94 protein-coding genes and 2 pseudogenes (1 of these 96 running past the window's edge) are annotated in these 115,343 nt (G+C 60.7%); 33 read left to right on the forward strand and 63 right to left on the reverse strand.

Annotated features, from left to right (window positions below; all coding sequences use genetic code 11):
* The 4 genes from MOV74_RS00005 to MOV74_RS00020 all read right to left on the reverse strand — a co-directional run.
* Nucleotides 1-1,028 (reverse strand): DUF3300 domain-containing protein (locus MOV74_RS00005; protein WP_246916296.1); only part of this gene is annotated, 1,028 nt, incomplete at its 3' end.
* The gene (locus tag MOV74_RS00010; protein WP_246916297.1) at nt 922-1,629 is read right to left on the reverse strand and encodes a DUF2092 domain-containing protein; all 708 of its coding nucleotides are present in this window, start codon (nt 1,627-1,629) and stop codon (nt 922-924) included. The genes MOV74_RS00005 and MOV74_RS00010, both read right to left, overlap by 107 nt.
* A gap of 176 nt (nt 1,630-1,805) precedes the next feature.
* The gene (locus MOV74_RS00015) at nt 1,806-3,038 is read right to left on the reverse strand and encodes an HlyD family secretion protein (RefSeq protein ID WP_246916298.1); all 1,233 of its coding nucleotides are present in this window, start codon (nt 3,036-3,038) and stop codon (nt 1,806-1,808) included.
* Nucleotides 3,031-3,474 (reverse strand): hypothetical protein, encoded by a 444-nt coding sequence (locus MOV74_RS00020; protein ID WP_246916492.1) that lies wholly within the window; start codon nt 3,472-3,474, stop codon nt 3,031-3,033. The genes MOV74_RS00015 and MOV74_RS00020 overlap by 8 nt, the downstream gene beginning before the upstream one ends.
* A 177-nt stretch (nt 3,475-3,651) precedes the next feature.
* Here MOV74_RS00020 and MOV74_RS00025 point away from each other — a divergent pair, with 177 nt between their 5' ends.
* Together MOV74_RS00025 and ppk2 are read left to right on the forward strand one after the other, a co-directional pair.
* Nucleotides 3,652-4,107, forward strand: coding sequence for a hypothetical protein (locus MOV74_RS00025; protein WP_246916299.1), 456 nt, complete (start codon nt 3,652-3,654; stop codon nt 4,105-4,107).
* 26 nt (nt 4,108-4,133) lie between these two features.
* Nucleotides 4,134-4,934, forward strand: a complete 801-nt coding sequence (gene ppk2, locus MOV74_RS00030) for a polyphosphate kinase 2 (protein ID WP_246916300.1) — start codon at nt 4,134-4,136, stop codon at nt 4,932-4,934.
* A 164-nt stretch (nt 4,935-5,098) separates the two neighbouring features.
* Here the strand turns inward: ppk2 and MOV74_RS00035 are convergent, their stop codons facing one another.
* The 5 genes from MOV74_RS00035 to MOV74_RS00055 form a co-directional block, all read right to left on the reverse strand.
* Nucleotides 5,099-5,533, reverse strand: coding sequence for a hypothetical protein (locus MOV74_RS00035; RefSeq protein ID WP_246916301.1), 435 nt, complete (start codon nt 5,531-5,533; stop codon nt 5,099-5,101).
* Between the two features lie 20 nt (nt 5,534-5,553).
* Nucleotides 5,554-7,254 (reverse strand): aspartate:alanine exchanger family transporter, encoded by a 1,701-nt coding sequence (locus MOV74_RS00040; RefSeq protein WP_246916302.1) that lies wholly within the window; start codon nt 7,252-7,254, stop codon nt 5,554-5,556.
* A gap of 18 nt (nt 7,255-7,272) precedes the next feature.
* The gene (locus MOV74_RS00045) at nt 7,273-10,026 is read right to left on the reverse strand and encodes a decarboxylase (RefSeq protein WP_246916303.1); all 2,754 of its coding nucleotides are present in this window, start codon (nt 10,024-10,026) and stop codon (nt 7,273-7,275) included.
* 137 nt (nt 10,027-10,163) lie between these two features.
* Complete coding sequence (locus MOV74_RS00050; RefSeq protein ID WP_246916304.1) at nt 10,164-11,849, reverse strand: SulP family inorganic anion transporter; 1,686 nt, start codon at nt 11,847-11,849, stop codon at nt 10,164-10,166.
* Entirely contained in the window at nt 11,846-12,526 is a 681-nt protein-coding gene (locus tag MOV74_RS00055) for a YoaK family protein (RefSeq protein WP_246916306.1), read from the reverse strand. The genes MOV74_RS00050 and MOV74_RS00055 overlap by 4 nt, the downstream gene beginning before the upstream one ends.
* Before the next feature lie 132 nt (nt 12,527-12,658).
* On the opposite strand from MOV74_RS00055, the gene MOV74_RS00060 reads away from it, so the two are divergent.
* The 3 genes from MOV74_RS00060 to MOV74_RS00070 are packed head-to-tail and all read left to right on the forward strand — an operon-like array spanning nt 12,659 to nt 15,849.
* Entirely contained in the window at nt 12,659-14,347 is a 1,689-nt protein-coding gene (locus MOV74_RS00060) for an aspartate:alanine exchanger family transporter (RefSeq protein ID WP_246916308.1), read from the forward strand.
* Nucleotides 14,348-14,358: 11 nt separating this feature from the next.
* A complete protein-coding gene (locus MOV74_RS00065; protein ID WP_404979089.1) occupies nt 14,359-15,246 on the forward strand; it encodes an alpha/beta hydrolase family protein in 888 nt (295 codons plus the stop codon).
* 18 nt (nt 15,247-15,264) lie between these two features.
* Nucleotides 15,265-15,849, forward strand: coding sequence for an invasion associated locus B family protein (locus tag MOV74_RS00070; protein WP_246916310.1), 585 nt, complete (start codon nt 15,265-15,267; stop codon nt 15,847-15,849).
* A gap of 14 nt (nt 15,850-15,863) precedes the next feature.
* Here the strand turns inward: MOV74_RS00070 and MOV74_RS00075 are convergent, their stop codons facing one another.
* Nucleotides 15,864-16,238 (reverse strand): response regulator transcription factor, encoded by a 375-nt coding sequence (locus tag MOV74_RS00075; RefSeq protein ID WP_246916312.1) that lies wholly within the window; start codon nt 16,236-16,238, stop codon nt 15,864-15,866.
* Between the two features lie 199 nt (nt 16,239-16,437).
* Nucleotides 16,438-17,070, reverse strand: coding sequence for a response regulator transcription factor (locus tag MOV74_RS00080; RefSeq protein ID WP_246916314.1), 633 nt, complete (start codon nt 17,068-17,070; stop codon nt 16,438-16,440).
* Nucleotides 17,071-17,413: 343 nt separating this feature from the next.
* Here MOV74_RS00080 and MOV74_RS00085 point away from each other — a divergent pair, with 343 nt between their 5' ends.
* The gene (locus tag MOV74_RS00085; protein WP_246916316.1) at nt 17,414-18,097 is read left to right on the forward strand and encodes a helix-turn-helix domain-containing protein; all 684 of its coding nucleotides are present in this window, start codon (nt 17,414-17,416) and stop codon (nt 18,095-18,097) included.
* A 58-nt stretch (nt 18,098-18,155) separates the two neighbouring features.
* Here MOV74_RS00085 and MOV74_RS00090 read toward each other — a convergent pair whose 3' ends face one another.
* From MOV74_RS00090 to MOV74_RS00110, 5 genes are all read right to left on the reverse strand, one after another.
* The gene (locus MOV74_RS00090) at nt 18,156-18,599 is read right to left on the reverse strand and encodes a potassium channel family protein (RefSeq protein ID WP_246916318.1); all 444 of its coding nucleotides are present in this window, start codon (nt 18,597-18,599) and stop codon (nt 18,156-18,158) included.
* A gap of 190 nt (nt 18,600-18,789) precedes the next feature.
* On the reverse strand, nt 18,790-18,966 hold the full coding sequence (locus MOV74_RS00095) for a hypothetical protein (protein ID WP_246916320.1): 177 nt from the start codon (nt 18,964-18,966) through the stop codon (nt 18,790-18,792).
* A 65-nt stretch (nt 18,967-19,031) separates the two neighbouring features.
* Complete coding sequence (locus MOV74_RS00100) at nt 19,032-19,382, reverse strand: phasin (RefSeq protein WP_246916322.1); 351 nt, start codon at nt 19,380-19,382, stop codon at nt 19,032-19,034.
* Between the two features lie 17 nt (nt 19,383-19,399).
* The gene (locus MOV74_RS00105) at nt 19,400-20,263 is read right to left on the reverse strand and encodes an alpha/beta fold hydrolase (RefSeq protein WP_246916324.1); all 864 of its coding nucleotides are present in this window, start codon (nt 20,261-20,263) and stop codon (nt 19,400-19,402) included.
* A gap of 9 nt (nt 20,264-20,272) precedes the next feature.
* Nucleotides 20,273-22,780 (reverse strand): alpha/beta hydrolase, encoded by a 2,508-nt coding sequence (locus MOV74_RS00110; RefSeq protein ID WP_246916496.1) that lies wholly within the window; start codon nt 22,778-22,780, stop codon nt 20,273-20,275.
* 132 nt (nt 22,781-22,912) lie between these two features.
* Between MOV74_RS00110 and MOV74_RS00115 the strand changes: the two genes are divergently transcribed.
* The 5 genes from MOV74_RS00115 to MOV74_RS00135 all read left to right on the forward strand — a co-directional run bounded on the left by MOV74_RS00115 (nt 22,913) and on the right by MOV74_RS00135 (nt 26,310).
* Nucleotides 22,913-23,839, forward strand: coding sequence for an alpha/beta fold hydrolase (locus MOV74_RS00115; RefSeq protein ID WP_246916326.1), 927 nt, complete (start codon nt 22,913-22,915; stop codon nt 23,837-23,839).
* Between the two features lie 122 nt (nt 23,840-23,961).
* The gene (locus MOV74_RS00120) at nt 23,962-24,438 is read left to right on the forward strand and encodes a hypothetical protein (protein WP_246916328.1); all 477 of its coding nucleotides are present in this window, start codon (nt 23,962-23,964) and stop codon (nt 24,436-24,438) included.
* Nucleotides 24,439-24,534: 96 nt separating this feature from the next.
* Nucleotides 24,535-25,182 carry a CoA transferase subunit A gene (locus tag MOV74_RS00125; protein WP_246916329.1) on the forward strand — a complete coding sequence of 216 codons (648 nt, stop codon included), beginning with the start codon at nt 24,535-24,537 and terminating at the stop codon, nt 25,180-25,182.
* Nucleotides 25,183-25,187: 5 nt separating this feature from the next.
* Complete coding sequence (locus MOV74_RS00130; protein ID WP_246916331.1) at nt 25,188-25,838, forward strand: 3-oxoacid CoA-transferase subunit B; 651 nt, start codon at nt 25,188-25,190, stop codon at nt 25,836-25,838.
* A 13-nt stretch (nt 25,839-25,851) separates the two neighbouring features.
* On the forward strand, nt 25,852-26,310 hold the full coding sequence (locus MOV74_RS00135; protein ID WP_246916333.1) for a MaoC family dehydratase: 459 nt from the start codon (nt 25,852-25,854) through the stop codon (nt 26,308-26,310).
* A gap of 6 nt (nt 26,311-26,316) precedes the next feature.
* Here the strand turns inward: MOV74_RS00135 and fabI are convergent, their stop codons facing one another.
* Genes fabI through MOV74_RS00160 form a run of 5 tightly spaced genes read right to left on the reverse strand, consistent with a single transcriptional unit; the run spans nt 26,317 to nt 32,689 of the window.
* Entirely contained in the window at nt 26,317-27,105 is a 789-nt protein-coding gene (fabI, locus tag MOV74_RS00140; protein WP_246916335.1) for an enoyl-ACP reductase FabI, read from the reverse strand.
* Nucleotides 27,102-28,316 carry an acetate/propionate family kinase gene (locus MOV74_RS00145; RefSeq protein WP_246916337.1) on the reverse strand — a complete coding sequence of 405 codons (1,215 nt, stop codon included), beginning with the start codon at nt 28,314-28,316 and terminating at the stop codon, nt 27,102-27,104. The genes fabI and MOV74_RS00145 overlap by 4 nt, the downstream gene beginning before the upstream one ends.
* A gap of 5 nt (nt 28,317-28,321) precedes the next feature.
* Nucleotides 28,322-29,284, reverse strand: a complete 963-nt coding sequence (locus tag MOV74_RS00150) for a phosphate acetyltransferase (RefSeq protein WP_246916340.1) — start codon at nt 29,282-29,284, stop codon at nt 28,322-28,324.
* Between the two features lie 29 nt (nt 29,285-29,313).
* Nucleotides 29,314-31,533, reverse strand: a complete 2,220-nt coding sequence (locus MOV74_RS00155) for a DUF3141 domain-containing protein (RefSeq protein ID WP_246916498.1) — start codon at nt 31,531-31,533, stop codon at nt 29,314-29,316.
* 10 nt (nt 31,534-31,543) lie between these two features.
* Entirely contained in the window at nt 31,544-32,689 is a 1,146-nt protein-coding gene (locus MOV74_RS00160; protein WP_246916342.1) for an AI-2E family transporter, read from the reverse strand.
* Between the two features lie 147 nt (nt 32,690-32,836).
* On the opposite strand from MOV74_RS00160, the gene MOV74_RS00165 reads away from it, so the two are divergent.
* Together MOV74_RS00165 and MOV74_RS00170 are read left to right on the forward strand one after the other, a co-directional pair.
* Nucleotides 32,837-33,355 (forward strand): GNAT family N-acetyltransferase, encoded by a 519-nt coding sequence (locus MOV74_RS00165; RefSeq protein WP_246916343.1) that lies wholly within the window; start codon nt 32,837-32,839, stop codon nt 33,353-33,355.
* A gap of 93 nt (nt 33,356-33,448) precedes the next feature.
* Nucleotides 33,449-33,581: pseudogene (locus tag MOV74_RS00170) on the forward strand (lipoyl synthase); the annotation flags it as partial.
* Nucleotides 33,582-34,054: 473 nt separating this feature from the next.
* Here the strand turns inward: MOV74_RS00170 and MOV74_RS00175 are convergent.
* Nucleotides 34,055-38,329: a LuxR C-terminal-related transcriptional regulator gene (locus MOV74_RS00175; RefSeq protein WP_246916344.1), complete on the reverse strand. Its 4,275-nt coding sequence runs from the start codon at nt 38,327-38,329 to the stop codon at nt 34,055-34,057.
* A gap of 168 nt (nt 38,330-38,497) precedes the next feature.
* Between MOV74_RS00175 and MOV74_RS00180 the strand changes: the two genes are divergently transcribed.
* A complete protein-coding gene (locus MOV74_RS00180; protein ID WP_246916345.1) occupies nt 38,498-38,809 on the forward strand; it encodes a nuclear transport factor 2 family protein in 312 nt (103 codons plus the stop codon).
* Nucleotides 38,810-39,317: 508 nt separating this feature from the next.
* Nucleotides 39,318-40,109 (forward strand): Crp/Fnr family transcriptional regulator, encoded by a 792-nt coding sequence (locus MOV74_RS00185; protein ID WP_246916346.1) that lies wholly within the window; start codon nt 39,318-39,320, stop codon nt 40,107-40,109.
* Between the two features lie 543 nt (nt 40,110-40,652).
* Here MOV74_RS00185 and MOV74_RS00190 read toward each other — a convergent pair.
* Together MOV74_RS00190 and MOV74_RS00200 are read right to left on the reverse strand one after the other, a co-directional pair.
* Nucleotides 40,653-40,943, reverse strand: a pseudogene (locus MOV74_RS00190) (hypothetical protein); the annotation flags it as partial.
* A 545-nt stretch (nt 40,944-41,488) separates the two neighbouring features.
* Nucleotides 41,489-42,175 carry a response regulator transcription factor gene (locus MOV74_RS00200; protein WP_246916348.1) on the reverse strand — a complete coding sequence of 229 codons (687 nt, stop codon included), beginning with the start codon at nt 42,173-42,175 and terminating at the stop codon, nt 41,489-41,491.
* 948 nt (nt 42,176-43,123) lie between these two features.
* On the opposite strand from MOV74_RS00200, the gene MOV74_RS00205 reads away from it, so the two are divergent.
* The gene (locus MOV74_RS00205) at nt 43,124-43,468 is read left to right on the forward strand and encodes an H-NS family nucleoid-associated regulatory protein (RefSeq protein ID WP_246916349.1); all 345 of its coding nucleotides are present in this window, start codon (nt 43,124-43,126) and stop codon (nt 43,466-43,468) included.
* Between the two features lie 38 nt (nt 43,469-43,506).
* On the opposite strand, the gene MOV74_RS00210 is transcribed toward MOV74_RS00205, so the two are convergent.
* Nucleotides 43,507-43,728 carry a hypothetical protein gene (locus MOV74_RS00210; RefSeq protein ID WP_246916351.1) on the reverse strand — a complete coding sequence of 74 codons (222 nt, stop codon included), beginning with the start codon at nt 43,726-43,728 and terminating at the stop codon, nt 43,507-43,509.
* Between the two features lie 281 nt (nt 43,729-44,009).
* On the opposite strand from MOV74_RS00210, the gene MOV74_RS00215 reads away from it, so the two are divergent.
* The 3 genes from MOV74_RS00215 to MOV74_RS00225 are packed head-to-tail and all read left to right on the forward strand — an operon-like array spanning nt 44,010 to nt 46,955.
* Complete coding sequence (locus tag MOV74_RS00215; RefSeq protein ID WP_246916353.1) at nt 44,010-44,849, forward strand: 2OG-Fe(II) oxygenase; 840 nt, start codon at nt 44,010-44,012, stop codon at nt 44,847-44,849.
* A 37-nt stretch (nt 44,850-44,886) separates the two neighbouring features.
* Nucleotides 44,887-45,957, forward strand: a complete 1,071-nt coding sequence (locus MOV74_RS00220; RefSeq protein WP_246916355.1) for a hypothetical protein — start codon at nt 44,887-44,889, stop codon at nt 45,955-45,957.
* Nucleotides 45,954-46,955 (forward strand): methionyl-tRNA formyltransferase, encoded by a 1,002-nt coding sequence (locus MOV74_RS00225; protein ID WP_246916357.1) that lies wholly within the window; start codon nt 45,954-45,956, stop codon nt 46,953-46,955. Before MOV74_RS00220 ends, MOV74_RS00225 begins: the two co-directional genes overlap by 4 nt.
* A 48-nt stretch (nt 46,956-47,003) precedes the next feature.
* Here MOV74_RS00225 and MOV74_RS00230 read toward each other — a convergent pair whose 3' ends face one another.
* The 10 genes from MOV74_RS00230 to MOV74_RS00275 all read right to left on the reverse strand — a co-directional run bounded on the left by MOV74_RS00230 (nt 47,004) and on the right by MOV74_RS00275 (nt 61,850).
* Entirely contained in the window at nt 47,004-47,687 is a 684-nt protein-coding gene (locus MOV74_RS00230) for a transglutaminase-like cysteine peptidase (RefSeq protein WP_404979091.1), read from the reverse strand.
* 583 nt (nt 47,688-48,270) lie between these two features.
* Nucleotides 48,271-49,584: an HlyD family type I secretion periplasmic adaptor subunit gene (locus tag MOV74_RS00235; protein WP_246916359.1), complete on the reverse strand. Its 1,314-nt coding sequence runs from the start codon at nt 49,582-49,584 to the stop codon at nt 48,271-48,273.
* Entirely contained in the window at nt 49,581-51,284 is a 1,704-nt protein-coding gene (locus MOV74_RS00240; protein WP_404979094.1) for a type I secretion system permease/ATPase, read from the reverse strand. Before MOV74_RS00240 ends, MOV74_RS00235 begins: the two co-directional genes overlap by 4 nt.
* A gap of 325 nt (nt 51,285-51,609) precedes the next feature.
* Nucleotides 51,610-54,228 carry an Ig-like domain-containing protein gene (locus MOV74_RS00245; RefSeq protein ID WP_246916363.1) on the reverse strand — a complete coding sequence of 873 codons (2,619 nt, stop codon included), beginning with the start codon at nt 54,226-54,228 and terminating at the stop codon, nt 51,610-51,612.
* 620 nt (nt 54,229-54,848) lie between these two features.
* Nucleotides 54,849-55,616, reverse strand: coding sequence for a methyltransferase domain-containing protein (locus MOV74_RS00250; protein WP_246916365.1), 768 nt, complete (start codon nt 55,614-55,616; stop codon nt 54,849-54,851).
* On the reverse strand, nt 55,603-56,898 hold the full coding sequence (locus tag MOV74_RS00255) for an O-antigen ligase (protein WP_246916367.1): 1,296 nt from the start codon (nt 56,896-56,898) through the stop codon (nt 55,603-55,605). The genes MOV74_RS00250 and MOV74_RS00255 overlap by 14 nt, the downstream gene beginning before the upstream one ends.
* 79 nt (nt 56,899-56,977) lie before the next feature.
* The gene (locus MOV74_RS00260) at nt 56,978-57,937 is read right to left on the reverse strand and encodes a right-handed parallel beta-helix repeat-containing protein (RefSeq protein WP_246916369.1); all 960 of its coding nucleotides are present in this window, start codon (nt 57,935-57,937) and stop codon (nt 56,978-56,980) included.
* Nucleotides 57,934-58,971 carry a glycosyltransferase family 2 protein gene (locus MOV74_RS00265; protein WP_246916371.1) on the reverse strand — a complete coding sequence of 346 codons (1,038 nt, stop codon included), beginning with the start codon at nt 58,969-58,971 and terminating at the stop codon, nt 57,934-57,936. Before MOV74_RS00265 ends, MOV74_RS00260 begins: the two co-directional genes overlap by 4 nt.
* Before the next feature lie 84 nt (nt 58,972-59,055).
* Complete coding sequence (locus MOV74_RS00270; RefSeq protein WP_246916374.1) at nt 59,056-60,240, reverse strand: acyltransferase; 1,185 nt, start codon at nt 60,238-60,240, stop codon at nt 59,056-59,058.
* A gap of 68 nt (nt 60,241-60,308) precedes the next feature.
* A complete protein-coding gene (locus MOV74_RS00275) occupies nt 60,309-61,850 on the reverse strand; it encodes a bifunctional 2-polyprenyl-6-hydroxyphenol methylase/3-demethylubiquinol 3-O-methyltransferase UbiG (RefSeq protein WP_246916376.1) in 1,542 nt (513 codons plus the stop codon).
* 185 nt (nt 61,851-62,035) lie between these two features.
* Here MOV74_RS00275 and MOV74_RS00280 point away from each other — a divergent pair, with 185 nt between their 5' ends.
* Entirely contained in the window at nt 62,036-63,355 is a 1,320-nt protein-coding gene (locus MOV74_RS00280) for a glycosyltransferase family 4 protein (protein ID WP_246916378.1), read from the forward strand.
* 25 nt (nt 63,356-63,380) lie between these two features.
* Here MOV74_RS00280 and MOV74_RS00285 read toward each other — a convergent pair whose 3' ends face one another.
* From MOV74_RS00285 to MOV74_RS00325, 9 genes are all read right to left on the reverse strand, one after another.
* Nucleotides 63,381-64,520, reverse strand: coding sequence for a DegT/DnrJ/EryC1/StrS aminotransferase family protein (locus tag MOV74_RS00285; protein WP_246916380.1), 1,140 nt, complete (start codon nt 64,518-64,520; stop codon nt 63,381-63,383).
* A complete protein-coding gene (locus MOV74_RS00290) occupies nt 64,517-65,518 on the reverse strand; it encodes an NAD-dependent epimerase/dehydratase family protein (RefSeq protein ID WP_246916382.1) in 1,002 nt (333 codons plus the stop codon). The genes MOV74_RS00285 and MOV74_RS00290 overlap by 4 nt, the downstream gene beginning before the upstream one ends.
* Nucleotides 65,515-66,693: a DegT/DnrJ/EryC1/StrS aminotransferase family protein gene (locus MOV74_RS00295; protein ID WP_246916384.1), complete on the reverse strand. Its 1,179-nt coding sequence runs from the start codon at nt 66,691-66,693 to the stop codon at nt 65,515-65,517. Before MOV74_RS00295 ends, MOV74_RS00290 begins: the two co-directional genes overlap by 4 nt.
* 108 nt (nt 66,694-66,801) lie before the next feature.
* Nucleotides 66,802-67,314 carry an acyltransferase gene (locus tag MOV74_RS00300; protein WP_246916386.1) on the reverse strand — a complete coding sequence of 171 codons (513 nt, stop codon included), beginning with the start codon at nt 67,312-67,314 and terminating at the stop codon, nt 66,802-66,804.
* Nucleotides 67,315-67,345: 31 nt separating this feature from the next.
* Entirely contained in the window at nt 67,346-68,836 is a 1,491-nt protein-coding gene (locus MOV74_RS00305) for an oligosaccharide flippase family protein (protein WP_246916388.1), read from the reverse strand.
* Between the two features lie 31 nt (nt 68,837-68,867).
* The gene (locus tag MOV74_RS00310) at nt 68,868-69,929 is read right to left on the reverse strand and encodes a Gfo/Idh/MocA family protein (protein ID WP_246916390.1); all 1,062 of its coding nucleotides are present in this window, start codon (nt 69,927-69,929) and stop codon (nt 68,868-68,870) included.
* A 70-nt stretch (nt 69,930-69,999) separates the two neighbouring features.
* Nucleotides 70,000-71,262, reverse strand: a complete 1,263-nt coding sequence (wecC, locus tag MOV74_RS00315; RefSeq protein ID WP_246916392.1) for a UDP-N-acetyl-D-mannosamine dehydrogenase — start codon at nt 71,260-71,262, stop codon at nt 70,000-70,002.
* Complete coding sequence (wecB, locus tag MOV74_RS00320) at nt 71,255-72,379, reverse strand: non-hydrolyzing UDP-N-acetylglucosamine 2-epimerase (RefSeq protein ID WP_246916394.1); 1,125 nt, start codon at nt 72,377-72,379, stop codon at nt 71,255-71,257. Before wecB ends, wecC begins: the two co-directional genes overlap by 8 nt.
* Nucleotides 72,380-72,382: 3 nt before the next feature.
* Nucleotides 72,383-73,177: a WecB/TagA/CpsF family glycosyltransferase gene (locus MOV74_RS00325; protein WP_246916396.1), complete on the reverse strand. Its 795-nt coding sequence runs from the start codon at nt 73,175-73,177 to the stop codon at nt 72,383-72,385.
* Nucleotides 73,178-73,355: 178 nt separating this feature from the next.
* Here MOV74_RS00325 and MOV74_RS00330 point away from each other — a divergent pair, with 178 nt between their 5' ends.
* Nucleotides 73,356-74,243, forward strand: a complete 888-nt coding sequence (locus tag MOV74_RS00330; RefSeq protein ID WP_246916398.1) for a glycosyltransferase family 2 protein — start codon at nt 73,356-73,358, stop codon at nt 74,241-74,243.
* Here MOV74_RS00330 and MOV74_RS00335 read toward each other — a convergent pair.
* The 9 genes from MOV74_RS00335 to rfbC all read right to left on the reverse strand — a co-directional run bounded on the left by MOV74_RS00335 (nt 74,240) and on the right by rfbC (nt 89,936).
* Nucleotides 74,240-75,472, reverse strand: a complete 1,233-nt coding sequence (locus MOV74_RS00335; protein WP_246916400.1) for a hypothetical protein — start codon at nt 75,470-75,472, stop codon at nt 74,240-74,242. The genes MOV74_RS00330 and MOV74_RS00335 overlap by 4 nt on opposite strands.
* Nucleotides 75,473-75,484: 12 nt before the next feature.
* Nucleotides 75,485-76,801 (reverse strand): HlyD family type I secretion periplasmic adaptor subunit, encoded by a 1,317-nt coding sequence (locus MOV74_RS00340; protein ID WP_404979095.1) that lies wholly within the window; start codon nt 76,799-76,801, stop codon nt 75,485-75,487.
* 107 nt (nt 76,802-76,908) lie between these two features.
* Entirely contained in the window at nt 76,909-79,113 is a 2,205-nt protein-coding gene (locus MOV74_RS00345; protein ID WP_246916404.1) for a peptidase domain-containing ABC transporter, read from the reverse strand.
* Nucleotides 79,091-79,426, reverse strand: a complete 336-nt coding sequence (locus MOV74_RS00350; protein WP_246916406.1) for a hypothetical protein — start codon at nt 79,424-79,426, stop codon at nt 79,091-79,093. Before MOV74_RS00350 ends, MOV74_RS00345 begins: the two co-directional genes overlap by 23 nt.
* Before the next feature lie 326 nt (nt 79,427-79,752).
* The gene (locus MOV74_RS00355; RefSeq protein ID WP_246916408.1) at nt 79,753-86,412 is read right to left on the reverse strand and encodes a DUF4082 domain-containing protein; all 6,660 of its coding nucleotides are present in this window, start codon (nt 86,410-86,412) and stop codon (nt 79,753-79,755) included.
* A gap of 86 nt (nt 86,413-86,498) precedes the next feature.
* Nucleotides 86,499-87,404: a glucose-1-phosphate thymidylyltransferase RfbA gene (rfbA, locus tag MOV74_RS00360; protein ID WP_309486765.1), complete on the reverse strand. Its 906-nt coding sequence runs from the start codon at nt 87,402-87,404 to the stop codon at nt 86,499-86,501.
* Nucleotides 87,313-88,302: a dTDP-4-dehydrorhamnose reductase gene (gene rfbD / locus MOV74_RS00365; RefSeq protein WP_246916410.1), complete on the reverse strand. Its 990-nt coding sequence runs from the start codon at nt 88,300-88,302 to the stop codon at nt 87,313-87,315. Before rfbD ends, rfbA begins: the two co-directional genes overlap by 92 nt.
* A 7-nt stretch (nt 88,303-88,309) precedes the next feature.
* Nucleotides 88,310-89,368, reverse strand: a complete 1,059-nt coding sequence (gene rfbB / locus MOV74_RS00370) for a dTDP-glucose 4,6-dehydratase (protein ID WP_246916412.1) — start codon at nt 89,366-89,368, stop codon at nt 88,310-88,312.
* A 10-nt stretch (nt 89,369-89,378) separates the two neighbouring features.
* Nucleotides 89,379-89,936, reverse strand: coding sequence for a dTDP-4-dehydrorhamnose 3,5-epimerase (gene rfbC / locus MOV74_RS00375; protein WP_246916414.1), 558 nt, complete (start codon nt 89,934-89,936; stop codon nt 89,379-89,381).
* 299 nt (nt 89,937-90,235) lie between these two features.
* Here rfbC and MOV74_RS00380 point away from each other — a divergent pair, with 299 nt between their 5' ends.
* The 3 genes from MOV74_RS00380 (at nt 90,236) to MOV74_RS00390 (ending at nt 96,362) form a co-directional block, all read left to right on the forward strand.
* Nucleotides 90,236-92,569 carry an AAA family ATPase gene (locus MOV74_RS00380; protein WP_246916416.1) on the forward strand — a complete coding sequence of 778 codons (2,334 nt, stop codon included), beginning with the start codon at nt 90,236-90,238 and terminating at the stop codon, nt 92,567-92,569.
* Between the two features lie 93 nt (nt 92,570-92,662).
* Nucleotides 92,663-94,759 carry a hypothetical protein gene (locus MOV74_RS00385; RefSeq protein WP_246916418.1) on the forward strand — a complete coding sequence of 699 codons (2,097 nt, stop codon included), beginning with the start codon at nt 92,663-92,665 and terminating at the stop codon, nt 94,757-94,759.
* Between the two features lie 133 nt (nt 94,760-94,892).
* Nucleotides 94,893-96,362: an exopolysaccharide biosynthesis polyprenyl glycosylphosphotransferase gene (locus tag MOV74_RS00390; RefSeq protein ID WP_246916420.1), complete on the forward strand. Its 1,470-nt coding sequence runs from the start codon at nt 94,893-94,895 to the stop codon at nt 96,360-96,362.
* 52 nt (nt 96,363-96,414) lie between these two features.
* On the opposite strand, the gene MOV74_RS00395 is transcribed toward MOV74_RS00390, so the two are convergent.
* Nucleotides 96,415-96,783, reverse strand: a complete 369-nt coding sequence (locus MOV74_RS00395; protein WP_246916422.1) for an H-NS family nucleoid-associated regulatory protein — start codon at nt 96,781-96,783, stop codon at nt 96,415-96,417.
* A 719-nt stretch (nt 96,784-97,502) separates the two neighbouring features.
* Between MOV74_RS00395 and MOV74_RS00400 the strand changes: the two genes are divergently transcribed.
* On the forward strand, nt 97,503-97,886 hold the full coding sequence (locus MOV74_RS00400) for an H-NS family nucleoid-associated regulatory protein (RefSeq protein ID WP_246916425.1): 384 nt from the start codon (nt 97,503-97,505) through the stop codon (nt 97,884-97,886).
* Between the two features lie 130 nt (nt 97,887-98,016).
* Here the strand turns inward: MOV74_RS00400 and MOV74_RS00405 are convergent, their stop codons facing one another.
* The 3 genes from MOV74_RS00405 to MOV74_RS00415 form a co-directional block, all read right to left on the reverse strand.
* Nucleotides 98,017-99,093, reverse strand: a complete 1,077-nt coding sequence (locus MOV74_RS00405; RefSeq protein WP_246916427.1) for a nucleotidyltransferase family protein — start codon at nt 99,091-99,093, stop codon at nt 98,017-98,019.
* Nucleotides 99,080-100,285, reverse strand: coding sequence for a serine/threonine protein kinase (locus tag MOV74_RS00410; protein WP_246916429.1), 1,206 nt, complete (start codon nt 100,283-100,285; stop codon nt 99,080-99,082). Before MOV74_RS00410 ends, MOV74_RS00405 begins: the two co-directional genes overlap by 14 nt.
* A 95-nt stretch (nt 100,286-100,380) precedes the next feature.
* Entirely contained in the window at nt 100,381-100,623 is a 243-nt protein-coding gene (locus MOV74_RS00415; protein ID WP_246916431.1) for a hypothetical protein, read from the reverse strand.
* Nucleotides 100,624-102,389: 1,766 nt separating this feature from the next.
* Here MOV74_RS00415 and MOV74_RS00425 point away from each other — a divergent pair.
* From MOV74_RS00425 to MOV74_RS00460, 8 genes are all read left to right on the forward strand, one after another.
* Nucleotides 102,390-102,683: a hypothetical protein gene (locus MOV74_RS00425; protein WP_246916435.1), complete on the forward strand. Its 294-nt coding sequence runs from the start codon at nt 102,390-102,392 to the stop codon at nt 102,681-102,683.
* 229 nt (nt 102,684-102,912) lie between these two features.
* The gene (locus MOV74_RS00430; protein ID WP_246916437.1) at nt 102,913-103,713 is read left to right on the forward strand and encodes a transporter substrate-binding domain-containing protein; all 801 of its coding nucleotides are present in this window, start codon (nt 102,913-102,915) and stop codon (nt 103,711-103,713) included.
* Nucleotides 103,714-103,867: 154 nt separating this feature from the next.
* A complete protein-coding gene (locus tag MOV74_RS00435) occupies nt 103,868-105,127 on the forward strand; it encodes a ribulose-bisphosphate carboxylase large subunit family protein (RefSeq protein WP_246916439.1) in 1,260 nt (419 codons plus the stop codon).
* Entirely contained in the window at nt 105,124-106,491 is a 1,368-nt protein-coding gene (locus MOV74_RS00440; RefSeq protein ID WP_246916441.1) for a four-carbon acid sugar kinase family protein, read from the forward strand. Before MOV74_RS00435 ends, MOV74_RS00440 begins: the two co-directional genes overlap by 4 nt.
* The gene (locus MOV74_RS00445; protein ID WP_246916443.1) at nt 106,439-107,296 is read left to right on the forward strand and encodes an SDR family NAD(P)-dependent oxidoreductase; all 858 of its coding nucleotides are present in this window, start codon (nt 106,439-106,441) and stop codon (nt 107,294-107,296) included. Before MOV74_RS00440 ends, MOV74_RS00445 begins: the two co-directional genes overlap by 53 nt.
* A gap of 37 nt (nt 107,297-107,333) precedes the next feature.
* Nucleotides 107,334-108,011 (forward strand): amino acid ABC transporter permease, encoded by a 678-nt coding sequence (locus MOV74_RS00450; protein WP_246916445.1) that lies wholly within the window; start codon nt 107,334-107,336, stop codon nt 108,009-108,011.
* 9 nt (nt 108,012-108,020) lie between these two features.
* Nucleotides 108,021-108,680 carry an amino acid ABC transporter permease gene (locus MOV74_RS00455; protein WP_246916447.1) on the forward strand — a complete coding sequence of 220 codons (660 nt, stop codon included), beginning with the start codon at nt 108,021-108,023 and terminating at the stop codon, nt 108,678-108,680.
* A 27-nt stretch (nt 108,681-108,707) separates the two neighbouring features.
* Nucleotides 108,708-109,469, forward strand: a complete 762-nt coding sequence (locus MOV74_RS00460) for an amino acid ABC transporter ATP-binding protein (RefSeq protein ID WP_404979096.1) — start codon at nt 108,708-108,710, stop codon at nt 109,467-109,469.
* An 80-nt stretch (nt 109,470-109,549) separates the two neighbouring features.
* Here MOV74_RS00460 and MOV74_RS00465 read toward each other — a convergent pair whose 3' ends face one another.
* The 6 genes from MOV74_RS00465 to MOV74_RS00490 all read right to left on the reverse strand — a co-directional run.
* The gene (locus MOV74_RS00465) at nt 109,550-110,464 is read right to left on the reverse strand and encodes a LysR substrate-binding domain-containing protein (RefSeq protein ID WP_246916449.1); all 915 of its coding nucleotides are present in this window, start codon (nt 110,462-110,464) and stop codon (nt 109,550-109,552) included.
* 146 nt (nt 110,465-110,610) lie between these two features.
* Nucleotides 110,611-111,735, reverse strand: coding sequence for a mandelate racemase/muconate lactonizing enzyme family protein (locus tag MOV74_RS00470; RefSeq protein WP_246916451.1), 1,125 nt, complete (start codon nt 111,733-111,735; stop codon nt 110,611-110,613).
* 44 nt (nt 111,736-111,779) lie between these two features.
* Nucleotides 111,780-112,817 (reverse strand): tagatose 1,6-diphosphate aldolase, encoded by a 1,038-nt coding sequence (locus MOV74_RS00475; RefSeq protein ID WP_246916453.1) that lies wholly within the window; start codon nt 112,815-112,817, stop codon nt 111,780-111,782.
* Entirely contained in the window at nt 112,814-113,707 is an 894-nt protein-coding gene (locus MOV74_RS00480) for a sugar kinase (RefSeq protein WP_246916455.1), read from the reverse strand. Before MOV74_RS00480 ends, MOV74_RS00475 begins: the two co-directional genes overlap by 4 nt.
* A 62-nt stretch (nt 113,708-113,769) precedes the next feature.
* Nucleotides 113,770-114,843, reverse strand: a complete 1,074-nt coding sequence (locus MOV74_RS00485) for an ABC transporter ATP-binding protein (RefSeq protein ID WP_246916457.1) — start codon at nt 114,841-114,843, stop codon at nt 113,770-113,772.
* A gap of 6 nt (nt 114,844-114,849) precedes the next feature.
* A protein-coding gene (locus MOV74_RS00490) for a zinc-binding dehydrogenase (RefSeq protein ID WP_246916459.1) crosses the window boundary here: on the reverse strand, nt 114,850-115,343 show its final stretch. The gene runs 511 nt beyond the window's last position; 494 of the gene's 1,005 nt are visible here — the last part of the coding sequence; the start codon falls outside the window, past its right edge — the gene reads right to left on this strand; the stop codon is at nt 114,850-114,852.

Genomic DNA, 115,343 nt, shown 5'->3' on the forward strand with positions numbered 1-115,343 from the left:
GGCCGATCGCCACGATTGCCGGCACGGTCACCCGCGCGATCTCCGGCTCGGTCACCAGCGCGATCACCCGGGCCACCACGATCACCAGCACCGTCGCCCGCGCGATCACGCGCTCCTTGATCCGGCCGCAGCACCTGGTTGCCGTCGCGGCCGCGGAAATCCATCCGGTCCGCCGCGCCAGTCTTTAGATTGTTGTTACCGAACCGCTGCTGAACATTGGCGTTGTTGTAGCGTACGCCCTGACGGTGCGCCGCATTGTGCTGCCAGCCGGTGTTAATGTTGGTGTTGCGATGGTTGACGTAGACGTTGCGGTTGCCCCAGTTGCAGCCGCCGCCCCAGTAATTGCCCCAACGTCCGATAGCCCAGGCGGTGCCAAACGCAAGACCAGCCGCGACAACGCCTGCCCCGATATAAGAGGGATAGCCGAAATAGTAGGGCGGGTATTCCGCGTAAGGCCATGCCCCGTAAACAGCGGCCGGCTCGTAATATGGCACGTACATTGTCCCGGGCTCGGCCGGTTCGATGACGACCACCTGCTTGTCCTCTTGCGTCTTGACGCTGACCTTCTGCTGCTTGGTCGTAACGAGCTTCTTGTTGTCATAGGCCTTGGTGCGCAATCGCTGGATCGCATCCATCACATCTGCCTGCTGGGCAAGAAAGGCGTCCCCGAGATTCTTGGTCCAGTCGAGCTTGTCGCTCATCATGGTCAGCACCTCTGCGGTGCTCGCCAGCGCCTTGACGCTGTCATCCCATGCCTGCTTCTCGACCTCGATCCTGAGCGCCTCGCCCTTCAGCGACTTGCGCTCCTTCAGCCAGCGATCGGCCTGCACGACCTCCAGGGGATAGGTCGAGGCCGCTAGCAGATTTGCCAACAATTCGTCGGGATAGAGTGCGACCGGTGCGACCAGCGCTTCGAGCTGCTCAGGCTTCAGTAGTTCGGCGCTCGGCGACGGCTGGCTCCCCGGCTGTACTTGAGCCGCTGCAGATGCAGCATTGTCTGCCGTCTGCGCCGAGGCGACGACCGGCATAGCGGTCAATAGCGCAAGCATCACCAGAGCTTTCGCACAACCACGCATCACAATCCTCCATCGAATTCGCGATTAGCAGGATCGGTCCGCGACTGGATCGTTCTTTGACAAAGATCAAAGGAAGTTCGCTCCGCAGAGGCTGGCTCAATCGTCCTGCTGCAACGCGAAAGTCGATCGCAGGATCGGAGCTTGACCGTGAACACGGCTCCAGAGAAGGACCAGTTGAAGATGAATCGGGTCCCGAACATAAAGTTCGCTCGCCGCGGGAGCTGGCTTGCATCGTCGCGATCATCTGGTCCACCGTGCCCGGCGCCTCCGCCTGAATATAGGACTTGGCATCGTTGCCGTAGAGCGAGACGGCCTTACCGTCATAGATCAATTCGATATTGGCATAGCCGCCGGTGCGCCTGACGCGGAGCTTGTCGGGCCGACTCAATTTGAGCTGACCCGAGCTCGCAAACTGGATCTTCTGCAGCTCCGGCGTAATGACCTCGATGTCGCTGTCGAAGGCCGCGGACAGTGTGTTCTGTGCGCCGAGATAGTCGGTCGTGGATTTCAGGAACTTGGCTGGATCGTCAGCGGGCCGAAGCGGTCGCGGCAACCATCACCGCTGCTGCGGCAATCGCCGAGGTGACGCGGCATTTTGCGCGAAGGAAGTCCTTCTTCTTCATGATGATACTCCCGTTATGGAAGCGCATTCGGGACGCACCGGTCCATGCATTGTTGATTTGAATCAAGAAGAGCGTTGGCGGCAATTTTCCGTTGCGTGTAACCGTATCAGTGCCCGCTCAGAACCAGCGTCTTGATGGGAAGCAGCAGCGCCTGGATGCGCAGGAGCAAGGCGTGTACGAGGCCGACGCCATCGACGACATGCAGCGCGATCTTGCGGCCAGTACTGGTGCCCTTGGCGGATATTTCTTCGTGGTTGCTGGTGTAGGCATTGACGATGCAACTGCTGCCCGGCGTGACGCCGTCCAGCCCTTCCTTGTAGAGCGGCTCCAGGAACACAAGGATCGTGCCGGGACGCACGATGTTTTGCGGATCGATCAATTGCTCGCCCGCGCGGAACTGCCCGGCGGCGATATAGTCCTGCACTGTCGTGACAACCATCGGAATGATCACCCAAGGCCTGGAGATGCAGGTCGCCTCCGCCACCATGCCTTCCTTCATCACCTGGGCCTCAATCTGACCGAAGCCTGCCTGCAGAGACTTCCGGCCAGCTCCCTCGGGAACCAGCACACCGGCGGGCCGCATCAACTGGTTGACGACGTCGCCTGTGCGGATCAGGAACTGTTCGACGCGTCCGTCAATACCGGCTCGGATAAAGGTTTTGTCGAGATCGACCTGGGCTTGGGCGAGAGCAGCCTCTGCGCTCGCCTTCTGCGCGGGAATCAAGGTCGATACTTGCAGCGTCTCCGATTCCTTTGCGGCTTTCGCCGCGTCCACTCCGGCCTGGCGCTGATCGACCAGAACCTGGAGCTTCTCGATATCACGCTGCGGCACGATACCGGGATTGCGGCGCTGAAGGTCAGCCTTTGTATCGAGTTCGTCCTTGGCTTGCTGGTAACCCGCCTTTGCCTCCTGGATTTGGGCTTCGGCCTTGATCACATCGGATTGCGCCGCCGTCATTGATGCATCGACCTCGGCAACCTTGCGCTTTGCCGTCTCGAGAGCAGCCTGCTGCTTGGAACTATCGAGCGTGAACAGCACGTCGCCCTGCTTCACCGGCGCGCTGAACCCAACCTTGACCTCGGCCACCCGTCCCGATCCCTCAGGCAGGATCGGCACAGTGCGAAAATAGAGCGCTGCCGAGGTGGTGGACGGATGGAAGTAGAAGATCATGGTGATCAGCGAGACCGTGAGCATCAGGCAACCCGTGATGCCCCATCGCAGCTCATACCAGACCGAGAAGAAGGTGATCTCCTTGCCGAAACGTTTGCCCTGGACATACCGGCGATAGAGATAATCTGGCAGTATCGTGAGGAGAGAGCAGAACATGAGCTCAAACATGGCTGCGCTCCTTCTCCTTCATGACGCGGGATTTTTCTTCCGGCGGCGAGCCGCCCTGATCATATGGACGCGGCGTTCCGTCCTCGGGCATCGGCGATTTCGGCTCTGTCGGCTGCCCGTCAGCGATCCTCTCGACGGAGTCGGCGATGCTGCGCATTGGCGTACCGAAATCGGGAAGATCAATAAGTGCGAGCAACAGGCCAGCCACCCAGAAGACATGCATATGGGTAAAGAGCGAAATCAGACCGAGCACGGCGACAAATTCGAATTGCAGCTTCTGCGACTTGTGCGCCATCCGCTCCGGCAGGCTGTGTAATTTCCAATAGAGCGTGCCGACCCAGAACACGACGCCGATCAGGAAGATGCCCATCACCACCATCAGCGTATCCACGCCACTTCCCGGCGCGAGATAGAACGGCAGATGATGCGGAGCCATCGGATGAAGTTGCTCGCTCAACGTTCTCTCCCCATCTGACGCACGTCCGCGTGATTTTCGAACGCAGTGTCGGCAGCGGACTGCGGAATTGCTTGATCTGGATCAACGGCCTGAAAACGACGCCACCTAGCGTCGCCTAAAAGCTGAAGCAAAGCAACCAAGCAGGAGCCGTCTGTCATGCCCGGCATCGATGATCTCATTCCCAGTGCCACGCAGATCCGAAAGGAAGCGGCCCTCAAGGAGGCCGAGAAAGCGGACGAATATGTCCGTCTTGCCGCCGCCGCCGAAGCAGAGAAGCGGGCCCTGATCGATCGACTGACCAAGCCGTCGGGCAAGACCGAGGACGAGAAGATCAAGCTCGCTTCGACCATTATCCAGCGTGCGGTGCGAAATGGATTGACCGAGGTTCAGGTCTATCGTTTCCCCAACACACTGTGCACGGACAAGGGTCGCGCCATCAATCAGCAGGAAAAGGGCTGGGAGAGCACCCTGACCGGCATCCCGAAGGAAATCTTCCAGCTCTGGACCGACTATCTGAAGCCGCGCGGCTATCGCATTGCCTATCAGATCATCGACTTCCCGGGCGGCATGCCGGGGGATATCGGCGTGACCATCTCCTGGGGCGATGACTAGCGAGGAAGGCAGTCAAGGGAACGGACATGGCCAAGGACGACTCCTCTGAGCGGATGAAGCGCAAGGATTACGAGAAGGAGCTGGAAAAACTCCAGGTCGAGCTGTGTCACCTCCAGGATTATGTGAGGCAGAACAAGCTCCGTGTCATCGTCCTGTTCGAAGGTCGCGACGCGGCCGGCAAAGGCGGCACAATCAAGGCGATAACCGAGAAGGTCAGTCCGCGCGTATTTCGCGTCGTGGCATTGCCGGCACCTTCGGACCGCGAGAAGACGCAGCTCTTCTTCCAACGCTACATGGAGCAGTTTCCCGCCGGCGGCGAGATCGTGATCTTCGACCGAAGCTGGTACAACCGCGCCGGCGTCGAATACGTGATGGGCTTCTGCACGCCCGCCGAACACGATCGCTTCCTGTCGCTGTGTCCGCAAATGGAGAAATACGTCATCGACGGCGGCATCATCCTGATCAAGATCTGGCTGGAGGTCGGGATGGACGAGCAGGAACGCCGTTTCAAGGCGCGCATCGACGACCCGGTCCGGCAATGGAAGCTGAGCCCGATGGACCTGGAATCCTATCGGCGCTGGTATGATTATTCGCGAGCCCGCGACCTGATGCTCCGGAAAACGAGCACGAAAGACGCGCCGTGGTATATCATCCGCTCCGACGACAAGCGCCGGGCGCGGCTGAACTGCATCGCGCATCTCCTGAAGTCCATCCCGCACAAGCGCATCAAGAAGGACAGGATCAGACTGCCGAAGCGGTCCGACAAGGGGCGCTACAACGACCAGGCGGGCTTGCGCGGGCTGAACTTCGTCGCTGAGCAATATTGACGATCTGGCCGCGCAATGACGCGGACCGATCGCATGACGCAGTCCTGCCGACGGACCTCTAGTCGGCCCGTCAGCAGCGCATGATATCAATACGGATACTGAGACTGCGGCACTTCAGTCTTCGCGTCGAGCCGCGCGTTGGGCGGTCCGACTGTGCTCCGGGTCTATTTCAAACGGATGGTCACACCGCCCACCGCCGCAGATACTTCCGCTCCGATCCTTGGACCGGTGAGCTGAAGGATGACGCCATTGCCATTCTGGAGCTGAACGGCACCGGCGCCTGCGGCAACCGCACCGCCCGCTCCGCCCACCGCATAGGAACCCTCGATCGACGCCGGCCCCCTCAGATTGAGCGCGCGGCCCACGAACTTTGTGGTCGACGCCCCAATGGTGAAACCGACACTCATCCCGGAGACAGTGAAGGGATACTTCTTGCCCCTGAGGAGCAGAACACCCTCACCGCCACCGATGCCGACAATGAAGCCGCCCTTGGTGAAGACGACGGCGACCTCGCCGGTCTCGGCACGCGATGGCGTGCTGAAACCTGCGGTGGCTGCAAGCGACCCAATCAGAGCGGCGCCGATGGCAAGCTTTCTCATGACTCTTTTCCCCCTTGTGATCATTGCGCCAAAATCATTGCGAAATAGCCGAAAATGGTGAGCAGAATCCCCGAGACGGCGTAGGCGACCGGGAATCCGATCCAGGGTACCGAGCTTTGGATTTCGACCGCAGCCTCGCGGCAAGGGCCAGAATGAGACCGCGCTCCGGCAACGCCGCCCATCAGCACGGCAGGATTGATCTTGAAGACGTGGAAGCCGATCGCCCAGACGATGAACGGGGGGATCGTGCAGGCAATGAAGCCCACGATGAAGATCTTCAAGGCGAGCGCGCCGGTGAGCTGAGCCAGAAGTCCCGCGCCGGCATTGACGCCGACGATGGCGACGAAGACAACGAGACCGAGATCCTCAAGTACGTTTCGCGCCGCATTCGGCGTGTTGCCGAAGAAGCGCAAACGCGACACGATCGAGGATACGATCACGCCCGATAGCAGCAGGCCACCGGCGTTGCCGAGTCCGACCTTGGCGCCGAACGCCGGAAACTCGATCATCCCGATCAGGAATCCGATGATCATGCCGACGGACAGTGTCAGCAGATCGGTCGACGTGTTGGTCCGCGCAATGCGGCCCCACACCTCACCGAGCTCGTTGACCGCGGATTTCAGGCCGACCACGGAGACTATGTCCATGCGTTCCAGCTTGGTTTTCAGACCGGCAGGAATCTGAACGCCACCGCGCTCGACCTTGGTAACCTGCAACTGACCGGCAATTGCAGTGTCGCGGAAGGATTCGAAGGTACGTCCCACCATCTCCTTGTTGGTAATGAGGATGTCCGCCTGGTCCATGGGAATGCCGAGCGTCTTGGCATCCGCCACCTCCGGCCCGATCAGGCCCATCTTGTCGGCGAGGTGCTCGGTCGAGCCGCCGAGGGCGACGATATCGCCCTTCTGCATCACGAGGTCGGGATCCGCGCCTTGCGCCTCGCCGTTCCGCCCCACATTGACGATCCGGTACTCGGGATTCATCGTGCGAAACTTTGCGATACTCATTCCGACCGTCGCCGGGTTCTCCAGCCGGTAGGCCCGCAGGCCGAATTGCCGATAGCCGGTCAGGGCGCCACCTTCGAGATCCTTGACGCCGAACTCCTGCTCATACCGCTTCGCGGCGGCCTTGGCGTCGACGCCCCACCAGCGCGGCAGATATTTGCAGATCAGGATGATGCCGACCGTGCCCCAGATGTAGGTGATGCCGTAAGAGAGCGCGATCATGCCCGATGCTTCCTCGGGCTTCATGCCCGCGGGCAGCTTCACGACACCCGATGTGACGGCCTGCTCGGCCGAACCGATTGCCGCCGACATGGTCTGCGACCCCGCCAGCATGCCGCCGGCAGCACCGGGCGGCAATGCGAAGAGCTTCGCCCCAAGCACGACCAATGTCAGGCCAAGAACGCTCGATACAACTGCGAGGAACAGGAACTTGACGCCGTCGCCTCGCAAGCTGTTGACGAAGGACGGACCGACGCGCAAACCGACCCCGTACATAAAGAGATAGTAGAACAGGCTCTTGACGAAGTTGTTCAGCTCCAGCTTCACGCCATAGCTGGATGCCCAAACCGAAAGGCCCGCTCCCACCACGATGGCGCCGGCGACCATACCGAGACCATAACCCTTGATGCTGGCCCGACCGATATAGACGGCGAGACCGACGACGAAGAACAGCAGCAGATATGGATATTGCTGCAAGAACTGGAAAAAAGACTGCATTTTGGTCCCCTCCAAGCCTTAAGATGCGGCCTTGAGCTTCGGCTGCGTGCCGGGCTTCGGCTTGCCGAGTTTCGCCAAGGCCTCCGTGCGTACGAGCTTCAAGCCTTCCTTGGCGTCGTAGCCGTGAATTTCCTTCACATCGAGCTTGCGCATGAAGTCGATGGTCTCCTGGGTGATGACCTGGCCGGGCACCATGATCGGGAAGCCCGGCGGATACGGGATCACGAAATTGGCGGAGACCAGTTCGGGACCGGCCTTCAGCCGCCGGTCGATCTCGGGATCGCTGAGGCGGAGATGCTCGCAACCTGCGACGTCATAGGCAGCGTAGAAGCCGGTGCGGATGTCGCCTTCGTTGGTCTTGGCGCCTGCGTCGCCGCGGAAGCTCGGGTGGAAATGCGAGAAGTTCGGCAGATCAGGCACGTCCTTCATCAGGCTCGTGACCCGTGCCTCGAAGGTCTTCCTGGCATTGGCGCCGCCCTGGGCCAGGCCGCGGTCGATCTCGCCCGCGACCTCGGCGAGGACGCGAATGAGATGTGCAACGTCGCTGCGGGTGTTGTTGATGTTGGACTGGACCAGGACCGAGTTGCGCGAGGTCTTGTTGACCTGGATGTTATACTCGTTGGCGAGAATGCCCTTGAACTGCGTGCCGTCATAGCCGGCCATGCCGCACACCAGCGTCATGCGGGTCGGGTCGAGGCAGAACTCGTCGTCGTCCAGGCTCTTGAGCGTATTCGCCCAGTTGACGCCTGGGGCGAGAAAGTCAGTGAACCCACTCTGGCGGTATTGTGCCGGCACCATGGCGTCGGCACCGAGGATGCGGAAGTATTTCGAGATCAGCGGATTGTTGTTAACCGCCTGGCGGATCGCGAACGCGATTTCGATCGCATTGGCGACGAGGCCATAGCCCTCCAGCTCCATCTGCCGCCGCGAGATGTCGAGGCTGGCGATCAGCTGCTGGTTCGGGCTGGTCGAGGCATGGGTAAACACCGCTTCCTTGAACTGCTGTTCCACCGTGTGGAATTCGACGTCCTTGACCGAAAGCATCGAGCCCTGGCGGATCGCCGACATCGACTTGTGGGTCGAGTTGGTCTGGTAAACGCGCAGGCGGATTTGCCTCGGGTCGGGGATGAGCCGGGTCTTGAGCAGCACCTCGTCGGATGGATTTTTGCCGAGCTCGGTCTGCTGCTTCTCATAGGCCGCGACCGACTTCGGATCGCGCATCCACGCCTCGATCTCGTTGGCGGCGCCGAGACCGGTGCGGCGGCGCAGGAACGGCGAGAAGCGCGCGAAGCCGAACCAGGCTTCGTCCCAGAGGAAGATCAGGTCCGGCTTGATCGCGAGACATTCCTCCATTACCCGGCGGGTGTTGTAGATGTGACCGTCGAACGTGCAGTTGGTCAGGTCGAGCAGTTTGACGCGGTCGAGCCGGCCGTCGGCCTTGGCCCCGAGCAGCGCCTGCTTGATCGTCTTCAGCGGCACCGCGCCATACATCGAATATTCCGTCATCGGGAACGCTTCGACATAGAGCGGTTGCGCTCCGGCCAGCACCATTCCGTAGTGATGCGACTTGTGGCAGTTGCGATCGACGATTGCGATGTCGCCGGGCGCGAGCAGCGCCTGCACCGCCATCTTGTTCGACGTCGAGGTGCCGTTGGTGACAAAGAAGACCCGGTCGGCGCCGAGCGCCCTCGCCGCCTTCTCTTGCGCCTTCTTGATGTTGCCGGTCGGCTCGAGCATGCTGTCGAGGCCACCGGTGGTGGCGCTGCTCTCGGCGAGGAACAGGTTCGGGCCATAGAATTCGCCCATGTCGCGGATCCAGTCGGACTTGAAGATGGATTTGCCGCGAGCGATCGGCAGCGCGTGGAACGTGCCGATCGGGCGCTGGGCGTACTTCTTCAGATTGTCGAAGAACGGCGTGTCGTAGCGATCCTGGATACCTTCGAGGATCGACAGGTGCAGCTCCAGAAGTTCTTCGACGGAATAGAAGATGCGCCGAACCACGTCCGCCTCGGAATTGCCGGCGAGCTCTTCCACGTCGCGATTCGAGATCATGTAGAGATCGAGCTCGGGCCTGACGTGCTTGATGATCTGGGCGAGGCGCAGCGCCGACCCGTCGGTTTCGTCGTTCAGACCGGCTGTGGCCATGATCGAACGCAGCACCGGCGCGTTATGCCGCGAACGCAGGCCAAAACCTTCGTTGATGATGACTGCTCCGATGTTCGGATTGAGCATCGTGGCGCAGAAAGCATCCTCCAGGCTGCCGACGATGACAGGTTCATAGACGAAGGCGTCGACCGGACGCCGCAGCTTGCGCCATTCGGCGGCGAGAGCCGGCCACTGGGTGGGTGACACACCGGTCACGATCAGGGTCTCGAAATAGGGCCGGCGCGCCGCGTGCGCGCCGAAGCTCGGCGGCACCAGTTCGGGGGCATCGCCATTGCCATCATCCTTGGCGCTCCAGTCGCCAGCATGCTGGCGGAAGGACCGCGTGGCCAGCGCCTGGGCAATCCTCGTCGCAAGGGCGAACGAGGTCGCTCCGTCGCCGGCGGCGGCAGCTTCCCGCAGCGCCGCCATCAATTGCAGACCGGGATAGCCGTGAAATTCCTCGATGATGCAGAGATCGGCCAGCGCCGCATCGTAAGCCGCGCGATTACCCATCCGCGCCCAAGTCTTGGCAGCCTCCACGAGATCACGCCAGTCGTCCGCCCGTGCCCCCGGCCCCGAAAAGAACTGGTCGATGCGCTTTTGCGCGAGTTTGGTGTCCTTGGACATGCGTCTCTCCCGATCCCTTGGAGCAAAGGTGATGCGGGATCGTGAGTACGGTGGCGGTCGCTCCATTGATCCAAGTCAACGGTCGTGCGCATTCTGATTAGCCCTGACGAGACCGTTGGCAGCGCAGCGCGACAGCGTCAGGCCCGCCTGACATCGCCCAAGACGCTGTCGAGCGAGCGTAGCCACTGGCCGCTGTCGGTCTTTTCCGCGAGCCCTTCGGCCCGTAGCAGGTCGCGGAGCTGCGCATGCGCGCCGACGATACAGAACGTGACCTCACGCACGGCGAGTTCGTCGTACAGATCGTGCAGCATGCGCGCGCCAGCGAGATCGATATAGGGCGATGCCGAAAGATCGCAGGCCACCAACCGAATGTCCGGCGATCGCCGGAGCTCGATCAGGACTGCCTCGAGGATCGTTCCGACATTGATATAGAGCAGTGAAGCCTCCGGGCGGAACGCGAGGATACCGGCCAGGGGCTCGACGTCTTCGTGCCGCGCGCTGTCGGAATAGCGGCCGCTACCCGGCAGCCGGCCCAGGAATGCCACATTGGGCCGCGAGGCCCGTGCCAGCAACAGGAAGATCGATGCGATCGATGCCAGCAGGACGCCTTGCAGGATCCCCAGTAGCAACACAGAGACGAGCGCGATCGATGCGGCACAGAAGTCGATGCGGCTGACCTGCCACATCCGTAGCAGCGCGCGGATATCCACGAGCTTGTACACCGCGGCAAAGACAATGGCCGCGAGCACCGCCTTGGGCAGGTTGGTCAAGAGCCCGGTGAAGAACAGGAGGCACAGCCCCAGCGTCACCGAGCAGATCACCAGCGCCAGCGGCGTTCGTGCGCCGGCGCTGTCGTTCACTGCGGATTGCGACAGGCCGCCGGCGACGGGGTAGCCATGGCCAAAGGCGGCCGCAAGATTCGCGGCCCCCAACCCCAAAAACTCCTGCCTGACGTCGAGAGGATAGCCGTGCTTCGCTGCAAAGCTGCGGGCAGCCGAAACGCCTTCGATATAGGCCAGCAGCACACATCCGGCGGCGAGCGGGAACAGATCGTCGAACTCCAGCAGCCCGAATGTGGGCATCCCCAGTACCGGCAGCCCCTCGGGTATCTTCCCTGTGACGGGCACACCGAGCGCCGGAAGGCCCAGCAGCGAAGCGGCCAGGATTGCCAGCGCCACGATGGTGATTCCGACCGGCTTGCCCGGCAGCAGCCGCTCTCCGAGCAGGAGCAACAACACGGCAAACGTGCCGATCGCAAGCACAAGCGGAGCGATATCGCCGAGCTGCCCCATCAGCTTGACGGTGCGGTCGAAGAAATCATGGCCGCCGCCGGCAACCCCGAGCAGGCTCGGCAACTGGCTCATGATGATGGTGAGCCCCGCACCGGCCTTGAAGCCGACCAGAATACTGTCGCTGACGAGGCAGACGAGCACACTCAGCTTGAACAGCCAGGCAATGAAGCACAGCACTGCCACGGCAAAGGCAGCAAGGCTCGCGATCTGCGCATAGCGCACCGCATCGCCGCCGGCGAGTGCGCCGACGGAGCCCGCAATCATCAGGGAAATCGCTGAGGTTGGACCGATCGCGAGCTGCCGCGATGATCCAAGCAAGGCATAGCCGATGCCTCCGAGCATGTAGCCGTAGACTCCGACCTGTGGCGGCAGGCCTGCCAGCGCAGCATAGGCGAGCGAAACCGGGATGGCGTAGGCGGCCAGCGTGATGCCGGCGACGGCGTCGGAGGGAAGCCATTCGCGCCGATAGGCGGCAAGCCAGCCGAACGGCGGAAAGAACCGCGTCCAACCGAGGTCACCTGGCGCGTTCACGACGCCACCTCGCGGGGCGTCGCCTCGCATCGCAGCAATACGCCGAGCAATGCAACCACGGGAATGCCGAGCGCGAGATCGGGGATGCTTTTGGTGGCTAAGGCGCCGACCGCCGCGCCAAAGCCAAACACGGCGCACAAGGCGGCGAAGATGCCTGAGCGGCGCAGTGTTCCGACCGCCGCGTTGCCAGATGTTACTGCAAACACATTCTCGACCGCCTGGCGCATATTGCCCGTGATCATCACGGTGCTGCAAACGACGCCTTCGACCTTGGTGAAGATGGCGGTCTGCATCGCGGCGACGAGCGAAATACCGAGCGTACCTGCAAGATCAGGCATCCGGTTGTGCACAATGCCGATTGAAGCCAACAACAGGATCTCGATCAAGATGCTGACCGCGCCAGCTCGTTCGCCGGTGGCGCGACGGAGCCATGCCGCGATGACGATGCCTACTGCGAAGGCGAAGATCGGCGGCACGAAGTGAAGCGCCTTCGCCCAATTCCCGGCGGTCGCGTAGCCCCAGAGAAATATCAGATTGGCGGTCTGGGCGTTCGCCAATACGCCATGGATGATCCAGGTATAGGCGTCGATATAGCCGCCGGCAAAGGCCAGCAGCAGCACCACCTCGACGGTCTCCTCGCGGCGCACCACGCCGGCTGCGACGTCCAGGGTGCTCATGTCAGCAATGACGGCTGTCGCAATAGCTGCATGAATTCATAGCGGCATCCCGTCGCCAACCGGGCTTGATCTGGATCAAGCAATCGCTCCGCGCCGCAAATCATATCAGGCCAAAGCGCCGGGGATTGCCACATGGACACCGTCAGGTGGATCATCACCACCGCTCCGGAGATATTCCTGCTGCTGGCGGTCGCCATCGGCACGATCCTCGGCCGCATTAGGGTTCGCGGCTTCTCGATAGGGACCACCGCCTGTATCCTGGTCGTCGCGGTGCTGATGGGGCAGCTCGGAACGTTCACGTTTCCGTCGCTCTTGCGCGTCATCCTGTTCAGCCTGTTCGTGTTCACGATCGGCTATCGGTCGGGACCGGAATTCTTCGCTTCCTTGAGCTTCCGCACCCTCGCCCAGGTCGCCCTGGCGCTGGTGCTGGGGAGCACGGGTCTCGCGGTCGTCTTGTTGTTCGCGCACGGCTTCCGGCTCGATCCTGGCACCGCCTCCGGAATCGCGGCCGGAGCACTGACGCAATCCTCGGTCATCGGCACCGCGTCGGGCGCCCTGGCCCAGCTCGGCCTGCCCAAGGATGTGCTCAGTCAGCAGGAGGCGAACATCGCGGCGGGTTATGCCGTCACCTATGTCCTCGGCTATATCCTGACACTACTGTTCGTCCCCTTCGTCGCCCCCAAGCTGATGGGGATCGATCTGAAGGTGGAGGCCAAGAAGCTCGAGGCAGAGCTTGCCGGCGGCGATCCGCCCAAAAGCGAAAATCTCTCCTACCGCAAGTTCCAAGCGCGCGCCTACCGCGTGACCACAGCCGCCGGCCGCACCGTCCGGTCGATCGAGGAAGAGATCGGAAGTCGCACGGTCGTCGAGCGCATCGTCCGCAGGCGCGCGGACATCGAACCGCATCTCGAAACTGTGCTCGAAGCCGGCGACGACATCGTCCTCGCCGGTCGCACTGCTGCCATTGTCGCGGCGAAGCCGATCATCGGCACCGAGATCGATGCCGACGAGATCCTGAAGACGATGCCGGGCAACGTGCTCGAGGTGCTCGTGGACAATCGCCATCTCCACGGCCGCTCAATCCAGGAGATCGCCTCCCGCGTCGGCACCGACGCTCGGGGTGTCTTTCTACGCGACCTCACCCGTATGGGCCGAGCGGTGCCTTTGAGCGCGGACACGCGGATCTATGTCGGCGACGTCATGACCCTGGTCGGCGGTACGCGCAACATCGAGCGTGCCGCAACGGCCATTGGCCAGATCCTACGTTCGGGCGATCGCACCGACATCGCATTTCTCGCGATCGGCATTGCGGCCGGCCTGCTTGCAGGGCTCGTCAGCTTCAGGATCGGCGGCATCGCCCTCTCGCTCGGCGGCGGCGGCGGCGCGCTGATTGCAGGCCTTTTCTGCGGCTGGCTGCGGTCGCGCAAGCCGACCATGGGAGCAATGCCGCCGGCTGCGCAGCAGACCCTGAGCGATCTCGGGCTCGGCGGCTTCATCGCGGCGATCGGGCTTGGCAACGGCGCCGCCGCCTGGGCTGCGATCCAGGCCCACGGGCTGCTTCTTGTCGGCATGGGCCTTGTCATCACCATCGTACCTCTGATCGTCGCGACGCTGTTTGCACGTCACGTGCTGCGCATGAACCCTGTCATCACCTGCGGCGCGCTGGCCGGCGCCATGACCGTCGATGCCGCCGTGACCGGTGCCTGCGACGTCGCTGAGAGCCAGACGCCGGTGCTCGGCGTCGCCGTCCCGTACGCGGTCGGAAACGTGGTGCTGACCGTACTCGGTCCGATCATCGTGGCCGCCACCTACACCGGATGAGGAGACCCGCAATGCGGCAACCAGTCAGCCCGGCGCTCGGGTGGTTCGCGGCCATGTTGCTGGTGCTGGCCGCTTTCACGACGACCGCACGCGCGGAGAAAGATGTCCCCATCCAGGAGGAGATCTGGGCGCTGCCACTACCGCTACCAATGTTCGCCTACCTGGTACGTCCGGTCGGCGACGGTCCATTCCCGCTCGTCATCATGAACCACGGAGTCTCACTCAATCCGACTGACCGCAGCTTCTTTCCGTTGGTGGAATTCCGCGACGCCGCCAAATGGTTCGCAAAACGAGGCCACCTGGTGGTGGCGCCCGTGGGGACGGGGTATGGCGCCTCGGCCATCGACATCCCCGAGCGCGGCATTTACGGCCCGTTCTTTTCCAAGGTCGGCAAGTGCACCAACCCTAATTTCCGCGACGCCGGCCTGGCGGTGGCGCAGGTCGATCTCTGGATTATCGACTATCTGGCGGCCGAGAAGCGCATTGTGCCCAAGGATGTCATTGTCGTTGGGCAATCCGCCGGCGGCTGGGCTTCCATTGCGTTGTCCAGCGTCAACCCGCCTCAGGTGAAGGCGATCATCACCTTCGCGGCCGGCCGCGGAGGCCGTGTCGACGGCAAGCCGAACAACAATTGCGCGCCGGACAAGCTCGTCGAGGCGACCGCGAATTTCGGCCGCACTTCGCGCGTGCCGATGCTGTGGATCTATATCGAGAACGACACGTTTTTCGGCCCCGATCTGTCCAAGCGCATGCACGACGCCTTCACTGCCGCGGGCGGCAGGGCCGAGTACCATCTGATGCCGCCGTTCGGCAATGAAGGACACTTCTTCATTGGCTCCCCGGACGCCATTCCGATCTGGTCGCCGCTGGTGACGAAATTTCTCGACGCGCCGCACTAGGCGCAAGGAGGTGTGGCCATGGCTTATGCACGTCACTGTTTGTCGGGCTTGCTGGTCGTCGTCACTGCCGGCGTAGCGTTCTCGGCGGTTGCCGCGACACGGCAAAATTCACAAGCAGCGAAGCCCGCCGAGGTGACGACCCGGGGCCAACGCGAGGCAAAGGACATCACTTATGGAGACTGGCGCAAACTCTGCTTTAGGGCGGGTGGCGCCAAGATGCTGTGCCGGACCTCAATCACGGGCACCTTCCCGACCGGTCAAACCGCCGTGCGCGTGGACCTGATCGAGCGCGAGGGCGAGCCCGCTGCCAGACTGCAATTGTTTGTTCCGGTCGGCATGTATCTGCAGCACCCCATCAAGCTGACGGTAGATCAAGGAAGCCCTTACCGCCTACCCTATAGCTGGTGCGTCACCAACGCCTGCATTGCAGCCGATGTCGCCGATCCCAAAATCGTCAAGGAGCTGGAATCAGGAAAAGTGCTGGTCCTGGAGGTCGTCGATTCCAACCTTCTGTCGCTGACGACGTCACTGCCGCTGGCGCAATTTTCTGTCGTGCACAAGGGAGCACCGGCGCAAACGTTCGAGCAGTATGTCGATGAATAAGCGTCTCGGCCGCGCTAGATGATCCCGCCGCAGGCCTGCTCAATTGGCGCGATAAGTGAGTGCGCCGCAAATGGCTTGGTCAGATAAGCGATGCACCCTGAGTCGATCGCCGCCGCGCGGTTCGCCGCGCTGTCATTGCCGGTAATGTAGACGACAGGGGCCATCACGCCTTCGTTCGTAAGCCGCTTGCGCACCGCAATCCCGGATTGATCGCTCAAATTGATGTCGATGATGATGCAGATGACGTTTCCGAAATCACCGTGGTCGAATAGCGCCTTCGCCGAGGCGAACAGCAGCACGCCAAAACCGTGTTCTCGCAGCAGTCGCTTGATGCTCATGCGCATCGATGGATCATCATCCAGGACGAAGACGGATTCTCGGATCGACACGATTGTCGGCCTCTTCGGTACAACAAATATGCTGGGCGATCGTCACACCAACGGCTTGTCCGCGAGCTAGGTTCTGCTTCGACAGCCGACGATCTCCAGCATCATTGCGCGCCTTCAGCGGCATCCTGTCAACAATCTATGTCATTGTACCAACGTGCAGGTTCACCTTACGCAGACTGACAAGCGACATGATTTTCTGCTACTTGCCCGCATCGCCGTTTGGATCGAGCATTCCCAGTCGCTCTGCGACCGAAACAAGTTCCGCGAACGAATGCACCTGCATTTTTTCCATCACCTGATGACGGTGAGCTTTCACGGTGCGCTCGGTCGTTCCGAGCTGGTAGGCAATCTGCTTGTTGATCTTGCCACGCACCATGAGGTCGAACACCTGACGTTCTCGCGGTGTCAGCGACGCGACCAGTGCACGAAGCGCAACGAGCTTGCCGTGCTGCGCGCGCGCCATCTCATGGCGCGACATGGCCCGCTCGACCACGTTGATCAACTCCTCTGACGACACCGGCTTGGTCAGAAAATCTTCCGCACCGGCCTTGATGGCCCGCACGGTTGTCTGCGTATCGGCGTGCCCGGTGAGGAAGACGATCGGCAGCGTCGAACCGAGTTCGAGCAGACGCGCTTGCAGCTCCGGCCCACTCAGCCCCGGTATCTGCACGTCAAGCAGGATGCATGCCGGCTTATCTTCGGCTGGCAAGAGATCGAGCAGATCCTGCGCAGACGCATAGGTGACGACGTCATAGCCGGCAAGCTTGAGACGGCGTTCCATCGCCGTTCGGAACGAAACGTCGTCGTCTACGACGTGAATGAGGCCGGGCAATTTTACCTCTTAGCCGCAATGACTCCCGGATTGGCCTCTGTGGAGCCAATTCAGCGGGAAAAGACGCAAGTGCAGTCAACTCTAGGAACGATATCAGGCATCGCGAAAATGTGCGAATTGGACAGAGGACCTTAAGAAGATCCTGCCCTCTCAGTGCGGACGAATTCTCATTGCGTGCACGCCTTCGCCCCCACTGTCCTTTGGTACAATGCCCTTAGAGACAATGGTTTGAAATGCCTCCTTCGTCTTAAACCAACCCCGGCGGGAGTGGAACGGCGCGCATTCCTTGCGATGAAATATTCGGTTGAGACCAATTCAGCGATCAACGTTGAGGAGTCAGCCTATGCTGGTGCGCACAAAGACCGCCCCCCTGCCCCGCCCCAATTCACTCTACGACTTCGGAATGACCAGTGATTCGAATCCGATCATCTGTTTAAACGAATTTACATACAAAAAAGGAACGGAGGTCTACGGGGAGAAGGAACCTGCCGACTATGTCTATCAGGTCAAGTCTGGTGCCGTACGAAGCTACAAGCTGCTGTCAGACGGTCGCCGCCAGATCGGCGCATTCCATCTTGCCGGCGACATTTTTGGCCTGGAGAACGGCAGCGAGCATCGGTTTACAGCCGAGGCGATCGTGGACACCACGGTGCAGCTCGTCAAAAGGCAAAGCCTTGAATTGGTGGCCGAAAGCGACGCGATGGTGGCCCGCAACCTGCTTAGCATGACGACAATCAATCTGCAGCACGCGGAAGACCACATGCTCCTGCTCGGTCGCAAGACGTCGCTGGAGCGGGTGGCGGCCTTCCTGCTCGAAATGGACAAGCGCCTGACCGCATCCGAAGTCATGGCACTGCCGATGTCCCGGCGCGACATCGCCGATTATCTCGGCCTGACACTGGAGACCGTCTCGCGTGCGATATCGCATCTGCATGATCTCGGCGTCCTCGGCTTTATCGGCAATACCCAGCGCCAAATCGTGCTGCTGGACCGGCAGGAGCTCGCCAGTCTCGATCTGCAGCATTGAGCGGCAGTCTTTTCCCGGGGTGAGTCCGCCCTTGCCGGTTCACATCGTCAACGTCAAATCACCGAGCACCCGGCAGCTTGGTCATTCCGAGATCGTCGAGCGTCTTGCGCAAGACCTCGAACAGAACGGCGGTTGACCAGCCGAACATCAGGATCCCGTTCATCGCGGTCATCGGTCCCGTCAGCCGCCATTCTTGCACGGGAGTGATATCGCCATATCCCAGCGTGGTGTAGTTGACGAAAGCGAAATAAAGCAGGTCGCTGCCGGCAGGGGCCGCGCCGATCATGGCGTAAGTCAACGCCCAGACCAGAACCTCGATTGTGTGCGCCACCATCAGCGCCGCCGCTGTTGCAACCATCACGGCCATCAGTGGCAGCCTTGGCCGCGCAAGATACCGAAGCCCGACGGCTCGGGCGATGCCGATGGCCGCAACGGTCACCAGAGCGTGGATCACGATGTTGATCACGCTGACGATTGAGCCGACCAAGAATTGAACCACCATTTAGCAGTCCCCGGCCTCAGTCGCATTTTCGCCGGTTCCGCAACACGGCCTGGAACAACTCTCGCACGCTTTGCATGTCGTGCTCCCCTTCCAAATGCGACGATCAAATTGGCCAGACATGGCGTTGGTCTCCATTGAGCACCGTCAAAATGGAGCGAATTCGATGCGCGGCTCGGACGGCGGCAATCTTCTAGCCGCGCGTCCGTGATTTATGATCGAGACGCGATCTCTGCGTTCTCATGCGCTTGATTTCCTCGTTAAGTTTCTCGGTCCTTTCATCGCGCCGCTGATCTTTTGATTTTGCCTGATCGCTGCTTCGCAATTTCTCAAGCGCCTTCTCTACCGAGAGCTTTGTCGTATCCGCCATTTGTGACCTCGTATCAATCGCGAGTGCCCGCGAGCCAATAGCCTTGTCCCTGCCCCACGGCAGTCTCAGTTCTTCTGTCCGAACATGCCGGTTGCCGCCTTCATGGCGGTCTCGCCGGCGCTCCTCGCCTGGTCGGTCAAGGCCTGCATCTGGCCCTGAAAGAACTCGGACTGAAGCTTGAGCGCGTCCTGAGCGTCCTTGGCTTGAACAAGCTTATCGCCAAGATCGAACGTCGCGTTGACATTGCGCTGCATGAAACTGCAAAACTGCTTGGCCTGGTCGGCTATCGGCAGCGGCGAGGAACTGAGCCCCCTTTCCAGCAGATCAAAATACTCCGTATGGGCCTTTCTCAACCGGCCAAGGGCTTCGGTGAGCATCCCGCGGATATTCTCGGCGGATGGATTGATCTCTGCCATGACGTTGCTCCTCGTGATTATGCCGCAAGCCCCCCGAACCAGGCGCCGAAGTAGCCGGCGTAGAGAGCCGGCCGCTCGAGGTTCATCGAATGCCCGACGCCGGGCACGATCACGAGCCGGCAGTCCGGCATCGCCTCCGCCATGGCGTGAAGATCCGCGGGCAAAATCCAGCCGTCCCACTCGCCCCATAGCACCAGGTGCGAATGCCCGATATCGGGCATACGCTGTTCGAGTTCGCGGCTCTCCCTCTCGCGGGTGAGGTTGACAGGCGTTCCGATCCAGATTCCCTCGGAGACGCTGAAGGTCTGCTCGATGATCCGGTCGAACAGAGCCTGAATTTCGCCGAGCCCTTCCCGGAAACGGGGAATCGCATTCGGGGTCATGCTATCCGGCAGGAACAACGAGGTCGCGGCCGTCGCCATCACGGTCCTTGTCAGTTCCTTGCTCGCCATCATTGCCCGGAAAAGGCCGATCTGGTCGGCATTGAAGGACATGCCCAGCGGCGTGACCGGATCGAGTGCGAACACACGACCAAAGCGCCGAGGCTGCATCAGCAGCATGCGGGCTGCGATGATGCCACCGGTCGAATGGGTGGCGAGGTGGCAGTATCCGATATCGAGCCTATCAAGGGCCGCCAGCATATCCTGCGCATGCTGCTGCATCGAATAGTTGGCATAGTCTGCAGCGGGCTTTGGTCGGTCGCTTTCGCCGCAGCCGCGCCAGTCGATCGCGACCACCCGCAGCCCGTTCGGAAACATCGGCGCGGCGAGCTCGATCCAGTCCTTGCTGGCGAGATTGCCGTGGATGAAGACGACGGTAACGTCGCCTCGTCCCCACTCCCGCCAGCCCAACTCGATTTCGCCCGCCTGCACCTTCGGCATGGACCGGCCTTATTTGTTGAGGCCAGCCGTCGGCGCCGCACCGGGCGGCGTCGGCGCGACTGGCAGGGCTGAGACCACCGCGCCCTTGATCATGCGGTCGGTGCCCAGCGGGGAGGAGGTGTCGACGGTCCCCTTGGTGACGAAATCAACCACGTCGGCGGAGAATTCCACCGGGTTGTCCGTGTGGATGAAGTGACCGGTTTCCGGATAGATCTTGAGCATCGGCCGGTTGCCGGCATTCGTCATCCGCGTCATGAAGGGCGTGATGACGTCGCGCCCGAGCTCGGTCAGACCGTTGAACGCGGGGGTCGGAATGAACGGTTCCTTGTCACCGAATGACAGGAAGATCGGCGCCTTGATCTGGGGCAGCCGCTCGTAGAGGCTCTTCGGGTCATCCTGCTGCAGCTCCGCTCCGATCGTGTAGATGTCGTAGATGAAGACGTTGCACCACTGCTCCAGCTCCTTTGGATTGCCCTTAGTCAGCCCGACGCGCTGCTCGGTGTGCAGGCGGGCATATTCGCTGTCGCTGAAGAAGTAACCGCTCTTGGCCGCCGAGACCGTGCCCGTGTCCGGATCGCGCTTCTTGAAGTAGAAGAAGTCCCGGATGTTCTGTTCATCACGGGCCTTCTCAGCGGCCAGGATGCCGGTTTGGTCCCATGTCTGCCTCCACTTGTCGAAATCACGCCCGAAAGCCTCGTCGAACAGGCGCGCCTTCTTGCCCTTGGCAATGGTGATCTCGCGCGGATATTCCTCGAGACCCGACGGCGCTTCGAGCGCAAGGCCTTGCACCGCGTCCGGCCAGGCCAGGGCGTAGCCCATCACAAACTGGCCACCCAGCGAGTGGCCGAGATAGGTAGCCTTCTTGACGCCGAGCTGGTTGACGACGAGGTCATAGATCACCTCGCGCATATCCTGCATCGTACGGGCCGGGCTCTTGTCGAGATTGCCGGGACCGGACATTCCATAGTGCGGTAGGTCTGGCACGATCACGCGCAGGCCGCTGCGCAACGCGTATTGCATGATATTGCCGTAGTGCCCGCCGAACGCCCCCTTGCCGTGGATGATGACGAGCACTTTCGGATCCCTGTCGGTCCCGGCGTACTCGTCCATGTATCCGATTTCCCAGGAGTTGCCGCTCTTGTCCTTGGCGCTGCCGAATTTGACCGGATAGGGATAGGTCACATTGGCCTTCCAGAACGACTTCTTCGGGTCGATTTCTTCTGCGACACCCGGTACCCGATAGTTCTTGTCGACGAATTTCTGCGCGCGATCGAGGGCCGCCACGTCATCCATGAAGGCGACGAACTTTGGATCGTTCTTGCGCTGGTTGATGATCGGAAACACGCCGTAATGAGCGACCGGGCTCTCCTGCGCGATCAGATCCGCGCCCGGCACGCGATCGACGGCCTTCTGAGCCAGCTTGAAATTCAGCCACAGGTCATTGGTGATGTGCATCACCAGCGTCCGTGCCTGGATGCGGCCGAGATAGGGATTTACGTTGTGAGTCTCGCCCACCCGGTTGCGCCAGACGAGATCGACGGCGTCATAGAGCTTGGCACGATTGATAACATTCAGCGCCGCCTTCTCGTTCGGTGGCGTCCAGTAGAAGATTTCAGGCTGGACTGCGCTCCAGTTCTGGGTCGTGCGGAAGCCGAAATCATAGCCCGTCATTCCCAGGATCGACCAGCCGAACGCAACGCCCGGCATGGGATGCTTCTCCTTGGGCTGCTTGTAGTAGTCGCCATTGGTCGCCTGCCAGACCGGATCGGACTCGATGGCGGCCGTCATCATCTGGAACGTCCAGTTGCCGACGGGATCCTCGCCGTCCGACTGCGTGGTCCCGCCGATGGGCATGAGCGCGCCAATGTACTCCGGATGCATCACGCCCCAGACATAGGTCTGCGTCCCGCCCATGGAGACGCCGGTCACCAGCGCGACGCGGGCAACTTTCAGCTCGTCCCGCAGCAGCCGGTAATTGGCCTGCACCATATCGTAGTAGCTGTACTGCGGAAATTTGATGCCGAGGCCATCGGACGGCTTGCTGGCGCCCCAGGTGCCGAGCGGATCGACCATGATGACGTAGTAGCGATCGGTGTCGATCGGCCGGCCCGGACCAATGATCGGCACGCCGCCCGACAGCGCCGCGCCCTTGACCCACTGTTCATACATGTCCGTGGAATCGCCGGAATAGTAGGAATTGATCACGATGGCGTTGGTGATCTCGCCGGCTGCATTGCGCCGCGCGTTGCCGATCGCGATGTAGCCGGTGCGGAGCTTGCCGCCGCCGAGGGATTCGAGCGTGACGCCGCCCTCCCCTCCGTTCTCCCATTTGGCGGGCGTGGACAAATCGTACTTGCCACCCAAGCGGAAATTGGTGATCTCATAGGTCTTCTTCAGGCCATCGTGCTGCACCTGCGACGAGCGACGCGTCAAAGGTTGCGCCAGTGCGAGATCAGTACCGATCAGCAACACGATCAGACTGACGAAGCAACGCTTCATGGCGTCTCTCCCGGTCATCATGGCACGTCCTCCTGGCGGTGTTTTGCCTAAACGCTAGGGAGGGCGACCTGAGGAGCTTTGATCTAACGCAAGGGAATCCTTCAACAGCGCCTCAAGATTGCAGCATCAGAACACCTGCCGGTTTTCCGCATGCCCTGCCTCAGTCTCGGCTCATACCGGATCCGCTATGAGCTCGATGGGCCGGCGAACGCGCCCGCCTATGTGCTGGTGAACGGACTCACGCAATACTCCGAGCTCTGGTCAGCCTATCGCGAGGCTCTGCTCGCGCGAGGATTCCGCGTCGCAACCTTCGATTTGCTCGGCCAGGGCGAGTCCGACAAACCGGCACTCTTCATCAGCCAGGACGACCAGGTGACCGCGCTCCACCTGTTGATCGGTGAACTCGGTGATGGCCCTATATTCCTGAGCGGCATCAGTTTCGGTGGGCTGATTGCGCTGCGATACGCCATCGAGCACGGCGAGCGCATCTCCGGCCTCGTGCCAATGAGCTGCTTCGCCGAGCTCTCACCGCAGCTGCTTTTGCTCGGCAACGCACTGCGGACCGGTCTGATCCTTGGGGGCACAAGCTATCTCCAGGACCTTCTGCTGCCGATGAACCTCTCCGACCAGTGGCTGAAGCCCCTGCTCGACAAGCTCGACAGCGTCAAGCGGCAGGGCTGGCTCGTCAACGATCTCTATGCGCTCCAGAACCTGATGGAATCGTTTCTCGATTTCGAGCCATTGACGCCGCGCCTATCCACGATCGCCGTTCCGACAATGATCCTGAACGGCGAGTTCGACTTCCTGACGCCGCGAGCCCTGCACGAGACCCTGCGCGTCGAGATCCCCGACAGCTCGCTCGTGATCATTCCGAAGGCCTATCACGCCTTCACGCTCGAGAAGAGCGCGCTCACGGCAGACCTGCTCGCCCGCTTTGCCGATGACGTGCTCGCCGGGCGCTGGCATGGCAACAGGGCAGTCTGGATCGCGCCGGAGGAGCCTGGTGGCGAGCTTGCGCCATTTCCGGCCGGCTATGATCATTTGCGTGCCGTTCCCATCCGGGCAGCGCCGCCATGAGCAGATTTCTTGGACCGCTGGATTCGGAAGGCCGGATACCATCACTCCAGCAGACACGCATCGCCGCGTTTCTGATCTCGGCTCACGGCGCCTTGGCGCGACAATACGCAATCGCCCTGCCGATGCGGATCGAGGCCGCTTGGCAGACCGAATTGAATGCCCAATTCTATCGCGAGTCCGAGATTGTCTCGCTGTTGCAGCGCTCGACCTCCTGGGTGCCCGACATGGCCTTGGCCTACATGGCGGCCTCGTGGGAGACCGCCTGGCTCCCGGAGCCGGTCGAGGGGATCATTAATCAGCCTCTCGCCCTTCCGATTGATCTCGCGACACGAGCACATGCCATTCATGCCGGCATCCGACCGGCGGCCCTGCTGCCGGTCGACGCGAACGTCAATGATCCCTTCGTATTGGCCCTGCGCCGCATCGAATTCGAAAGCGGCCGGCTGTTGCAGGCACAAATTCTCTTGCTGAAGAGTGACAGTCTCGTGCCGTTTCGGGACGCTGTCAGCACGGCGCTGGAACGGCGTCACGCCGAGGTTCGCAAACTATGGGCGGCCGCGCTTGAGAGCATCGGCATCACCGTCAGGCAGGAACGATGAGAATCCTTGACGCAGATCAATAGAGCCGGCCGACCGTCCGCCAATTTCGTCTCTCAATCGCCTTCCTTTGATCGCCTGTTGACTGGAGCTCCAATCATGAAGGCCGTTTCTGTCGAAGAAGCAGTCGCGATGATCCCGGCCGGCGCGAGCGTCATGGTCGGCGGCTTCATGGGTGTCGGAACACCGGAGCGCCTGATTGACGAAGTGACCCGGCAGCGCAAGTCCGATCTGTCGTTGATCTGCAACGATGCTGCCATTCCGGGGAAAGGCGTCGGAAAATTATTCGACGCTGCCCTGGTCTCGCGTCTGACCGCGACGCATATCGGGCTCAATCCGAAAGCGCAGCAGCAAATGCTGGCCAATCAAATCAACGTCGACCTCGTGCCTCAAGGGACCTTCGTCGAGCGCATTCGTGCGGGGGGATGTGGACTGGGCGGCGTTCTGACGCCGACCGGCGTCGGCACACTGGTTGCAGAAGGCAAGCGCCAGATCGAAGTCGACGGCAGGCCCTTCCTGCTCGAGACGGCATTGCGCGCGCAATTCGCGCTTGTTCACGCCTTCCTCGCCGACTACCTCGGCAATCTCAGCTATGCACTCACCTCGCGCAATTTCAATCCGATCATGGCGATGGCCGCCGATACCGTGATCGTCACCGCGGAGCACATCGTGCCCGTTGGCGTCATCGCGCCCGACCATGTTATCACGCCGGCGCCACTCGTCGATTACCTCATTACGAACGGGTGATCTCCATGGACGCACAGACCATCATTGCTCGACGCGTCGCCAAGGAGCTCAGGAGCGGCGACCTCGTCAACCTCGGTATCGGGATTCCGACGCTGGTCGCGAACTACGTTCCTCCCGATCTCAAGGTGTTCTTTCAGTCGGAAAACGGTTTGATCGGCACGGGGCCGATTCCGGAGCAAGGCATGGCTCATCCGACGCTAACGGACGCCGGCGGCCGCCCGATCAGCGCCCTGCCCGGCGCCAGCACTTTCGACAGCGCCATGTCGTTCGGACTGATCCGCGGCGGTCATGTCGATGTGACCGTCCTCGGCGGACTTCAGGTCGACGCGGAGGGACATCTCGCCAACTGGATGATCCCCGGCAAGATGGTGCCGGGAATGGGCGGCGCAATGGATCTCGTCAGCGGAGCCAAGCGGGTGATCGTCGCCATGCAGCACGCGGCGAAGGGGAAATCAAAGATCGTTCCCAGATGTTGGCTGCCGCTGACTTCTGTACGGCCTGTGAACCTGGTGGTGACCGAAATGGCGGTCATTGGCTTCCCGGACGGCAGGGCCACTCTGCTCGAAACCGCACCCGGCGTCGGCATCGGCGAGGTGATGGCGGTGACCGACGCTGAGCTGGCCGTTCCCGACAAAGTCCCTGAAATGAAGATCTGAGCAGGTCGGCACCATGCGCACATTCAGCGACTTCGATGAGATCAAATCCGCTGTCGGCACCGAGATCGGCGTCAGCGACTGGATCGAGGTGACGCAGGATCGCATCAATCGGTTTGCGGAAGCGACCTGCGACGAGCAATGGATCCATGTCGACCAGGAGCGGGCAAAGAAGGAGCTGCCGGGCGGAACCACGATCGCTCACGGCCTGCTGTCGCTCGCGCTGGCGCCGATGTTTATCCGTTCGGTCATCGGGCTGAAGGGACTGCGCAACACTCTGAACTACGGCGCCGACAGGATACGCTATCTGGCGCCGGTGCCCGCGGGTTCGAGGTTGCGCGGCCGCATCACGGTTGCCGAGGCGGAGGACGTGCCACCGGACGGCCTCCGCGTCAACTACCATCTCGTGATCGAGGTCGAAGGCGGCAAGAAGCCCGCATGCGTCGCCGAGCTGATCGCCCTGCACTATCGCTGAACGCGCTCAGTCGATGATATGATAGCCGCCATCGATGTAGAGGACGCCGCCGGTGATCAGCTTGGCGCCGTCGAGGGCCAGGAACGCTGTCGCATTGCCGACATCGTCGATGCTGACCAGGCTGCGCGCCGGCGCCTTCGACTGCGCCTTGTCCATGAGTTCGTCGAACTCGGGGATCCCTGATGCTGCGCGCGTCGCCAGAGGTCCGGGTGAGATCGCGTGTACACGGATGCCTTTCGGCCCTAGTTCGGCGGCAGCGTAGCGAACGGCGGCTTCAAGCGCCGCTTTCGCCACGCCCATGATGTTGTAATTCTCCACCACCATCTGGCTGCCGTAATAGGTCATCGTAAACAGCGTGCCGCCATTCTTCATCAGCGGCTCGGCGAGATGCGCCATCCGTAGGAACGACCAGCAGGAGACATCCATCGTCTTGAGGAAGCCGTCGCGGCCGACGTCCACAACGCGACCATGCAGCGCCTCCTTCGGCGAGAAGGCGATCGAATGCAGCACGAAATCGAGCTGCCCCCATTCCTTCGCGATCCGCTCGAAAACCTGTTCGGTCTGCCCCTCTACCATCACGTCCAGTGGCATGAAGATCGGCGCATCCAGCGCCAGGGCCAGCGGCTCGACATGCTTTTTAGCGCGCTCATTGAGATAGGTGACGGCAAGATCGGCTCCAAGCGCGCGAAACGCCCTGGCGCAACCCCAGGCGATCGACTGATCGTTGGCGATACCCACGACAAGGCCCTTCTTTCCCTTCAGGGCAACCTTGGTATCCGGGAACACGGGAATCATGACACCCTCTCTTGTCTCGGGTTGGTCGACGGCTTGGTCATCAGCAGCGACAGCGTGTGCTTTGCGATCATCAGTTCCTCGTCGGTCGGCACGACGTAGACGGGAATGCGGCTATCGGAGCGCGATATCAGCTTCGAATTTCGGGCGTTCTCAGCCGGATCAAGCGTAACCCCGAGCCATCCGAGCTGCTCCACCACGCGCGCGCGAAGGGTTGCGGAGTTCTCGCCGATGCCGGCCGTGAAGACGAAGGCGTCGAGGCCTTGCAGGGCGGCGGCGAGCATCCCGGCATTGAGACCGATCCGGTAGGCAAAATACTCGATCGCCAGCTTCGCATTGGCGTCCGAGCTGCCTTCCAACTCGCGCATGTCGTTGCTGACGCCCGAAAGCCCCTTCAATCCGCAGTCGCGATACAGGAAGTCCTGCACATTCGAGGCAGACATCCCCTTCTCGGAGATCAGATATAGCACGACTCCGGGGTCGAGCTGACCGGGCCGCGTTCCCATCGGAAGGCCATCAAGCGCGGTAAAGCCCATCGTGCTCTCGACGCTCTGCCCCTGGCTCATCGCACACATCGAAGCGCCACTGCCGAGATGGGCAACGATCACACGACCCTTGGCGATATCCGGCGCGATTTGCGGCAAGGCATTTGCGATATACTCGTAGGACAAGCCGTGAAAACCGTATCGCCGCACGCCTTCGGCATGGAGCCGATGCGGGATTGCGTAATGGTCGGCGAGCGGGCCATGCGTACGATGAAACGCGGTGTCGAAGCAGGCCACCTGCGGAAGCGCTGGGAAACCGGCAAGAATCGAACGAATGGGTGCCAAATTGTGCGGCTGATGCAGTGGGGCCAGCATCACGAAGCGTTCGAGACGAGCAACCACGCCGTGGTCGATCAACACGGGCCGATCGTATTCCGGACCGCCATGCACGACGCGATGCCCGACAGCGATCGGATGGATGCGAAGTTCGTCCCGCAACCATTCGCCGGCCGTGCCCATCGCGGCGGGAACGTCAGGCACCGCCTCGATCGGGTAAGCGCGATCGGCGATCGGATTGCCATTCGCGCCACTCGCCCGCAACCGTGGACGACTGCCGATGCCGTCGACCTGGCCCTTGATCTGGCGCCGGAGCTTGCCTTCTCCTTCAACAGAATAGACCTGGAACTTGACGCTGGAGGAGCCGGCATTGACGACGAGGATCGTATCCATGGCGGTCACGCGGCGACTGTTGGCGAACGTTGGCGCCTGGCGTTGGCATAGAGCGAGGCCACTGCGCACGATGCCATCCGCGCACGCGGCGAGTCCGCGCGCGAGGTCAGGACGACCGGAACGCGGGCGCCGAGCACGAGGCCCGCACCATCGGCCTTGGCGAAATAGGCCAGATTCTTCGCCAGCATGTTCCCGGCCTCGAGGTCCGGCACGACAAGGATCTGCGCCCGGCCAGCCACTTCCGATTTGATCCCCTTGATGCGCGCGGCCTCGATATCGATCGCGTTGTCGAAGGCCAGCGGTCCGTCGAGCACGCCGCCGGTAATCTGGCCGCGATCAGCCATCTTGCAGAGCGCCGCGGCTTCAAGAGTCGATGGAATTTTGGACGTCACGGTCTCGACCGCCGAAAGGATCGCCACCCGCGGCGATACGCCGAAGCCGGCCTGAACGTAGAGATCGATCGCGTTCTGGATGATGTCTCGCTTGGCATCGAGATCGGGAAAGATGTTGATGGCCGCATCCGTCACAAACAGGGTTTCGGCATAGGCCGGCACGTCCATCACGAATACATGGCTGATGCGGCGGTCGGTGCGCAGGCCGCCCACTTTCGCGGTCACGGCCCGCATCAGCTCGTCGGTATGCAGGCTGCCCTTCATCAGCATTTCGCCCTTGGCCGCGTGAATGAGCTCGACGCTTCTGGCGGCCGCTTCGTCGCTGTGAGCGGCGTTGACCATCTCGAAGCCGGCGATATCGAGGCCGTGCTTTCCCGCGATATCCCTGATCCTGTTTTCAGGCCCGACCAGGATCGGGCGGATGATGCCTGCCTGCGCGCTGTCGACAGCGCCGCGCAGCGAGGTTTCGTCGCAGGGATGCACCACGATTGTCGGAAGCGGCGGAACGGCCTTTGCTGCGACGATTAGTCGATCGTACTTGCTGGGAGACTGTGTTTGCCTCGTTTCGGCTGACATGATCTGGCTCCCGGTCCTTTCAGACAGCCTTACGACGCCTTCGCCTTTGGATCGAAAGGGGCGACGTTCGACACGCCCTCCCCGGCATCGACGCCAAACAAGGCGGCGACACGCTGCAACCTTCTTGCGCGCTCGCCCGTGATGTCGCCGCTAGCGGAGAGCACCTCGCTGATCGCCGTGAAGGCGGCACGCCGCTGGGTCATATCCTCGGGCAACAGCTTCCGGATGGCATCAACGGCGCCTTCCCGGTCGATCAGCAGCATGAAGAATTGCTCTCGAACCAGCATCTTGAACTCAGGCAACGTCATTCGCGGTCCACTGTAGTCCCGGCGGATCTGGCGCAAGGCCTCAATGCTGCGCTCATCGACCATTCCGCGCGCTGAGCCGATATAGAGCAGGCTGCGGATGGCTGCCTCGCGCAGGCCGCCTTCGCCGATCGTCGATTTCAGCTGCGCAATCCGCGTCTCCAGCATCGCGCGATGCTCGGGCGTCATCTCGCGCCGCCGGGATGGTTCGGACGTCGGATCGATTCCGACGGCCGCCTGCAAGGCTGGCGAGCCATAGACGTTGAGGAAGATCGTTTCGCTCAGCGCTTCCTGTGCATCGCGCCAGCTATCCAGCGCGTGCACAATCTGCTTGGACATCTGCTCCTGGAAGGCGACGAAAGGATTATCCGCGGAAGCCGGCTTGCGATTGTCCTCGATCTCCTCGGCGGCCGACTTCACCGCCGTCATCCATGGATTTTGACTGCTCGCGGCCTCATATTGCAGCCGAAGTGGATGCAAGTTGCGCATCATGTCCGCCATCTGCGGCGTCACCATGTTCTTGATCCAGGGCCGCGCGAACTTCTGGTAGGCGGCAAGGTTGAGCTCGGAGACGCGCTTGGCGGCGGCGAAGCGCCGCTCGTCCTCAGGGGAGTTGCCACCCATGGCGCGGATATCGTCGAGCGTCCGCGCCTCGCAGCGCATCACCCACTGACCAACGACGAGATCGGAGTTCGTGGTTTCCTCGCCCTTGGCCTCGAACGTCGCTTCGTAGAGCCCCGGCGGCAGCACGTCGATCAGGTCGATATTGCTGGAGAACTCGGCGTGCTCCTTCTTGGCAACCCCGCCAGAGACGAAGATGCCGAGATGGCCGATGCTCTTGTGAACGGTGTAGACGATGGTCTGCCCATAGGCCCGGATCTCGTCGACATCGGCATAGCAATCGAGGATCCAGTCCAGCGCCTGCTGCGGCGGGGTGACATTGTCGCCTTCGGAGCAGAACACGAGAATGGGCGATCGGATATTGCGCAAGTCGACCTTCTGGCCGTCGGACATCTCGATCTTGCCCGCGGCGAGATTATTACCGATGAAAAGCTCATCGACGATGAACTGTATTTCCTCGGCGTTGAGGTTGACGTGCCCACCCCACCAGCGTTCGAATTCGAGATAGCGGTCAGCCTCGGTGTCGACCTTGGAATAGACGTTGTATTGCTTGGTCCAGAGCGTATTCGACGGATTTTGGCTCTCGAAATTCTGCACCAGCCAGGCGCCGTCGAACTTCCCGGCGCCAAGATCGGAGGTCATCGCCGTCAGCCAGCTTCCGCCCAGCAGACCACCGGAATAGCGCATCGGATACTTGCCGTGCACGCCCGCCCAATAGGCGAGCGGCGCCCCGGCAATAATGAGCGGTCCGAACAATTCCGGCCGCAGCGACGCCAGGATCATGACCGCCCAGCCAGCCTGGCAGTTTCCGATCACGCATGGCTTGCCGTCAGCCTTGGGATGGAGGCTGATGACCTTCTCGACGAACAACGCTTCGGCCCGTGCGATGCGCTCGATGGTTTGTCCCGGCATCGGTTCCGGCAGGAAGCCGACGAAGTAGCAGGGATGCCCGGCCTTCATCGCAACGCCGATCTCGCTGTCGGCCTTGAAACCGCCGATGCCCGGCCCGTGGCCGGCGCGCGGATCGACAACGACGAACGGCCGCCGCTCGGGATCAATTTCGACGCCTTTCGGCGGAATGATACGAACCAGCGCATAGTTGACGGGCTCGTCCAGCTTGCGGCCGTCGATGATCAATTCGGCGGCATATTGCAGGACGTGCGGCGCGGTCTGCGCGACGTGCTCCCTGTACTGGTCGCCGCGCCGGCGCATGATGTCGAGGAACAGGACGCTCCGCTGGCTGGCATCGACCATGTATTCGACGGCCGAGGCGACAAGCCCCGACAACGGGCCGCTTGGCACTGTAGGTTTCTCCATCGACATGTTCCGTACCTCATCGTCGCGCGGTTTCATCCAAGGCACTCAGAGTTGGCCGATGTTGATTTAGGTCAACGGTCGACGATGCTTGCGGCTGCGGAACGGCGCGGTCGGTCCTGATCCAGGCCACCATGAGCTCCCACGCCACCGACAGGATGATCGGCCCGATGAAGAGACCGACGATTCCGTGCCCCAGCGTGCCCCCGATCACGCCGATGAGGATCACGAGCGTCGGCGTCGTCAGGCCGCGCCCCATCACGAGAGGTTTCAATATGTTGTCGAGAATGCTGACGATTCCGAGAAAAAGCGTCAGCAGCAACGCCGTGCCGAGGTCTTTGTCGGTCCAGATCCAGATGATCACCGGCAGCATGATGATGGCTGCGCCGATCTGCACGACGGAGAGCATCAGCACGACGAAGGCAAGCAGCCCAGCAATCGGGATGCCGGCCAGCTTGAATCCGATGCCGGCCAGCAGCGCCTGGACGACTGCGATGCCGATCACGCCCTGGGATACCGCGCGAATAGTTGCGCCCGCCAGGTCCAGGAAGTGCTCGCTTTGTTCGGGCACGATCCGTGACAGGAACTCCCTGCCCGCCGTCACGAGCTGCGGTCCATAGGGAAAGAGGACGCCGGCGACCGCCACCGATAGCAGGAACTTGATCGTGCCCACGCCGGCATCGCCCGCGACGCCAAGCAGCGTGCCCGCAAAGGGCTTCAGATAAGGCACAATCCGCTGCAGGACCGAACGGAGATTGGTCGAGGCCTGATCCCAGAAATCGTAGAGCTGCGTTCCGATCAGCGGCCAGGTCTTGATCGTCGCGGGCGGCGACGGAATGGCCAGATCGCCCGCCGCCAGCTCGCCGGCGAAAGCTCTGATCCCGTCGACCGCGCCGAGTCCGAGCCAGGCCGCGGGCCCGATGACGATCGCGAGATTGATGGCCGTAAGAATGACCGCGGCGAGCTTCGCCCGGCCGCCCAGGATCTTTGCGAGCAAAACAAAGACGGGATTGAACGCGACCGCGAGCACGAGAGCCCAGACCAGGATCGTGACGAAGGGACGGACCAGATAGAACGTCCAAACGATCAGCAGAGCGAGCAATCCGAGCCGGATCACGAGCTGGATCACGTCCTCTCCGGTGAGAAGCTGGCGAAGTGTCTTCAAGGCGGCGTCCAGGTCAGACTATCAGCAAGCGTAGCTCGCAGCTTGGCGATACAATCTTGATCTGGATCAAACACTCCACGGGCCGCGGGGACCTGATCAGCCGACGCCGGGCCCTATCGGAGCCGGTTTGCCTTACCGGGAGCCGCGATGTCGGACGCCGCCAGCTACAGTGCACGCGAGCACTTACCAGATGGAAGTCAGGTCGAAATCCGGGCGCTTCGCCCTGAGGATGAGTCCGGCATGCTCGCCGCAGTGGAACAGACCGGCGCCCGATCATTGCAGCGCCGGTTCTTCGCGACGAAGCACCACTTCTCCGATCGCGAACGCGCCTTCTTCATGAACGTCGATTTCAGGAACCACGTCGCGCTGGTGGTCCTTGCGACGGAAGCCGGCCAAAATGCCATCGTCGGAGGCGGCCGCTACATCGTCTTCGAACCCGGACGTGCCGAGATGGCCTTCATGGTGGTGGACGCCTGGCAGGGACGCGGAATCGGTTCGATGCTGGCCCGTACCCTCGTTGCACTCGCTCGCAGCGCCGACCTGGCCGAGCTGACGGCGGAGGTTCTTCCGGAAAACGCCCGGATGCGCAGCGTGTTCGACAAGTTGGGCTTCGCTTCAGCAAAGCTTGATCCGCACACGATTCACCTGGTGTTGAAGCTCAGCTGATGTGGAGCCGTAGAGCTATCCTTTCGCTCACTATACAAATCGTCCCTCTGCGGTCTAGCGGCGTTGGCGAGCCCAATCCGCGCAATGAGCCTGGCGACGTCGATCGAAATCCTCACGCCGGATTTCCTGCGCAAGCGCGGTGCACTCGAAACGAGTCGTTGCGGAGAAACCAGACGCATTCAATCACAATCTGGAAACAGTGCCGTCAAAATATCTGGCGGTGCGCATGGATTTCGTTGCGCCCTCCTGACATTTTTCTTGATCTCCGGTGCACACGTCGCGCACACGCAACTCGCAAACCATCTTCTAAGACTGAACTCTCGCTCCAATCCATCATGGGCGCCACGGAAAACAAATACCCCCAAGATTCGCTGGCTTCGCCCCACGTATCCGATGGAGTGAGCATGAAAAGCCGCCTCTCTCTGCTGTCCGGCTAAAGACAGACATCCATCGCCTAAGCGAACGGTCCGTTCAACCAGAATAAGTCTGATCGCTGGTCAGGAAGCGCAAGGCGGCCCTCACGAGCGGTAAAGAGAAGCAGAATAGGCTCGTCTTCGGAGGATTGATCCGAGCCTCAACAGACTGTGAAACGCCGGCTCAAATTGGACACGCTCGACCCATGGACGCGGGCGGCAGCCTGCTCAACATCGGGCCCTCGCGGTCGCGCTCCTGCTCGTCTTTAGTCAACGATGGAACACTTCAAATCAGCACGTCATGAGGCGCGGGTAAAATGGCGTGATGCGGAAGGTTATGAACGGGGGCAACCGCGTGTTCGTCCAGTGCATTAGGGATCAATTTGCCGATGATGTGGAGATCCTTTTCCTGACCGAGCGAAACGTGCGGATCGAGTGGGTTATTAACCTCAACTACCGCGACGAATGTGGGAGGAGTTGCATAGCTATCGAAGCGAAACGCCAGTTCTGCGCCGCCAATTTCGGAGGCAACTTTAGCCGGCTGTACGGGTCCCAAGGCAGTTGCAGCAGATTGCGCAGCCTGCGGCCAGTTTCCGGCGTTACTGCCATTTGCGACGCTTGGTTCGACCATCTCGGCTGCTTCCGGTGCGTCTTCAGAGCGGCGTGAATCGTGCCCGGAGTTGCCGTGCTCCACGACGGTCGGCTCTTCCCCGGCTGACGCTCCCGCAACATCCAAAACCGGAGCGTGATGCTCGGCGCCATTTCCCGGTGCGAAGCCAGCTTCAGTCAACTCTGTGGCCGCGTGTGGAGGACCTGGCTCTGAAGCGTGCTGTGAGCCACCGCCGCCCGTGATGCCAGCCGTTGCAATGCTCGGCTCACCGAGCTCAGCTGCTTCCGGTGCGTTTGCAGACGCTGAGTGCCCCGAATTGCCGTGTTTCTCGCTGTCTGGTTCCGCCGTCTTCGCTGACCCTCGCGAAGCGTCCGAAGCAGGGGGATGATGCTCGTTGTCATGGCCGACGCCATTCCCACGTATGATGCCAGCTTCAGTCAACTCCGCTGCTGCCTTCGCAGACCCTGGCTCCGAAGCGTGCTGTGAGTTATCGCTGCCCGCGCCACCGGCCTTTGCGACGCTTGGCTCACCGAGATCAGCTGCGTCCGGCGCGTCTGCAGAGGTTGAGTGCCCTGAATTGCCGTGCTCCACGCCATCTGCTTCTGCTGTCTTCGCTGACCCTCGCGAAGCGTCCGAAGCGGGGGGATGATGCTCGTTGTCATGACCGACGCCATTCCCCCGTATGAAGCCCGCTTCAGTCGACTCCGCTGCCGCCTTCGCAGACGCTGGCTCCGAAGCGTGCTGTGAGTTATCGCCGCCCGCGCCACCGGCCTTTGCGACGCCTAGCCCACCAGGCTTGGCTGCTTCCGGTGCGTCTGCAGAGGTTGAGTGCCCCGAATTGCCGTGCTCCACGCCATCTGCTTCTGCTGTCTTCACTGACCCTCGCGAAGCGTCCGAAGCGGGGGGGTGATGCTCGTTGTCATGGCCGACGCCATTCCCCCGTATGATGCCCGCTTCAGTCAACTCCGCTGCCGCCTTTGCAGACCCTGGCTCCGAAGCGTGCTGTGAGTTACCGCGGCCCGGGTTACTGAGGCCTGGCTCACCAGGGTCGGCTGCTTCCGGTGCGCTTGCAGACGTTGAGTGTCCCGAATTGCCATGCTCCACGCCATCTGCTTCTGCTGTCTTCACTGACCCTCGCGAAGCGTCCGAAGCGGGGGAATGATGCTCGTTGTCATGACCGACGCCATTCCCCCGTATGAAGCCCGCTTCAGTCAACTCCGCTGCCGCCTTTGCAGACCCTGGCTCCGAAGCGTGCTGTGAGTTACCGCGGCCCGGGTTACCGAGGCCTGGCTCACCAGGGTCGGCTGCTTCCGGCGCGCTTGCAGACGTTGAGTGTCCCGAATTGCCGTGCTCCACGCCATCTGCTTCTGCTGTCTTCGCTGACCCTCGCGAAGCGTCCGAAGCGGGGGAATGATGCTCGTTGTCATGGCCGACGCCATTCCCACGGATGATGCTCGCTTCAGTCAACTCCGCTGCCGCCTTTGCAGACCCTGGCTCCGAAGCGTGCTGTGAGTTGCCGCGGCCCGGGCTACCGAGGCCTGGCTCACCAGGGTCGACTGCTTCCGGTGGTTTTGGCGAGGCTGGGTGTCCCGAATTGCCGCGTTCCACGCCATCTGCTTCTGCCGTCTTCGCTGACCCTCGCGAAGCGTCCGAAGCGGGGGAATGATGCTCGTTGTCATTGCCGACGCCATTCCCCCGTATGACGACAGCTTCAGTCAATTCCGCTGCAGACCCTGGCTCCGGAGCGTGCTGTGAGTTACCGCCCGCTGAGAGGCCAGAGCCAGCCCCCTCATTAATGGGCTCATTCTTCGATGTGAGATTTTCAACTGCCGCGCTATGAACAAGCACGATCGGTGAAACATGAGGCGACCCGCCGGACCCGTCAGCGCTCTCATCCCTTGTACCCGCCGAATCGCTGCTGAAGGTTCTGAACCTGGCCGCGCCCCCTAAGCCGGTCCGAGCCTGCCCGAATTCGAACCCCAAGCCGTCGTCGGCCAGAATGCTCCAAACTCCAGCGGTCCCGAGCGTGCTCCCGCTCGTCTCGATTACTGTATGGGCACTGTCCGTACTCAGAACAGTCTCATCGCTTGCGGTCGCCGAAATCAGCGCTTCTTCGAACTGCTCCAAGGTGATCGCGACAGCCGCGCCTTCCGGCTGGCCGACGAAATCCGACTCCGCAATGGAGACAATCCCTTGCAGATGGATTTCGAGCAGGGCCCTGTCCCCGACATCAAGACTTCGATCGGTCGGGTTCACGTAGACGATCGTTTCGTTGGTTGCGGGATCGTAGATCCAAGCGAGGGTATGCGGCGGTATAGACTTGCTTGCTGCCGTCAAATGGAGCCAGGCAAGCGCTCCGAAAGCAGCAAGATTGATTCGGCTCGATCCAGATGCGAAATCGAAGCCAGAGTGGGAAGAGCTCGAATTAGAATCGATCGCGGAGCGATAAACAACATTTTCGCCAACGTTGCCGCCCATCAGTTGATCGTGGCCATCTCCGCCAATACCGGCCTCGTGACCAGTGTCCAGTGAGCCAAAAGGTCCTTGCAGGTTGTCATCCGCAGCGCCATGACTCATTTGGCTCGAAACGCCTTCTCCAGCAACGCGTTCGTTGCCGGTGGTCACAAGCGCGGCAGGCAGGCGCAAATCGTGCAAAGGGAAAGCCGGGGGCGAGCCGTCTACCTCATTGGTATCAGCATCGGTGATCGCGGCCAGTTTTGTGGTCGCATTTTCGGCGGTGACCACCACGAAGCTGTCGATCGGCGCTTTGCCCGGGTCATGCGATTGCACCGCAAGATGGGGATCATTCAATGCGTAAATCAACGCACCGGTCAAAGTGGCGAAGGTGCCATACCCTCCGTGAATCAACGTCGAAGTGGAATTAAGCCGCGGGAATTGATGTTCCGCGGTCGGGTCACCACCGATCTGTGGGTCGCTGGCTCCCCGCAGTAATGGCGTAGGAAGATTGAGCGTGCTCGATCCAACTGGCCCGTAGTCTTTCCACGCTTTCGAGCCTACGGATTGCTCAGCCGGCCGCAGCGCTTCTACTGGCGCCGCCGGGTTCGTGACTAGGCTCGCCTTGGCAAGGAAGTCCCTCTGGGTGAGCGCGGGCGTCTCGCCGGATTCCTCGACCATGAGGGTTCGGAGAATAGCTCTTTTCCAGGGCTCATATTCGGCATGCTCTCCCGCGCGACCGACGCTGTCGTCATCCGGATCCACGTCGTGCGCTTCCGACGCCTTGAGTTCGTCCGCAATTGCGAACGCCAGGAACACCAGCGCAAGATGGCCGAAGCCGGACGGGCGCTGCAACAACGCGAGGGTAGCGAGCACGGTTCTGTTGGTAATTTCGAGCTTCTGAAATATGTTGTAGAGGTGTACTTTGACTGTCCCTGGGGAAACGTTTAGCTGGCGCGCGATCTCCTTGTTCGACATTCCTTCTGAGACTAGTCGTACAATTTGACGCTCCCGGTGCGTCAACAGCTCCAGCATCGTTTCAACTTTGCCGCCGCCGTCAGCTCCCTCGTCGGCTGGCAAGAGATCGGATTGCTCGGGCGAATCGCTGCGCTTTGTCATCAGGCGCAGCAATCGCAGCATAGTGTCGGAGGAAGCATGCTTCGAGATTACGCTGGAGGCGCCAGCAGCAATAGCTGCGGTTAGATCGTGATCTGCTTCGGACTCGGTAAACAACACCAAGCGCGTGGAGAGATTCTCAGCTTTCGCAATCGCGAGGATCTCGGGTACCGTCAGATCTGGCAGGTTGTCAGCAACAAGCGTGACGTCGGGTGCCAAATTCCGAATTGCTTCGAGGCAGCTTGTTCCATCGCTGCATGATGCGACAACGTCGAAGTCCTGCTCTGCCCCGAGCACCGACTTCAGCCCCTGTAGAACGATCGGTTGTCGATCTACGATCAGAAGCCGGATCCGTCTCTGCTTCACAGACACGTCTAACATGGACTCTGCCTCGGCCCGACCATCTATGTACTTCGGCATATGGCCGAGGCCAAGCCGAATTATTAAAATACAATTAATCGCGCAGGAAAAAGAGGCTTAGCGGGCCAAAAACGACCTAAAATCACAAGCTTACACGGCATGTAGGCGAGAAATATGCCATTTGACCCAATGGCCATTGCCATTGACTGGCTGGATGCTTACCGCGCGGGCGACATCGAGGCGATCTTAGAAATGTATGCCGAAGATGCCGTGGTGCACTGCGGCTGCGGGGGCGTCAAAACCATTACCGGCCACGAGGCACTTCGTGCCTATTGGATTGATCGCCTCCGAGAATATCCGGCGGGCACGTTGAGCGATCTCAATCCGTCGCACGAGGGGACCATTATCTCGTACGTCACCAATAGTGGTGCCATGAGTGCGCTTTTCTCGTTTGACGTTACCGGGAGGATCAAGAAGTTTGACTGCAGTCCCTCACACTAGACCTGCGGCGCGATCGTTAGCGAAAGCATGTCGAAGGGCGATACGCCTCCAGCAGAGCGCGAATGCCAACTTGAGGCCTCCCAGCGACTGCACGGCCCATGCGGCGCGAGCGTGTGAAGGCGCCCAAGCCTCGGCTTCAACTTGAAGCGATGCCGCTCGAACTCGTCTTCAACGAGGATATCAGCGGGCCAGATGACGAGAGCACCTATCGCCATTGCGTGTCGACGGCACGGGCGGTCGCCACGTTCGGCTTCCTTGCACACGCCAAATTGTCGTTCGTCATGCGATCAATTGTGATGTCCGCGGTAGTCCTGCCTGGCACCAGCTGGAGCCAGAGGCACAGTATCTCCGCCGCGGCATGCGATCGTCGAGCCACGCAGGCTCGCCATTGGCTATGGGAACCATATCTTTGGTGGTCGGTTGGCTTGCTGTTGAGCTGGCACTCTGCAGAGCAGCACGACATATCGGCATGAGTTCTAGTGCCGAACATCCGTCGGGAGCCAATCCCATGATGGACCACGCGACCAGAGTTGGTAATCGTTTGTTAGCAGGGTTGCCACCAGCGGATTTTGCTTTGCTTGCGCCCCATCTGCGGAAAGTCGTGATCGAACGCGATTCCGTGCTCGTCCGATCGGGCGAACAGATTGAACATCTTCTCTTCCCCCTCAGCGGTGCGATCGCGGCGATCACGGGGCTGCCGAACGGGCAGACAGTTGCTACGGCGATAATCGGGCACGAGGGCGCTGTGGGTTTGACGTCAGCGTTTGGCGCATCCGCCGCGCCCGCGACGGCGGTCGTCCGCATATCCGGGGCCGCGCTGCAGATCTCGCCTGCGCAATTCCTGACAGCACAACATCGCAGCCCCGCAATCGCATCCATGGTGCAGGTCTTCACGATGTCGTTGTTGACGCAACTCCAGTACACGGCGGCCTGCAATGCACTGCATTCCGTCGAAGCCCGCCTGGCGCGCTGGCTTCTTCACATCCACGATCGTGCGAATGGAGTTGATCTGCTCCCGCTGACGCAAGAAACATTGTCGGAGTTGCTGGGCGTCCGCCGCACCACTGTCACGCATGTCGTGTGCACAATGCGCGCGTCAAGGGCGTTGAAATCCAATCGGCGCGGCCAGCTCGAGATTGATCGGCCGCGGCTCGAAGCCGTGGCATGCGAGTGCTACAAGGTCATGAGCCGCAGAATCGATCGGATAGTCTCGCGCGGCGCGGTCGGGCTCGGCCATGGGAATCTAGCGCGGCCCTCTTCCCGCTCGCCCGGTAGCCGAATAGCCGGGACAGGCTCGTAGAACCGAAGCGCTTCGCGAACCACTCGCACATGCACCCTCGCGGTTCAGCAAAGGTGCACGAGACTCGGTCGTTACAAATTGCCGCATCCTGAGCGAGCTCAAGAACGTTGCAGCGATGGCTGGCTCCCGGCCGAAGCTAACCAGACATCAAGGTTCGGGTCATCCATTCGCCTTGGGACGCTCGTCACAACGACGCGACCGTTACGGCGGTGAATCAAGGCGGCTCGGCTGGCCAGATGTGCTTTCGGCCTCGCGTTTGGCCTGTCGGAGCGCAAGGCCCAACCTGGCTTTGGCCGCACAGCAGCCCATAGGGCTCCCTCATGGGCCGAAAAGATCTTACCGGCTGGATTCGGTTGCGCTGGAAATCCGCGTATTAGCTCCGGGGCAATCGGCCTTGCGCCTTTCCTCGTTCTCATCGTCTGCGCAATCGACCCCACCATTTGCACTTGGAATTCCAGAGCTGCCGCCGGTTGCGAAGGGCCCTTTGGCACTGCCTCCGCCAGCACCGGACTCGCCGCTACCGCCGGATCCACCGCCGGATGTCCCGCCGGCACGAGAAGATCCAGCAGGGCGACCGCCAGGTGCTCCCCCGCCCCCTGATGATCCGCCACCGGAACTCCCCGGCCCTGCCGCGGATGACCGATTATTGTCGAAGAACGACTGGCCGCTGTCGCTTTGCCTCGCCCCGTGCAAGCCGCCCGAACGTGCAATGGCTTTTGAACTCAAGGAGGTGGACAGAAGCAGCGTCATGACAGGGGGCGTCACGGCTGCAAATCTTCCGCAGGTTTTCAAAAATGCCCGCCGGTCGTCGTCTTCGTTGCCGTCTCGGGTCACGACGCGCCTCCTCGATTTAAAATATTATTTACAGTATTATATATTAAATGAATTCTCAACCACTAATTTTCTTGGCCTTGTGAGAGTTTGCTGAACGTGCGTGCCCCGGACAGAACGCCGGCAATTTCCGGCGTCTTCCCCCGGTTTTCCGGGGCACCCTGCCAACGCGCAAATTTGAGTTGCGTTACGGCATTTAATTTGGTTAATTTTAATTTAACCGACCGGGCGCGGGCTCGGCTACAATGGACCCTTGCGATGCCACTGCAATTCTATCGGTCCGTCCGGGACATGGAGATCTGGAGTGCGAACAGTCACGGCTTCTCGTTCGTGATCAGTTTCGGAAGCCCGGGAGGTCCGGGCTTCCACGGACGCTCCGGCTACCTGGCGAGTTGGCGTCCGCTCCACAACAACCAAGCCGCAATCAAGATTGGCGGCTCGCCCTTTCGAACGTTGGCCGAGGCCGAAGGGGCCTGCCGCAACATGATTGAGCATCTCGCAGCGCCATAGACCGCCTTTCGGCAGACTCCTGAAAACGCCAGACACGGTCAATCAGCGCTGGCCGGATCCTGACGCAAAAGATCAGGGGAATCCAACTCACCTGGTGCTGAATGCAGCTCGTTTCGCGAAATCGCCAATGCCGCAAGAACCGTACGATTGCTGATATCCAGCTTCTGAAAGATATGATGAAGATGGACCTTGATCGTACCGTCGGCAAGATTCAACCGACGCCCGATCTCCTTGTTCGATAGCCCCTCCGATACCAGCCGCATGATCTGCCGCTCCCGGTCAGTTAGCTGTGTCAGGGACTTCTCACCGGCGTGGGGCTCCTCGCTGACGTGATCGGTGCTTGGGGCTGCTGCTTGGCGCCGGGCAGCTTTCCGCAAAGTTGCGACCAGCATCTCCACACCCGAATCCTTCGAGAGGACGATGCAGGCGCCGTCCGAGGCCAGCCTTTGTAACTCATGGTCGCCCGCCATACCGGTGAAAAAGATTATCGGAGCACGGCGGCCGACGGCCTTTGTAGGAGCGAGGATCCGCTGTCGACTGAAGTCGGGCAGTGCAGCATCGACAAGCGCGACGTCCGGCGCAAGAAATCGAATTGCCTCGATACAGCTAGCGCCATCGCTGCAAGAAGCAACGACCGCAAAATCACGCTGCGCCGCAAGAACGCTCCTAATCCCTTGCAAGACGATCGGATGTCGATCAGCGATGACAATTCTGGTACGGCGCATGCTTCCCCTGCCTATTGCTAACAACCCCCCTTGCGGCCGTTTAATCCCCCCTTTTGAGACGCGCGAGTCTATAACCAGTCAGCCCCGTCAATAGCGTCGCGTCTTAGGTCTGAGACAGCACCTAGCGGCAACGCTCGATGGCCACGCTACCGTAGCTCGCCCAGAGAATGCTTGCAGCACCGTAAGAATGCGGTGCTCAACGGCAAATAAGAAACCGCAAATTCCACGGGGATATTGAACGTTTCATCTACAATTTTTGATAGCATCGATCTGAAAATTCACTCCAAGAATGTCGTCGGCGTACCGATCGGGAGGGTTATTATTATGATCGACATCCAACTACCTTAGTTAGAGCCGGATATTACGAACGATATATAGGGACATTCACGATTCAAATCTAACATTCGACGAAGTTTCACTGAGGCGAGGCTGTTCGTGAAGCCCTCGCATCGGGAAGAGAGGTGTGAAAAAGTATTACTATTCATCAAAGCAACGGCAGGTAATCAAGGACAGACAAAGGCTGCGGTTTATCGTAGCCCCTGGAGTAACCGATGAAGTCTCGGTACCGCGCTTGAAGCTGATTCGCCAATTCAGCAACTCAATGATCGGCACGGGTCGTCGTTGGCAATGAGTAGGTGATCACATGTATTCTTCGGCGATTTTGCATCAAACACATAAGGCCCTCATCGTTCAATTCACCGAATTGCAGAACTTACGTAGTCGCGTGTTGAAAGCAGAGAAGCGATTGCTCGAGCCCAAGCGACGTCCCCCCGGACGGAGGGCGCTTGGGAAACGACCGCGCGGTCGGGGACACGGTCTCAACCGCTAGCACCAAGTACTGCGCTGCACACAAGCGCCGCCGCGCGCTCGGATCACGCTTGCCCAACCCTGGTATGACCTGATAATGCCCCTCCTGTTTCGGTTCGGAAGTAGCTGGGGACGGCTTCCATGGAGAAGGGTGACTGGGCCAACTTGACCACAGCCGAGCTGTGGCGGCTTTACGATGAGGTCACGACCGTTCTCAGTCGCAGGATGACCGCGGAAAAGGCCAAGCTGGAAGAGCGGCTGCGCAAGATTGAAGGGACCGCCGTTTCGTCCCCGACCGGGGAACGTCAGCGCCGTCCGTACCCCCCGGTGCTGCCGAAATACCAGAACCCGAAGAACCCGTCCGAAACCTGGTCCGGCCGCGGCAAGCAGCCGCGCTGGCTGAAAGCGCAGCTGCGCGCCGGCAAGAAGCTGAACGATCTCCTGATCAACCGCTCGTCCGCACAAAGACGCCGCCGGACCGGCTGAGCGCTGGCGCGCCGCGGCGGCCCATCGGACCGCAGAATTTACCGATCGCTGTCCGATCTTCCGTTAGGACTGCCGTCACGGCCGCCATTGCCGAAGCCATTGTTGCCACGCACAATATGGCCCCCCGAACTGGCTATCGCGGCCGAGGTCAAGGAGGTGGAGAGCAACAGCGTCACCGTCGGAGGGGTAACAGCGGCGAATTTTCCGCAGGCCTTCAAGAATTCACGACGATCATCGCCTTCCGTATCGAGTTGGGTCATCGGCTCGTCCTGCTACTATCCAGCCCAATAGCAAGGTACAGCAGAATCATCGCCCCCTCAAATTAAATAAGTTAATCACGTGATTTGAATTTCGCGTCTACGATCCCGACTTGCATCGGCTGGCGGCCTGTGGAGATGAAATTTGGAATATTTGTGCAGGGCTCAAGCGCAGGCTCGTAATTTTATTTTGACATTTAATTCCAGGCCTATTTATAGTATTATTTAATTTGGCCACGGTCTTGGAGGCCTAGCTCCAGGCACGGCAGCCGGAGTCTGCGGATTTGCATGTTGATTTCCAGCTTCACTCGTTGAGCGGCCTCTTTGCCCGAGCCAACTCCCTGCGCGCCGAATACGCAGCCGCAAAACCTTGGCAGCACATTGTCGTCAATGACGCCTTTCCCGAGAAGCTGTTGGACATGGTCGCGGCCGAATGCACCGCCCTCCAAGAGGCTCGTCTGATTACCACGAACACCGATCGCCTGGTGAAGCAGGAGGTATCAGACGGATTGGGGCCGGCCACCCAGCATCTGCTGAGCTTGGTGGATAGCGCCCACTTCCGAGAATTCATTTCGGCAGTCACTGGTGTTCGCGATCTTCAATCCGATCCGACGCACAAATTTGCGGGAGTGCATCGAACGCCGCCAGGAGGCTTCACGAAGATCCATCGCGATTTCGAGATTCACCCGACGACCGGACTGTTCCACCGGGTCAATCTGCTCATCTATCTCAATCGGGATTGGCCCGAATCCTACGGCGGCAGCCTCGAACTGTGGCCTGCGGACATGTCAGCGCTCGGATGCCGCATCTTCCCGCGGTTCAACACCATGATCCTCTGGGAGACGCACGGTGCCACTCTCCACGGCCTTCCGGACCCGGTCTCCTGTCCCCCTGGTCGAATGCGCCTTTCCGTCGCATCCTATTACTACACGACGACGCGCCGCGTCGCCGCATCGGGCGAACGCCGAGTGCAGTATTGGGCGGCGCGACCCGGCGAGGATCAATGGATCGAGCGAATGAGCTGGCAGGATCACTTGCGCGCGGTCATACCCGATCCGCTCTACAACGTGCTCCGGGCGGCGCGCGATTGGATATCCAGAGCGCGCCGGTCGAGAACACGATGAAGCCGGCGCCTTCCAGCAGCAACAGCGGGACCCATCAATGACTGCGATCGGCACCTCAGTCAAACAATTGCGATCTGGCGATGCGGACACGAGCGCACTTTGCAGGCCAGGCTTCTCGCCTGCTCGACTGCGAATGCTGATGAAGCGCGCCCTCGCTGAAACCGGACTAGACATGTCGGGAATGACTGTACTGACCGAAGCTGCAACTGGCGCGTATGCCGTGACCCCCGTCCTGGCTGCAATGGCCGGAGCCAAGCACGTCTACGCGTTCACGAAACCTGGCCGCCATGGGACTGTGACCGACGTCAAACGGGAGACTTTCGAGATCGCGGCCCCCCTAGACGTCGCTGACCGCATCGAGATTCTGGAAAAGATCAGCCACGAGGTGCTCCACAGCGTCGATATCGTGACCAACAGTGGCCACCTCCGTCCCCTTACAGCTGCGCTGATCGACCAGCTGCGCGGCGACGCCGTGATTGCCTTGATGTTCGAGGCCTGGGAGTTTCGTCGCGAGGACCTGGATATCGAAGCGTGCGCACGGCGCAAAATCCCGGTGGTCGGCGTCAACGAGCGACACCCCGCCATCGACGTCTTCTCATTCCTTGGCCCGCTCGCCGTGAAGCAGTTGCACGATTGCGGGCTGGCGGTCCTGGGCAGCAGAATCGGCTTGCTCTGCGACAATGACTTCCTTGCCCCGCTGCACACCGGGCTGGCAAGCCTGGGGGCGAACGTCAAGACCTTCGACAGCGTTGCGGCAGTTCATCCTGGCGCATGGGACGCCTTCGTTGTCGCCTTGCAACCAACGGACGCGCCGCGCGTCGGCCAAGCGGAGGCTGCGCATCTCGCCGCATGCGCGCCCGACGGCGCCGTTGTGGTGCAGTTCTGGGGCGACATCGATCGAGCCGTGCTGGCCGCCAATGGTCTTGCGATCTGGCCTGCACACTCGGTCGGCCAGGGCCATATGGGCATTCTGCTGTCGGAGATTGGCCCCGAGCCGATCATACGATTGCAGACCGGCGGTTTGCGCGCGGCCGAGTGGGTCCGCCGAGGCGGTGCCGTCACAGAGGATGGTTTCGCCCAGCTCGTACCATGGCCGGAGGTGATATGACGGAGCGCCCGCAGCCCGATGTCGTACTCCTCGCGGACGGGCCGACGGGCTTCGCAGCGCTTCGCTCGTTGGCTGCGCACTGCCGCGTGACCCAGATCTTCCGGAGACCGGACCAGCCCGACGCGAGCGCGTTAGCGTCGTTTGCCAACAATCGCGGCATCCCGGTCACGGCGATGCAGGACTTGAACCAGCTTCAGAAAGTGATCGCAGAGGTGCGCCCGGCGGCCGTGGTGATCTCTTCGTTCGATCGGATCATCCCGCCGCAGATTCTCGCATTGTGTCGCTTCGTCAACGTGCACTATTCGCTTCTGCCCCATTACCGCGGCCGCGCCAACGTCAATTGGGCAATCATCAACGGCGAGACGACTGCCGGGATCAGCATTCATCTTGTCATCCCGGAGCTTGATGGCGGCAATCTGTTGTTTCAGCAGGCCATTCCGATCGGCGCGAATGACACGGTCACCTCGCTCTACGAGCGCCTCAACGCGATTCTGGAACGTGAGCTCGGCGGGGTCGTCGTACGAGCGATCACCGGCTACCAAGGGACCTCTCAAGATACCGACAATGCCTCCTATGGCTGCGCCCGTGTTCCGGAAGATGGAGAGATCGACTGGCGCCAGCCTACCGACACCATCGATCGGCTGATCCGCGGCTTAACACCGCCATTTCCCGGTGCCTTCACCCACCTGGACGGGCAGCGGCTCATCATCACCAACGCGTTGCCGCGGCTTGATGCTCCCTGCTATATCGGCCGCGTACCAGGCCGGATCGTAGGACGGTCAACTTCCGAAGGCTGGGTGGATGTGCTGACCGGCGACGGCGTCCTGCGGATGCTCAGTGCCCTTCCTCCCAACTCCGAGCAACCATGTGCTGCCGCTTCTGTCATCGGATCGACGCGCGCTACCCTGGGGCTGTCGCGGCTTGATCTTCTTCGCCGGATCGTCGCGCTTGAAGACAGGCTCGCTTCGCTCGAGCAGATCAAATGCGCTCATGAATAAGCGCAACCGTTCTGGCCAGGGAAGGATCGAGGCATTAACGCCAGTCCTTCACACCCCTTCTCGTCCAATCGTGACCCAGAGCCCGTCGCGGCCCGGACTTTGCACGCGAACCCAGCGATAGGTCGTCCGCGACCACGGCTTTACCTGCGGCGTGAGATTGTCGAGCACGAGATCGCCGCTCCCGGTACGTACGAGCAGCACCAGATGATGTTCACCGGAACTGACGACGACTTCGCTCAATAGCAGGACGCGCGCCGGCCAGCCGCGCCGAAGCAGCTCGTGACGCTTGCTCACCGCGTAATCGTTGCAATCGCCACGAGCGGGATTGATGATCCACGCCTCGCCCGCAAGACCGAGCTCGTTGCGGGCCGGCTCGATCGCGAGATTGACCCTGCGATTGATCTCCCACAGCTCCGCCCATCGCTCCTCAGTCAACCGGATCGACCCGCCCCGAAAGAACCGCCGCGGGCGGCATTCGGCCTCATAGCGCAGGCAAAACAGGGTGTAAGTGAGGGGCGGAAGAGCCGGACGCCCCAGCTCGATCTGCGCAGGGTCCGTTTGGGGGACCCTTGGCACGGCCAGCAATGCCGCACCGGCCCATTGAACGCCCCCGAAGATGATCACGACGGCTGCCGCGATGACCAAGCCTGAGGTCCGTTGCATTTGCCGATCCTCCTGCGAATGCCAGATCGACGCGGACCTCGGCACAACGCTGCCGATCGCGCAGATCACCACTTCGCTATTTAATCAATATAATTATATTTAATTTACGCGATTAAAACAAGATTATTTATTCCGTTTAAACGCGGTGGCCAATTCGCGTCAGCGACGATTGCAACCCAGGGAGCGAGAATGGAGCGAGAGACCGGGCAAGGCTGGCTCTTTTCCTGCAAGCCGTGCGAAGCGCGATCCCCGATAACCGGCGTCGCCACCGCAAAGCGAGACAGGCCTTTTTCCGATCGCAGATTATTTTATTGATTTAATTACCCACCATGCTCAAATCGCAAACACAGCCCTCGCAGCAGGACTGACTTCATATGCCAATTGAGCTGCTCGTCATTGTGGGAGCTGAAGCTTCAATACTCGGCTTCGTCGTCGCGACGACCCTGCGCGCCAAGCGGATGGACGTGCTGAGCGGACGGTCACTTGAGCAATCCGCGATCTCGGCACGGCGCGACAGACACTCACCGCGGCCGATCGGTCGATGGGCGCGCAATCTACTGCGGGGCTGGGCGCAGTAACGCTGACGCCCCAGGTGTAGGGGCGCCAGCCTGCTTGCGTTTCGTCAAGCGCTGCTCACGGCTTGCACCGAGACTCACCGCTCCTTGAATGCACGCTCCGCCTGATCGTGCAGTGGCTTGAGCAGATACGACAGCGCAGTCCGACCAGCCGTCTTGATGAAGACCTCGACCGGCATTCCTGGCAGCAGCTTGGCCGAGCCGAGCTTCGCCAGCTCCTCCGGCCTCAGCAGGATGCGACCCGTGTAGTAACTTGTGCCGGCGCGCTGATCCTGCGTGATATCTGCCGAGACCATGCTGACCTCTCCATCGATCTCCGGAGTGGTCTTCTGGTTAAACGCAGCGAAACGCATTGTCGCGGTCTGCCCCACATAGACCTGGTCGATGTCGCGCGGGGCGATCTTGACCTCGACGGCGAGCGAGTCCGCGTCAGGCACGATCAGCATGATTTGCTCGCCGGGTGAGATGACCCCGCCGACCGTGTGGACGCTAAGCTCGTGGACGCGGCCGGTCTGTGGCGCCCTGATATCGATCCGATGCAATTGATCGACCGCCGCAGTCTTGCGCTCGCCCAGCTCGGAGAGCTTTGAGCGCGCTTCGATCAGGTCCTTGCCGACTTCCGTCCGCAGGTCCTGGTCGATCTGAATGATCTGGAGACCGATTTCGGAGATCTTGCCTTTCGATTGCGCAATCATGCCGGCCAACTGGCTGCGCTCGCCTTCGATGCGCGCGGAGTCGCGCTCGAGGGAATTGAGCCGCGTGATCGGCACCAGATTCTTCTGCCAGAGGCTGCGCACGCCCTCCAGCTCCTGGCGGATGAATTCGACTTCCTTCTGCTTGGCCTCGGTCTGCCCCGTATAGCCCTTGATTTCGTTCTCCAGCTGCGCGCTTTTCTCCTGCAACTGCGCTTTCTGCCCGCTCCTTGCCTGACGGCGAAGGTCGAACAGCTTCCGCTCCGCAGTGATTGCGCGGCTAGCTTCGGAGTTACTCTCCTTGGCTCGGTCGAGCAGCACCTTGGGAAACACGAGCTGCTCGGCACCATCGCGCTCGGCCTCGAGACGAGCCTGGCGTGCGAGCAGCTCATCGATGCTGTTCGTGACGATCGTCGCATTGGCGAGCGTCTGAGTCTCGTCGAGACGGATCAAAACGTCGCCTGCATTGACCCGATCACCCTGGCGCACACGCAACTCACCCACGATCCCACCCGTGGCGTGCTGAACCTTCTTGACGCTCGAATCCACCACGACCACGCCCTGGGCGATCACGGCGCCCGACAACTGGCTCGTTGTCGCCCAGCCGCCGACCCCAAATGTCACCAGACCGAACATGATCATACCGACGATCATGTAACGCTGGATAGACTGCATCGCCGGCGCCACCTGTCCGTTCATCGGCTGCCTCCTTGAGCTTCCGCAACCACCTTGAGCGGCACGGGATTTCGCAAGACCTTCTTGAGGACCTCCTCTCTCTTGCCGAAGGACTGAACTCTGCCTTCCCCGAGGCACAAGACATGATCGACGCCTTCAAGCGCCTTCGGACGATGGGCGACCACGACGACGATCCCGCCGCGTCGGCGTACGTTCAGGATCGCCTCGGTCAGCGCCTCCTCGCCCTCGGCGTCGAGATTCGAGGATGGCTCGTCGAGCACGACCAGGAACGGTTTGCCGTAGAAGGCGCGTGCGAGCCCGATGCGCTGCCGCTGCCCCGCCGACAGCGCCAATCCTCCCTCGCCGATCTTCGTGCCGTAGCCGTCCGGAAACGAGAGGATGAGATCGTGCGCGCCCGCGGCATGCGCGGCCTCCAGAACAGCGGCGGCGGTCGCCTGCGGATCGAACCGCGCAATGTTCATTGCAACGCTGCCGTCGAACAATTCCACATCCTGAGGCAGGTACCCGATGTGCTTGCCGAGGGCGTCAGAAGACCAATGATCGAGTGCGGCGTTGTCCAGCCGTATGCGGCCTCGAATGCTCGGCCATACTCCCACCAGCGCGCGTGCCAGCGTCGATTTGCCGGATCCGCTCGGCCCAATGATTCCAACCGCCTGCCCGCGCCGCAGTTGGAACGACACTTCATTGACGGTGGGCCGCTCCGAGTTCGGAGCGCCGATACAGAGATGCTCGACGGTGAGAGCTTCAACAGGAGGAGGCAATGCCAACCGTTCTTCCTCGCTGGGGAGAAGCTTCAGCAAAGCATCGAGCCGTTGTCCCGACTGCCGCGCAGCGACGAACCCTTTCCAGTTCGCAATGGCCAGTTCGACGGGCGCCAAGGCCCGCGCGCTGAGGATCGATCCGGCGATGATGATGCCGGCCGTCGATTCCTGGTTGATGACAAGGACTGCGCCAACGGCAAGAACCAGCGACTGCAGGATTGCCCGGAAGATCTTGGAGGCGCCGCCGAGGCTGTTTGCTACATCGCTGGCCCGCTCATGAGCCGCGAGGTACTTCGCGTTGACATCGCGCCACCGCAACGCCGCCTGTTGCCGCATGCCCATGGCCTGCAGAACCTCCGCATTTCGTCGGCCCTCGAGCGCGAGTGCCGTTCGCGAGACTGCGAGGCGGGAGGACGCCTTCGCCGGCCCCCGCGTCCGGGTTTCTGTGAGCATGGTAATGCCGATCAACACCAACGCGCCGACCAGCGCAGTGACGCCAATCCAGAAGTGAAAGAGGAAGCAGACGCCGAGATAGATCGGCATCCACGGCAGATCGAACAGCGCCGTCGGCCCGCCGCTCGACAGGAAGCTGCGGACCTGATCAAGATCCCGCACCGGCTGCAGGCCGTCGCCATCGGCCCTGGTCTTCAAGGGCAGGCGCACAAGCGCGTCGAATATGCGAACGCCGAGCCTTTCATCGAAATACCGGCCGACTCGCGCGCTGATCCTGCTCCTGACGAAGTCGAGCCCACCCTGAAACAGGTAGAGGACCGCGGCCAGGACCATCAAGGCGATCAGCGTCGGTATGCTGCGCCCAGGCAGCACCCGATCATAGACTTGCAGCATGAAGAAGGAGCCGGTGAGCATGAGGAGATTGCTCATCCCACTGAAGGCCGCGAGAGCCCAGAAAATCCGGCGGCAAGACCGCAGGAAAGCCGACATCTCTGACTGCGGCTCGTCATAGTTCTCCGCCGGTCGGAGGCGAGCGACGAAGACCCGCTGCCGCAGGGCGTCAACCCAGCGCCTTGCCCAGCCGACCAGCCGCGACGTCGGCCGTTCGGCATCGTTCGCCAATTGGTGCCTGGACGACCATAGTCCCGACAAATGCATAAGTGGGATCCGGTAAAGATTCGCAGGCGGGGGGATCACCCCCCGCCGTCCAACGTCAGTCATGACACCTGCCCTTTAATGATGCCTTTGTCGGGGGATCCCCAAGCGATCCCCCGAGGCAGTTGTTGAGTATCAGCTTGTGCGGCTGACCCGTCTCTTACGCGAAGTGGAAGTCGTGGCTGTTCAGCTTGTCGAGTTGCGTGTTCTTCAGCGTGAGGGTGTCGCTCCCCGTCGCGATAACGACGTCGTGGCCTGATTGGGCCGCGTGGGAGAGAACGCTCGCAAAGCTGTCGAACACGCTCTTGCTGAATTCGATCGTGTCGTGAGCAGGTCCACGGGCAGCGAAGTCCTTGATGACGTCCTGGCCGAAGTTCGACGCAAACGAGAACGTATCCGCACCCGCTTTGCCCACCATGACATCGTTGCCGGTGGTGCCGGTCAGCGTGTTGCTGCGGCCCGACCCGACGATCGCCTCGCCCGAGCTGGTTCCGACCACGTGACCTGTGGTGTCGACCTGCTCCGCGGTAAAGGCGTGGGACTTGCCCGACAGGTCGGAGGTCTGGAAGCTCCACTTGCCGTCGGCACCCGTCGTGGCCGAACCGACCGAGGTCGTGCCGTCATACAGCTTGATCTCGCTGTTGGGATCGGCCGTGCCCTTGATCGTCGCGGTGTGATCCAAGTGCGAGCGCACATTGGTAACTTCGACGGTTGAGGCATCCTTGGTGCCGCCATGCGAGCCAATCGGCGGATCGATCGGCTGCGACAAGGCGCTGGTGTTGCCGGCCGCGTCGGTGGCGGTCGCGGTGAAGGTGTGGGACCCGTGCTTGAGATTCGGGGTCGTCACACTCCAGTCGCCGTCACTTGCAACGGTCGTCGAGCCGAGCAGGGTCGTGCCCTCATAGAGCTTGATCGAGCTCCCAGCCTCCGCCGTACCGGATACCGTTGCCCGGTTATGCGTGGTCGGATCGCTCAACAGGACGGGAGCATCGGGGGCAGCGCTATCCACCGTGACATCCAACGCAGTCGATGCCTTGCTGGTGACGCCAGAGACCGTGTCGGTCGCGGTGAAGCTGTGCTTGCCGTCCGGCAGTGCGACGGTCGTGTAGTGCCACGCTCCGTTCGCATCCGCCGTGGCAGTGCCGAGCTGGGTCGTGCCGTCGAGCACTTTGACCGTGCTGTTGGCAGCTGCAGTCCCGCCCAGGGTCACCGTTTTGTCGCTCGTGATGTGATCACCGGCGGTGCCGGTATCGCTGGAGAACGAGGCGATCTTCGGCGCAGCGGGCGGTGTCGGGGTCGATGTGCCCGTACCCGACGTCCCTGTACCGGATGTGCCCGTGCCGGAGGTGCCCGTGCCGGAGGTGCCCGTACCGGACGAACTCGAACCGGACGTGCCCGAACCGGCGGAGCCCGTCGTCGTTCCAGAGCCAATGACCGGATCTACAGCCGTCGACGCAGCGCTGACGTTGCCGGCAGCGTCGGTCGCCTTTGCCGTCAGGACGTGCGAACCGCCCGACAGCGCAGACGTCGTGACGCTCCACGCACCGCTCGAGTTGGTTGTCGCAGTCCCGACCTGATTCGTTCCGTCGAACACCTTGATCGCGCTGTTCGCTTCAGCGGCCCCCGACAGAACGACCTGATTAGCCGAGTTGACGGTGTCGCTCGCGATCGTCGGCGCAGCTGGCGCCTTGGTGTCGACGGTGACAGCCACCGCAGCCGACGCCACGCTGGTCTGGCCCGACGAGTTGGTCGCGGTCGCCGTCAACGTGTGCTTCGCGTCGGTCAAGACCTTGGTGATGTAGTCCCAGGTTCCGGTCGAAGTCGCAGTCGCCGCACCGATCTGTGTCGAGCCGTCATAGACCTTCACGGTGCTGCCAGCCGCGGCGGTACCGTGCAAGGTGATCTGGCTTGCGTTGGTGTTTCCATCTCCCGCCACACCGGTGTCGGGCGACCACGACGCGATGACGGGTGCGCCCGGGGCCGGGGCCGGAGCCGGGGTCGGCGAGGTCGTGGTACCGCTATTTGCCGACGTATTGAGCGCCGATGCCAGCGCCGCGCCGTCGGTGTAGTTGCCCGAGAACACCGAGTTATTCCCCCGGATCAACGCGTCACCGTATTGCGCGCCACCCATGTGATTGTTGGTGAACGACACCCCGGTAATCGACGCAGTGCCCAGGTTGGAGTCAGCGTATACGGTGTAGGCGCCACCGGTGAGCAGGTTATTGGTGACAGTGACATTCGAGACCGGCCCGAAGTCGTTGTCGATCATGACCGCCGAGGTCCACCCCCACTGATTAATGATCGAGTTGCCGCTGATCTGAATGTTGGAAAGGCCTCCGTCGATCTGGATGCCGTCATAGTGAGGCGATCCGCCTGCATGGAGATCGTGGATGTAGTTGCCCTGGATAACGGAGTTGCTCCCCGGAACGATGCCATTCTCCACGTTGAAGATGTTGTTCCCGATGAACGTGCCGCTTCCCATGATGCCCTGATTGCCAGTGCCATCCGGTGCACGGCCGGTGCCATCGATGGTGCAATTCTGGACGACTGCGCCCTTAACTCCGGAATCAATGGTCACTCCAGCCCAACCGCCGGATGTGATCTTGCAATTCTCAAGAGTCACATTGTCCGCCCGGATGTAGACGCTGCCGGTGATGTTGAGTCCGGAAACCACCGCTCCCGCCTGCGTGATGATCACATCTCCCGAAGGAGTGAGGGTTACCCCCGCCGGCACCCCGGTGTTCGTCGCGTCAGGCCATGCGTTCGTTGTCGTTGCCAAAACAGTCTCTCCGTCTTCTCTGCATTATCCCCGTTAATTGACACCAGCGCTTATTGCGAGTTTGCAGCCTCGATTTAATCGAGATCGAGATACGTCAGGTGCCGTGCTTGCGCGGCGTTAATGGTCGTCTGCAGACGGCCTTTTTTTGACAACACCACGGCTCCGCTAAGGTTATTTCGCCGCAAGCGCCGCCAGATTCCTTATTTCGGAAATACAGCGCGGAAATCTACGTTACGGAAATTAAAAGCGATTTCGTTCTAGCGGCGATCAGACGACGGCAAAACATGCGCGCGCCACACTTCACAGAAAAATTCTTTCACGCTCGTCGGTCGCAACGGTCGTAGCGGCTTCAAGGCCGACTCCGCCCAACGTCGGCGCACATTAAATAAACCAATGGATGTATAAACAAGCAATGAATGCGCATTATTAAATGCGACGCGCGGAATGTCTCTGCAGCAATCTGCGGCGCGACAGTCGGCTCGAATTTGCCGTGCTGCTCCGTTAGCCGAGATGCGCGCCTACCGGCGGCGCAAGACACGATGCAGGATGACGTGGTGAATGGGCTTCGGTGACAAAGCGGGGCAGCCTGATTTCGCCGGGCAACGTCAAAGCAGCTTCGTCTAAGTCTTCCGGCACAAAAAGACTTTCTCACCGCGGATGAGCCCATATTGCGCGACTCGCGGCTCGACCGCCGTATATTCGTCGACGACGAAGCCCGTTCGCTCGAGCCGACGCCGGAAATCACGACCGAAGAAGCGGACGTGGTCATGCTGGTTGAAATACAGTATCCGATCTTCTTCTGTTTTTTGCCTCGATCGATCCTCGAACGTTTCCTGCCACCCCTCAATAAGCGGGATCATGGCGATCAGCGTCCCACCTTTGCGCAAGATCCGAAAGAGCTCGGGCATGGCCAGGCGATCGTTCACGTGCTCTAGGATATGGCAGCATATGATCAAATCGAACCTGTCATTTTCGAGGTCTATGTTTTCGATATTGATGTCGAGATCAGCGCCTTTGCCTCCGAACTCGCAGGTGACGTAACTGCGCGGCGTTCTCGCCTTGATATAGTCCGTGAGCCCCTTTTCTGGCGCGAAGTGAAGGATATCCTTCCCCGTAAACAGGCTCTGCTCGGCGTCGCAAAGCGCCAACAAGCGGTGCCGCTCGTGCGATAGGCAATTCGGACAGAGCGAATCGAAGTTGATCCCCAACGCCAGCGGATTTGCGTACGCGAAGAAGCGGCCTCGATATCCACATACTGAACAGGTTCTCTCAAATCGCCCGAACAGGAAACGGATCGTCCGAAGCCCGCTGCGCAATGACCAGACATAAGGTCGCAAACGACCCTTGATGCCCCCAATCGACGATGATGCCACGTCAAAATTGCTCATCTTGCGCTCCCAACATCTGCCATTCCCTGAGCGAAGCACGCACACCGATGCAAACGCCCCAAAACGTCCACATGTAATTCCAGAAATGGACCGTCAAACCCGTGAACAGGAAGACCATGCAGGCGATCGTAAATCCCGTCTGAATCTCGGTTGGACGACGCCCGGGCACAGGCAATACCGCCGAGAGATTCAAAGCGATCAGCAGGATGGTGACCGGTACACCGTAATGAAGGCTCGTGACGAGCCACACGCTGTCGACGGTACGGTCGAGTAGATAATAGCCAAACGTCACGAATCCGGCTCCCGTGAGCGGCGACTGCCAGACCTGCGCCGAGACGGCGTCCCAGATCATGAGGCGATAGAAGCCGGTTTGAGGCTCCAGGGTTGCGTGTGACAGCAGCCAGCTGAGAGGGTTGTTTGTCATAACGGTGATGGCCACCAGGAACGCGCCCGCCCCGGTCCAAAGGAGATGCCATCGCCAAGGGAAGCGACACAGCAACCGGTCGTAGGCGTAGCTCGACATGACCAGGACTATCCCCATGACGGCGGCCGAAGATAGCGACAGCAATCCGCCGAAAAAGCACAGACACGCCCACGACAGCCGCTTGATGGCGCTTGTCGCCGAGAACAGCACGATGGCAGCAGCCAGCGAACAGAACACGCCATAGAGAATAGGATGATCGAATGTCGATATTGCGCGTCGCAGACCTGCTCGTACTCCATCTGCGCCCGACGTGCCGTCGTCCACGAACGCTTCAGGCTGCGGCATGATTGCCGCCATGAACTCGCGGACGATCCAATGCCCTGTCAACACGTCCGCCAACGCAACGCATATCGCAATCGCCGTGAATGCCTTGATCAGACGAATGAACTGCTGGACCACCGACGGCTGCAGAATGAAGGCTCGCGCGATAAAATATGCCCCGACAAAGTCGAGCGCCTCTGCAACAGCGGAAAACGCCGATTGAGGTCCGGCGGCATAACCAGCCGCCGCCACCATGGCGAGCGCAAGCGTCCCCGCGAGCCCGTCCGACAACAAGAGCCGCCGGCCCGACTGCAATAGCCGCGCAACCGCCGGCAACAGCAGGATCATGAGGCTTATCCTGGTCGGCGTCAGCTTTGCCCCGGCGATCAGCACCTGGACGCCCGACGGCAACACGATGCCCATCAGAAGCAGCGGGACGACCAGACTGGACCGTTGGGGAATGGTCGATTGGAATCCGGACGCCGCCGGGCGAATACGCGGCTGCCCCGCGAGGAGAGCACCGCCAGGATAGCTCATGAGGCGATCTCCCCGGAGCGGCCGGACCGGGCCATTGGATCCGACAAGCGTTTCAGTTGGTGCGAAGCACGCCGGCGCTTCATCTGATGGCCTCCTGCGTCGCGACGCTGCCGAAGTTCAGATTGCGGACCAGTCGCCAGCCGTCAGTCGCGTTCCGAAGATAGATGGGCTGGTTTTTCCGAAACAGGGTGGGCCCATACTGTCCGGAACCGATGTGGTTGCCGGTGATCGACACGCCCGAGATCGGATTATCGTTGAACTTCGCGTCCGAATAGATCGTGTAACTGCCGCCAGCGAGAAGATTGCCTTCGATGACGATGTTGGAGACCGGGCCAAACTCGTTGTCGATCATGATGGCGCCGGCCGCGCCGTGAGAATTGATGATCGTGTTGTGCCGGATGACCGTGTCCGAGATGCCGCCATCGATCTGGACGCCATCGTAGTGAGGCGCCCCACCGGCGTTGAGATCGTGAATAAAGTTGTCTTCGATCAGATTGCCCTTGCCGGTCAGCACGATACCGTTTTCGACGTTGGAGATGTTGTTGCGCTGGAACGTGCCCTGTCCCATGATGCCCTGGTTGCCATTTCCATCGGGGCCGGCACCCTGGCCGTCGATCGTGCAATCCCTGACGACGACACCCGTCCGATGCGGATCAATCCTGATAACCGCCCAGACGCTACCCGAGATGCGGGACATCTCGATAGTTACGTTGTCGGCGTTGACGACGACGCCGCCCTGAATGTCCAATCCCGAAATCGTCGTGCCGGCCACGGCAATCGCAAGCGGTCCGGATGGCTTCAGCGCGAGATCACGAGGCGGCCCCGTGTTGCTTGCGTCGGGCCATTGGGAGGCGAACGCCGGCTTGGACGGGCTGTTCGGTTCCGCTGCCACAGCCGCCGGAATTTGGAGCGCTGCGGCCGCAGCCGCGACACGGACGGCGTCGAGCACAATTCCGCCCCAGCGGTGCTTGCGGCCAAGCGCAAGGCTGCCGGCTCTTCGCCATCTCCGCGCGCGTTCCGCGACGCCATCTGATCTCATCGCTCTTCTCGCTGGAAACAGCCCGACGCCTCAGCCGGCCCGATCCTCTGCGCCTCGTAACCGCCGACCCACTCTCGCCGGCGCTTCCAGACGGCTTCCCAGTACGCCGCATTCTTTTGCCATTCGACGTTCCGCGCCAGGGCGGCTGCCATGCCGTAACCGCACCAGCGTGTGAGCGGCACGATCAGGTGCAGCACCTGCCCGATCGTTCGCGCCGGCCAGCCAAAATGCCGGTTGATCAAGGTGACCCTTCCCTTGAACACCTTCACCCTCTTGTCGACGGGCACGACGTCCGATGCCCCGCCATAGTGGACGATGGTGGCCTCAGGCGTGACCGCGGGCCGCGCACCGAGCGATCGTGCGCGATGGCAAAGGTCGGCCTCCTCCCCGTACATGAAGAACGTCGGGTCGAACCCGCCGAGCCTCTCCCACAGCAGCTGGTCGATCAGCAGAAAACAACCCGTAACGATGTCGACGTGCCGCGCGGTATCTCGGTCCCATCCGCCATAGGCCTCGGAATTGAAAATCGGATTGCGACGACCGAAATAGGTGAGCCCCAGGGCGAAACACGACAAATTCCACAAACTGATTTTTCGGAAGCACGAGGTGCGATTGAGGCTGCCGTCCGGAAAGACGGTGCGTCCGCCCCAGACGTGAAAGGACGGATTTGCGTCGGCGAATTCCAGGAGACGATCGATCGCGCAATCGAGTATGATGGTGTCTGGATTGAGCAGGAGCAATCGGCGGCCGTGCGCCCGTTTTGCGGCCAGATTGTTGGCGGCCGCAAAGCCGATATTGTTGTCTAGCGCAATCAGACGGACGTTGGGGAATTGACGGGCAATTTCGGCAGCTGACTGGTCGGAGGAGTTGTTGTCGACGACGATGACCTCATATCTCGTCCCGATTGTCTCCGCGGCGATCGATGCCAGACAGTCGAGCGTCATCTCGCGAGTATTGTAGCTCACGACAATGATGGAGAGATCCAGCTGCCGATCCGGGTCCGGACGTTTGTCATCATGGTAGGCGTTCCTCATACCAGCTCTGCTCCTTTCGACGAAACTGCCGCCCCGCTCGTGGCGCTATCACCCTCGAACCTCAGCTCCGGTGTTGGTGTCGTGTCATTCCGCTGCGCCGGCCTCGATTGTCCCTGTCAGATTTTTGCTCGGCTCATGACAGCGCGCGGCAGCCTCACTCTGGACGCCTCGCCCGCTGCCTAGGCGCGGAATGTGCAACGACACCCAACGCGAAACCCACGCCTTTTGCTTGAGCGCCGGCGCTTCGACAAATCGCCAGGAGGCATATGCAAGAACGAGAGTTACCGATCCCGCCAGCAAGGCCAGCGGCCAACCGGTCGTGAGATCGAACAGCGTCAGGAACGCCAGGATGACCGGCGAATGGATCAGGTATACGCCATAGGACAGATCGTGCTTGAGCGGCACTCGACTGGCGACCTCGGAGAGCCCGAGGTAAACCACGACGTAGGGTACACACAGCGGCAGCGCTACCGCCCCCACCCCGCCCGCAAGACCGATCAGCGCGCCCCCTACGGCGACGGTGGCCCCGATTCCGGAGAACGGGATACTTTCACGGTAGAGGTAGAGGGTCGTGCCCGCGATGAAGTAGACGAAGAGACCGATGAAATCCAAAAGCCGCTGCGGACAGGCCGCATGCAGCGATGGCAAGAGCGCCAGCCCAACATAGGCGAGGTAGACCAGTGCGAAACTGATGATCGTCAGCGTACGTCGGCGGAGAAAGCCCGCCACGCTCATCGCCGCCAGCACCGCATAGGACCAGACTTCGATATTGAGCGTCCATAGCGGTCCATTGACCTGTACTTCGTGTCCGTGCCGCACCACGCCCGGCAGGTAGTGCGACATCAGCGTGACGGCGTTCTTCAGATACAGGTAGAGCTGGGCGCTGCCGAAATAGTCGGCTAGCGAATATGTCGTCAGGGCCGGACCCAACACAAACATCGACGCGATGACCACGACGAACAGTGCGGGCAGGATACGCAACGCTCTATTTACGCCGAACCGGACGAGATCGCCGGACCGAGCCAAGCCGGGTGCCAGCAGGAAACCGCTGACGCAGAAGAAAATAACGACTGCAAACAGGCCGAACTGGATGAACCCGCCGCTGAACCGATAGAGGATGTCGTTGACTCCCCACCAGGCATGGTGAGCGACCACCATGAGTGCGGCCACAAGCCGGATCTGATCAAAACCGGGGCCTCTGGCCGAAAGGACGGAAAGCCGATCGCCGATCGTCGTCGCCCCGGTTGAAATCATCGATTTCTCACGCAAATGATCTTTCTGACAGCTCACGATTATATAATATTAAATTCTAAAGGCAATTAAATACGGCGCCCATATTAACAGGAACGGACCTCGACGGCCGGGCCATCTGATTCATATGAGGCCAATTCGGCTATCCTGTCATCGCGTGGTTTTCCTCCGGAGACGGTCACGATAATCGAGGCCGAAAGCCCGAGCGAAAGAAGCCTCGGCGCGCGCTCGCTCAACCGGGAGGTCATGCCAAACAGTCCGTCGCCATGGTCCGCCGGAACCCCGAACATCGCTTCGATTCGCAGGCCTGACTCGACGCACCAACTCGCCAGCTTGCGCGCCGAAGCGAAATGAACGCCCGCAGCCTCGTAGCCGCTGGAGCGCCTGGACTGGAGACTCGCCCTGAGATACGACCGAACACCCCTGGGGGACATCGTGTTGGGCATCTGGATCACTGCTATCGACCGCTCGTGCATGAACGATCGCAGCCTTAGAAGCAGCTTTCGCGGATCCGGAGCGAGGTGCAACAGGTTGAGACATAGAACGCAGTCGTAGGTGTCGCGATTGGGGCCGATACTGTCCAGATCGGCGTAGATCATCTCGATCCCGTCCCCGGCGGGGCCGGCTGCAATCACCGGATCGAGCGGAATCGCCGTGACGTGCAGACCTCGCGCCTGCAGCCGCTTCTCGGTCTTGCCGGAACCACAACCGATCGAAAGCACGCTGCGCGCCGATGCCGGCACGAGCGCGATCGTTGCCGCGGATTCAGGTTCGTAATAGTCCTTGGAAAAACCCGCGCGGCGAAGACGCGTCTCCGTTGGAAGCAACGAGTAGGGCGAGCAGCGGCCAGCCGCGATTTGCAGCAGAATCGCCTTTTGCCTGCCGAGTTCTTCTTCCCCGATCCCCATCCGGCCGACGTACCGGTTGGTGAGGTGATGCACGGTGAAGTCCTCCAGGTGCGAGATTGGCACCAGCTTCCTCAAACCACATTGGGTGTATGGATCCGTCGCGGCCGTACAGGCCAGATCATACTTGCCCTGGTGCGGAGCCACATCGAAGCGGCCCGAATGCAGGGCCTTGGCTAGCTGCTCCCGGGTAAGGACGAAACAGGCGGCGTGCTCGTTGGTGAAATGCGCCAGAATATAGTCGCCGCGCCGCCTGACCGATGAGGGATCCCAGTGAAAGTGCGCGTGAATATCAGGATAGTTGCGCTCGCCGTCTTCGCCGAATTCGACCCGCAGAAACCCAGCAACTTCGTCAGGAGATAGAAACGACGTTACCTCCAGCCAGGCGCGGATGTTCCTCTCGGTGATCAGAATGTCGTCTTCCGAGTAGATGAACAGATCGTATTGGTCACGACGTTGCGCGAACAGATTCTTGTGCGCGAACGGCAGGGACCACGGGTTCCTGGCGGGCAGGCCAACAATACATTCCACCCCGGTTGTCGCGCGCTTGTCGATATTCGACAACACGACGATATCAATAACGAGGGACATCGCCCCGTATTCCCGTATGACCCGCTCGAGATACCGGTCATTCGAGGTTCCATGGCTTGCAATCGCGACCAGTACGCGAGGCAGGCGACGGCGGTCTTGGTGCGTCACATGCCGGGCAGCATGCTCGTTCATCGCATCGGGATCCCAGAGAGGGTCATTATGCGGGCCTCGCGTTTAAATACGCCATAGAGTATATATCCAGATATGGATTAGTCGATATTTATTATTATTTAAATTTGGATTATATCGCGATATGGTTCCGAGCAGATGTCGGGTTGTTCTCGGCATTTGGCGCGACACCCGGAGAATCCCATCGCATGAAGGTGCTGGTCTATCCCCATTCCATGGAACTGGGAGGGTCGCAGCTCAACGCAGTCCAGCTCGCCGAGGCGGTTCGAGACCTCGGTCATGAGGTCATCGTGGCGGCAGAGACTGGCCCTCTTCTGGACAGAGTAAGGGAAACCGGCCTCAGGCACATTGAAATTCCCCGGCATCGGGCCCGGCCCTCGCCTCGCGTCAGCCAGATGCTCCGAAGCATCGTTGACGAAGGAGCGATTGACGTGGTGCACGGTCATGAATGGCCCCCCATTGTCGAAGCTTTTCTGAGCGTTGGGCTATCGACCAGGGCTGCCGTGGTGGGAACGGTCATGTCGATGTCGGTCCCCAGGTTCCTGCCGCGCCGCGTTCCTCTGACCGTTGGCACGGAGATGATCCGTCGCGCCGCGATCGCTGCAGGACATCAGGATGTTACCTTGCTCGAGCCGCCAGTCGATACGAAGTCCGACCATCCCCTCGTCGACGGCGCGAACTTTCGCGCGGCGCAGAATATTGGTCCGGACGAGGTCGTCATTGCGATGGTCTGTCGGCTTGTGCCGAACCTTAAACTGGAGGGTCTGCTATCCGCGTGCGATGCCGTCGGCGGAATAGCGCTCGACGGTCCGCCAGTGCGGCTGCTGATCATTGGTGATGGACCGGCGCGACCGAGTGTCGAAGCGCGGGCGGCCAGGACCAACTCGCTCGTCGGCCGGAACGCCGTCATATTGGTAGGCGAGATGTCCGATCCGCGCCCTGGCTATGCTGCCGCGGACGTCATCATTGGCCAGGGCGGTTCGGCGCTGCGCGGGATGGCCTTTGGCAAGCCGCTAGTAGTGATAGGCGAGGACGGGTTCAGTGAGCTGTTGACGCCCGAGAGCGCGCCGACCTTCTTGCAACAGGGCTGGTATGGTTTGGGCAAGGGCTCGCGTGGCGCGGGTGCCGGTGCACTTCGGTCGGCTCTCGAGGCCATTCTCGCCTCTGCGCGCCTCCGTCAGGAGCTTGGCGGATTCGGCCGGCGACTGGTGGAGCATCGCTTCAGCCTCGCGCACGCGGCGAAAACGATAGAGCAAACCTATCTGCATGCCCTGCGCAGCAAGCCCTCAGCCAGCCAGCGATTGGCAGATGCCGGACGATGCGCGGCCAGCCTTGCCAACTATAAGGTGCAGAGGAAATACCAGCGCTGGATGGGTTTGGCTTCCGCCGAAGACGACAACGATCGGGCGCGAATCTCCGCGGTGCTGTCCGCAAAGGCGAACGCCCCTCGATCAGACAGAGTCGCGCCAGATCCGGCTCAAAAGATATCCCGACAAACCGATTCTTGACTCGCCACGGATCGGCACAAGCGGCTCAGCGGGCCAGTTCACGCTTCACCGCATCCACGATACGGTCCTGGTCCGCGCCGTCCAGCTGCGCATAGAGTGGAAGCAGGATCGCGTGATCCTGAGCGAGCTCGGATTGTCGCAGATCGTGTCGCGCCACCGTGCCGGCATAGGGCGGCTCGCGATGCGAGCACATGATGCCCCTGCGCGTAGCGATGCCATGGTCGAGCAGCGATTGCATCGTGACCCGCTGATCCAATCGATCGGGCAAGCGCACGCAGTAGCTCTGCCAGTTCGATCGTGCCCACGCCGGCTCGAACGGCAACCGCAACCCCTCAATATTACCGAGCAGCTCAGCATAACGGGATGCCAACGCGCGCCGCCGCGCAATCAGGTGCGGGAGCCGCTCGAGCTGTTTGCGCCCGATCGCGGCCTGCATATCCGTCATTCGATAATTGTAGCCGACGAGGACGTACTCCTCGAAAATGACACGCTGCGACCCGTGACGCACGATGTCAGGAACGCTCATCCCGTGTTGCCGTAACAGCCTGAACTTTCGGTCGAGCTCGGCATCGGAGGTGGTGAGCATTCCCCCCTCACCTGTCGTGATTACCTTTCGCGGATGAAAGGAAAAGCAAGCAATGTCTCCATGCGGCTTGCCGATCGCCTCCCATTGCCCATTCATGCAGATCTGCGATCCCGCGGCACAGGCCGCGTCCTCGATCACGGCGATCCCGTGGCGACGCGCCACAGCCATGAGCGCGGCCATGTCGCACGGCATGCCCATCTGATGGACCGCGATGATCGCGCGCGTGCGCTCGGTGATGGCTTCGGCCAGCCGGGCGCAATCCAAATTGTATGTCTCGGGCTCGATATCGACGAAAATCGGAGTGGCGCCCTGATATCGGATCACGTTCGCCGTTGCGATGAAGGAATGGCTGACCGTGATCACCTCGTCGCCCCTGCCAATACCCAGCGCGGCCAAGGCGAGCTGCAGGGCGGTCGTGCAATTCGCGACCGCGCAGGCATGCGGGGCGCCGACAAGCGCGGCGAACTCGTCCTCGAACGCAGCCACCTGTGGACCTTGCGATACCCAGCCCGACAGCACCACGGCGCGCGCAGCGTCGGCTTCTTCATCCGCAAGCAGCGGAGCTGCGATCGGGATCACGATGTCGCCACCTGCCGCTGACGATCCGAAGCGAGTTCGCGTTCTGATCGCCACCACTTCACGAGGTCGGCTAGCCCCTGCTCGAGCGAAACCGTGGTGCGGAACCCCAGCAGACGCTCGGCCTTGCCTGTCGATGCCAGCCGTCGAGGCACCGGATTGACCGAGCGTTCAGGTGCAAATTCAGGTGTCAGGCCGCGCCGTCCCATCACCGACGCAAGCGCCGTAGCCAGTTGCGTCAGGCTGGTCTCAGTACCGCTTCCGACGTTGAAAACTTCATCAGTGACCTTTGCCCTGGCCGCAAGGATGTTGGCGCGCGCGATGTCGCGGACGTGAACGAAATCCATGGTTTGACGGCCGTCACCAAAGATTACGGGAGGCAATCCAGCCTCCAGCCGCTCCATCCAGCGGATCAAGACTTCGGTGTACCGTCCGTGTATGTCCATCCGGCTGCCGTAGACGTTGAAATAACGGAATGCCACGTAATCGAGGCCGCATACGTCGTTGAAGGCCCGCAGAAGCCCTTCGTTGAAGGCCTTGGCGGCTCCATAGAGGGTCCGGTTGTTGTACGGATTCTGCCGCTCGGTTGTCGGAAACTCCTCGGCCATGCCATATACGGACGCCGAGGACGCCGCGATGATCTTCTCGATATCGTGCTTGATGCACAGCTCCAGGAGGTCGTAGGTGGCGTCCACCATGACCTCCTTGGCCAGGCGTGGCTCCGCCGCGCAATGAGTGATGCGAAGTGCGGCCTGGTGAAACACGATGTCGGCAGCCTTCACCAAGGCTTCCATGAGCTTGCGATCGCGTATGTCGCCGTGAACCAGTCTCACCGGTCCACGACCAAGCGCGCGCCGGAGATTTTCCGGCCGGCCTCTGACCATGTTGTCGAGGGCAACGATCTCGATGCAACCCTCATCGCAGAGCAGATCGACGATGTGGGAGCCGATGAATCCTGCCCCACCAGTGACCAGAACGCGCTTACCCTTGAGCTCAATCAAGACGCCCTCCTGTTGCAGGACCTTGTTGTGAAGCTTTGTGATTGCCGCGATTGGTTGCTGACGGCTTCGCTGGGTCGCAATGCTCCGGCGCTCCTCAACGTGGAGACAGCTTCGGCCGCCCGGTCCGGCAGCAGCTCCGGATAAATGGGAAGGGAGAGAAAGTCGTTCGCAAGCATCTCGGTTACCGGCAGATCACCGGCCTGATAACCGAGTTCAGCATAGGCCTTCTGCAGGTGTACCGGAATGGGATAGTGAATCCCTGCACCGATGCCGGCGTCCCGCAATAATGTGAGCGCGTCGTCGCGCCGCTGCAATCTGATCGAATAGACATGATACACGTGGCGGGAGTGCGAGGGCGGCCGCGGTCGCGCGAATGGGAGCTCAGAAAGCAGTTCGTTGTATCGTTCTGCGAGCGCTCGGCGGGCCTCGGTCCAGCGCTCGATGTAGTCCAACTTGACATTCAGTATCGCGCTCTGGATCTCGTCCATGCGATAATTGTATCCGGGAATGACGTGGTCGTATTTCGCCTCCTGCCCCCAGTCCCGCAGCAGCGACACGCGGCGCGCGAATTCAGGCCGATCGGTCACGACGGCTCCGCCCTCGCCGAATGCTCCCAGATTCTTGCCCGGGTAAAAGCTGAAGCACCCCAGATCCCCGATCGAGCCTGCGCGGCATCCCCGGTATTCTGCGCCGTGCGCCTGCGCAGCGTCCTCAATGACGACCAGACCGTGACGTCGCGCAATCGACATGATGGGATCCATGTCGGCCATCAATCCATGGAGGTGAACCGGCAGGATGGCTCTGGTTCGAGGTGTTATCGCAGCCTCGATCAGGCCAGGATCCATCGTCCACGTGACCGGGTCAACGTCGACAAAAACAGGTTTGGCCCCGCTGTAGAGAATGGCGGCGGTTGTCGCCACGAAGGTCATGGACACCGTGATGACTTCATCACCGGGTCCGATGCCCGCTGCCAATAGCGCAAGGTGAAGCGCAGAGGTCCCACTATTCACTGCCAGGCAATGAGCAGTCCGGCAATATTCCGCAAATCGTTCCTCGAAGGCTGCGACCTCCGGCCCTTGCACAAAATGCCCGCTGCTGACGACTCTTGCCACCGCGGCGTCGATTTCCGGCTTGATTTGGCAGTATTGGGCTTTCAGATCCAGGAAAGGTATCAAGATTCAAAACCTTGGATTGGGCTGACGACAATTAAACAATTAACTCGCATTATAATATTAATTCAAGCATAATTTTCAGAATATAAACAAATATTAAATAAATCTGGCCTACGAGACCTCGCTGATGAAGGCACGATCGACGGCTGCCTCGCTTCCGGCTGCGGACATGGTCCGAGCGGGTACGCCCGCCACGGTGGCACCCGGGGCAACGTCCTTTGTCACGACCGAGCCCGCGCCAACGGACGCACCCGCGCCGATCGTGACACCGCATAGAATTGTGGCGTTGGAACCGATGGAAGCCCCCTTGCCGACGTGAGTGCGCTGCAATGTCCAGTCCGAAGCTTGTTGAGGACGACCATCCGCCGTTGCCGCCTTCGGATGTTTGTCGTTCGTGAACATCACGCCATGACCGATAAATACTTCGTCCTCGATCGTGACGCCTTCGCAGATGAAACTGTGCGAAGAAATTTTGCACCGCGCGCCTATCCTCGCTCCCGCCTGGATTTCGACGAAGGTTCCGATCCTGCTCTCGTCGCCGACGGTGCAGCCGTACAGATTGACCAGTTCCGGGTGAAGGATACGGACATCGCGACCAAGTTCTACGTCTCGTGTGATAGGCATATTCCGCACTCCGAATGATGTCGTAGAAACGCTATGACGCCGTCCGCGAAGGCCACAGCCCGGGCGCCCTTCTCGCCAAGCCGGCTGCGGCGTAGTGAAACTGCTGCAAGAGCGGGTGTCCGGTGACCATCAGTCCCAGCCACCAACAGAGCCCAGCAACGAAGGAGGCCGACGCCAAACCTGCAACTGAGGTAAGATCTCCGGCCTCCGTGAGCGCCGTACAAATAGATACACCGGCAATCACAAGAGCCGTTACAGCTCCGCTTCTCCATAAGGTGCGTACGAATTCGGCGGGCCGAAGGCCGAGTTGTCGCCCCAGAAAATAAAATGCAACCGCTGCTTGAAATGGCAATGTGACAAGAGCGGATGCCGCAACGGCGTGCACGCCCAGAAACGATGCGCCGAAGATGACCAGAAGTGATGGTGGCAGCGAAATCAACGACGAGATCAGCGCATCCTGCACCCTTCCGCCTGCAACAAAGACCGGATAGGTCAGGCAGGCCGCGAAAAGCGCTAGGTTGCCGATACAGAGCAGTTGCACGAGCGGGACGACCTCCAGCCACGTCGGACCGAGCCAGAGCAGAATGATTGGCCGGGCCATGATGGCCATAAAGATCAAGAACGGCCACTGCACGGCCGAGAGAGACTGAATGGCCTCGAGATAAACAGCCTTGAGATCGCCGCCTGCTTTGCTTCGCCCAACAATTGCCGGCATGACGACCGGACTGATGACCTGCGTGACCAGCTTGTCGAATATCTGCGTCGAGGCGGTTGCACGGCTGTAGAGACCGACGGCGGTGAAGTCGAGCACTCTGGCCAGGAACAGCTGCGGCGCCAGGCCGTAAAACACATTCACGACGCTCACCGCGCCCGAGTAGAGGCCGAAACCGACGATCTCCCGGCAATCGACCAAGGATGGCCGCATCGCTTTAAAATCTCTCCGCCATATCAGCAGCATCACGGCCAGCACCGCGTTGCCGGCCACCCCTCCCCAGAGCGGGGCCATGTAGCTGAAGTGCGCCATTGCGAGAGCGACCGAAACGATAGCGATCGTTGTACCCGCTGCGAGGTTACAGATTGCGAGCACGCCAAACTGCATCTCACGACGGAACAATGCGGCTATGGTTCCAGAGAACGGCAGCAAGACAAGATTTAGTGCGGAAATCTCGATTCCTCGGCCCAGGCCGTCCAGCCCGAAGAGACGCGCGATCGGCTGCGCAAACACGAACAGCAGGAAAGCCGTGGCCGCCGAGATCGTGAGGGTAATCGTGAACGTGGTCTGCACGCTCGCGCGCGACAGTTCTCGCTTCTGGATCAGATAGCTTGCGCCTGCAAATTCCTGAAAGCAGGCCGCAATGATGGACGTGACGGCGTTCACGACAGCATAGATGCCAAACTCCTCAGGAGACAACAAACGGGCAAGCACGGCGGTTGCGACGAAGACCAGCAGCAGGCCGACGTAACGATCGAGCGCTGAGAACAGAATGGAGCGCTGTACCGGCCTCATTGTATCGTCTGCCATGTCGGTCAGGCTAGCTGGGCCGCCGCGCGCGTCATGCTATCGCTCTGGCGCGTTGCCGGGTTCCGTAAGGCTCCTGCAGCAATACCGGCGCACCCTGTTTTGCGATCGAGCACGATGCCGCTTCCAAAACCTCGATCACGCGGAGTCCGGAGGTGCCGCTGGAAATCGGCTGGGCACCGGTGCGTACGCAATCGACAAAATGCTCGACCTCCGTCTGTAGCGCCTCTGTGGGCGAGATATGCGGAGCCCACATGTCGCCGGCGCGATATCCGATCCGAAGTTGATGTGCATCTTCGGGAGGCGCGTCAAGCGTAATTCCCTTGTCATAGACCTTTATCTTTTCGGTCGGCTCGAGATCGTCGTAGACAATCATCTTCTTGCTGCCACCGATGAAAGTCTGACGCACCTTGACGGGCGACAGCCAATTGACGCTGACGTGGGCCACGCATGTGTTGGCAAAGAACAGCGTGATATGCGCCATATTCTCCGGCGAACCGGTGACATGGCACGAGCCGGTTGCAGAGACGGCGATCGGCGCCTCATCGAGGATATGGTGAATGATCGAGATATCGTGCACCGCCAAGTCCCAGATCACATTTACGTCCTTTTGAAACAACCCGAGACTGGCGCGCGTGCTGTCGTAATAGTAGATGTCTCCGAGTTCGCGGCTCAGCAGAAGCTCCCGAATCTTCTGGACCGCCGGCGTGTAGAGGAAGGTGTGATCGACCATGAGCGTCAGGCCACGACGATCTGCTTCGTCGATCAAACGGGTCACGAGCTCGGCGCTCGGCGCAAGCGGCTTCTCGACCAACACATGCTTTCCGGCCTTCAGCGCCGCAATTGCCAGCTCATAGTGGGTATGCACCGGCGTCGCGATAGCGATTGCATCGATGCTGGCGTCCTTGAGCAGATCTTCGTAGCGAGTGGTGGTTTCCACTGTCGGGTAAAGCTGCTTGATCGCGCCAAGCCTGCCCGGGTGCAGGTCGCTCACGCTGACGACGCGGGTGGCAGGGTTGATCGAGAAATTGCGAACGAGATTGGGCCCCCAATAGCCGTACCCCACGACGCCGATTCCCAGTTGACTATCTCGCATGCTAACCTCGATTCATTCAGAGGATACGCCTCTAGCCATCCTCTCGCTGACGGTCACATCACGTTGGGCGTCAAGTCCGCGCCGGCATATCCTGCCATATGCCTCGTGTATCTATGACGTCGAGATGCCGACGCTCCGACAGGGGCACCATCTTGAATTCGTCATGATCGACCAGGAGGACCGCGATCTCGCAGCTGCGCAGAGCCTCATCGATGTTCACGAAAGCGACACGGTGGTCGGCCAACTGAGGCGGCAGACGGCGAAGGTTCGGCTCGACGACCTTGACTCGCTCTCCGTACTTTGCCGCGAGATGCGTGGCTATCTCCATGGCGGGACTTTCACGCAAATCGTCGACATTGGCCTTGAAGGTCAATCCACAACAAGCAACGTTTGCATAGGGATGCTCGTCGATCAGCGCCTCTGTACGTTCGATGATGTTCTGAGTTTTGGCATTGTTGACTTCCCGGCTTGTCCGCATCACCCGAGCGAGGTCTGGTGCGGAGTCGATGATGAACCAGGGATCGACCGCAATGCAGTGCCCGCCGACTCCCGGTCCCGGCCGCAATACGTTTACGCGAGGATGGCGGTTGGCGATGTCGATCACCTCCCAGACATTGATGTCGAACCTCTCGCAAATCAGCGAGAGTTCGTTCGCGAATGCTATGTTGGTATCGCGGAAGGCGTTTTCCGTCAGCTTGACCAACTCGGCTGCGCGCGCCGTGGTCCCGACGCAGGCTCCGCGAACAAACATCTTGTAGAAGCGTTGAGCACGCCGCGTGCAGGTTGGCGTAATTCCCCCGATGCACCTGTCGTTGTTGATAAGCTCGGTCAGGATCCGTCCCGGCAACACGCGTTCTGGACAGTAGGCGACGTAAATCGCTCCGTCTTCCTTGCCGTTGACGCCTATGTGCAGATCTGTCCTGCGCTCGACGATCCGCTTTGCTATCGCCTCGGTAGTCCCGATCGGCGACGTCGACTCGAGGATGACGAGATTGCCGGGCGCAAGGATGTCGACGATTTGATCGACTGCCGCATTGACGCTTGAAAGGTCTGGACGGTTTTCGCGATCGATCGGCGTCGGCACTGCTATGATGAAGACGTCGGCAGGCTGCGGCTTGGTCGAGGTCGTCAGGGCACCGCTCGACACGACCTTGGACACGAGACCATCGAGATCTGGCTCTGCAATGTGAATTTTTCCGGATGCGACCGTATCGACGATACGCTCATTGGTGTCGATACCGGTCACCTGCAGTCCCCGGCTCGCTATCAGCGCTGCGGTCGGGAGCCCGATATAGCCAAGTCCAACGACATTGATCTTCTGAAATTCAGGCATCAAGAAGCACCTTCACGATACGCTCGCTCGCGTGCCCGTCACCAAACGGATTATGCGAACGGGCCATGGCGGCATAAGTCTCGTCATCGTCGAGTAGGCGAAATGTCTCGGCAACGATCTTGTCGTAGTTCGCACCGACCAGGCGCGCCGTCCCAGCCTCCACCCCCTCGGGACGCTCGGTCGTATCGCGCATCACCAGGACTGGTTTGCCGAAGGTGGGGGCCTCCTCCTGGACGCCACCTGAATCCGTCAGGACCAGATGGGACAAGGAGAGAAGGCTCACGAAGTCCGTGTATTCCTGAGGTGCGATGAGGACGACCCTCGGGTGATCCGACAACCGGGACGCAAACAAGTCGCGGACATTCGGATTCGGATGCACGGGGAGCACCACAGCAACATCTTCCCTGCGCAGGATCGTTTCCAACGCGTTCACGATGTTGACGACACCGCCGCCGAAATTCTCCCGGCGGTGGCAAGTCACCAGAATGATGCGTCGATTGCCGTGGCGCTTCTTAATGCCGTCCCAGCGGCTCGAGAGCCCCGGATCGGATTCGACCATGGCTTTCACGAGGATGAGCGCGTCCACCACCGTGTTGCCGGTGACGTGGATTCTGTCGTCCGAGACGTTTTCAGAGCGTAGCGCGCGTGCCGCGCGCTCTGTCGGCGCAAAATGTTGATCTGCGATCGAGCCGACGATCTTGCGGTTCACCTCCTCCGGCCACGGAGCGAAGATGTCGCCGCTGCGCAGTCCCGCCTCGATGTGCGAAACGGGTATCCGGTGGTAATAGGACGCCAGCGCACCGGCCATGGCAGTCGCCGTGTCGCCCTGGACGATAACCCTGGTGGGCTTCACCTTGTCGAGGAGCTGACCGATTTCTCCGAGCAACCGGGCGGTCAGATGATCCAGCGTCTGATTGGCCGTCATGACGTTCAGATCAAAATCCGGAACTACCTTGGCGAGCTTGAGCACCTGATCGAGCAGCTGCCGATGCTGTGCTGTCGCACAGATCGTTAACGAAATGTCCTTGCGATTCTCGGCCTTGAGTCGGTTGATGACCGGAAAGAGCTTGATTGCTTCCGGCCGGGTTCCCAAAAGGATGAAAAAATGCTTGCGCACGTCTCACCCTCCGATCCGACTCGGGCCCGGCGGCACGGCGCCCGGCGTGCCAAATGTATGCTCTATTGCTTGCTTGACGAGCGCTTGCACCAGGATGCCCGCAAACAATGTGTTCGTCGTGGCGTATCGCCACCACATCCGCCCGGGCTCTTGATAGATGCGGTAGAGCCATTCGAGGCCCAGCTTCTGAATCCGTACCGGCGCGCGCCGAACGGTGCCTGCGAGGATATCGAACGCACCGCCCACGCCCATGATAAAGGGTACGCCGAGCTCGTCACGATGGGCAGCGAGAAAGCGTTCCTTCCGTGGTGTCGGCATGCCAATGAAGAGACAGTCGGCCGCGCTGGACTGGATGTCCCGAACGACGTCAATCTCCTGCTCCGGCTTGAAGTAACCGTCGTGCCAGCCCGCGAAGACGAGTGAGGGACATCTCTCTCGCGCGCGTTGCATGGCCTGGTGCAGGACGGCGGGCGTGGCTCCCAGGAAATATGGTTTGCAGCCCTCCCGCGCACATACCACGAGCAACTCGGTCAGGAGATCGACACCGGCGACTCGCGAAGCGGCCGGAAGCCCCAGGGCCCGGGCCCCCCAGAGAATCCCCATGCCGTCGATGCTGACGATGTCGCTGTTGGCGACATCGGCCGCCAGCACAGGATCGGACCGCATATTGACGAATTTGGCGACGTTCAACGCCACATGTTGCAGCCGCCGGCGGCTGCGCATGGCGCCGCGCGCAATCTCGACGGTCTCCGCCATCGTCAGCAGATCGATAGGGCACGCCAGGAACGATGCACGCATTTGAATCGGCCTCCAAAAATGCAATTTTGTTTATGTTGCATTTAAGATTATTATATCGATAATATTGGACTAATATTTAATTGCAAGGATTAAATGCGCGGCTTTCTGCCTGGAAATGAGCGCTACTACGCCGGGCGCGCGTATGGCAGGCCAGGGCAATTAAATAGGGACATTTCAAATGATCTCAGTCATTATTCCCCACCTCAATCAGGCCGACGCCCTGGAAGCCTGTTTGCGAAGCCTGGATGCGCAGACCCTGTCCCGGGACTTGTTCGAGGTCATCGTGGTGGACAACGGCTCGGCGATGCCCCCGATGGACGTCATTGCCGGCCATTCCGGCGTAAGGCTGGAGCACGAGCCGCATCCCGGCCCGGGTCCGGCGCGAAACGCAGGCGCGGCCTGTGCGAGAGGCGACATTCTCGCTTTTGTGGATGCCGACTGCCGGGCTCATCCGGACTGGCTGACCGCGATCCATAAGGCGTTCCAGCAAGCCGGACCGGCGACGATCCTTGGCGGAGAGGTTCGCATCAGGCCTGCCGTCGAAGGGCGTTTCACCGCGATTGAGGCCTATGAAAGCGTTTTTGGCTTTCGCAATCGCTTGTACGTCACGAGGCACGGCTACTCCGTCACGGCAAATCTCGCGGTTCGCCGCGCCGACTTTGCGAGGATCGGACCTTTCCCGGGCATTCAGTTCGCGGAAGATATGCAATGGGGACAAATGGCTATCCACGCCGGCTGCGAATTTCGCTACGTTCCCGAGATGGTCGTGTTTCACCCTGCGCGGCGCTCTCTTCGAGAGCTCTATGCGAAGTGGGATCGCCAAATCACGCACTACCGCAACACGGCGCAGGCCGCGCGCGGTTGGCAGTTGCGCTGGTTTGCCACGGCCCTGCTCGTCCTCGCATCGCCGGCGGTTGGCGCCATCACCGTGCTGACGAGCGGACGCCTCCATGGGATGAGCGCGCGCCTCAAAGCGATTGCCGTTCTCTGCGCGGTTCGCAGCCATCGAACGACCAAGATGCTGGCCCTGCTTTGGAGAGAGGGCACGGTCGTCTGGAATCGCTAGCCGATCGCGCTGCCGTTGCCCTGCGGCTCGCCGCCAGGCGGGCAAGCTGACTGTTCGAACGCGACGTTGTGGCTGAGATCGCGCAAGTCGGTACGCCGGCCGAATGACCACAAAATCCAGCCGAGTTCGTAGCTGCGACACTCCAGTCGAACACCCACATCCGCGCTGTCGATCAGCTCTCCCCCGTTCTCGCGCCAGGCGTTCTTGACCGCACGCAATACGCGCGGCGCCTTGGTCGTCAATTCACCCTTGCGGATCTGCGAACGGATCGTCAGGTTCAGTTCAGGCACGAGCATGCTCCGGCCCAGCTGGTTGTGACCGAGTACCCAGTTGAATCCCCTGACCAGGGCATCCCGCGCTCCCCGTTGTCCAAAGCGCTCGGCCCATTCCAGCAGCGCCGGGGCCATTCCATACTGATGGACCGAATAGATTTCGTAGAAATCGAGGATGCGGCCGCTCATCGCATCGAAGAACCACGGCCATTCGCCTTGGGGCCCTTGAAGTGCAATCAGATTGCGCACGCAAGTATCGGCCATGACGAGCGCGGACGCGTCGCCGGTGAATTCGCCGTACTGATAGCAGGCGATGGAGAGATATGTTTGCGTCGCAAACGACGCGAAACGGCGACGGAAACCGGACGGCGCGTCGAAGAACAATCCGGACTCGCCATGGAACCGTTCCTTCAGGAAGCGGTAGAGCGAGCCTGCGAAGCATAGCCACTCCTTCTCGCCTGCCCTCGCCTGCGCGATCACTCCCGTCAGCAGCATGCCCAGATCCTGCGCCCGAAAAGCCTGCCACTGCGACTGATCCGAGAGAACGGCTCTCACCTCGCGCTTGACCTGCATCGGAATCGGGAGGCGGAGCTCCGCGGCGGCCCACAATGCCATGCCGAACGCATATTTGCGTACGGGAAGCGCAGTAAGCCTCACGACATTTCGGTAGAATATGTCCGGGAGGTCAATATCAGCCGGAAGTTCCGCGACCCGCGACATCCCAAGCAAGACGTTGAGAGTATAAAACACGTCACTATGGGGTAGCGACTCGTTCGGCGAAGCGCGCCCGTCGAGGTGATAAATATGCGACCAACGACGCTCTGCAGGCAGCCAGCAGCGTTCAAGCCCCTTGAGCGCATAGTTCACCAGGGGCGAGTTTGATGCAGGCACCTTGGTTGCAGCGGGCACTATGAGCTTCACACCAGAATTCGGACTGATCATCATTGCCAGCACCATTGTAAACTCGGTTCAGTACTCCCGGATGCTTTCATCCAGGCCGCGAAGCAGAGGATAGAGGAAATATGAAATCACCGTTCGCTGTCCGACCTTCATCTCGGCGGTAACAGCCATACCGGGGATCAACTGAACGCGTTCGGACGGCAGCCGAAGGTGCGTGTCCCGCAGATCGATCAGTACGCGGTAATAGGGAGCTGATGACCTGCGCACACCTTCGGCCTTCGCCTCTGGCGAGAACGAGTCCTGACTAATGACTCCGACCTCGCCAGTAGCGGTGCCGTACCTCTGAAATGGAAATGCCTCGAACTTCACTCGTACGGCCTGCCCGACCGCCACCTGTCCGATATCCCTCCCCTCCACGTTGACCTCCACCCGGAGCGCCTCGTCCCGAGGGACCAGCACAAACATCGTCTCGGCCTCGCGGATCACCGAACCTACCGTCCGATTGGCAATGTCGAGCACCACCGCATCCGCCGGTGCATTCAGCACGATCAGTTGTCGGCGGAGCTCCGCCTTTTTGAGCTCTTCGGCAGTGCCGTCGCGCTTTGGCAACGTCTCGACGAGTTCCTGATAGGCGGCGCGGCGAAACTCGGCCGCGAACACCTTCTGGTCTGCACGGGCCTTCTCCAGGCGATGCGTGTTGTCGATGATGCTGCCACGGACTCGCGCCAGGTTGCTTTCGACCTCCAGCCGCGCATCCCGTGATAGCAGGAAGTTCAATCTTGAACCGACCTCCTTGGCCATCAACGTATTTCGCATGGCTTCAATGGACTGCATCGTGTCCAGTCGCTGGGCCAGGACCAGCTCCTCGCTCTGAGCCGTTTTTAGATTGGCCTCGGCGGACGCAATCTGCGCGTCATAATTCTGGATTTGAAGGTCGAAGGCCGCCTTCCTCTGGAGGAATAGCCTTCTCTGCAACGCCTGGTCGGCGTTCGCCGTCCCATCGACGCCGTAGTCCGTGCCGTCCAACTCGGCTCGAAGCCGGCCGATGGAGGCGTCGAGACCCGCCAGGCGGCCGCGCAGTTGGGCAAGATCGGCTTGAGAGAATGTCGGATCGAGAACCGCAAGCACGTCACCGCGATTAACGGCTTCGCCGGCCCTGACCCGTATCTCCCGAATGACCGAGGTTTCCAGCGGCTGTACAACCAGGTTGGGATGCGTCGTGATCAACTTGCCCTGCGCAGTCACAATCATGTCAACGCGAGACACGCATGCGAATGTGACCGCCGCAGCGATCAGGGCGACGACACAATAGAGCGTGATTCGTCCCACACGCGGCGGCGTCAGCTGCTCGATCTCGGCTGCGTCTGACTGAAATTGCGCGACAATGCGAGAACCTGCGGGCGCGGACCTCAAGAGCCGGCGTCTCGTCAGTGAACGGGACGGAAGCCCGGATCTACCCGAGGCCGCCTCAGCTCTGGTCTTTTCAGCCGCACTCATGCGATCTGCCTCGTCTGCTGATTCCAGAGATGCCTGTAGAAGGTGCACTTCGACAGCAGTGCATCGTGACGATCCACATCGACGATCCGTCCACGGTCGATCACCAAAATCTGGCTTGCGTCCGACAGCATCGAAAGCCGGTGCGATACGATGATGACGGTCCGTCCCTCGGCGATACGTCGCAGATTGCGCCGAATGATCGCCTCGCTCTCGGAATCCAGCGCGCTGGTGGCCTCATCGAGGATCAGAATGCGCGGGTTGACGATCAAGGCCCGCGCGATGGCGAGCCGCTGCTTTTGTCCGCCTGACAGGTTCGATGCCTGCTCCTCGAGCATGGTATCGAACCCCCTCGGCAGCCGCTCAATGAACTCATCGGCGCCGGCGAGCTGAGCCGCCCGGACGACCTCCTCGAATGTGGCGTCGCGCCTCATGCAGGCGATATTTTCGCGCACTGTGCCTCGGAACAAGAAATTGTCCTGGAGCACGATCCCGAGATTCCGCCGCAGATGGGCGAGATCGATCTCGCGCGAATCGTGACCGTCGATGCGCACCAATCCCTGCTGCACCGGATACATTCCCGCGACAAGGCGTGTCAGCGTCGTCTTGCCCGAACCGCTCCGGCCGACAATTCCGAAGATCGAGCCGGGAGCGATCGAGAACGACACGTCGTCCAACGCCGGCGTTCCCTCGCCATAGCCAAACGTGACGTTTTCAAACTCGATCTGCCCGGCGAAGTCGGGCCGCAGGCCCTCACGCCGACCGTCGCGTTCCAGCTCCCTGTTCATGACCTCGCCGAGCATGTTAACGGCCAGCGCAACCTCTTGATATTCGTGCACCATGGTCACCATCTGCACCAGCGGCCCCGAAACGCGCCCCGCCAGCATGTTGAAGGCGACAAGAGCGCCGATCGTCATCTCGCCGCCGAAGACGTCGAGCGCGCCAAGTGCGACGATGCCGAGCGTCATCATCTTCTCGAGGAAACCGGTCAAGGCCTGAGCGCCCGCCGAGATTTTTTCAACGCCAAACCGCATCGATACCGACTGCGCGCAGCGATCGTCCCATGTCCTGTTCTGGCCGGGCTCCATGGCCAATGATTTCACGGTGCGCATTCCGTGCACAGTCTCGACCAGGAAGGCCTGGCGGCTGGCCTCGGCCTGATACAGCTGGTAGAGTCGTCGTCGGAACGGTCCTATCAAAATGGCAATCACGCTCGCGCTGATCACGGTGAAGGCCAGCACGACGCATGTCAGCTTGACGCTGTAGAGCGCCAGAACCGGCAGGAAGACGAGCAACGAAAGCGCGTCCAAGGCGGTCAGGAACAGTCGGCCGGTCAGGAATTCACGGATCCGGCCGGCTTGCTGCATGTGCTTCACCAACACGCCGGCCGAGATGCGCTCGAAGAAAGTTACCGGAAGTCCCAAAAGATGCCGAAACGTCCTGGTCGCGACCCGGATGTCGATCTTGTTCGTGGCATAGAGCAGCAGATAGCGCCGCAAGAAGCTGAAGACCGCGTCGAAGCAGAGCGCTAGGATCGCGCCGGCCGAGAGCACGTAGAGTGTCGTGAGGCTCTCGTGGACAAGAACTTTGTCGATGACGAGCTGAAAGAAGATCGGAAGCGCCAGCCCCAGCGCATAGAGGAACACCGCAGCAATTGCGACGTCGGAAAACAGCCGCCACTCCCGCAGCATTTCGGGTACGAACCAGCGCAGCCCAAAGGGCCTCTGGCCCTGCGATGGAGAGCTCTCGCGCTTGAACAGAACGACCTTTCCCGACCACATGGCGCAAAAGCGGTCCGCATCGACCAGCAAGTGCTCTCCCCTCCGCTCCGCCAGAGGATCGAAGACCGTTACAGCATCGCACTCCGGCCCGACGCCGACCACGAGGACCCAGTTCAGGTTCGAGAGCTGGACAAGAGCCGGATAGGCTTCGCCGAGCTGGCATATCGCCTTCCAATCGAGCTGCGCCGTGCGGGCGCGAAGGCCCGCATCATGAGCCATGCGCAGCAAGAGATCGGTCGAGATGCCGGTCTCGTCGACGGCATAGGCGTGCCGAAGCCGATCGGAAGGCAGATCGATGCCGTGATGTGCTGCGATCCTTGACAGGCATTCGAGGGCGGTTTGAGCAGCCCGACGCGGCTCGTCCTCCGACGAAGGCGGTCCCGGTTCGAACCTCTCGATTTCAACGGAAGTTGGTTGAGACATTGGGAGATCGTGGATTGTCAGAAACTGACGAGGCAGGTTCGACTCGCGCGCTCGTCTGTGGCGCGACCATCGGCGCCTTGGGCCGAGAGCGCTGGACGACGCCCGCATCGACCAGACCCTGAAGCGCGTTCTGCATCACCTCCACAGAGTTCGCGAACGACTCCGCAGAAAAGATCAGCCTTTGCCGAAAGACCTTCTTGGGCGCGTTGTTGGCGTCACGTTCCGTGGGCGAGAGACTGACCAGGTCCACCCGCACGATCGACCCGCCAATTGTGACCTCGTCAATCCCGTCTGTATAGAGTTCTGTATGCATCAGCCTGCTTCCCTATTTCGGTTGAGATGGATGGCCTAGTCTGCTCGTGTCATTCGGGCGCATTGCTATGACGCAAAGGCAGTGATGCAGCTGGATGCCTGAAAACGATATCGGTCCACCGATACCTGTTCGTTCAGGCTCCAACGCGTTGCGACCTTGGCGCCAGCCCCGCAGGCGCCGCGGCGGCAGTCCGGCCACGCCATATGAGAGCCGGTCATATGTGGCGCCGGGCGCACTCCGCACGGGTTCGGGTGGCACACGTCTCGTGAGCGCGACCGGCGACCGATCATTCGTGATAGGCTCGACATGACCTCCTCCTTTCTTGTCTATGCAGCGAGCTGCGGCCTGAAGAGAACGTCGACCGCATAGCTGGTCGCCCCGAAGGTGTTGGTCGGAAATAGGCTGCCGGAGCCGTACGCGTAGACGCCGTTGCCCCCGCTCGATGAGGATGACGGAGCCGTCAGCGGTCCGTTCGTCACCGCATTGGCAAACAGGTTTGGATCGTCCGAATAGTTGCCCGCAGTGTGGTAGGAGGCGATGTAAGTCGTCCCTGCCGTGATCGTGACGGGCGTCGCGAAGTTGACCTGTTGCCAGCCGCTCGTCGTCTCGTTGGTGAAGGTGGCGGTGGCCAGCAGGGTCCCTGAGCTGCTCCAGAGATCGGCCACGTGCTGGCCCGTGTTGGACGGCCCCTTGTAGAAGCGCAGGCCGACAATGTCGCCCGAAGTTGACGCCTGGAACTTCATGCCAAGCTCCACCGGATTCGGATCATTCACCGTCACCACGCTGGGTGTAGGATTGGAGCTGAAAAGGCTTACGGTGGTTGCTGAAGGCGCATGAACAGTTACGCTCACACCGGCGGTTGCTGAACCGCCCCGACCGTCGGAAATGGCGTAGTTGAACGATGCCGGCCCGGTATATCCGTTGGCGGGAGTGAACGTCACCGTATTGTTCTGGGCACTGAAATTGACGGTGCCGTTGACGGCCCCGCTGACGCCCGTGATCGACAGGGCATCCCCGTTCGGATCAGTATCGTTTGCGAGGAGCGCCGCCCCGGAAATGCTGAGCGGTACGTTTTGGGTGGCATCGAAGCCGCTGTCGTTGCTGGCGATCGGCGGCTGGTTCGTGCCACCACTCGAATTGCTGAACAAGACGTCGACCCAATAATTGGTCGCGCTGAATGTGCTGGTCGGAAACAAATTGCCCGTTCCGTAGGTGTAGACACCATTGTTGCTTGCGGAGGCCGTGAGTGGGCCGTTCGTGCGCGCCGTGGTGAAGTAGTTAGGCGTATCGGCGTAGTGGCCGTTGCTGTGGAAGCTCGCGACGTAGGTGGTTCCGGCGGCGATCGCTACCGGGCTATTGAATGTGAGGGTTTGCCAACCGCTGCTGCTCTCGTTGGAGAAGGTCGCGCTCGCGAGGAGCGTTCCCGTGCTACTCCACAGTGAGCCGGTATGAGTGCCGGTGTCGTTCGCACTCTTGTAGTACTTGATCCCGCTAATCGTGCCGGCCGCCGAGGACGTAAACCGCACGCCAAGATTGACCTGAGATGTGTCGGACGCCGACAGCACCGAGGGCGTATCGGAAGCGGAGAACAAGCTGACCGTCGAGGAGGCCGTGCCCACCGCGATATTGAACGTCTCGCTGGCCGTGAGGCCGCCGAGATCGGTCCCGATGGCCTTCACGCCGAGCGTGCCGACATCAGCCGACGTCGGCGTGCCACTGAAGGTCCGGGTCGAAGCGTTGAAGGCCAGCCAGGCGGGAAGTGCCGAGCCGTCGGCCGCACTTGCCGTATAGGCGAGCGAATCCCCGGAATCGACGTCGGTGAAGGTGCCGGCTGGCAGCGTCAGCGAGAAGGCCGAACCAACCGTGGCAGTCTGGTTGCTGGTTTGGGCCGCCAGGACCGGCGCATCATTGGCGCCATGAATGGTAATTGTGAGCGTTGTCGAGGATGTCGCCCCGGCGGCATCACGCATCGTGTAATTGAAGGCGTCTGTCAGCACGTTGGACGCAAGCCGCAGGGCCTGCACCGCAGCATCAGTCTCATTGACCGTATAGGTGAAGGCGCCTGACGCGTTGAGCACGAGGCTTCCGTGCGCGCCGTTCAGCGCCGAGCCGAGCGCGCCGGAGGTCGAACCGAAGCTGACCGCAGTCACGGTCTCGGTATCGCCGGCGTCAGGATCGGTGTCGTTGGTCAGCACGTTTCCCGCGGCAGAGGAACCGCCGGTGCCGTTGTTGACACCGCCCTTCTCGGTGGCATCGCCCGTGTCGGCGACCGCCGTCGGCGGCGTGTTCGGAGTCGTCGTCACGGTGATATTGAACATTTCGCTTGCAGCAAGGCTGCCGAGATCGGTCGCGGTTGCCTTCACGCCGAGCGTGCCGACATCGGCCGACGATGGCGTACCGCTGAAGGTTCGGGTTGATGCGTTGAAGGTCAGCCAGGCGGGAAGCGCCGAGCCGTTGGCCGCTGTCGCGGCGTAAGTGAGCGAATCGCCGGAATCGACGTCGTTGAAGGTGCCGCCAGGTAGCGTCAGCGAGAAGGCCGACCCAACCGTTGCGGTCTGGTTGCCGGTTTGGATCGCTAGGACTGGCGCATCGTTGGCACCATGAATGGTGATTGTGATCGTGGTCGAGGATGTCGCACCGGCGGCATCACGCATCGTGTAATTGAAGACGTCCGTCAGCGTGTTGCTCACAAGCCGCAGGGCCTGGACGGCAGGATCCGTCTCATTGACCGTATAGGTGAAGGCGCCTGAAGCGTTGAGCACGAGGCTTCCGTGCGCGCCGTTCAGCGCCGATCCGAGCGTGCCCGAGGTCGAGCCGAAGCTGACCGCAGTCACGGTCTTGGTGTCGCCGGCGTTGGAATCGGTATCGTTGGTCAGCACGTTTCCCGCGGCAGACGAACCGCCGGTGCCGTTGTTGACACCGCCCTTCTCGGTGGCGTCGCCCGTGTCGGCGACCGCCGTCGGCGGTGTGTTGGTGCTCGCGGATCCGTTGAAAACGACGTCGACAAAGTAGTTCGTTGCCTTGAAGACGTTGGTCGGGAATATGGCTCCGGTTCCGTAGCCATACACGCCATTTCCCGTGGCGGGGGCGCTCAGCTGGCCATTCGAGATCGATGTGGTGAAATAGTTCTGAGTGTCCGAATAATTGCCGTTGGTGTGGTAGGAAGCGACATAGGTCGTGCCCGCGGTAATGGCTATCGGGCTCGAGAAACTGACCTGCTGCCAACCGCTGGCGGTCTCACTCGCGAAGGTCGCCGTGCCGAGCAGCGTTCCCGTCGAACTCCAGAGATGCGCGACGTGGGTACCTGTGTTCAGCGAGCCCTTGTAGAAGCGCAGGCCCGTTATGGTCCCGTTGACCGACGCGCTGAACTTGAGGCCCACCTCGACCGAGCTTGGGTCGCCCGAGTTGGCGACGCTCGGCGTGTCGTTGGTGCCGAACAGGCTCTGGGCGGATAACGGATAGCCGACATTGAGGAAGACCTGGCCCGTTCCGCTGGCGCCCGCGGAGTCCGTGATCGTGTAAGCGAACTGTGCCGCTCCCGCGTAGTTTGCGGCCGGATTAAATGTCACCGTCTGGGTCTGGACATTGTAACTTACGGCGCCGTTAGCCGGATTACTCACGCCACTGATCGAAAAGGACAGACCGGCCGGATCCGTATCATTGGCGAGCAGCGCGGATGCCGGGATGTTCAGCACACCGTTCTGCGTGACCGTGAACCCGCTGTCATTGTTGGCCTGCGGCAGCTGGCTCGTATCCCTGAAGACGACATCGACCCAGTAATTGTCACCATCTGCCATCGAAATATTGGACGGGAAAAGCGGTCCGGTGCCGTACGCATAGACGCCGTTCAGGCCGCTCCCCGTTGCTGTCAATGAGCCGTTGGTGTGACCTGGGTTGTCGAAATAGAAATCGGTCGTGGAATAGTGACCGGTGTTGGTGTGATACGAGGCGACGTAGGTCACCCCCGCTTGTATGTGAACGGGCGTGGTGAAATTGACCTGTTGCCAGCCGCTTCCTGTTTCGTTGGTGAATGTCGCGCTTGCGAGTAGCGTCCCGTTCGCCGTCCAGAGATCGCCGAGATGCGTTCCCGTGTTCTGGGTGCTCTTATAGAACCGGATGCCTGTGATATCACCGGCCGTGGCGGCAACGAACTTGACTCCCAGCTCCACGGCAGCATTGTCCGGCGTATTGACGACTGCCGGCGTGTCCGTGGGACTGAAGATCGTCAGGTTCGAAGAGGGCGTCACCGTGTAGGCAACGCCCGCGCCCGGGACTTCGAGGTTTAAGCTATCGTCGACGGCCCTGCTCCGGACCTTCAACTGCCCCGGCGCGCCCGCAGCGAATGTATAGGTCCAAGTGACGTTCGGTGCTCCGACGGTGCTGCTGGCCGGATGCCAAGTGGTGCCACCGTCCGATGACACTTCGACACCACCGATGACGCCGCCAGCGTCACTTGCTGTTCCGGTTACAGTGATGCGCTGGCCCTCCACGATGCTCGTCGCGGAGAGATTGGTGATCGTGGAGGTCGGGGTCGTGTGATCGGTCGATTGGCTCGCAATCACCAGACTGGCCTGCAGCGTCGCGGGCTGGACGCCCATGTCAGCGAACAGATTGACCATGGCCTGCTGGACGTTCCGATCGATCGGCGTATCCGGGGCGATGTTGTACTGGTCATGATCCGATGCAAGACCCCAGGACCAGAACACGGTGCCAGCGCTAAAAACAAGCGCGCCACTCACGGGATCTCGAAACTCCACCAGATTGTGAGTAGCTGTCCCATTGCCGGTCGTGTTGCCGTAATCGAGCAAGTATTTTGTGGTTTGCAGAGTGGTTGAGGAAACATCTACCAGACCGGCGGGGCGGAAGCCGTTATCCGGTGACGAATCCCATTCATAGCCGAGCAGGTTCGGCGTCAGGGACGCAGTCTGGCCTTGAGCCGTTCCCGCGATCGGCGCATTGCGCCAAAGCCTCAACTGCGTCATTCCGTATGGGATCTTGATCGTGCCGTAGGAATCCCCGTCCACCTGGAAGACCGTTCCGGTCAGCGCATTGGATGGAATGCCCGACATGCCTCCGGTCGACGCAAAGCGTGCGTCCATGAATGTTCCGGTCGCCGTGCCTGTCGGGTCGATCAATTGGTTGGCATGGGTATCCTTGTACGAGATCAAGGTCCGGTTAGCCGTATGGCTGGGATCGATGCTGGCTGCCAGCCTCGTCTGCCAATACACCTCGTTGCCGCTCAAAAACGTCAGATCGACACCGGCATGGCCGGCGGCCTGGACGTTGGCGAACTGGCTGTCGGTCCAGTATTCGTCGTGCCCCACGTCCATGTAGATCTGATGATTGAGCAGCAGCGATCCGTTGGTGGCCGCATCGATGCCAGAAATGTAGGAGACGTCGTATCCGTTCTGCTCGAGCCAGTAAATTGCCGGATATTCCGCCGAGAAGACCATGTCATTAGACGAGCTCCCGAGCCCGCCGTCACGCGTGGTGATTGGACGATTGTAGCTTACGGCATAAGCGGAGCCGTTGACGCCAGGTCCGCTGCCCGCGTAGAGATTGGCGCCACCCCAAGGGTTATAGGCTTGCCAGGTCTGATCGGCCGTCTGAAATACGATTGCGCTTTGTGACGCATCATTTCGGACCACAAACGGAATTTGAAACACCTGCGTTCCGTCGATGACGTTGGCGATGTACACGCCAGAAACCGCGTCCGTCGGTACGCTCCACGAGTCGGTCACGCTCCAATTGCCGGCGTCGACGAGGCCGGTCGACGCGTCTTTCAAGGGATTCGGCTGCACCACTGAGGTCGCAGCCTGATGCTGCAGGCTCGTAACCAGCCTCGCACCGTTGCCGCCATAGTATCCAAGCCGATAGATATCGATGCGATAGTTGGGAGCGCCGGTCTGGTTGTTGATCTTGAATTGAACGGCCCCGCCGACATTGGTGCTTATCGCCGTGGTGAACCCCTGGATTTTCGTCGAGTCTTCACCGGGGCTAATCTGCCAAATGCTACTCGATGTGCCTTGCTTCTGATTCTCCAGCACGATCGGGTTCGTCACCGGATCCGCAATGATGGTGCCGCCCAGCCCATCGCTTGCAAAGGTCCAATTTGGGTCGTTCCCGGAGAACAGCAGGGTGACATTGCCGGCCCCGTTGCTGAAATCGACCGTGCTGATGTTTGAGCTAGGGTCGTATTGAACCGACGCTGACATCGTCGCCGTGAAGGGGAAATCCCTGAGGTCAATCAGGTTGCCAGCCGAAAGCGGTCGATCCGGCGACGAACTTCCGATCAGGCCGTGGAATTGGGCGGAGTGATCGAGAATCAGGGTGCCGACTTCCGTCTCGAACGAGACGGTTATTCCGTAAAACGAACCTTTCACGAGCTGCCCGGAGACCGAGCCTCCGATCTCGAGCGCCGATTTGTCGGAAATCGCGAAGGCGCCCGACCCGCGGACATCACCTTTAAAGTCCGCTGCGGCAGCCTCATCGCCGCCAGAACCGAGCTTGATGCTCCCGTTGTTTATGGCGTCACCTTCCACGACGAACGACGTTTTTCCCCCGAGCGCGATCGTCACACCTGCATCAACGATCAAACTGCCCACATCGACATTGGCTTTCGTTGTGACAACATAGGATCCAGGCGCGTCGATGAAGGCGCCGGACGCGGCATTCGGAATGCCCGTACTCCAGTTCGCGGCGACATTCCAATAGCCGCCGCTCGAACTTATCCAATGTGTCGTACCGGCATGCGAACGTGAAGGCGCGACCACCGCTCGCAGATCGGAGCCGGAAACGGGCCGCGGGCCGAGGCCGTTCGGGCGCGTCAGGGTGCTGGTTGTACTCCACAGCCAAGCAGCGTCTCTGCTCAAGGTCGTCCAGAGGGGCCCCCCCAGCAAGACCGCATCGATCTGGCCGAAATCACCCTCCTCCGAGAGGAGAGGCTTTGCTGCTCGATAAAAGACGCTCGCCTTTTGATTTAACATGGCCAGCCCTCGAAATTCGCAAAGAGCATTTAATTTAAAATGACAACGCCGGTCAATTAATTAAAATAAAAAATACGACATTTAAACTAGCCGTCGTCGACTGCGACCCCGGACCGCGCCCCAGGGAACCGCAGGATGTCGGTGAGATACCTGCCGTATCCGCTCTTCTCCAACGGCTGAATCAGCTCGAGAAGCTGATCTTCATCGATGTATCCCTGCCGAAAGGCGACCTCCTCGAGACAAGCCACCTTCATGCCCTGTCGCTTTTCGAGCGTCTGCACGAAGGTCCCTGCATCGATAAGCGACTCGACCGTGCCCGTATCCAACCATGCAAAGCCCCGTCCCATGCGCTCGACGTGGAGAGCGCCGGCCGCGAGATAGCGCATTTGCAGATCAGTTATCTCGAGCTCTCCCCGCTGCGAGGGCTTGACACGGCGGGCATATCGCACGACCCGGTTGTCGAAAAAATAGAGACCGGTAATGGCCCAGTTCGATGTCGGCTCTCTCGGCTTCTCCTCGATTCGCTGCGGACGGCCCGCCTCGTCGAATGTAACGACGCCGTATCGTTCGGGATCACGCACGTGATACGCGAACACGGTTGCGCCTTCCTCGCGGGCTGCGGCCTTGGCGAGCAGCTCGCTCAAGCCGCCGCCAAAAAAGATATTGTCTCCGAGCACCATTGCGACCCGATCGGTTCCGATGAAATCGGCACCCACGATGAACGCTTCCGCAAGCCCACCGGGGCGAGATTGTTCCGCATAACTGAGCCGAATTCCCCACTGACTTCCATTCCCGAGCAATCGTTCAAACTGGGCCCGATCTGCCGGGGTCGTGATCACCAGGATCTCGCGGATTCCTGCCAGCATCAGCGTCGACAGCGGGTAGTAGATCATCGGCTTGTCATAGACGGGCAACAATTGCTTGCTCACCACACGTGTGATCGGGTAGAGCCGCGTTCCGCTGCCGCCAGCCAGGACAATTCCCTTCAGCATCGGTGTCTCCTTTTCCGACAAGTTGGTCGAGACAGGTTTCGAGAGAGTGGCGCCAAGCCGGCAGTCGAATCCCAAACACGCGCTCCGCCTTGGATGAATCCAGGCGGGAGTTTAGGGGCCTGCGCGCAGCGCAGGGATACTGCTCGGTCGTGATAGCTTCCAGCGCCGGCGGCCGCACTCCACGACGGGATAAACCATCGAAGATTGCCTCGGCAAAGCCGTGCCAGCTCGTTGTTCCCTGGCCGGACACATGAAAGATGCCTGCCGCGGTGCGGCGATCATCGGTGACCGACCGCTCTGCAATCTTCAGGAGCGCTGCGGCCAGCTCCGCCGCTGATGTCGGGCTTCCGTGTTGGTCGCCGACGACCCTTACGATTGGACGCGTTTCGGCCAGCCGCAACATCGTCCGAACGAAGTTGCTGCCTGTTGCGCTGTAGATCCAAGACGACCTGACGACGGTCGCGAGCGGATGTGCCGCGAAAACGGCCGCCTCGCCGGCCAACTTTGATGCACCATATGTGTTCAACGGCGCCGGCACGTCGGCTTCGTCGTAAGCCTCGCGCTTGGCACCATCAAAGACATAATCCGTCGACAAATGCACAAATGGAATGTTTCTCTGCCATGCGACATCCGCTAACGCAGCCGCACCATCGCGGTTGATACTGAAGGCTTTTCCGACTTCAGCCTCTGCCCCATCCACAGCCGTATAAGCAGCGGCATTGATGATCATGCTAGGGGCGATGGAGGCGACCGTCCTGTCGATCCCGTCCCGGACTTCTAGGTCGAGCTCCTCACGTCCGAGGGCGATCGCAGACAGGCCGCGAAGAGCAGCGAGATCACGAAGGCAACTGCCCAATTGGCCATTTCGACCAGCAATCAGAATCGGTCGTTCGATCATGGCAACCTCAGTGTCGAGTGGCTGGGAGGCCGAGGCGCGCGCCGTCGTAGACCATATTGCGAGCCCGCGCCCACCAGGTGCCGCTGGCCAGATACCATTCCACCGTGTCGGCGAGACCTTGTTCGAAGCCTCGGCTCGGCTGCCATCCCAGCTCGCTGCGAGCTTTGGACGCATCGATTGCGTAACGCGCGTCGTGTCCCGGACGGTCCGGCACAAACGAGATCAATGATCGCCGTGCTGCCGGCCCTGGACGTAATCGATCAACCACGTCACAAATCTGGGTGACGACCTCCAGGTTCGAGCGTTCGCTGTCGCCGCCGAAATTGTACTTCTCTCCAGCTCTGCCCTCGAATAGCAGCCTGATCAGGCCGGCTGCGTGATCGTCGACATGAAGCCAATCGCGCACATTGCTGCCGTCGCCATAGACGGGCAATGACTTGTACTCCATCGCGTTGAGAATCGTCAGCGGAATGAGCTTTTCAGGGAATTGGAATGGTCCGTAATTGTTCGAACAGTTCGATACGATCACTGGCAGGCCATAGGTCTTATACCAGGCGAGCGCGAGGTGGTCCGAGGCAGCCTTGCTCGCCGAATAGGGCGAGCTCGGCCGATAAGGGGTATCTTCCCGGAAGCAGTCCACCGGCCCCAATGAACCGTAGACCTCGTCAGTCGACACGTGAATGAACCTGAACTGTCTCTGCCTCTGGCTTGGAAGCCCGTCGTAATATCGTCTAGCTGCTTCCAGCAGAGTATAGGTGCCGACGATGTTGGTATTGACGAATGTTGCCGATCCGGTAATCGACCGATCGACATGGCTCTCCGCTGCCAAGTGGATGACTGCACTTGGCTCCCACTTGTAAAACAAACGAGTGATCGCTTCCTCATCGCAAATGTCGTGCTGCTCGAATCCATAGCGGCTTGTACCGTCGATGGATGCCAGCGAGGCCAAATTGGCTGCATAGGTCAATTTGTCGACATTGACGACAGAGGCCCCGACCTCCGACACCAACTGTCGACAGACCGCAGACCCGATAAATCCCGCTCCACCGGTCACCAGGACACGCATGCCACGCCCTCTATTCAAACACTGATGCAAGCTGCTCAAAGGTCGGCAGCGCTCGATCCTTCGGTGAGAGCTGGGCCGCCGAGGCCCTCACCGGCCATTCGATCGCCAATTCGGGATCTGCCCAATAGACACCGCCGTCGTGGTCCGGGGAGTAGACCTCGTCGACCTTATAAAAGACTGTCGTTTGAGGCTCGAGCGTACAGAAGCCGTGAGCGAACCCTTTTGGAACGAGCAACTGCTCGTCACTCCCGCTATCCAGTTTGATCGAGACGTGCTTGCCGAACGTCGGCGATCGCCGCCGCAGATCGACCACCACATCGAGGATCGCTCCCCTCAGCACGCGGACCAGCTTGGCCTGCGCGAAGGGAGGCCGCTGGAAGTGCAATCCACGAACTGTCCCGACCCGTTCCGAGCAGGACTGATTGTCCTGGATGAAATCGTGAGAAATTCCCCTTTCGGCAAAATCAGAGCGGCGAAATGTCTCGCAAAAGTAGCCCCGCGCATCAGAAAAGCGCTTCGATCGGACCAGCTTGACATCCGGAATCGCCAAACTTCGCACTTCCAGCATGACCGCAAGCTCCGATACGCGGCGCTATCGCCCGGACGGTCGGCCTGATCTACCCCTTGTCTGCCCAACGGAGTAGCGCACCGGACCGGGTCCGCCTCGCTCTGTTCGCAACAAGTATCGGGTTAAATCCGGCGGCGACCCTTCACGTAATTAATTTTCCAGACAATTAATGCCCGAGCCATATTTAATTGGCAATACAAATTTTATCATATATATTATTTTAAATGCGGCCGCAGGTTCTAATGGCGCCTGCGGCCTTGTGCTCCCGCGCGATTGTCACCAGCCGAGAGAATTGTCCGATGCTTCAGACCAATACGCTCCAGACCGATGGGGCACGCCTACCCTCCGCCATGCCAATGCAATCGGATCGCCAGGACGCTGCGGGCATCGGCGAGCTCATTAAATTGGCGCTCGTCTTTATAAGGCGGCAATACCTCGTCATCATTTTCACCACCGTCCTGGCAGGTGCCGCCAGCCTGGTATACCTCCGGTTGGTCTCGCCGGCCTATACGGCGCAGGTTCAGGTCCTGTTTGAAAACCCAAGGGCGCAATTCCTCCAGAAGCAATCGCTACTCTCCGAACCACTCGTCGACGTCACTCAGATCGAAACGCAGTTGCAGATCATCAAGTCTCAGGCAACCGCTGCGGCCGTGATCAAGCAGTTGAAATTGGGCGATCATCCGGATCTCAGAGAGCCCCAGCCGCTGCAGTCCTGGCTAGTGGGCTGGCTCCGACGATGGCGATCGAATCCGTCGGAAGCTGCGCGATCTGCCACGCCAGACCAGCCCTCAGAAGCCGCCACTGCGAGCTTTCTGGATCGCCTATCTGCAGGTCGGGTCGGCTATAGTCACGTTATCGAAGTCGCCTTCACCTCGAGCGATCCAGCGCTAGCAGCGGAAATCGCGAACGCAATTGCCAAAGCCTACATCAACGATCAGCTCGAGGCGAAATTCGAAGCCAGTCGAACTGCCACAAGCTGGCTGCGGGAACGCTTACGAAACCTCGGTGAGGAGGCGCTGACCGCCGAACGTGCCGTCGAGGCTTACAAATCTCAGAACAACATCGTTTCGCCTGGTGGAAAGCCGATCGACGAGCAGCAGATCACGGAACTCAACACTCGGCTGGCTACCGCCCGCGCGCAGAGCTCCGAGGCTGCGGCCAAGCTGTCGCGCTACGAAACTCTGCTTGGCGCCGACCCGGCAAAACCATCCTCGATCGGCAATCTGGATGCTATCGGCTCCGACGCGATGAACAGTCCGATCATTACGTCGCTACGCCAGCAATATCTCGAACTCGCCAGGCGTGAGGCCGAGTTGTCGGCCCGCGTCGGGCGCGATCATCTGGCGGTCGTCAACGTCCGAAACAGGCTGCGTGAGTTTCGCGTCTCCATTATGGACGAGGTCAAGAGACTTTCTGAGATCAGTCGCAGCGAAGCCGAGCTCGCAAAGCAGCGGCAGCAAGAGATCGAAAAGCGCCTGACCGTGGCCATTGCGCAGTCGCGCCTCACGAACTCGGCGGAGCTGACGATAAGAGATTTGGAAAGTCGGGCGAAAAGCCTGCGGGCCCTCTACGACACCTTTCTTCAGCAGTACATGGGCTCGACGCAGCAGGAGACCTTCCCTATCTCGGAAACCCGGGTCATCTTCCCCGCCTCCGCCGCTCAGACCAAGAGCAAACCGAAGACGAAGGTCGTGCTGAGTTTCGGTCTTCTGGGTGGCCTCGCGCTGGGACTACTCCTCGGTTTCGTGAGAGACGTAATGGACCGCGTTTTCCGTACGTCTTCCCAACTCGAGGCCGCGCTCGAACTTCCGTGCCTGTCTCTCGTGCCAATCCTGAACTTGCCCAAGCAGCTGAGGCCGTCGGCCCGGCTTCAACAGACGCAGGAAGACTCGAGCCAGCGAGTACTTTCGACCGCTCCGGACATTCATCGCGCCGTCGTAGGCATGCCTCTTTCTCGGTACACGGAGGCCATCCGTGCGATCAAGATTGCGATCGATCATAGCCCGGCGAAGACCCCCAACCAGGTGATTGGCCTGACGTCAGCTCTCCCAAATGAGGGCAAGACCACGATTGCTGCCTCCGTGGCGCAGCTCATCGGACACAGCGGGAAGAAGGTGATCATAGTGGACTGCGATCTCCGGAATCCATCGCTCTCGGCCCGTCTCGTTCCGAAGGCAGTGGATGGCATTATTGAGGTCATGAGCGGTGATCGCCCGCTCGAGGAGGTGATATGGCGGGATCCGAGGACAAATCTTGCCGTTCTTCCGGCCGTTCAACGCGGGCCCGTGCTTCACTCGAGCGAACTTCTGTCCGACGGCTCGATATGCAAGCTCTTTGATCGACTGCGACAAAGCTATGACTATGTCATTGTAGATCTTCCGCCGCTGAGTCCGCTTGTCGACGTGCGGGTCACAGCGCCTCTGATCGATTGCTACGTTCTCGTCGTCGAGTGGGGACGCACCAAGATCGAGGTCGTTCAGCATGCGCTGCACACCGCCCCGACGATCTCGGACGCGCTGATCGGCGCAGTCCTGAACAAGACGGACATCAAGGCGATGGCGCGCTACGACACCCAGCGAAGCGACTATTACGACGACAGTCACTATGTTCGTTATGGCCTTTCAAGCTCCTGAGCGGCCTGGCGCAATGCGCTATCGCGATTTCGCATTGGACGGCCTGCCGATCTGAGCATCCTGAGGAACGCCACGCCAGAGAGGTGACGTAGTATGCTCGTCAGGTTCATGATGCTGACGCTCGTTGTGTCCGTCGCTGCGGCTTTTGCGATGCCCGAGATCCCGCAGAAGCGAGCTCTATGCTCTGCTCTTCTCGCGACCGCGGTGCTGGCAGCCGGGGTCTTCGCCTCATCCTCCGCGATCGCGAGTCTGGTACGACGGTTGGGATTCCTTCTCATCCTCATTCTCGCTGTACCGGCGATCTACATGGCCTTCCAACTCGCTCCAATTCCTATCCACGGGATCGGCAATCCGATATGGGAAACCGCGTCGGCCGCATTGAATGCCCCCCTTGCCGATCGGCTGACGGTGGACATCCGAGCAACTCTGCAGGCATTCCTGCACTACAATACGGCCGTCGCGCTCGCGCTCGTCACGGCCGTCGTCGCGCTGGACAGACAGCGCGCGTGGCAACTCCTCTCCATGCTGGTCTCGATCGCGACGATCGTTAGTGCGTACCTGCTGTTGCGGCAGTCGATTGGATCTGACGGCTTCTCGCACGGCGATACTCCTGTCCTCGCCGTGACCGGCACAGTCCCGGCAGTGCTGGGGCTCGTGCTATCCGCAGCGATGATGGCCCGTGCGTTCGAGGAACGCCGCCGTGTCAAGCAACGCTCTTTTCGAGTGGCGACGGCCCTGTCGTTCGCACTGCTCGCAACGTTTCTCTGTCTGTCGGCAATCCTCGCCAGCGGAGATGGGCCGGGAACGGCCACAGCGGCGCTGCTCGGAGTGGGAATCGTGCTCGCCGCGTTCGCGATCCAGAACTGGTTCTCTGGGGTTTGGGGTATCGCGAGCGTCCTGGCCACGGCTGCAGTGTTGTTTCTGGCGGCCTTCACCCTCATGCCAATGAGGCCTAATGCCGATCTGACAGTCGCCCTGTCCGAGCACGCCCTGGTGGCGACTGAGCGGATGTTGCAGGATTCCGGCCATGCCGGCTCCGGCGCGGGAACCTACGCGGCATTACTACCAATCCATCGCGACATTGCCGCACCGTTGTCACAAGAGCGCTCGACGGCTGCCGCGGCCATCGCAATCGAGATGGGCCGCCCCTTTCTGTACGGCGTATTGATCGTTGCGGTGCTTGGCGCCGGGGCTCTGCTCAGATGCTCCTTGCGGCGAAGGCATGACTACGTCTACGCGGCCATTGGCGCCGGCGCTGCGGCTTCGTTGGTTGTGCTGGCCTTGGTCGAGGACGGCATTCTCGAGTTCGGCGCGTCGCTGTTGGCTGCAGCGCTGTTCGGACTTGCGGTCGCCCAAAGCCAGCGTGATAAAGGCGCTGCGACCGTGCAGTCGCGTTCAACGCGGCCCGTAACCGGACTGGACAGTCCGGGCCTGGCAGGCGTGCCAATACGCTCATATGGGATTGGCAATGCATCGATGCGTATTGGATTGGGCTGCGTTGCAGTCGCGCTGATCGCGCAAACGGTCTGGCTGCTCGCTCAGCCGTCGTATCCTGGTGGTTTGCCGGTTGACGCGCTTGCCGCCAATCATCCGTCACGCCAAGCACTTCTGAGGGGGCTAGCGCCCAACTCACTGCGCAGTGATGGCGATTTGCAGTCTGGGAGACTCGCTGCTGCCCCACAGCCCGCAGCCAATGGAGCGACGGCCTCAAGACCGGAGCTCGGAGTCCATCCTGCCGCTCCGACTGTACTGGCACAGGCACTGCGGTCCTCGCCATTGCGAGGAGATCTTTGGCTCATGCTTGCGGTACTGTCGAGGGAGCAAAGGTCGGTCGAACACGACGTCGCGGCCTTGCTAAAACTCTCGTACTACACAGCCCCAAACGATCTGGCCCTGCTTCCGCTACGACTAAATGTCGCTCTCGGCGAGGCCTCTGTCGTCAACGAGCCTGAATTGCGTGAACTGGTGCAGCGCGACGTCAGGATGGCCTTTGCTAGGCAGCCCGCTCTCCGGCCCGCTCTCATTGCCGCCTATCAATCGGCGGCGGCTGATGGGAAGGCCCTTGTGGACAATCTAATTTCGGAATGGGATTCAACAGCTCTTCAAAGCATGCGCAAGGAAGTTCCGATTCCTTCGCCCGGAACGGATTTGCCTCCGCCAAACCGCGTCTCCGGCCGAGGGCCGCGGTAGTTCCCCAAGCTTGTTCCGCAGGCCGTCGGGCATAGGACAAGAGCGGCAAATGGCGTCATTTAAATGACGAGTTTTTTCTTGATATATTCAACAAATTAATAATATATTAAATATCAGTATTGAGTGCCCCATCATGAATTTCGTGAACCGACACTTCTCCGATCGAAACGATACGGCTCGTGTCAATCTCGAGCCATCGGTGTCCCCCAGGCATAAATGGCCCCTCCGGTATGACTGGATCGAGCATGCTGCCCTCTGTGCCGATGTCGCGACGATCTTGTTTGCAAGCGCGATCTCCACAATACTCTACCGGTTCCAAAGCGGGCAGATTGAGGGAGGCCACGGCAACGCATTTGGCGTGGCACTGGTCAGCGCAGCTTGCGTGGCTTCCGTGCTGAAGGCTCAAGGCCTTTATTGCCCGATTGAGCTCCTCGTCCTCAAGAACCAGATTCGGGCCGTATGTGTGACGTGGGCGTCATTGCTGCTCTTGATCTGGGCCGCGTACGGCTTTGCAATTCATCCAGGCGCATCTCAGCAAGCTGGCCCACTCTTCGCCATCCTGGGCCTGGGGTTCCTCGTAGCCGAGCGATGGGCTGTCAGGTCGCTGTTGGTAAGAGGTCTGAGCGAAAGAAGATTCGCCAGCACGAATATCATTCTAATCACCGACCAGCCGCTTTCGAAGAATGCCGGCCTGCCGGAAACCCTGGCTATGCATGGTTATTGCGTCAAGGGACGGTTCAGCCTGCCGCCGGTTGGGTTCGGTCCCGCCGGTCGCAAGCGGCTCACGTCTCGCGTAATCGACTATATTCGCAACGCCCGGCTCGACCAGGTGGTGGTCGAAGCCAGCCCGGAGCGATGGCCCGAACTGCGGGCATTTGTTGCCGAGTTGCGGGTATTGCCGTTTCCGATCATATTCGTGCCGGTCGGCACATCATCCGAATTGCTTCGGCATCCTACGCGGAATTTGGGAAGTGCCGTTTGCGTAGAATTGCAGCGCGGTCCCCTTACGCCGTTCGAGTGCGCGGGCAAGCGAATCATTGATATTCTTGGCGCGGGGCTCGCCTTGGCCATATCCGCACCATTGCTTGCGCTTGCTGCGGTCGCAATCAAGCTGGACTCTCCCGGCCCTGTGTTCTTCCGACAACAACGCTGTGGTTTTAATGGTCGGACATTCTTGATCCGCAAGTTTCGGACCATGCATGTGCTCGAGGACGGCAGCGTGATCGTTCAGGCGACCCCCGTCGACCACCGCATCACCCGCGTGGGCAAATGGCTGCGTCGAACTAGTTTCGATGAACTGCCGCAACTGCTGAACGTGCTCGAGGGCAGCATGTCGCTGGTGGGTCCACGTCCCCACGCCTTGGCCCACGACGGACAGTTTGACAAGCTCGTTCGAAACTACGCGTTTCGCCGCAGGGTCAGGCCAGGACTGACCGGATGGGCCCAGATCCACGGCTGCCGCGGCGCAACTCCCACAGCCTCCATGATCGAAGCACGTGTACAGTACGATCTCTGGTATATCGACAATTGGAGTCTTCGGCTGGATCTCGCAATCCTGTTGCGAACTCCGATGGAAGTATTGCGGGGCCGCAACGCCTACTAGGCTGCTCCGCTCAAAGCGCCGAGCTACGCCAGCCTATCGGCGTAGCGACGCTTCAGGCTCTCTGCCGAAACTTCGGAGCCGCTTCCCCTATGCGAAACTCCTCGATCCGACGGCCCGATTTCATCGCAGCAACCAACCACCGCGGCCGCTTGCCACGTCCCGACCAGGTTTCAGAAGTCTGGGGGTTGCGATATTTCGGAAGCACGCGCGGATATTTGCGCCTCTGCTTGCCGGTCGGGGAGACGCCCGACTCGCTTCTTTCGGCTAACACAGCCATCCCGCCGCCGAGAACCGCCAGGCGCTTCTCCAGCTCCTGCTTTTCCGCCTTAATCCGCTCCGACAAAATGCCGCTAATTTCCTCATGAAGCGACCATAGATCGTCGAGGGACATCGCTTCTAGTTCGAGCTTCTTGGTCGACATGTTGGCATCCTGTAGTTGCGCCCATTTAATATTGTCCCGGCCGGGTAATCAAGAACCAAGTGGTCGGCGTTAACAAAAAAAATGTGGAACCGAACGGCACGTTCGTGCTCCACATAACTGCGTCGTCAGTCCTAATCAAGACAAAAACATGAACTATCCCGCTCAATTTAATAGCGACCAAAGTAATATCACGCGCCTTACGTGCACCGACGTCTCGACTTCAGCCAGGAATGGCAAGTCAAGCTGGCCGCGGGATCAATTTGCGACGCCGCAATCTCGGCAAATATGATCGTCGCGCGAGCCCGCGTTGCGTCGTTCTTACTGAAATACGGCCATCAGCCCGCTGTAACCGGGAGCTTATGACCGCGATATCCCTCAGCGCGAGCCGTCGCAACTGGATTTGTAGCTTCAAAGCCTGGATGTCGGTCAATCCATCCGAGGGAGCGATGAACTGGCCGATGGCCGCCTGAAGGCGCCCCAAAGGGCAATCGATAACATCAAATGTTTCTCTTCGGGCTTGCAGCAAGGTTGCCTCGCCATCATTAAAATTGGTGAAAATAATCCTCGCAATAAATATTAAATAATATATTATTTATTTATTGTCGCGTCAATTTGAAAGACCAACCCTGGACCGGTCGAATATTCGGCGCTCGAAAAACGATATTGGGCGTGGAGATGACAAGGTAGTCAGGGCGTCGTCGAACGGTGACGAGAATGCTATGCATAGGCAAGATCTCGAAGCCATGGATTTTGAAGAACTATGGCTCCTCCACGAGGAGCTGACAAAGATTCTTGCTGAAAAGATCACGGCCGAAAAGCGGGAATTGGAGAAGCGCCTGGCGCAACTCAATCAACCGGAACAAGTCGGTGGGCCCGAAAGCGGGACGGCAGAGATGGGCCTAGGCCAGCCTCCCCGCCGTAAATACCCAAAGGTCGTACCGAAATACTTCAACCCCCTCAAACCGACGGAGACCTGGTCTGGGCGTGGCAAACAGCCGCGCTGGCTGGTCGCCGCGCTACAATCAGGCCACACGCTGGAGGAGTTCAGGATTCACGAGAACGGTGAAGCCTCCAACCGGAATGCTGGTGGTCAGGAGCATTGATAGCCCTGCTGCAAATGCCCGCATGCGCGAATCGTTAGATCCACGGATCCGGAAGCTGGCACTCGCTTAGGACGCGGCAATTTGAATGCGTCCGCATGGGATCTGCCGCCCTCACGAGGGAGCTTGTGGTTTAGACCTTGCCTGCGCGCACCGCGACGGCCGCCTTCAGCAGAAACTGCAGGGTTCCCACCCTCGGCAGGGACCACAATCCACGCCGGCGCGCGGCCGGTTGGATGGCGCCATTTGCCGCCTTCCGGTAGTTTCCGAGATCCAGCATCATCATTGCAAGGAGGGGCACACGTGTGGCCGGAAATCGTGCTTGCATCACCTGTCGCATGAACTGCAGACGGGGAATCAGCCGAGAGCGCGCCTCTTGTGGAATCTCGACGCCAAGCAACTCAGCAAGAGCGAACAGCTGGGTTTCAACCGCGTTCGTCATCAATTCGCCCGAGACAAGAGAGGTAAGCTCCCTCCAATCGAGGCCCTCGGCAGAATTGTTTAGATCACGCAATTCAACAAGGTGCCGCAGGTCGAGATCGCCGAGCCAATAACCATAGTCTTGAAATTGATCATGGATGATCAACATAAGCGCTCGATAAGTAGGGGTAGGGATATACACGCGTCCGCGTCCCAGCGGCGCGGGAACGCAATGGTTCAGCGGGTGCCCGAAGCGCTGGTAGAGGTACGCAGGGCCTGGAGCTGCCTGCTGCAGGTCGATGGTCCCGACATCCTGCGATCGATTCAGCTCGACGTGCCATCTCGGGCTTTCAGGAGGGGCCTGATGGTCGATATTGTAACCAATTGCGCATAGAGCGGAGACTGCCGTTCTGGCTTGGTCCGGCATTACCATAATATCCAGATCAGACATTAACCGAACGCCTCGTCGCTCCTCGGGCGCGGTCGCCAGCGTCGATGCTCCCTTGAGCATGATCGGCGTGATTCCCAGGCCGTTCATCGCAACGACGGCTTCTTCGAGCTGAGCGACGAGCCGATTGTTACGCAGCACGTTTCGGCGGTGGATCTGGCGAATATATCCGCAGACGTCCTCGGGCAGGATCGGTGCAAATTTGTCGACAAAATCGATGAGCGCCGGCGTCGTCAGCGTCTGATTTGCGAGCCCGATCACGGACGTCCAATCGACATCGACAGGTGGCATGCCTTGCAAGCAATTGCAGAGGCTCGTCAGCGCCGTGCTATGCCTTGCCATTGCATAGATCCATAAGCACGCGCCGAGCCTCCACGGCCTCGCAGTAGGTGAGTTGAAGCGATGGCGCGCCAGCGACGATCCGCTTCAAAGCGAAAAAGCCGGCCTGCGAAAGTCGCCCGTCAGCAGCAAATGCGTTCTCGATGAGCCGCTTCATCGAATCCAGTTGATCTATCGCGGTCAGTTCGGCCGGACCGCTCGCGACACGGTTCAAGAAGATGATCCAGCTTGCGGAAAAGCATTGGTGGTACGCATCCGCAATGGGTACGTATCGCACCAGAACGCCGTCGGAGCGGCAATGCGTCGCGTCGTACCGGTCGCCATGTAGTCGCGAGAGCAAGTCCCACGATCCTTCCTTGACGGTGAGAGCAAACGGGATTCCGCAGATCGCTCCGTCAGTTCCAACCAGCGCAACGTCATCGCCGGCGTACCGAAGTCCGGCGTCCACCAACTGCAGTGTGAGGGTGGACTTTCCGGCTCCCGGTTGGCCGCATAGCAATAGGCCCGCACCGTCTTTCACGAGGGAAGCGGCATGGAGGGAGAAGGTCCAGCGATTGCTTCGAATAAGTCGCTCGGTGATGTGTGCTTTGATCGTAGGGGCCAGTGCTTCGACTTGACACCTGGAGATGCTGGAGTCCTCTCCGCGCCAGAGCACTTGCTCGTCGAGCATCATTGCCTCGATCGCAATGTCGTCGCCGCCGGCGCTCTGGTCCGAAACACAAAACAGCGAGCACAGCCGTCTCAAGAGGTCCCGATTTGCGGCCCGGATCCCTATTCGGTGCCGGCCTAAATCCGCCGAGACGGCAAAATCGGTCGGCATTCGCCAATCGACCTCGAGCAACGCTCGATCGATCCATATATCTACGACCTGTCGCGTGAACTGGCGTGCCGTGTGCTCGTCAATGCCTAGCGTCCCAAGCCCCTGATGGATGTCCTCCAGAGAGGCGCCTTGCGCCAACTTACACCAGATGAATGCTCCTACTCGGTCCAGCTCAAAGATCTTCTGCCCTGTTTCGCTGAAGACCATTGATCGACCTTCCAGCAGCGCGAACACCGCATCCGCAGCCGGTCTCAACACCATCTCGGCCGACGATCTTTCCAGCACGGCTCCAACCAATGTGAAGAACTCTGCCTCGTCTTGCAGGGACGAGGCGACGACAGCGTCCGGGATGCCCTCGCCGCCCTCGGCAGCCAATGAAGATCAATCTGACCCGTCCGCGGCACGGCAATTCCCATCTGCCGGGCACAAGTCACCCAATCGGTCTCGTTTCGTAACGACAATCCGGTCAGTCATGCCACAGCTGACCGCCCTGCGCCCTCCCCTGCGGAGAAATGTTCAACACCTACTCTCAAAGAAAGCTCGCTCGCGCTCAACCGATGAGCATCCAGGAGGTACCGATAGGCTTCGCGATCGGCACTGCGTTCTCGCAGAATGCGCTCCTTCTCGCCAATATTCACCAACTCCGCGCGCATCTGGGTCAACTGCGGCGCATCGGGGGCGAGGTCGTACCCGCCAAAAGTTAAATCCCACATTGTCTCCTCCAGACGAACGAAACCTGGGCGAGCTTAGCTTAGTTGATCGGCAGCAATTAACAACGATATTTACAACGCCGCCATATAACAAAATTTATTTCATATTTGAACCACGCACAAACCATCCGTTACCAAGTCAAATCGTGGCGCGCCCCGAACCGGCGACAGGTAGTGAGGGAATAGCTGAATGTGCGCAGGGCTTGACGCTTTCCGATGTGACATCCTGCCGCGACAAGCCCGCAAAATAAATCGGCCGAAAGTCGCAAACCGGACCGACAATGCGAATTTAATTGCGCATTAAAAGAAAAACGGAGAATATTAACGGATTGCACGAGGGGGAGTGAGACCAGTGATCCGGTTGGCTGATCTGTCCGACAAGAGGAAGATATTGGCTTCATTGCGAGCGGAATATTCCGCACGAAGCCGCAGGGATTTGGACATGATAATTGTGAAGGGTCCCCCAGAAGCTTTCGGTTGAGGTCGAAGCCTCATTTCATAGGCCTGCCGGGCCAAAGCCGGCAGGATCCCAAGAATTCGCCCAGCAAGAATCCGGTCGGTTGGAGAAGCGTCGTCACGAGCAAGTTGCCCTTTGCTCGAACATCGACCCAGGTGCGATGCCCCCCCAAGTAACCCGCACCGACAAGAGCGCACTCCAGCCGACCGGCCCCTTTTATCCGGCAGATGTTTCAGGGAGCTCACATGGGTATGATTATGGTCAAGTGCCCGAAAACCGGTCGCGCGATTCCGACCGGTATCAAATCCGATCGTGAGACGTTCCTGCGAAGCATCGTGTTTTTCGGCAATACTCGTTGCCCGACTTGTCAGGCCGATCACAACTGGTTCGCTCGCGAGGCCTGGGTCGAAGAGCCAATCGTTCGGACGACGGATATCCTCGGTGCGGCTCCCTCGTGCTGATGCCAATGCCGAGGCCGTTTTAGAGAGTCCGTCCAAATTCTCTCTCTTCGAGACAGGCATTCCTGTTGCGGCGCATTAAAACGCTCGAAAATATTTCCGCGTATCGTCGTAAAGCGAACGGACGGCTCGAGGATGCATCGCTTAGACGTTATTGGCACGTCATCACAATTTTGAGCTTCCCGTCGCGGATTCGAAGGCCTGTTTGGGGGTGTGGTAGTGAGTAGTGGAGTCTGCAGCCTCGCTGTTCTGCGTCACACAACGATCGAACTCGCTAGCCTGCTGGCTCAATTGAAGCGGCTCAGGGAGAGGGTACGAGGGGCGGAAGCACGGCACTCGGTACAAAGACGGCGGTCGGCGTCGTCGCCGCACGCACGAAGGCCCCGAGCAACGAGGTATCGGACGCGCGGGATTCCCAAGCGGGTGCGTTTCTGATCACCGTCTGGCTTGATTGCAGACCAGCATGGATGCGCAAGCCTTAAGCTCTGGGACTGCGCAAGCCTCGTGTCCTGTCTATCCCGCTTCCACAAGCGCCGGCTCGGCTCGCCATGATGGATTTCTCTTGATCTCCCGGTGCGCACATGGTGCACACGCCACCTTCTAACCTCGCGCTCCAATTCCTCATGGGGGCGAGGAGCAGGGATCACCTCGCAAGTTCAATCTGTTACCGCATCTTCTTTGGCATTCTCCCCGTTATGTACTTTCGCGAAAATAGTATAGTCGCCGGTCGCACGTGATCGCCAACCGATCCATGACCGCGGGCCTTCCGGCTATCGCCAGCTGATCTGCCCAACCCTGGCCCCCACGTGGCCGATCCTGCATAGTCAGGACCGTCGGATCGAAGGCGCTGGGCATTGCACCGCTTGTTGTTGACGCCGCACCCCGGCGATATGATCGCCAGGCGCTACGCGGACGACGTCGTGGTCGGCTTCCTTGGAGCGGATGCGGAACGCTTCCTCCACGATCTGACGGAAGCATGCGGCATCGCCGACGACTCTAGCTCGGCGCGGTTGCCAGCGATCGCCCTTGCCCTCGATCGCGAATGCCAGATGCGACGCAGTTCATCCACGATCCTCTGGAGTGCTACCCGTTTCCGAGGCGGCGCGTCTGACCGGGTCGGCCGCCAGGCAGCCGGCGCTCGGATCTGACGCCCTGGTCGGCTCTGAGCGTCAAAAAAACTCATATCCAGCCGAGAATTTATGCAGTCCCGAACCGGGGGTCGATTGCCTACAGTTCGCCCGCAGCCTGCCTGTGCATGCTCCCAGCCGCCTTCTTGAGTTCGTCTCAGGCGCAGCCGAAGAGGTGGAGCTTACTTGTGGCAAAGGTGGCGGATTCAAAGGGCCGGAACTGGCTCGGACAAGCAATGGGAGATTAGGGATGAAACTGAACCGTCGTCATTTCGCGTTTGCGATCATGGCCGCCGCTGGCTTGGCGATCGCCGCGCCCGCCAGCGCAGATGTCCTGGATAACATCACCAGCAAGAAGAAGATCCGGGTTGCGACCGACCTGGGTATCCCGCCCTTCGGCATGCTGGACGGATCCCTGAAACCAACCGGCTCTGATGTCGAAGTGGCCAAAGCCCTGGCCGCTGATTGGGGTGTCGAACTCGAATTCATCAACACAACTGGCCCAACCCGTATTCCGAACATCAATACAGACAAGGCCGACGTGATCATTTCGTCCCTGTCAATCACGGAAGAGCGCAAGAAGGTCGTCGACTATACCAAACCTTATTCTTTCATCCGCACTACGGTGATCGCGCCGACGAACGACACGACCAAGTCGTGGGAAGACCTCAAGGGCAAGAGCATCGCTGTCGTCCGCACCACAGCGCAGGACGTTGCCTTGTCCGGCGAACGTGAGAAGCAGTACGGCTTCACCGTTATCCGCTTTGATGACGATGCCACTGCCATTACTGCCGCCGTCTCGGGCCAGGCGACTTATCTCGGGCTCGCGGACCCGCAGATGAGAGCCATCAATGAACGCTCCAGCAATCGCAAGTTCGAGGCCAAGCTGGTTATCAACCAGTTCCCCATCGCCATGGGAGTGAGGAAAGGCGAGACAAAACTGCTCGAAAAGCTCAACGAGTGGATCAGCACGAATGTCAAGAACGGCAAGCTGAACGGCTATTTCAAGAAGTTTCACAACATCGATATCCCGGATGAAATCCTCCAATAGCCAGACGTGTCGTCACATGGCGCGTAGGCTCATGTGACCCGGCTGGCGCATGGAGCCGGCCCGCCCCGGCCCTGGATGCGTAAGGTTTATCCGCGCAGTGCCGTTTAGCCTACATCAACAACAATAAGCACGAAGCTTATCATTGGACGTATCAATGACCCAGGAACGCATCGAAGCGGACTATCTGCTTGAGACTCCCGACGATGTGGAAAGGACTGCCGAAACCATCGCGGGGGAGCAGTCTAGTGGCACTTTTGTCCCCGTACCCGGCGAGACTCCAGAACTTCGTGAACGCGCTGCCGCGAAGGTCGTAAAGCTAGACGTCGTGAGCGAGGCAGTCGGTCGCCGTTCCCTGCCCTCCTCTGGTCCCTCCCCCGACAACGAAGGCCTCACAAGGGCCAAGCTGACCTTGTCATGGCCGCTCGCCACGCTCGGCCCTTCACTGCCGAACCTGATGTCGACGGTGGCAGGCAACCTGTTCGAACTTCGTCAAGTCAGCGGGCTTCGCATTCTCGATATCCGCCTGCCCCCTTCCTTCGCCAAGGCATACTGCGGGCCGAAGTTTGGTGCCGAAGGCACAAGACGCCTGGCAGGCGTCAAGGATCGTCCTCTGATCGGCACCATCATCAAACCCAGCGTCGGCTTCAGCCCAGGAGAAACGGCTGCCTTGGTCAAAACCCTCTGCGAGGCAGGTATCGATTTCATCAAGGATGACGAGCTACAAGCGGACGGCCCGTACTGTCCCTTCAATGACCGCGTCGCCGCCGTGATGCGCGAAATCAATTCCAACGCGGACAAGACCGGCAAGAAGGCCATGTATGCCTTCAACCTGACCGGTGATGTCGAAGAGATGAAACGGCGGCATGACGTTCTGCTGAAGCACGGCGCAACGTGCCTCATGGCCAGCCTCAATTCGGTTGGTCTCGCCGGCATGATCGAGCTCGCCAAGTTCTCGCAGTTGCCCATCCATGCCCATCGCAATGGCTGGGGCTATCTTTCGCGCTACCCGATGCTCGGGTGGTCTTTCGTCGCTTGGCACAAGATCTGGCGCCTGGCCGGCGCCGACCACATGCATGTGAATGGCCTTGCCAACAAGTTCTCGGAAGGTGACGAGAGCGTCATCGAGGCGGCACGTGCCTGCCTGACACCGATGTTCTCGGATAAGCCCTGTACCGTCATGCCGGTTTTCTCATCCGGTCAGGGCGTGAAACAGGTTCCGGGCACGCATGCGGCCCTCAATTCGACCGACCTGATTGTGACGGCCGGTGGAGGCATCATGGGGCATCCCGGTGGCCCCGGGGCCGGAGTAAGCGCCTTGCGCGAGGCCTGGGATGCTGCTTTGCAAGGTGTGCCGCAGGCCGATTATGCGCTCACCCATCCTGCCCTTCAGGCAGCAATGGATTCAGCAGTATGAGCCTGCACCGTCCCATTCTCAGTGGACCGCTCGTCGCGTTCTATGGTGACGATTTCACCGGCTCCTCCGCCGCGATGGAGGTGCTGGCGTTTGCTGGCTTGGAAACAATTCTGTTCTTGCAGCCCCCGTCCAAAGAGCGGCTACGTCAAATCGCTGGCGAGTATAGCGGAATAGGCATCGCCGGCATCGCGCGCGCTCGCAGTCCAGAATGGATGGACGAAAACTTGCCGGCTGTCTTCGACCTGCTGGACGAAGCCGGTGCGCCTATCCTCCACTACAAGCTCTGCTCGACCTTTGATTCAGCCTCTCACATCGGCAATGTCGGTCGTGCAGCCGAGATCGGCCTTCGCAAGTATCCGGGCTGGGCGCCGATGTTGGTATCGGACCCGGGGATGGGGCGTTTCCAGGCGTTCGGCAACCTGTTCGCTCATGCCAATGGCGTTGGTTACCGGCTCGACCGGCATCCCACCATGTCAGTGCATCCCGTCACGCCAATGCATGAGGCCGACCTTGCGCGTCACCTTGCCGGACTGACCACCCTGCGGATCGGCTTGGTCGACTTCGCGACCATGAAGAAGGGTGGGTCCAGCACTCTGCTCCAGCGCGAACTGCAGCGTGGGGCGGAAATCGTCTCGCTGGACGTCCTGGATCAGGAAACGCTCGAAGAAGGCGGTCGCCTCATCTGGGAGGAAGGTGGCAAGCGCCAATTCGTTCTCGGCTCCCAGGGTGTCGAGCAAGCGCTGGTGGCCTACTGGCGCGCGGCTGGCTTGATACCGCCAGCATCCGCAGCCGCGCCACCGAAGAGAGTTGAGCAGATCGCCATTGTCTCGGGTTCAGTCTCCCCAATCACCGCCGAGCAAATCAGGCATGCCGAGGCCCAAGGCTTTGAGCTCATTCCGCTCGCTGCCGAGCGAGCCGTTTCGGAAGATGCCCTGAGGGTGGAAACCGAACGGGCTATCGCGGCCGCGTTGCAGGCCGTCGGGACCGGCCGTAGCCCTTTGGTCTTCACGGCTGCCGGCCCCGACGACGAACGGGTTTCTATCTTCCGTACTGCCATCGCGGCCAGCCGTATTCCAATTTCCGTGGTGAACGATCGGATTGGTAGCGCGCTCGGCAACATCCTGAATGCACTTATCCGTCAGACCGGGCTGCGTCGGGTCGTCATCTCCGGCGGAGATACTTCGGGTCAGGCTGCGTCGCGCCTCGGCATCGACGCGCTCAGCGCTGTCGCGCCGTTGTCGCCGGGCGTCCCGCTGTGCCGGGCACACTCACCGGACGCCGCCATCGATGGCCTGGAGATCGCGCTTAAGGGTGGTCAGACCGGCACGCCGGATTTCTTCACCGCTGCTCGCGGCGAACAATAAAAGGAGAGATATCGTGAGGCTTCAGAACAAAATTGCTCTCGTCACCGGTGGCGCTCGCGGCATTGGCTTCGCGATCGCGACGGCTCTGTCTCGCGAAGGCGCAACGATCGCGGTCGCCGACATCAATGGCGAGGGCGCGAACGCGGCCGCTGAAAAGCTGAAGGCGGCCGGCGGCAAGGCCTTCGGCTTCTCCGTCGACGTTGCCGAACAGGCTTCTGTCCTGAAACTTCTGAAAGCCGTGGTGGCCCAGTGCGGCCGCCTCGACATCCTCATCAACAATGCCGGTGTCGGCGGCAATACACCCTTCCTGGACACGCCGCTGGAGCTCTGGAACCGAATCATCTCCATCAATCTGACCGGTGCCTTCCTAGTGGCTCAGGCTTGCGCCAGACAGATGGTCGAGCAGGGCCACGGCGGCAAGATCATCAATATCGCCTCTCTTTCCGGTCAACGCGGCGGCAACGGTCGCGCCGCCTACGGATCGGCTAAGGCGGGTCTTGAGTTGCTCACAAAGGTCATGGCCGTCGAGCTCTCCGAACACCGCATCAACGTCAACAACATCGCGCCAGGCGCTATCGAGACCGACATGGCGGCGACCGCGCATGATGCTGCGACGCGTGCGGCTTACAATTACCTGATCCCAATGGTGCGCTATGGCATGCCCGAGGAAATCGCTGATGCCGCGGTATTCCTGTGCTCGGAGGAGGCGCGGTACGTTCAGGGACACACTCTGAACGTCGACGGAGGATTCCGCACTGGTGGTCTGATGTTCGGAGAGCGCAAGGCACCGAAAGCCTCGGCGTGAGCAGGTAAAATGCAGGCATAGAGAGCGAGGAGCCACCGTGTCGCTGGACTTTTCTCCAATTATTGAGCGGTGGCCGTTGCTGCTGGACGGGGCGCTGGTCACCATGAAGCTGGCGGCCTCGGCCACCATTCTCGGTTTCATCATCGGTACCCTCTGCGCCATCGGCCGCAACTCCAAGCTCGAGTGGCTGTCGAAGCTTTGCGCCTGTTACGTTGAAGCTGTCCGCAACACTCCATTCCTGGTGCAGGTCTTCCTGGTATTCTTTGGCCTGTCGTCGCTGGGTCTCACCTTGAGCGCTATTACGGTCTCGATCATCGCGCTCACCATCAACGTGGGTGCGTACACCGGTGAGATCATGCGTGCCGGTATCAACTCAGTCCATGCGGGACAGTGGGAAGCCGCCGAGTGCCTCGGCTTATCGAAGGCGCAGATCTACTGGCATGTTATCCTGCGTCCGGCCGTCGAGCGCGTTTATCCCTCGCTGACCAGCCAGTTCATCCTGCTGATGTTGGCGTCGTCGATTACATCGCAGATCTCCGTTTCGGACCTGACTGGCAACGCCAATTTCATCCAGGGTGCTTCCTTCCGACCGATGGAAACCTATCTCACTATCGGCCTGATCTACCTGTTGCTCGCGCTCACCATGCGTTTCGTATTCTGGCTGATCGCCCTGGTGGCCTTCCCGCGCCGCCGTCGCCTTGGCACCGCGCTCTGAGGTCTGGCTATGACACCGACTTTCGGACTCATCCACATCCAGTTTCTCCTACAGGGTGCCGTGCTGACCCTGGGTCTGTCGCTTTGCGCGTTCATCGGCGGTGGTTTGATGGGTCTGGGCATCGCCTTGTGCCGTGTCTCCGCGAACCCGGCACTGCGGGGCGTGTCCTCCTTCTATATCCAGATGGTTCAGGGCGTGCCGCTACTGGTCATCATGTTCGCTGGATACTTCGGCTTGCCCGCAATGGGCCTATCTGTTTCCCCCTTGGTGGCTGCGATTCTGTCCATGACGATCTGGGTCGGAGCCTATTTGGGCGAATTCTGGCGAGGCAGCATCCAGGCCGTCCCCGAGGCTCAATGGGAAGCCGCAGAGTGTCTGGCGCTCAGCCGCTTGCAGCGGATGTACCACGTCATCATTCCCCAGGCCGTCAGGAATGCAACGCCGGGCACGGTCGGCTTCATGGTCCAGATCGTGAAGAACACATCGTTGGCATCCGCTGTGGGCTTCGTGGAGCTGACGCGCGCGGGCCAGCTCATCAACAATTCAACGTTCCAGCCGTTCATTACATTTTCGGTCGTGGCCCTGGTGTACTTCGCGCTCTGCTACCCGCTCTCCGCTATCAGCCACAAGCTAGAGAGCCGCCTGGCGCGCGGCATGCGCACTGTTTGAGGGAGATCAATCGTGCCTGAGATGACTATGTCCCAAAATCGGCCCGATACGTCCGCAGGAAACGACGTCGTGGTCCTTCTGCGCAACGTGCATAAGAGCTTCGCGAACCTGGAAGTTCTGAAAGGCATCAGCTTCGAGGTCAAGCGTGGTGAGGTGACGGTTCTCATTGGGCCATCCGGTTCGGGCAAGAGCACCGCGCTGCGCTGCGTCGACCGGCTGGAGACGATCAGCCAGGGCCAAATTGACGTTTGTGGACACAATCTCACCGCACCAGATTTGGACCTGCGCAAACTCCGATTGGACGTGGGCATAGTGTTTCAAAGCTACAACCTGTTCCCGCATCTGACCGTCGCCGAGAACATCATGCTGTCTCCGCGCACCGTGAAGAAGCTGCCAAAACAGCAGGCCGTCGAGTTGGCCAAGCACTGCCTGGCACAAGTGGGGCTGTCAGAGAAATTCGATTCCTACCCCGAGCAGCTTTCCGGTGGACAACAGCAGCGCGCCGCAATCGCCCGATCGTTAGCGATGCAGCCAAAGGTAATGCTTTTCGACGAGGTGACTTCCGCGCTGGACCCCCAATTGACCGGCGAGGTCCTGCGAGTCATCGAGCGTCTGGCCGATGACGGCATGACGATGGTGATGGTCACCCACGAGATGAACTTTGCTCGACGCATTGCCGATCAAGTCGTCTTCATGCATCAGGGCAAGGTCTGGGAGACCGGGCCGGGCAGCATGCTCGACAGTCCAGCCACGCCAGAATTGCAGGCATTCCTTGCACACGAACTTTAATCTAGTTGCGTGCCGTAAACCCGACCGCCCGAGCCCGGCCGACCCAAATCGGGACTCCAGAAACCCGGCACCTTTGCCAGCTAGGAACCCCGAGGCAACGAGAGCTTCGAGGCACGCTTCAAGCCTTCCCGCAGTTCTTGCGAAAGCCACTTCTCCAGAGTCTTGAGGTCGCTCCTCGACGCCAGGTGCGGCGCGATCCAAAGCGAGAGCTGACGTTCTCCGGGCGCAAAGCCGAACGGGGCAATCAGTCTGCCGGATTCCAGGTCCCCTATGGCGAGCATGTGCGGGACAACGGCGATCCCCAGTCCGAAAGTCGCCGCCTGGATCATCAGATAGAAATGATCAAACCTTTGGTGCACTTGCGGCGCCCTCTCGTCTTCTCCGACTGCTGCGAGCCAATCGGTCCAGGCATTTGGGCGGGTCGTGGTCGCGAGCAACCTGGCGTTCGACAAATCTTTGGGTCTCTTCAGCGAGATGGATTTGAGATAGGCCGGAGAACACACCGGACCTATCCACTCAGTGCCAAGCGGACGAATGACCGCCGACTTCGGCGGTTCGAACGTGTTGTTTCGAATGGCTACGCTGATGTTATCCCGCGTGAAATCCACTCGGTCGTAGTTCATGTCGAGCTTGATTTCCATGCCGGGGTGCTTGGCGTACAATCCGGGCATCCGCGGAATAAGCCAGCACATGGTTATCGAGGCTGAGCAGGACAACGTTAACGGACCGGGCTTCAAACGCTCAATGGTGGCATGAATCAGGTTGAAGGCCGTCGACAAGCCGTCCACGAGTTGCTCGCCCTCCCGGGTTGGCACCGATTCCTTGGTGCCGCGCATGAGGAGCGCCACACCCATGACTTCCTCAAGCACCTTGATTTGGCGACTAACGGCGCCATGTGTCACACCCAGCTCGACTGCTGCACGGCTGATGCTGCGATGTCGAGCCGTCGCCTCAAATGCGCGCAAGGCGTTTAGAGAAGGCAAAGGTGCCGGCATCCGATCCCCCATGTATGCGATATTTATCTCATAGTCAGATTAAATCGATTGTCCGTTAGGTTCGCCGGTTTTGGTGTGAAAGTGCAGCAAATAAGCTAGGCCACGTCGGTTTCCGACCGCGGACGCTGACATGCCTCTCTACCATGCTAGATGCTACGATAGCGCTCGATACTGGAAAGATCAGGCACGACTCCGAGCCCCGGGTCGTGGTCCAGTCCGACCGTGCCGTCCCTGACATTGATGATCGGGCCGCAAAGCAGATCGCGCAGCGGGTTGTCGTTGGCATCGACTTCCAGCCAGCCATCGCCTCCGACACCGGCGAGGAGATGCGCGGACGCCAGCAAGCCAATGCCTCCGCCGAGATAGTGCGGGCAAAACGTCTTGCCCGCCTTCAGGATGTCGCGCGCCAGCCCGGCACAGACGCTAAGGCCACCCCATTTCGCGATATCGGGTTGAACCACGCCGAGCACGTCTTCGGCCAGAACCTCCCTAAAGGCCTCGAGGCTCGAGATGTTTTCGCCGGCGGCAATGGGCATCTTGGCGAGTCCGTGCAGCCTGCGCCATTCCTCGCGCGGGCGATCCGCGCGGATCGGCTCCTCCAGCCAGCGCAGATCGAATTCGGCAAGCCGCGGCAGCATCTCCATGGCCTGCGCGACCGACCAGCCCTGATTGGCATCGCTGGCAAGCATGCCGGCGCCGACGATCCCGCGCAGCGCGGCCAAATTAGCCAGATCGGTTTCGGCGCCGAACCCGACCTTCAGCTTCAGCGCGCGATGGCCCCGTTTGAGCGCGGCTTCCGCCGTCTGCGCGGCGCCACCGGGATTGATGCCGCTGGCATAGACCTTGATCTTGTTCGACTGGCCGCCGAACAGCCGCCACAGCGGCAAGCGCTGGCGACGCGCGGAGAGGTCCCATAGCGCGAGGTCGATCCCTGCAATCGCCTGCGCGAACGGACCGGGTTCGCCGCATTGAAGCGCCAGCACCTCGGTACCCCCCGTCAGCGCCTCGAAGGCCTGGACCGGGCCGTCGAATTTACGCCCGACAAGGCCGGGCGCCAGCACCTCGTTGACGAGCCGGGCACGATGCTCCGCGCCTGGCGCCGGAAAGTTGGACCAGGCTTCACCCCATCCCTCGACGCCGTCCTCGTCGACGGCGCGAACGATGACGGCGGGTCGGTTGAGCATCTTGCCGAACGACGTCACCACCGGCGTCGACAGCGGATAGCGAAAGCAGAACGCCTCGATCGAGCGGATGGTGAAACCGTCAGTCATGTTGCGGAGCCTACGATCGGGATGAACCACGCGGAACCACTATCTCAATAGGCGCGCGCGAAGTCACCTTCCTGCTTGATATCAGCGAACACCGGAAAACGCGGCTTCCAGGGCGAGCCCTTGGCCGTGGTGAGTTTGTTGAGCCGTTCCAGCACGCCGAGACCATCCTTGCGGAGGCTCGCCGATACCGCCGCACGATCCGGAAAGTTCTTCAGAACGGCGTCAAGCCAGATGGTGCGGCCGGCGAGGAAGCCGCTTGCGCCCGCGGCATAGGAGTAGTCGAGAACGCGTTCGAATTTTTCAGGGGCGGCGCCCCCCGACAGCAGCACCCAGGGGATGCTCCGTTCGCGGCAGATGTCGCCGATCGCATCGAACTCCTTCTGCGCGGCCTTCGCCGCCGCACTGCCGTCGCGGGCCGGCAGGCCGCCCGCCGCAAGCGGGCTCTCCAGCTTGAGGAGATCGACGCAATATTCCGGCTTGGCAAACTCGCGCACGCTGTCGATGACGAGGCCTGGCAGCTTGCCGGGCGATTCCACATAGTCCGCGGTGTGATTGGCGCTGCCGAGGAACGGATAGACCAGCAGCTCAAGGACGTAGGGAATGTCGTGGCGGGCGCAGTCCTCGCCGACCTCACGGACGAAGCGCTTCTGATGCTCGTTGACCGCGGCATCGGCGTCCGGCCGGTACCAGGCCAGCACCTTGACGGCGTCGCCGCCCATCGCGCGGATCTTCTCCACGCTCCAATTGGTGATCGCCCGCGACTTGCGGCCGCCCGCGGTTTCTTCAACGCGGTGCTCCTCCAGCGTCATGATCAAGCCGCAGCGCGGCGGCAACAGATCGATCGCCGCGGGCACCGCGAAATTCGGGTCGAACAGCATCGAGCTGCAATGCGGCGCGAGGTTCTCGACAAGAAGGCGCTTCGCCGCCGTGACGTCGGAATATTCGACCTGCTCCCGGGTGATGCCTTTTGCTTTCGCGATGGCATCGAACAATGGCGGCCGCTGGTCCAGCGCGACCATGCGAAAGTGGCCCTCCGCGTCAGCAAGCCGTGCCAGGCCACGGTTCTTTCCAATCGTTCTCATGGCGTCGTCCTCATGAATGCAAGACACTCGTTGATATCAGGGATTCCATTGCGGCCACCGGCGTGGCGGCATTTCATGGCGGCTGTCGCCGCCGAAAACGCCATGGCTGCGCGCGCATCGAGTCCGACGCCGATCGCAAGCGCATAGGCGCCGTGGAACACGTCGCCGGCGCCTGTGGTGTCGACGACCTCGACGGCATAGGCCGACTGCCGGTGCAGCTCGCCGTTCTCGTACCAGCTCACGCCCCCCTCGCCCCGCGTGACGGCGATGACGCGGCAACCGAAGCGCGCGAGCGCGGCGAGTGATTCATCTTTGGCCGATCCGGCAAAGGCGGTGAGCGCAGGTTCGGAGAAGATGGCATGGTCTGTCAGTGGCAGCAGCCGTTCGAACACCTCGGCATCGGCCATATCGCCGTCGAGCACCGTTGGAATGCCGCGCCTTCGGGCTTCGCGGAACAGCGTCGCTGCGCCCTCGACCCAGCGCGGATCCGCCAGCACGGATGATGCGCGAGCGACGGCTTCAAGCGGAAGCCAGTCCGCAGCTTCCGGATAGAGGCCGCGGAAGTTGACGATCTGGCGTTCACCGGAACTGTCGACGATGATCCCGGAGACCGACGAGCGGCCCTCGGGAAACAGCCGGAAGTTCTCGACATCGACGCCTTCGGTGATGAAGGCCGATCTCATCTCATGTCCTGCGGCGTCGTTCCCTGCCCGCCCCCAGAACGCGACGGACCCGCCAAGCTTTGCTATCGCGACCGAAGCGTTGGCAGACATCCCGCCGCCGAGCGTGCCGTAACCGGTTGCTTTGATCTTCTCACTTCCACCCGCGAATGGACGATCGACGCGCCAGACCTGGTCGAGCGCGGACAGGCCAAGGCAGATCACATGCACCGGCCTTTCCCGCGACGCGACGCCCGCCAGTGCCGACCAATCACCGATGTCCGCCGACCCGCTCACCGCAAAACCTGCCCGTTGGAGGCATCGAATAGATGCGTCTTGCCCGGCTGCGGCCGCAAGCTGATGCGATCGCCGACCTTCGGCCGCAGCGACGGATCGACCCGCGCGATCGCGGAGACGCCGGCGAGATCGAAATGGATCAGCGTATCCGATCCAAGCGGCTCGACCAGCTTGACGTTGACGGCAATGCCGTCGGCGACCTCCGTGGTCACGGCGAAATGCTCAGGGCGAATTCCGAGCACTGCGTTGCCCGCCAGCCTGAGACGGCCTGCGCTCTCGCCTTCCAGCGGCACCACCATCCCGCCTTGCGAGAGGATCGCGCGCTCCTGCTGCCACTCGACCGGAAAGAAGTTCATGGCGGGCGAGCCGATGAAGCCGGCGACGAACTGATTGGCGGGTCGTTCGTAAACGGTCTCGGGTGTGTCGTATTGCTGGATCGTGCCGCTCTGAAGCACCACGATCCGGTCGGCCATGGTCATGGCCTCGATCTGGTCGTGGGTGACGAAGACCATGGTGGTCTTCAGTTCCTGCGACAGTGCCTTAATCTCGGCCCGCACCTGCCCACGCAGCTTTGCGTCGAGATTGGACAGCGGTTCGTCGAACAGGAACGCCTTGGGATTGCGCACGATGGCGCGGCCCATGGCGACGCGCTGGCGCTGGCCGCCGGAGAGCTCCTTCGGCTTGCGGTCAAGATAGGGTTCGATGTGCAAGAGCGCCGCGGCGCGCTTCACGCGCGCGTCGATCTCGGCCTTCGACACCCCACGCAGCTCCAGCGCAAAGGACATGTTGTCGTAGACCTTCATGTGCGGATAGAGCGCGTAGTCCTGGAACACCATTGCGATGTCGCGGTGGGCGGCCTGCACGCCGTTGACGCGCTTGTCGCCGATATAGAGCTCTCCCGAAGAAATCGGCTCCAGGCCGGCGATGATGCGCAGCAAGGTGGATTTGCCGCAGCCGGACGGGCCGACGAACACGACGAATTCATGGTCCGCGATCTCCAGATTGAGATCGGGGATCACGGTGAAATTGCCGTAGCGCTTGACGAGGTTGCGGATCGAGATCGAGGCCATGATCGCTCAGTCCAGCGCCAGTACAGGCTTGATCAGCTCGCCCTTGGCGAAGCGGGCGAAATTCTCTGGTAGCGCCGAGAGACCGAACTCGCCGTCGACGAGGACGCGGTATTCGTCCTTGTACTTGCGCAGCAGCTCGACATTCGGCTCGAAATCGGAAACCGGGAAGTAGAAGGTCCGGATCATGTAGAAATCCTTGCGGCGGAACACCTTGCCTTCCTCGATGGTCCAGGGCGCGGCGTTCTCGCCGACCAGCACCAAGGCGCCGCGCGGCAGCACCAGCTCGATGCCGAGGTTGCGCGCGGCATGGGCACCGGAGCATTCCATGATCAGGGCGAAGCGCTTCGAGGTATCGCCGACCGGATGCGCCTTCGCGCCGAACGATTGCGCGATCTTGAGTCGCGTCGCGTTGGGATCGGCGACGTGAACGTCGTCATAGCCGAGCGCGCGAAGCGCCAGCACGACGCCGAGGCCGACGGGCCCTGCTCCCATCACGAGAA

The sequence above is a fragment of the Bradyrhizobium sp. SHOUNA76 genome (genome assembly GCF_023006445.1).
GTDB lineage: Bacteria > Pseudomonadota > Alphaproteobacteria > Rhizobiales > Xanthobacteraceae > Bradyrhizobium.

What these genes read in the sequence shown, in the direction of transcription:
- MOV74_RS00355 (WP_246916408.1), bottom strand. Translation starts at nt 86,412, where the DNA reads ATGTTAAATCAAAAGGCGAGCGTCTTTTATCGAGCAGCAAAGCCTCTC.
- MOV74_RS00465 (WP_246916449.1), bottom strand. Translation starts at nt 110,464, where the DNA reads ATGCCGGCACCTTTGCCTTCTCTAAACGCCTTGCGCGCATTTGAGGCG.
- MOV74_RS00180 (WP_246916345.1), top strand. Translation starts at nt 38,498, where the DNA reads ATGGCCATTGCCATTGACTGGCTGGATGCTTACCGCGCGGGCGACATC.
- MOV74_RS00015 (WP_246916298.1), bottom strand. Translation starts at nt 3,038, where the DNA reads ATGTTTGAGCTCATGTTCTGCTCTCTCCTCACGATACTGCCAGATTAT.
- MOV74_RS00120 (WP_246916328.1), top strand. Translation starts at nt 23,962, where the DNA reads ATGCGGATCGAGGCCGCTTGGCAGACCGAATTGAATGCCCAATTCTAT.
- MOV74_RS00255 (WP_246916367.1), bottom strand. Translation starts at nt 56,898, where the DNA reads ATGAGCTATCCTGGCGGTGCTCTCCTCGCGGGGCAGCCGCGTATTCGC.
- MOV74_RS00200 (WP_246916348.1), bottom strand. Translation starts at nt 42,175, where the DNA reads ATGCGCCGTACCAGAATTGTCATCGCTGATCGACATCCGATCGTCTTG.
- MOV74_RS00135 (WP_246916333.1), top strand. Translation starts at nt 25,852, where the DNA reads ATGCGCACATTCAGCGACTTCGATGAGATCAAATCCGCTGTCGGCACC.
- MOV74_RS00100 (WP_246916322.1), bottom strand. Translation starts at nt 19,382, where the DNA reads ATGGCAGAGATCAATCCATCCGCCGAGAATATCCGCGGGATGCTCACC.
- wecC (WP_246916392.1), bottom strand. Translation starts at nt 71,262, where the DNA reads ATGCCTGAATTTCAGAAGATCAATGTCGTTGGACTTGGCTATATCGGG.
- MOV74_RS00305 (WP_246916388.1), bottom strand. Translation starts at nt 68,836, where the DNA reads ATGGCAGACGATACAATGAGGCCGGTACAGCGCTCCATTCTGTTCTCA.
- MOV74_RS00070 (WP_246916310.1), top strand. Translation starts at nt 15,265, where the DNA reads ATGGCTTATGCACGTCACTGTTTGTCGGGCTTGCTGGTCGTCGTCACT.
- MOV74_RS00240 (WP_404979094.1), bottom strand. Translation starts at nt 51,284, where the DNA reads ATGTCGGCTTTCCTGCGGTCTTGCCGCCGGATTTTCTGGGCTCTCGCG.
- MOV74_RS00310 (WP_246916390.1), bottom strand. Translation starts at nt 69,929, where the DNA reads ATGCGAGATAGTCAACTGGGAATCGGCGTCGTGGGGTACGGCTATTGG.
- MOV74_RS00335 (WP_246916400.1), bottom strand. Translation starts at nt 75,472, where the DNA reads ATGGTGCTGGCAATGATGATCAGTCCGAATTCTGGTGTGAAGCTCATA.
- MOV74_RS00105 (WP_246916324.1), bottom strand. Translation starts at nt 20,263, where the DNA reads ATGCCGAAGGTGCAGGCGGGCGAAATCGAGTTGGGCTGGCGGGAGTGG.
- MOV74_RS00035 (WP_246916301.1), bottom strand. Translation starts at nt 5,533, where the DNA reads ATGAGAAAGCTTGCCATCGGCGCCGCTCTGATTGGGTCGCTTGCAGCC.
- MOV74_RS00435 (WP_246916439.1), top strand. Translation starts at nt 103,868, where the DNA reads ATGACCCAGGAACGCATCGAAGCGGACTATCTGCTTGAGACTCCCGAC.
- MOV74_RS00115 (WP_246916326.1), top strand. Translation starts at nt 22,913, where the DNA reads ATGCCCTGCCTCAGTCTCGGCTCATACCGGATCCGCTATGAGCTCGAT.
- MOV74_RS00385 (WP_246916418.1), top strand. Translation starts at nt 92,663, where the DNA reads ATGCTCGTCAGGTTCATGATGCTGACGCTCGTTGTGTCCGTCGCTGCG.
- MOV74_RS00460 (WP_404979096.1), top strand. Translation starts at nt 108,708, where the DNA reads ATGTCCCAAAATCGGCCCGATACGTCCGCAGGAAACGACGTCGTGGTC.
- MOV74_RS00020 (WP_246916492.1), bottom strand. Translation starts at nt 3,474, where the DNA reads ATGGCTCCGCATCATCTGCCGTTCTATCTCGCGCCGGGAAGTGGCGTG.
- rfbA (WP_309486765.1), bottom strand. Translation starts at nt 87,404, where the DNA reads ATGCTGAAGGGAATTGTCCTGGCTGGCGGCAGCGGAACGCGGCTCTAC.
- fabI (WP_246916335.1), bottom strand. Translation starts at nt 27,105, where the DNA reads ATGATTCCCGTGTTCCCGGATACCAAGGTTGCCCTGAAGGGAAAGAAG.
- MOV74_RS00415 (WP_246916431.1), bottom strand. Translation starts at nt 100,623, where the DNA reads ATGTGGGATTTAACTTTTGGCGGGTACGACCTCGCCCCCGATGCGCCG.
- MOV74_RS00470 (WP_246916451.1), bottom strand. Translation starts at nt 111,735, where the DNA reads ATGACTGACGGTTTCACCATCCGCTCGATCGAGGCGTTCTGCTTTCGC.
- MOV74_RS00155 (WP_246916498.1), bottom strand. Translation starts at nt 31,533, where the DNA reads ATGTCGATGGAGAAACCTACAGTGCCAAGCGGCCCGTTGTCGGGGCTT.
- ppk2 (WP_246916300.1), top strand. Translation starts at nt 4,134, where the DNA reads ATGGCCAAGGACGACTCCTCTGAGCGGATGAAGCGCAAGGATTACGAG.
- MOV74_RS00395 (WP_246916422.1), bottom strand. Translation starts at nt 96,783, where the DNA reads ATGTCGACCAAGAAGCTCGAACTAGAAGCGATGTCCCTCGACGATCTA.
- MOV74_RS00405 (WP_246916427.1), bottom strand. Translation starts at nt 99,093, where the DNA reads ATGGCAAGGCATAGCACGGCGCTGACGAGCCTCTGCAATTGCTTGCAA.
- MOV74_RS00175 (WP_246916344.1), bottom strand. Translation starts at nt 38,329, where the DNA reads ATGTTAGACGTGTCTGTGAAGCAGAGACGGATCCGGCTTCTGATCGTA.
- MOV74_RS00400 (WP_246916425.1), top strand. Translation starts at nt 97,503, where the DNA reads ATGCATAGGCAAGATCTCGAAGCCATGGATTTTGAAGAACTATGGCTC.
- rfbC (WP_246916414.1), bottom strand. Translation starts at nt 89,936, where the DNA reads ATGCTGGAAGTGCGAAGTTTGGCGATTCCGGATGTCAAGCTGGTCCGA.
- MOV74_RS00210 (WP_246916351.1), bottom strand. Translation starts at nt 43,728, where the DNA reads ATGACCCAACTCGATACGGAAGGCGATGATCGTCGTGAATTCTTGAAG.
- MOV74_RS00430 (WP_246916437.1), top strand. Translation starts at nt 102,913, where the DNA reads ATGAAACTGAACCGTCGTCATTTCGCGTTTGCGATCATGGCCGCCGCT.
- MOV74_RS00130 (WP_246916331.1), top strand. Translation starts at nt 25,188, where the DNA reads ATGGACGCACAGACCATCATTGCTCGACGCGTCGCCAAGGAGCTCAGG.
- MOV74_RS00095 (WP_246916320.1), bottom strand. Translation starts at nt 18,966, where the DNA reads ATGGCGGATACGACAAAGCTCTCGGTAGAGAAGGCGCTTGAGAAATTG.
- MOV74_RS00065 (WP_404979089.1), top strand. Translation starts at nt 14,359, where the DNA reads ATGCGGCAACCAGTCAGCCCGGCGCTCGGGTGGTTCGCGGCCATGTTG.
- MOV74_RS00040 (WP_246916302.1), bottom strand. Translation starts at nt 7,254, where the DNA reads ATGCAGTCTTTTTTCCAGTTCTTGCAGCAATATCCATATCTGCTGCTG.
- MOV74_RS00275 (WP_246916376.1), bottom strand. Translation starts at nt 61,850, where the DNA reads ATGAACGAGCATGCTGCCCGGCATGTGACGCACCAAGACCGCCGTCGC.
- MOV74_RS00265 (WP_246916371.1), bottom strand. Translation starts at nt 58,971, where the DNA reads ATGAGGAACGCCTACCATGATGACAAACGTCCGGACCCGGATCGGCAG.
- MOV74_RS00185 (WP_246916346.1), top strand. Translation starts at nt 39,318, where the DNA reads ATGATGGACCACGCGACCAGAGTTGGTAATCGTTTGTTAGCAGGGTTG.
- MOV74_RS00045 (WP_246916303.1), bottom strand. Translation starts at nt 10,026, where the DNA reads ATGTCCAAGGACACCAAACTCGCGCAAAAGCGCATCGACCAGTTCTTT.
- MOV74_RS00090 (WP_246916318.1), bottom strand. Translation starts at nt 18,599, where the DNA reads ATGGTGGTTCAATTCTTGGTCGGCTCAATCGTCAGCGTGATCAACATC.
- MOV74_RS00390 (WP_246916420.1), top strand. Translation starts at nt 94,893, where the DNA reads ATGAATTTCGTGAACCGACACTTCTCCGATCGAAACGATACGGCTCGT.
- MOV74_RS00025 (WP_246916299.1), top strand. Translation starts at nt 3,652, where the DNA reads ATGCCCGGCATCGATGATCTCATTCCCAGTGCCACGCAGATCCGAAAG.
- MOV74_RS00110 (WP_246916496.1), bottom strand. Translation starts at nt 22,780, where the DNA reads ATGACCGGGAGAGACGCCATGAAGCGTTGCTTCGTCAGTCTGATCGTG.
- MOV74_RS00225 (WP_246916357.1), top strand. Translation starts at nt 45,954, where the DNA reads ATGACGGAGCGCCCGCAGCCCGATGTCGTACTCCTCGCGGACGGGCCG.
- MOV74_RS00055 (WP_246916306.1), bottom strand. Translation starts at nt 12,526, where the DNA reads ATGAGCACCCTGGACGTCGCAGCCGGCGTGGTGCGCCGCGAGGAGACC.
- MOV74_RS00165 (WP_246916343.1), top strand. Translation starts at nt 32,837, where the DNA reads ATGTCGGACGCCGCCAGCTACAGTGCACGCGAGCACTTACCAGATGGA.
- MOV74_RS00350 (WP_246916406.1), bottom strand. Translation starts at nt 79,426, where the DNA reads ATGCATACAGAACTCTATACAGACGGGATTGACGAGGTCACAATTGGC.
- MOV74_RS00205 (WP_246916349.1), top strand. Translation starts at nt 43,124, where the DNA reads ATGGAGAAGGGTGACTGGGCCAACTTGACCACAGCCGAGCTGTGGCGG.
- MOV74_RS00485 (WP_246916457.1), bottom strand. Translation starts at nt 114,843, where the DNA reads ATGGCCTCGATCTCGATCCGCAACCTCGTCAAGCGCTACGGCAATTTC.
- MOV74_RS00280 (WP_246916378.1), top strand. Translation starts at nt 62,036, where the DNA reads ATGAAGGTGCTGGTCTATCCCCATTCCATGGAACTGGGAGGGTCGCAG.
- MOV74_RS00220 (WP_246916355.1), top strand. Translation starts at nt 44,887, where the DNA reads ATGACTGCGATCGGCACCTCAGTCAAACAATTGCGATCTGGCGATGCG.
- MOV74_RS00145 (WP_246916337.1), bottom strand. Translation starts at nt 28,316, where the DNA reads ATGGATACGATCCTCGTCGTCAATGCCGGCTCCTCCAGCGTCAAGTTC.
- MOV74_RS00085 (WP_246916316.1), top strand. Translation starts at nt 17,414, where the DNA reads ATGCTGGTGCGCACAAAGACCGCCCCCCTGCCCCGCCCCAATTCACTC.
- MOV74_RS00060 (WP_246916308.1), top strand. Translation starts at nt 12,659, where the DNA reads ATGGACACCGTCAGGTGGATCATCACCACCGCTCCGGAGATATTCCTG.
- MOV74_RS00345 (WP_246916404.1), bottom strand. Translation starts at nt 79,113, where the DNA reads ATGTCTCAACCAACTTCCGTTGAAATCGAGAGGTTCGAACCGGGACCG.
- rfbD (WP_246916410.1), bottom strand. Translation starts at nt 88,302, where the DNA reads ATGATCGAACGACCGATTCTGATTGCTGGTCGAAATGGCCAATTGGGC.
- MOV74_RS00250 (WP_246916365.1), bottom strand. Translation starts at nt 55,616, where the DNA reads ATGAGCAATTTTGACGTGGCATCATCGTCGATTGGGGGCATCAAGGGT.
- MOV74_RS00260 (WP_246916369.1), bottom strand. Translation starts at nt 57,937, where the DNA reads ATGAGATCAGATGGCGTCGCGGAACGCGCGCGGAGATGGCGAAGAGCC.
- MOV74_RS00235 (WP_246916359.1), bottom strand. Translation starts at nt 49,584, where the DNA reads ATGAACGGACAGGTGGCGCCGGCGATGCAGTCTATCCAGCGTTACATG.
- MOV74_RS00455 (WP_246916447.1), top strand. Translation starts at nt 108,021, where the DNA reads ATGACACCGACTTTCGGACTCATCCACATCCAGTTTCTCCTACAGGGT.
- MOV74_RS00330 (WP_246916398.1), top strand. Translation starts at nt 73,356, where the DNA reads ATGATCTCAGTCATTATTCCCCACCTCAATCAGGCCGACGCCCTGGAA.
- MOV74_RS00325 (WP_246916396.1), bottom strand. Translation starts at nt 73,177, where the DNA reads ATGCGTGCATCGTTCCTGGCGTGCCCTATCGATCTGCTGACGATGGCG.
- MOV74_RS00380 (WP_246916416.1), top strand. Translation starts at nt 90,236, where the DNA reads ATGCTTCAGACCAATACGCTCCAGACCGATGGGGCACGCCTACCCTCC.
- MOV74_RS00125 (WP_246916329.1), top strand. Translation starts at nt 24,535, where the DNA reads ATGAAGGCCGTTTCTGTCGAAGAAGCAGTCGCGATGATCCCGGCCGGC.
- MOV74_RS00150 (WP_246916340.1), bottom strand. Translation starts at nt 29,284, where the DNA reads ATGTCAGCCGAAACGAGGCAAACACAGTCTCCCAGCAAGTACGATCGA.
- MOV74_RS00300 (WP_246916386.1), bottom strand. Translation starts at nt 67,314, where the DNA reads ATGCCTATCACACGAGACGTAGAACTTGGTCGCGATGTCCGTATCCTT.
- MOV74_RS00440 (WP_246916441.1), top strand. Translation starts at nt 105,124, where the DNA reads ATGAGCCTGCACCGTCCCATTCTCAGTGGACCGCTCGTCGCGTTCTAT.
- MOV74_RS00475 (WP_246916453.1), bottom strand. Translation starts at nt 112,817, where the DNA reads ATGAGAACGATTGGAAAGAACCGTGGCCTGGCACGGCTTGCTGACGCG.
- rfbB (WP_246916412.1), bottom strand. Translation starts at nt 89,368, where the DNA reads ATGCGTGTCCTGGTGACCGGTGGAGCGGGATTTATCGGGTCTGCGGTC.